General features: G+C 57.6%; 106 protein-coding genes and 2 riboswitches (1 of these 108 running past the window's edge). Of the genes, 65 read left to right on the top strand and 41 right to left on the bottom strand.

The features are described from left to right. Positions 1-139: 139 nt before the first annotated feature. Positions 140-1,432, bottom strand: coding sequence for a pyridoxal phosphate-dependent aminotransferase (locus B5V00_RS08235; protein ID WP_085010304.1), 1,293 nt, complete (start codon positions 1,430-1,432; stop codon positions 140-142). 11 nt (positions 1,433-1,443) lie between these two features. Further along, complete coding sequence (locus B5V00_RS08240; RefSeq protein ID WP_172399665.1) at positions 1,444-2,091, bottom strand: GntR family transcriptional regulator; 648 nt, start codon at positions 2,089-2,091, stop codon at positions 1,444-1,446. A 334-nt stretch (positions 2,092-2,425) separates the two neighbouring features. Between B5V00_RS08240 and B5V00_RS08245 the strand changes: the two genes are divergently transcribed. After that, entirely contained in the window at positions 2,426-3,559 is a 1,134-nt protein-coding gene (locus B5V00_RS08245; protein ID WP_085010306.1) for a putative metal-binding motif-containing protein, read from the top strand. A 199-nt stretch (positions 3,560-3,758) separates the two neighbouring features. Continuing rightward, positions 3,759-4,598 (top strand): DsbA family protein, encoded by an 840-nt coding sequence (locus B5V00_RS08250; protein ID WP_172399666.1) that lies wholly within the window; start codon positions 3,759-3,761, stop codon positions 4,596-4,598. 333 nt (positions 4,599-4,931) lie between these two features. Here the strand turns inward: B5V00_RS08250 and sucB are convergent, their stop codons facing one another. Together sucB and B5V00_RS08260 are read right to left on the bottom strand one after the other, a co-directional pair. After that, positions 4,932-6,050 carry a dihydrolipoyllysine-residue succinyltransferase gene (gene sucB / locus B5V00_RS08255; RefSeq protein ID WP_085010308.1) on the bottom strand — a complete coding sequence of 373 codons (1,119 nt, stop codon included), beginning with the start codon at positions 6,048-6,050 and terminating at the stop codon, positions 4,932-4,934. A gap of 23 nt (positions 6,051-6,073) precedes the next feature. Beyond that, positions 6,074-8,755, bottom strand: a complete 2,682-nt coding sequence (locus B5V00_RS08260; protein WP_085010309.1) for a 2-oxoglutarate dehydrogenase E1 component — start codon at positions 8,753-8,755, stop codon at positions 6,074-6,076. 208 nt (positions 8,756-8,963) lie between these two features. Between B5V00_RS08260 and B5V00_RS08265 the strand changes: the two genes are divergently transcribed. Then, positions 8,964-9,290 (top strand): hypothetical protein, encoded by a 327-nt coding sequence (locus tag B5V00_RS08265; RefSeq protein ID WP_085010310.1) that lies wholly within the window; start codon positions 8,964-8,966, stop codon positions 9,288-9,290. A gap of 311 nt (positions 9,291-9,601) precedes the next feature. Then, complete coding sequence (locus B5V00_RS08270; protein WP_085010311.1) at positions 9,602-9,991, top strand: Gfo/Idh/MocA family oxidoreductase; 390 nt, start codon at positions 9,602-9,604, stop codon at positions 9,989-9,991. Positions 9,992-10,189: 198 nt separating this feature from the next. On the opposite strand, the gene B5V00_RS08275 is transcribed toward B5V00_RS08270, so the two are convergent. The 7 genes from B5V00_RS08275 to B5V00_RS08305 all read right to left on the bottom strand — a co-directional run bounded on the left by B5V00_RS08275 (position 10,190) and on the right by B5V00_RS08305 (position 14,677). Then, entirely contained in the window at positions 10,190-10,519 is a 330-nt protein-coding gene (locus B5V00_RS08275; RefSeq protein WP_085010312.1) for a hypothetical protein, read from the bottom strand. Continuing rightward, the gene (trxB, locus tag B5V00_RS08280; RefSeq protein WP_085010313.1) at positions 10,516-11,445 is read right to left on the bottom strand and encodes a thioredoxin-disulfide reductase; all 930 of its coding nucleotides are present in this window, start codon (positions 11,443-11,445) and stop codon (positions 10,516-10,518) included. The genes B5V00_RS08275 and trxB overlap by 4 nt, the downstream gene beginning before the upstream one ends. Beyond that, positions 11,432-12,307 (bottom strand): lipoyl synthase, encoded by an 876-nt coding sequence (gene lipA / locus B5V00_RS08285; protein ID WP_085010314.1) that lies wholly within the window; start codon positions 12,305-12,307, stop codon positions 11,432-11,434. Before lipA ends, trxB begins: the two co-directional genes overlap by 14 nt. 178 nt (positions 12,308-12,485) lie before the next feature. After that, the gene (gene rd, locus B5V00_RS08290) at positions 12,486-12,644 is read right to left on the bottom strand and encodes a rubredoxin (RefSeq protein WP_085010315.1); all 159 of its coding nucleotides are present in this window, start codon (positions 12,642-12,644) and stop codon (positions 12,486-12,488) included. Positions 12,645-12,687: 43 nt separating this feature from the next. After that, positions 12,688-13,350, bottom strand: coding sequence for an isoprenoid biosynthesis glyoxalase ElbB (elbB, locus tag B5V00_RS08295; RefSeq protein ID WP_085010316.1), 663 nt, complete (start codon positions 13,348-13,350; stop codon positions 12,688-12,690). Between the two features lie 134 nt (positions 13,351-13,484). Continuing rightward, a complete protein-coding gene (locus B5V00_RS08300) occupies positions 13,485-14,081 on the bottom strand; it encodes a helix-turn-helix domain-containing protein (protein ID WP_085010317.1) in 597 nt (198 codons plus the stop codon). Positions 14,082-14,176: 95 nt separating this feature from the next. Continuing rightward, positions 14,177-14,677 (bottom strand): DUF2059 domain-containing protein, encoded by a 501-nt coding sequence (locus B5V00_RS08305; protein WP_085010413.1) that lies wholly within the window; start codon positions 14,675-14,677, stop codon positions 14,177-14,179. Positions 14,678-15,040: 363 nt separating this feature from the next. Here B5V00_RS08305 and B5V00_RS17170 point away from each other — a divergent pair, with 363 nt between their 5' ends. The 7 genes from B5V00_RS17170 (at position 15,041) to B5V00_RS08340 (ending at position 22,000) form a co-directional block, all read left to right on the top strand. Beyond that, a complete protein-coding gene (locus B5V00_RS17170; protein WP_172399667.1) occupies positions 15,041-15,985 on the top strand; it encodes a DMT family transporter in 945 nt (314 codons plus the stop codon). Further along, on the top strand, positions 15,982-16,716 hold the full coding sequence (locus B5V00_RS08315) for an HAD family hydrolase (protein ID WP_085010319.1): 735 nt from the start codon (positions 15,982-15,984) through the stop codon (positions 16,714-16,716). Before B5V00_RS17170 ends, B5V00_RS08315 begins: the two co-directional genes overlap by 4 nt. Positions 16,717-17,063: 347 nt before the next feature. Then, a complete protein-coding gene (locus B5V00_RS08320) occupies positions 17,064-17,333 on the top strand; it encodes a hypothetical protein (protein ID WP_085010320.1) in 270 nt (89 codons plus the stop codon). Continuing rightward, positions 17,334-18,347 (top strand): RluA family pseudouridine synthase, encoded by a 1,014-nt coding sequence (locus B5V00_RS08325; protein WP_085010321.1) that lies wholly within the window; start codon positions 17,334-17,336, stop codon positions 18,345-18,347. A gap of 3 nt (positions 18,348-18,350) precedes the next feature. After that, complete coding sequence (pgeF, locus tag B5V00_RS08330; protein WP_281249676.1) at positions 18,351-19,148, top strand: peptidoglycan editing factor PgeF; 798 nt, start codon at positions 18,351-18,353, stop codon at positions 19,146-19,148. Between the two features lie 178 nt (positions 19,149-19,326). Beyond that, complete coding sequence (locus B5V00_RS08335; RefSeq protein ID WP_085010322.1) at positions 19,327-19,545, top strand: hypothetical protein; 219 nt, start codon at positions 19,327-19,329, stop codon at positions 19,543-19,545. A gap of 928 nt (positions 19,546-20,473) precedes the next feature. Beyond that, the gene (locus B5V00_RS08340; RefSeq protein WP_172399668.1) at positions 20,474-22,000 is read left to right on the top strand and encodes an HDOD domain-containing protein; all 1,527 of its coding nucleotides are present in this window, start codon (positions 20,474-20,476) and stop codon (positions 21,998-22,000) included. Positions 22,001-22,021: 21 nt separating this feature from the next. Here B5V00_RS08340 and B5V00_RS08345 read toward each other — a convergent pair whose 3' ends face one another. Both B5V00_RS08345 and trkA read right to left on the bottom strand, forming a co-directional pair. Further along, positions 22,022-23,464 carry a TrkH family potassium uptake protein gene (locus tag B5V00_RS08345; protein WP_085010324.1) on the bottom strand — a complete coding sequence of 481 codons (1,443 nt, stop codon included), beginning with the start codon at positions 23,462-23,464 and terminating at the stop codon, positions 22,022-22,024. After that, the gene (gene trkA / locus B5V00_RS08350; RefSeq protein WP_172399669.1) at positions 23,461-24,819 is read right to left on the bottom strand and encodes a Trk system potassium transporter TrkA; all 1,359 of its coding nucleotides are present in this window, start codon (positions 24,817-24,819) and stop codon (positions 23,461-23,463) included. Before trkA ends, B5V00_RS08345 begins: the two co-directional genes overlap by 4 nt. Positions 24,820-25,052: 233 nt before the next feature. Here trkA and B5V00_RS08355 point away from each other — a divergent pair, with 233 nt between their 5' ends. Both B5V00_RS08355 and B5V00_RS08360 read left to right on the top strand, forming a co-directional pair. Next, positions 25,053-25,349 carry an HNH endonuclease gene (locus B5V00_RS08355; RefSeq protein ID WP_085010326.1) on the top strand — a complete coding sequence of 99 codons (297 nt, stop codon included), beginning with the start codon at positions 25,053-25,055 and terminating at the stop codon, positions 25,347-25,349. Between the two features lie 219 nt (positions 25,350-25,568). Then, positions 25,569-27,953 carry a putative bifunctional diguanylate cyclase/phosphodiesterase gene (locus B5V00_RS08360; protein ID WP_172399670.1) on the top strand — a complete coding sequence of 795 codons (2,385 nt, stop codon included), beginning with the start codon at positions 25,569-25,571 and terminating at the stop codon, positions 27,951-27,953. Between the two features lie 152 nt (positions 27,954-28,105). On the opposite strand, the gene B5V00_RS08365 is transcribed toward B5V00_RS08360, so the two are convergent. The 3 genes from B5V00_RS08365 to B5V00_RS08375 are packed head-to-tail and all read right to left on the bottom strand — an operon-like array spanning position 28,106 to position 29,760. Further along, a complete protein-coding gene (locus B5V00_RS08365) occupies positions 28,106-28,735 on the bottom strand; it encodes a YkgJ family cysteine cluster protein (protein ID WP_085010328.1) in 630 nt (209 codons plus the stop codon). Between the two features lie 58 nt (positions 28,736-28,793). Continuing rightward, positions 28,794-29,300, bottom strand: a complete 507-nt coding sequence (locus B5V00_RS08370) for a ferritin family protein (protein WP_085010329.1) — start codon at positions 29,298-29,300, stop codon at positions 28,794-28,796. Then, a complete protein-coding gene (locus B5V00_RS08375; RefSeq protein WP_085010330.1) occupies positions 29,266-29,760 on the bottom strand; it encodes a ferritin-like domain-containing protein in 495 nt (164 codons plus the stop codon). The genes B5V00_RS08370 and B5V00_RS08375 overlap by 35 nt, the downstream gene beginning before the upstream one ends. A gap of 213 nt (positions 29,761-29,973) precedes the next feature. Between B5V00_RS08375 and B5V00_RS08380 the strand changes: the two genes are divergently transcribed. After that, complete coding sequence (locus B5V00_RS08380) at positions 29,974-30,453, top strand: hypothetical protein (protein ID WP_085010331.1); 480 nt, start codon at positions 29,974-29,976, stop codon at positions 30,451-30,453. A gap of 74 nt (positions 30,454-30,527) precedes the next feature. Here the strand turns inward: B5V00_RS08380 and B5V00_RS08385 are convergent, their stop codons facing one another. From B5V00_RS08385 to B5V00_RS08405, 5 genes are all read right to left on the bottom strand, one after another. Further along, positions 30,528-32,993, bottom strand: a complete 2,466-nt coding sequence (locus tag B5V00_RS08385; RefSeq protein WP_085010332.1) for a bacteriohemerythrin — start codon at positions 32,991-32,993, stop codon at positions 30,528-30,530. A 24-nt stretch (positions 32,994-33,017) separates the two neighbouring features. Beyond that, a complete protein-coding gene (locus tag B5V00_RS08390; protein WP_085010333.1) occupies positions 33,018-33,578 on the bottom strand; it encodes a cache domain-containing protein in 561 nt (186 codons plus the stop codon). 129 nt (positions 33,579-33,707) lie between these two features. Continuing rightward, the gene (locus B5V00_RS08395) at positions 33,708-35,642 is read right to left on the bottom strand and encodes a putative bifunctional diguanylate cyclase/phosphodiesterase (RefSeq protein ID WP_085010334.1); all 1,935 of its coding nucleotides are present in this window, start codon (positions 35,640-35,642) and stop codon (positions 33,708-33,710) included. A 120-nt stretch (positions 35,643-35,762) separates the two neighbouring features. After that, complete coding sequence (locus tag B5V00_RS08400; protein WP_085010335.1) at positions 35,763-37,580, bottom strand: methyl-accepting chemotaxis protein; 1,818 nt, start codon at positions 37,578-37,580, stop codon at positions 35,763-35,765. A gap of 345 nt (positions 37,581-37,925) precedes the next feature. Then, complete coding sequence (locus B5V00_RS08405) at positions 37,926-39,764, bottom strand: methyl-accepting chemotaxis protein (RefSeq protein WP_216355474.1); 1,839 nt, start codon at positions 39,762-39,764, stop codon at positions 37,926-37,928. Between the two features lie 123 nt (positions 39,765-39,887). On the opposite strand from B5V00_RS08405, the gene B5V00_RS08410 reads away from it, so the two are divergent. Continuing rightward, positions 39,888-40,274 (top strand): thiol-disulfide oxidoreductase DCC family protein, encoded by a 387-nt coding sequence (locus B5V00_RS08410; RefSeq protein WP_085010336.1) that lies wholly within the window; start codon positions 39,888-39,890, stop codon positions 40,272-40,274. A 378-nt stretch (positions 40,275-40,652) separates the two neighbouring features. Here the strand turns inward: B5V00_RS08410 and B5V00_RS08420 are convergent, their stop codons facing one another. After that, the gene (locus tag B5V00_RS08420; protein ID WP_085010338.1) at positions 40,653-41,162 is read right to left on the bottom strand and encodes a ferritin; all 510 of its coding nucleotides are present in this window, start codon (positions 41,160-41,162) and stop codon (positions 40,653-40,655) included. A gap of 155 nt (positions 41,163-41,317) precedes the next feature. Continuing rightward, positions 41,318-41,773: a hypothetical protein gene (locus B5V00_RS08425; RefSeq protein WP_103116649.1), complete on the bottom strand. Its 456-nt coding sequence runs from the start codon at positions 41,771-41,773 to the stop codon at positions 41,318-41,320. A 525-nt stretch (positions 41,774-42,298) separates the two neighbouring features. Between B5V00_RS08425 and yihA the strand changes: the two genes are divergently transcribed. The 20 genes from yihA to B5V00_RS08525 all read left to right on the top strand — a co-directional run bounded on the left by yihA (position 42,299) and on the right by B5V00_RS08525 (position 61,830). After that, positions 42,299-42,901, top strand: coding sequence for a ribosome biogenesis GTP-binding protein YihA/YsxC (yihA, locus tag B5V00_RS08430; RefSeq protein ID WP_085010340.1), 603 nt, complete (start codon positions 42,299-42,301; stop codon positions 42,899-42,901). Continuing rightward, a complete protein-coding gene (locus B5V00_RS08435) occupies positions 42,898-43,152 on the top strand; it encodes a SemiSWEET family sugar transporter (RefSeq protein WP_085010341.1) in 255 nt (84 codons plus the stop codon). The genes yihA and B5V00_RS08435 overlap by 4 nt, the downstream gene beginning before the upstream one ends. A 56-nt stretch (positions 43,153-43,208) precedes the next feature. Next, a riboswitch (cobalamin riboswitch) is annotated at positions 43,209-43,339 on the top strand. Between the two features lie 80 nt (positions 43,340-43,419). Beyond that, positions 43,420-43,539, top strand: a riboswitch (cobalamin riboswitch). A 109-nt stretch (positions 43,540-43,648) separates the two neighbouring features. After that, positions 43,649-44,179: a cob(I)yrinic acid a,c-diamide adenosyltransferase gene (locus B5V00_RS08440; RefSeq protein ID WP_085010342.1), complete on the top strand. Its 531-nt coding sequence runs from the start codon at positions 43,649-43,651 to the stop codon at positions 44,177-44,179. Further along, a complete protein-coding gene (cobU, locus tag B5V00_RS08445; protein ID WP_085010343.1) occupies positions 44,179-44,700 on the top strand; it encodes a bifunctional adenosylcobinamide kinase/adenosylcobinamide-phosphate guanylyltransferase in 522 nt (173 codons plus the stop codon). Before B5V00_RS08440 ends, cobU begins: the two co-directional genes overlap by 1 nt. A 189-nt stretch (positions 44,701-44,889) precedes the next feature. Next, a complete protein-coding gene (cobT, locus tag B5V00_RS08450) occupies positions 44,890-45,951 on the top strand; it encodes a nicotinate-nucleotide--dimethylbenzimidazole phosphoribosyltransferase (RefSeq protein WP_085010344.1) in 1,062 nt (353 codons plus the stop codon). Then, positions 45,948-46,697 carry an adenosylcobinamide-GDP ribazoletransferase gene (gene cobS, locus B5V00_RS08455; protein WP_172399671.1) on the top strand — a complete coding sequence of 250 codons (750 nt, stop codon included), beginning with the start codon at positions 45,948-45,950 and terminating at the stop codon, positions 46,695-46,697. The genes cobT and cobS overlap by 4 nt, the downstream gene beginning before the upstream one ends. 151 nt (positions 46,698-46,848) lie before the next feature. Further along, positions 46,849-47,451 carry an alpha-ribazole phosphatase gene (cobC, locus tag B5V00_RS08460; RefSeq protein ID WP_085010346.1) on the top strand — a complete coding sequence of 201 codons (603 nt, stop codon included), beginning with the start codon at positions 46,849-46,851 and terminating at the stop codon, positions 47,449-47,451. Positions 47,452-47,694: 243 nt separating this feature from the next. After that, the gene (locus B5V00_RS08465) at positions 47,695-49,056 is read left to right on the top strand and encodes a cobyrinic acid a,c-diamide synthase CobB (RefSeq protein WP_085010347.1); all 1,362 of its coding nucleotides are present in this window, start codon (positions 47,695-47,697) and stop codon (positions 49,054-49,056) included. A gap of 225 nt (positions 49,057-49,281) precedes the next feature. Then, entirely contained in the window at positions 49,282-50,589 is a 1,308-nt protein-coding gene (gene thiC, locus B5V00_RS08470; RefSeq protein WP_085010348.1) for a phosphomethylpyrimidine synthase ThiC, read from the top strand. Between the two features lie 33 nt (positions 50,590-50,622). Next, entirely contained in the window at positions 50,623-51,015 is a 393-nt protein-coding gene (locus tag B5V00_RS08475) for a sirohydrochlorin chelatase (protein WP_085010349.1), read from the top strand. A gap of 4 nt (positions 51,016-51,019) precedes the next feature. Beyond that, positions 51,020-51,649 (top strand): precorrin-8X methylmutase, encoded by a 630-nt coding sequence (locus B5V00_RS08480; RefSeq protein ID WP_085010350.1) that lies wholly within the window; start codon positions 51,020-51,022, stop codon positions 51,647-51,649. Positions 51,650-51,652: 3 nt separating this feature from the next. Then, entirely contained in the window at positions 51,653-52,735 is a 1,083-nt protein-coding gene (gene cbiD / locus B5V00_RS08485; protein WP_085010351.1) for a cobalt-precorrin-5B (C(1))-methyltransferase CbiD, read from the top strand. A 53-nt stretch (positions 52,736-52,788) separates the two neighbouring features. Next, entirely contained in the window at positions 52,789-54,000 is a 1,212-nt protein-coding gene (gene cbiE, locus B5V00_RS08490; RefSeq protein WP_085010416.1) for a precorrin-6y C5,15-methyltransferase (decarboxylating) subunit CbiE, read from the top strand. Between the two features lie 35 nt (positions 54,001-54,035). Beyond that, a complete protein-coding gene (cobM, locus tag B5V00_RS08495; protein ID WP_085010352.1) occupies positions 54,036-54,845 on the top strand; it encodes a precorrin-4 C(11)-methyltransferase in 810 nt (269 codons plus the stop codon). A 110-nt stretch (positions 54,846-54,955) separates the two neighbouring features. Further along, positions 54,956-56,008: a cobalt-precorrin 5A hydrolase gene (locus B5V00_RS08500; RefSeq protein ID WP_085010353.1), complete on the top strand. Its 1,053-nt coding sequence runs from the start codon at positions 54,956-54,958 to the stop codon at positions 56,006-56,008. Positions 56,009-56,201: 193 nt separating this feature from the next. Then, positions 56,202-58,517 carry a cobyric acid synthase gene (locus B5V00_RS08505; RefSeq protein WP_085010354.1) on the top strand — a complete coding sequence of 772 codons (2,316 nt, stop codon included), beginning with the start codon at positions 56,202-56,204 and terminating at the stop codon, positions 58,515-58,517. Then, the gene (cbiB, locus tag B5V00_RS08510) at positions 58,514-59,452 is read left to right on the top strand and encodes an adenosylcobinamide-phosphate synthase CbiB (RefSeq protein ID WP_085010355.1); all 939 of its coding nucleotides are present in this window, start codon (positions 58,514-58,516) and stop codon (positions 59,450-59,452) included. The genes B5V00_RS08505 and cbiB overlap by 4 nt, the downstream gene beginning before the upstream one ends. Continuing rightward, a complete protein-coding gene (gene cobD, locus B5V00_RS08515; RefSeq protein WP_085010356.1) occupies positions 59,437-60,528 on the top strand; it encodes a threonine-phosphate decarboxylase CobD in 1,092 nt (363 codons plus the stop codon). The genes cbiB and cobD overlap by 16 nt, the downstream gene beginning before the upstream one ends. Beyond that, complete coding sequence (locus B5V00_RS08520; RefSeq protein ID WP_085010357.1) at positions 60,525-60,902, top strand: DUF423 domain-containing protein; 378 nt, start codon at positions 60,525-60,527, stop codon at positions 60,900-60,902. The genes cobD and B5V00_RS08520 overlap by 4 nt, the downstream gene beginning before the upstream one ends. 25 nt (positions 60,903-60,927) lie before the next feature. Beyond that, the gene (locus tag B5V00_RS08525; RefSeq protein WP_085010358.1) at positions 60,928-61,830 is read left to right on the top strand and encodes a lysophospholipid acyltransferase family protein; all 903 of its coding nucleotides are present in this window, start codon (positions 60,928-60,930) and stop codon (positions 61,828-61,830) included. A gap of 25 nt (positions 61,831-61,855) precedes the next feature. Here B5V00_RS08525 and B5V00_RS08530 read toward each other — a convergent pair whose 3' ends face one another. The 3 genes from B5V00_RS08530 to B5V00_RS08540 form a co-directional block, all read right to left on the bottom strand. Continuing rightward, positions 61,856-62,179, bottom strand: a complete 324-nt coding sequence (locus B5V00_RS08530; protein ID WP_085010359.1) for an AzlD domain-containing protein — start codon at positions 62,177-62,179, stop codon at positions 61,856-61,858. Then, a complete protein-coding gene (locus tag B5V00_RS08535; protein ID WP_085010360.1) occupies positions 62,176-62,907 on the bottom strand; it encodes an AzlC family ABC transporter permease in 732 nt (243 codons plus the stop codon). The genes B5V00_RS08530 and B5V00_RS08535 overlap by 4 nt, the downstream gene beginning before the upstream one ends. Positions 62,908-63,107: 200 nt before the next feature. Further along, the gene (locus B5V00_RS08540; RefSeq protein ID WP_085010361.1) at positions 63,108-63,329 is read right to left on the bottom strand and encodes a helix-turn-helix domain-containing protein; all 222 of its coding nucleotides are present in this window, start codon (positions 63,327-63,329) and stop codon (positions 63,108-63,110) included. 206 nt (positions 63,330-63,535) lie between these two features. On the opposite strand from B5V00_RS08540, the gene B5V00_RS08545 reads away from it, so the two are divergent. The 4 genes from B5V00_RS08545 to B5V00_RS08560 all read left to right on the top strand — a co-directional run bounded on the left by B5V00_RS08545 (position 63,536) and on the right by B5V00_RS08560 (position 66,356). Further along, the gene (locus B5V00_RS08545; RefSeq protein WP_085010362.1) at positions 63,536-63,775 is read left to right on the top strand and encodes a hypothetical protein; all 240 of its coding nucleotides are present in this window, start codon (positions 63,536-63,538) and stop codon (positions 63,773-63,775) included. Beyond that, on the top strand, positions 63,768-64,991 hold the full coding sequence (locus tag B5V00_RS08550; RefSeq protein ID WP_085010363.1) for an Arm DNA-binding domain-containing protein: 1,224 nt from the start codon (positions 63,768-63,770) through the stop codon (positions 64,989-64,991). Before B5V00_RS08545 ends, B5V00_RS08550 begins: the two co-directional genes overlap by 8 nt. Then, positions 64,966-65,814 carry an HD domain-containing protein gene (locus tag B5V00_RS08555; RefSeq protein WP_172399672.1) on the top strand — a complete coding sequence of 283 codons (849 nt, stop codon included), beginning with the start codon at positions 64,966-64,968 and terminating at the stop codon, positions 65,812-65,814. Before B5V00_RS08550 ends, B5V00_RS08555 begins: the two co-directional genes overlap by 26 nt. A gap of 140 nt (positions 65,815-65,954) precedes the next feature. Further along, on the top strand, positions 65,955-66,356 hold the full coding sequence (locus B5V00_RS08560) for an antitoxin Xre/MbcA/ParS toxin-binding domain-containing protein (protein ID WP_085010365.1): 402 nt from the start codon (positions 65,955-65,957) through the stop codon (positions 66,354-66,356). A 32-nt stretch (positions 66,357-66,388) separates the two neighbouring features. On the opposite strand, the gene B5V00_RS08565 is transcribed toward B5V00_RS08560, so the two are convergent. Together B5V00_RS08565 and parS are read right to left on the bottom strand one after the other, a co-directional pair. Further along, positions 66,389-66,796: a DUF3232 domain-containing protein gene (locus B5V00_RS08565; RefSeq protein WP_085010366.1), complete on the bottom strand. Its 408-nt coding sequence runs from the start codon at positions 66,794-66,796 to the stop codon at positions 66,389-66,391. Between the two features lie 48 nt (positions 66,797-66,844). Further along, on the bottom strand, positions 66,845-67,261 hold the full coding sequence (gene parS, locus B5V00_RS08570; RefSeq protein ID WP_085010367.1) for a type II RES/Xre toxin-antitoxin system antitoxin: 417 nt from the start codon (positions 67,259-67,261) through the stop codon (positions 66,845-66,847). A 316-nt stretch (positions 67,262-67,577) separates the two neighbouring features. On the opposite strand from parS, the gene B5V00_RS16930 reads away from it, so the two are divergent. Next, positions 67,578-67,961, top strand: coding sequence for a hypothetical protein (locus tag B5V00_RS16930; RefSeq protein ID WP_139800709.1), 384 nt, complete (start codon positions 67,578-67,580; stop codon positions 67,959-67,961). 406 nt (positions 67,962-68,367) lie between these two features. On the opposite strand, the gene B5V00_RS08575 is transcribed toward B5V00_RS16930, so the two are convergent. From B5V00_RS08575 to B5V00_RS08590, 4 genes are read right to left on the bottom strand one after another with little or no spacing between them, the layout of a single operon-like run. After that, complete coding sequence (locus B5V00_RS08575) at positions 68,368-68,754, bottom strand: zinc finger Ran-binding domain-containing protein (RefSeq protein WP_085010368.1); 387 nt, start codon at positions 68,752-68,754, stop codon at positions 68,368-68,370. Between the two features lie 34 nt (positions 68,755-68,788). Then, positions 68,789-69,787 (bottom strand): hypothetical protein, encoded by a 999-nt coding sequence (locus B5V00_RS08580; RefSeq protein ID WP_085010369.1) that lies wholly within the window; start codon positions 69,785-69,787, stop codon positions 68,789-68,791. Positions 69,788-69,811: 24 nt separating this feature from the next. Continuing rightward, positions 69,812-71,143 (bottom strand): ADP-ribosylglycohydrolase family protein, encoded by a 1,332-nt coding sequence (locus tag B5V00_RS08585; protein WP_085010370.1) that lies wholly within the window; start codon positions 71,141-71,143, stop codon positions 69,812-69,814. 43 nt (positions 71,144-71,186) lie between these two features. Next, the gene (locus B5V00_RS08590) at positions 71,187-72,218 is read right to left on the bottom strand and encodes a hypothetical protein (RefSeq protein ID WP_085010371.1); all 1,032 of its coding nucleotides are present in this window, start codon (positions 72,216-72,218) and stop codon (positions 71,187-71,189) included. 189 nt (positions 72,219-72,407) lie between these two features. On the opposite strand from B5V00_RS08590, the gene B5V00_RS16935 reads away from it, so the two are divergent. The 15 genes from B5V00_RS16935 to B5V00_RS08655 all read left to right on the top strand — a co-directional run bounded on the left by B5V00_RS16935 (position 72,408) and on the right by B5V00_RS08655 (position 91,389). Continuing rightward, complete coding sequence (locus B5V00_RS16935; RefSeq protein ID WP_139800710.1) at positions 72,408-72,710, top strand: hypothetical protein; 303 nt, start codon at positions 72,408-72,410, stop codon at positions 72,708-72,710. Between the two features lie 192 nt (positions 72,711-72,902). Continuing rightward, on the top strand, positions 72,903-74,438 hold the full coding sequence (locus B5V00_RS08600) for a sigma-54 interaction domain-containing protein (RefSeq protein WP_085010373.1): 1,536 nt from the start codon (positions 72,903-72,905) through the stop codon (positions 74,436-74,438). Between the two features lie 124 nt (positions 74,439-74,562). Next, positions 74,563-75,918: a KAP family NTPase gene (locus B5V00_RS08605; protein WP_085010374.1), complete on the top strand. Its 1,356-nt coding sequence runs from the start codon at positions 74,563-74,565 to the stop codon at positions 75,916-75,918. A gap of 10 nt (positions 75,919-75,928) precedes the next feature. After that, positions 75,929-76,543 carry a DUF6933 domain-containing protein gene (locus tag B5V00_RS08610; RefSeq protein ID WP_085010375.1) on the top strand — a complete coding sequence of 205 codons (615 nt, stop codon included), beginning with the start codon at positions 75,929-75,931 and terminating at the stop codon, positions 76,541-76,543. After that, positions 76,533-76,778 (top strand): virulence RhuM family protein, encoded by a 246-nt coding sequence (locus tag B5V00_RS17420; RefSeq protein ID WP_245803933.1) that lies wholly within the window; start codon positions 76,533-76,535, stop codon positions 76,776-76,778. Before B5V00_RS08610 ends, B5V00_RS17420 begins: the two co-directional genes overlap by 11 nt. A gap of 11 nt (positions 76,779-76,789) precedes the next feature. Then, positions 76,790-76,873, top strand: a complete 84-nt coding sequence (gene rhuM / locus B5V00_RS17580) for a RhuM family protein (protein WP_245803937.1) — start codon at positions 76,790-76,792, stop codon at positions 76,871-76,873. Between the two features lie 4 nt (positions 76,874-76,877). Then, positions 76,878-77,111, top strand: a complete 234-nt coding sequence (locus B5V00_RS17640; RefSeq protein ID WP_245803934.1) for a hypothetical protein — start codon at positions 76,878-76,880, stop codon at positions 77,109-77,111. A 23-nt stretch (positions 77,112-77,134) separates the two neighbouring features. Next, positions 77,135-78,811: a DUF3696 domain-containing protein gene (locus B5V00_RS08620; protein WP_172399673.1), complete on the top strand. Its 1,677-nt coding sequence runs from the start codon at positions 77,135-77,137 to the stop codon at positions 78,809-78,811. Next, the gene (locus B5V00_RS08625) at positions 78,811-79,725 is read left to right on the top strand and encodes a hypothetical protein (RefSeq protein WP_085010377.1); all 915 of its coding nucleotides are present in this window, start codon (positions 78,811-78,813) and stop codon (positions 79,723-79,725) included. Before B5V00_RS08620 ends, B5V00_RS08625 begins: the two co-directional genes overlap by 1 nt. 61 nt (positions 79,726-79,786) lie before the next feature. After that, positions 79,787-85,564, top strand: coding sequence for a DUF4011 domain-containing anti-phage protein Hhe (hhe, locus tag B5V00_RS08630; RefSeq protein WP_085010378.1), 5,778 nt, complete (start codon positions 79,787-79,789; stop codon positions 85,562-85,564). 73 nt (positions 85,565-85,637) lie between these two features. After that, on the top strand, positions 85,638-86,993 hold the full coding sequence (locus B5V00_RS08635) for a YcjX family protein (RefSeq protein WP_172399674.1): 1,356 nt from the start codon (positions 85,638-85,640) through the stop codon (positions 86,991-86,993). Beyond that, a complete protein-coding gene (locus B5V00_RS08640; protein ID WP_139800711.1) occupies positions 86,990-87,988 on the top strand; it encodes a YcjF family protein in 999 nt (332 codons plus the stop codon). Before B5V00_RS08635 ends, B5V00_RS08640 begins: the two co-directional genes overlap by 4 nt. A gap of 28 nt (positions 87,989-88,016) precedes the next feature. After that, positions 88,017-89,138 carry a hypothetical protein gene (locus B5V00_RS08645; RefSeq protein WP_085010381.1) on the top strand — a complete coding sequence of 374 codons (1,122 nt, stop codon included), beginning with the start codon at positions 88,017-88,019 and terminating at the stop codon, positions 89,136-89,138. 36 nt (positions 89,139-89,174) lie between these two features. Next, a complete protein-coding gene (locus tag B5V00_RS08650; protein WP_139800712.1) occupies positions 89,175-90,236 on the top strand; it encodes a DUF4145 domain-containing protein in 1,062 nt (353 codons plus the stop codon). Between the two features lie 73 nt (positions 90,237-90,309). Then, entirely contained in the window at positions 90,310-91,389 is a 1,080-nt protein-coding gene (locus tag B5V00_RS08655) for a tetratricopeptide repeat protein (protein ID WP_085010417.1), read from the top strand. Positions 91,390-91,453: 64 nt separating this feature from the next. Here the strand turns inward: B5V00_RS08655 and B5V00_RS08660 are convergent, their stop codons facing one another. Beyond that, positions 91,454-92,152, bottom strand: coding sequence for a helix-turn-helix transcriptional regulator (locus B5V00_RS08660; protein ID WP_085010383.1), 699 nt, complete (start codon positions 92,150-92,152; stop codon positions 91,454-91,456). A gap of 129 nt (positions 92,153-92,281) precedes the next feature. Here B5V00_RS08660 and B5V00_RS08665 point away from each other — a divergent pair, with 129 nt between their 5' ends. Then, positions 92,282-93,109, top strand: coding sequence for a hypothetical protein (locus B5V00_RS08665; protein WP_085010384.1), 828 nt, complete (start codon positions 92,282-92,284; stop codon positions 93,107-93,109). Here the strand turns inward: B5V00_RS08665 and B5V00_RS08670 are convergent. The 7 genes from B5V00_RS08670 to B5V00_RS08700 form a co-directional block, all read right to left on the bottom strand. Further along, the gene (locus B5V00_RS08670; RefSeq protein WP_172399676.1) at positions 93,082-96,144 is read right to left on the bottom strand and encodes a site-specific integrase; all 3,063 of its coding nucleotides are present in this window, start codon (positions 96,142-96,144) and stop codon (positions 93,082-93,084) included. The genes B5V00_RS08665 and B5V00_RS08670 overlap by 28 nt on opposite strands. Then, positions 96,144-98,546 carry a hypothetical protein gene (locus B5V00_RS08675; RefSeq protein ID WP_085010386.1) on the bottom strand — a complete coding sequence of 801 codons (2,403 nt, stop codon included), beginning with the start codon at positions 98,544-98,546 and terminating at the stop codon, positions 96,144-96,146. The genes B5V00_RS08670 and B5V00_RS08675 overlap by 1 nt, the downstream gene beginning before the upstream one ends. Beyond that, positions 98,543-99,040, bottom strand: a complete 498-nt coding sequence (locus B5V00_RS08680) for a hypothetical protein (protein WP_085010387.1) — start codon at positions 99,038-99,040, stop codon at positions 98,543-98,545. Before B5V00_RS08680 ends, B5V00_RS08675 begins: the two co-directional genes overlap by 4 nt. A 239-nt stretch (positions 99,041-99,279) precedes the next feature. After that, the gene (locus B5V00_RS08685; protein WP_085010388.1) at positions 99,280-100,191 is read right to left on the bottom strand and encodes a DMT family transporter; all 912 of its coding nucleotides are present in this window, start codon (positions 100,189-100,191) and stop codon (positions 99,280-99,282) included. A gap of 240 nt (positions 100,192-100,431) precedes the next feature. Next, complete coding sequence (locus B5V00_RS08690; RefSeq protein ID WP_085010389.1) at positions 100,432-101,166, bottom strand: amino acid ABC transporter ATP-binding protein; 735 nt, start codon at positions 101,164-101,166, stop codon at positions 100,432-100,434. After that, the gene (locus B5V00_RS08695) at positions 101,159-102,118 is read right to left on the bottom strand and encodes an amino acid ABC transporter permease (protein WP_245803935.1); all 960 of its coding nucleotides are present in this window, start codon (positions 102,116-102,118) and stop codon (positions 101,159-101,161) included. The genes B5V00_RS08690 and B5V00_RS08695 overlap by 8 nt, the downstream gene beginning before the upstream one ends. A gap of 10 nt (positions 102,119-102,128) precedes the next feature. Next, positions 102,129-102,923, bottom strand: coding sequence for a transporter substrate-binding domain-containing protein (locus B5V00_RS08700; protein ID WP_085010390.1), 795 nt, complete (start codon positions 102,921-102,923; stop codon positions 102,129-102,131). 358 nt (positions 102,924-103,281) lie between these two features. Here B5V00_RS08700 and B5V00_RS08705 point away from each other — a divergent pair, with 358 nt between their 5' ends. From B5V00_RS08705 to B5V00_RS08745, 9 genes are all read left to right on the top strand, one after another. Further along, complete coding sequence (locus B5V00_RS08705; protein WP_172399677.1) at positions 103,282-104,202, top strand: DMT family transporter; 921 nt, start codon at positions 103,282-103,284, stop codon at positions 104,200-104,202. A gap of 203 nt (positions 104,203-104,405) precedes the next feature. Further along, entirely contained in the window at positions 104,406-105,515 is a 1,110-nt protein-coding gene (locus B5V00_RS08710; protein ID WP_085010392.1) for a branched-chain amino acid ABC transporter substrate-binding protein, read from the top strand. 103 nt (positions 105,516-105,618) lie between these two features. After that, the gene (locus B5V00_RS08715; RefSeq protein ID WP_085010393.1) at positions 105,619-106,527 is read left to right on the top strand and encodes a branched-chain amino acid ABC transporter permease; all 909 of its coding nucleotides are present in this window, start codon (positions 105,619-105,621) and stop codon (positions 106,525-106,527) included. A gap of 21 nt (positions 106,528-106,548) precedes the next feature. Then, positions 106,549-107,769 carry an ABC transporter permease subunit gene (locus B5V00_RS08720; RefSeq protein ID WP_085010419.1) on the top strand — a complete coding sequence of 407 codons (1,221 nt, stop codon included), beginning with the start codon at positions 106,549-106,551 and terminating at the stop codon, positions 107,767-107,769. After that, positions 107,762-108,565: an ABC transporter ATP-binding protein gene (locus tag B5V00_RS08725; RefSeq protein WP_085010394.1), complete on the top strand. Its 804-nt coding sequence runs from the start codon at positions 107,762-107,764 to the stop codon at positions 108,563-108,565. The genes B5V00_RS08720 and B5V00_RS08725 overlap by 8 nt, the downstream gene beginning before the upstream one ends. After that, positions 108,558-109,265, top strand: coding sequence for an ABC transporter ATP-binding protein (locus B5V00_RS08730; protein ID WP_085010395.1), 708 nt, complete (start codon positions 108,558-108,560; stop codon positions 109,263-109,265). The genes B5V00_RS08725 and B5V00_RS08730 overlap by 8 nt, the downstream gene beginning before the upstream one ends. A 197-nt stretch (positions 109,266-109,462) precedes the next feature. Continuing rightward, positions 109,463-110,749, top strand: a complete 1,287-nt coding sequence (locus B5V00_RS08735; RefSeq protein WP_085010396.1) for a GGDEF domain-containing protein — start codon at positions 109,463-109,465, stop codon at positions 110,747-110,749. A gap of 116 nt (positions 110,750-110,865) precedes the next feature. Continuing rightward, the gene (locus B5V00_RS08740; protein ID WP_085010397.1) at positions 110,866-111,114 is read left to right on the top strand and encodes a cyclic di-GMP-binding domain-containing protein, MshE-related; all 249 of its coding nucleotides are present in this window, start codon (positions 110,866-110,868) and stop codon (positions 111,112-111,114) included. A 320-nt stretch (positions 111,115-111,434) separates the two neighbouring features. Next, positions 111,435-113,993 (top strand): ATP-binding protein, encoded by a 2,559-nt coding sequence (locus B5V00_RS08745; protein WP_172399678.1) that lies wholly within the window; start codon positions 111,435-111,437, stop codon positions 113,991-113,993. A 106-nt stretch (positions 113,994-114,099) separates the two neighbouring features. On the opposite strand, the gene nikR is transcribed toward B5V00_RS08745, so the two are convergent. Continuing rightward, on the bottom strand, positions 114,100-114,404 hold the 3' portion of the coding sequence (nikR, locus tag B5V00_RS08750) for a nickel-responsive transcriptional regulator NikR (RefSeq protein ID WP_085010399.1). The gene runs 115 nt beyond the window's last position; only the last 305 of its 420 coding nucleotides appear in the window; its start codon lies beyond the right edge, outside the window; it ends in the stop codon at positions 114,100-114,102.

The following is a 114,404-nucleotide window of genomic DNA, read 5'->3' on the forward strand; positions in this document are numbered from 1 at the left end:
CCTCGATGTAGCTGCCGCTACACCTGTGGTTTCAGTCTTCGCGCGCCTTGCATCCGGGCACGTCTCGACCACCTTCAACGGTGGAGGAGGGTGGTGTGGGGAGGTCGTCACCCATCTGTTGTTTCCCCGTCTCTTCCTATTATTGTCCCAGCCACTCCTCGATCAGATCGAAAGCGGTGACGATTTTTTCGCAGTTCTGGCGCAGGAAAGCTTCGTCGAGGTCCTTGCCCCCCGGGACCTGTTCCGCGGCGGCCAGCGCGCGGGCACCGTCGAAGTCAACGTAGGCGAGGCGCACGGTCAGTTCTTCCTCGGGGCGTCCGAAAGCGGTGCCGGGGAGGATTGCCACCCCGGTTTCGTCGAGCAGCCGTTTGCAGAGTTCGGGGCTGGTGCCGATTCCCCTGGCGGCCAGCTTTTCCCGCAGGGGTTCGAAATCGGGGAAGAGATAGAAGCCCCCCTGCGGCGGAGCCAGTTGCAGCCCCATCCTGACCAGCCGCTGGTGAATGTAGTCTCCGAGAGTTGCCAGGATGCGGCGCGACTGCCAGAGGTAGCGTTCGATGCGGGTGCCGCCGTTGAAGGCGCGTACCGCGGCGTACTGAATCGGAGCGCTGGTGGCGGTGAAGGTTTCGCTGGCGACGGCGGCCATGCCCTCCAGCAGCCAGTCGAGCTCCTTGGGAAAGATGAAGGTTCCCAGGCGCCAGCCGCCGGCGCCGCACCACTTGCTCAGGCCGCTGCTGATGATGGTCCCCTCAGGATAGTAGCGGGCGATGGAGGCGTGTCCGCCGTCGAACTGCAGTTCGCCGTAAATCTCGTCGGAAAGCAGGATGATGCGGTGCTTGCGGGCGACGGCGGCCAGTTCCTGCAGTTGCCGGTCGCTGTAGCTGTAGCCGGTCGGGTTGTTGGGGTAGTTGAGAATGACGATCCGCGGTTTGGTCGGATCCTTGGCGCAGAGCCGTTCCAGTTCTTCCGGGGTCAGCAGCCAGCTGTTGTCTTCGCGGGTCGGTATCCAGCGCACCTGGTGGCCGACGATGTGGGCCTGGGGAGCGTAGGACACCCAGCTCGGGGTTGGAATGACCAGGTCGCCGTAGTAGACCAGCTGCAGGATGAACATCAGCTCCTTTGATCCCGGGCCAACCAGCACATGCTCAGGGCGATAGACGAGAGACTGGGTCCGTTCAAAGTAATCAACCACCGCCTCCTGCAGGGCGGTCAGGCCCCGTACCGGCAGGTAGTCTTTCTGGTGGGCATTGGCACGCAATTCTTCCACGACCGGTTGCGGGACCGGGAAGGGGGACTGTCCGAGTCCAAGTTTGTAAACTCGGCGCCCTTCCTTGATGAGGCGGTTGGAGATTTCGTTGATTTCGAGCGTTGCCGAGAGGGGCAGCCCGCGGACATTGAGGTTGAGATGAACCTCGTGAACACTGTTGGTCGGCATGACGGGTCCTTTCATTGTTGCTGCACCGCGGCGATTTTACGCCCGGTTTCAAAGTAGTGGTCTCTGATGGTTGCTTCAATCACGGTTGTATCCCGCTGCCGCAGGCTGTCGACAATCCTCAGGTGGCGGGCAGCGACTTCTTCCGGTTGATAGAGGGTGCCCCAGTAGCGGCAGAAGAGGATATGCAGCTTGCGGCTCAGTCGATCTCCGAAGTTGTAGAGTTCACGATTTGGACAGCGATCAAGAATCAGGTTGTGAAATTCTTCCCCTCGCTCGATCAGTTCCCGGTGCTGTTGTCGCCGGGCGTGGTTCTCCATGCGGCCACAGAGCTGCTGCAGGGTGCCCAGATCTTCCGCACTCAGACCGGGAGCGGCCAGCGCCGCGGCATAGCCTTCAATGACACCGCGGGTCTGGTAGGCATCGATGATTTCATGGCTGCTGAGCAGGGTGATGAAGTGCCCGCGCTGGGCCTGGTGGCTGAGCAGGCCTTCCCCGACCAGCTCGCGGAGAGCTTCGCGAACCGGTGCGCGGCTGATGCCGAGTTCGAGTGAGAGTTCCTGCTCAAGAATTTTTTCTCCCGCCCTGAAACGGTCATTCATGATGCCGTCATAGATGTGCCTGATCACGTAATCTTTGTAGGTCGCTTTTGGAATTTCCATACGGCTCTCCATGATGTCGAATGTCGACATTATGGAGAGCCGGTAAAAATTTGCAAGCGGAAAATGACCTCGATTCGTGCTGTGACTGTCCCGCGGCCCTGGTTTTTTCATCAATGTCCCGTGGCGGCTGTGCAAAGCCGAAGAATTGGCAACGGTTTCGCGCAACCGGTGGATGTTCAACATGCCGCGGTTTTGTGCGCGGAAGGCTCTCAGCAAAACACTTTTTCCAGTTTAGAATCTCACTGCTGTCCAAAGATGGCTGATTCTCTGTTTGCCATTCCCTTCCCACTCACGTCGGCAGGAGCAACCTGCCTCGTCATTCAAGGAGAACGTCATGAATTTTCAAACGGTAAAATTGATGATTGCGGTACTCATTCTGGCTGCAGGTTTTTCCTGGACGGGCAACGCTCTGGCCTTTCCATCCTTCGGCAATGATGTCAATACCTTCTGCAGTCAGACCCAGCCGTTCACCGGAGACTGCACCCTCTGTCATACCACCGGCAGCAAGTCGGACCCGACCTCGGCGAAGTCGGCCTACAAGGCCAATGATCTCTGTTTTTTCTGCGGCGGCGAGCCGCAGTGCAATACCGGTCCGACCTGTACCGACCTAGACAAGGATGGTTTCTACGCTGAAGGTCAGGCCTGCGGCACCATGGCTGATTGCGATGACAGCAATCCCGCCATCAACCCCGGTGCGGCTGAAAACTGCAGCGACGGTATCGACAATAACTGCAATGGCCTGATCGACAGCCAGGATCCGGCCGCGGTCGGTTGTCCGGCGCAGTGCACTGACGCCGACAATGATGGTTTCAACGTTGATGGTACCGCAGGTTGTGGCCCGCAGGATTGTGATGACCAGGATGCCGCCATCAATCCGGGAACCGCCGAGATCTGTGGTGACAACATCGATAACGATTGTGACGGTCAGGTCGACGAGGGTTGTGTCAGTTCCTGTCCGGATGCCGATGCCGACGGTTACACTGATGCCGCCTGTGGCGGCGCCGACTGTGATGATGCCGAACCGCTGATCAATCCGGGTATGAAGGATCTTTGCGGCAACGGCATCGATGAAAACTGTAATGGTCTGCAGGATGATGTCTGCGCGGCCTGTCCGGGGGGCGGTGCCTTCATGGTCAAGAAAGCCAGGTTTGATTTCAAAAAAGGACGACTCGATGTCAAAGGCAAGGCGACCGTCGGCAGCAGTGTGCAGATCTTCGATGCCGAAACCGGCAGCCTGCTGGCCTCGGGTGTTCCGGTGAAAGGGGATGCATGGAAGGCCCGTATCGAGCTCGATGAAGCGCCGGCGCGGATCAGTGCAAAAAGTGACGCCGGTTGTCAGGCGGAACAGGATGTCACCGTCAAGGGCCGCAAAGATCACGATGAGGATGATCCGTCTGACGACGATCATGGAGATGACCGTGGCAAAGACCGTGGCAAAGACAAGGGGAAGAAGCAGCATGATGATTGATTCGGGGCTGCTGACGTAAGTTCAGAGACAACCATTCAGCCGGGGAAGCCAATCTGCTTCTCCGGCTTTTTTTTTCGAACTCTTTGCTTGAAGCTGTTAATATTCCCCTGAATCAGTGAGTTCGGCACCGGCAAACGGCACGTGTTCCCGCCGGGCAATGCTCGCTGTCCACCCTCGATTCGAAGGAAAGGAAGGTTTCATGTCATCCAGAATGCTGTTGCTTTTGCTGTTGTTACTGCTCTGTCTGCCGGTCGGTGCGGTTCGTGCCGAGGTGGAGGGGAGAACGGTTCGCACGGTTGATCTTCCTGAGACAGCCAGGCAGGTTGTGATCAGCCCCGGCGGCCGCAGTTATTTTGTTCTCGGCGCAGAGAAGCTCTATCTTTATTCGATTGACGGTCGCCAGATCGGCTCGGTCGAGATCGGCAGCGATGTTGTCGGAATTACCCCCCAGAGTGACGGCCTGGTGTTGCTGCATCGCAAGGGGAAGCAGCGTCTTGAGTACCTGTCGCTGGATGTCATTCAGCAGATCGACACCACCGATTCACCGGTGCGCGGCAATCTCGATGCGCCGGTCACCATCGTTGTTTTCGACGATTTTCAATGTCCTTACTGTGCCCGTCTGGCGCCGACGCTGAAAAAGGTGCTGGCCAACAATCCGCAGAATGTCCGGATGGTTTTGAAGAACTTTCCCTTGAGCATGCATCGTTACGCGCGCGCCGCAGCTGTTGCTGCTGAAGCCGCCGGTCGTCAGGGAAAATTCTGGGAGATGCACGATCAGCTCTTTGCCAACTACAATCAACTCAATGAGCAGAAAATTGACGATCTTGCCCGGCAGATCGGCCTGGATATGAAACGTTTCAACGAGGATCGCAAGGATGCCGCGATTCAGGCGGCTATCAGTCGGGACCAGGAGCAGGGCAGTGCCCTCGGGGTGCGCGGCACGCCGACGGTTTTCATCAACGGCCGCCTGCTGCGGGATCGCAGCGAACGGGGATTTCAGCAGGTGATAGATGCCGAACTGGCAAAACTGAAAAAATAAGCTGCGAGGGGCGGTTCTTTTGCCCCGGCTCGGTGTTGCGTCCCTCTTCGTATGTGCGACCTGGCGAACGCTACGCCTCCGCGCTCATCGGCACGCGCCTTGATCCGAGACAAAACTCCTCGCCCTTTGTCGGGAGAGGTTGCCGGGATAGTTGATCTTCATGGAGAGAGTCGCGGCGGTTCTTTTGTCCCGGCTCGGCGTTGCGTCCCTCTTCGTATGTGCGACCTGGTGAACGTTACGCCTCCGTACTCATCGGCACGCGCCTTGATTTAAACGAAAACTCCTCACCGCGGTGGTGGGGAGTTTTCGTTTGTGGGCTGCAGAATTCCTTGCTCAGAGTTCAAGTAGCGAAGCATCGACCTGTTCGATGAACTCCTTGACGGTTTTGAGGAAGGTGACCGCCTGTTTGCCGTCGATGACCCGGTGATCATAGCTGAGCGCCAGGTACATCATCGGCCGGATCTCGACTTTGCCGTCGATGGCGACCGGCCGTTGGATGATGTTGTGCATGCCGAGTACGCCGGTCTGCGGCGGGTTGATGATCGGGGTACTGAGCATCGAACCGTAGACCCCGCCGTTGCTGATGGTGAAGGTGCCGCCTTCGAGATCGGCCAGGGTCAGCTTGTTGGTCTGTACTTTTCGGCTGAATTCGGCGATCGCCGTTTCGATCTCGGCACTCGACAGCCGGTCGGCATCACGCAGGACCGGGACCACCAGCCCCTTTTTTCCACCGACGGCAATGCCCATGTCATAGAAATCATGGTAGACGATATCGTCACCATCGATGCGGGCGTTGACCTCCGGGACCGCCTTCAGGGCGGCGACGACGGCGCGCACGAAGAAGGACATCATCCCCAGCTTGACGCCGAATTTCTGCTGGAAGGCGTCCTTGTACTCGCCGCGCAGGGCCATCAGCCGACTCATATCGGCTTCGTTGAAGGTGGTCAGCATCGCGGTCTGCTGGCGGGCGGCCAGCAGGTGGGCGGCTATTTTTTTGCGGATTGGGCTCATCGGCACCCGGCGGACGCGTTCATCGTCAGCCGGGTGCGGCAGGTCAACAGTCTTCGGCGTGCCGGCGACAGCGGGCTGCGGTGCTGGTGCGGCGGGGCTCGGTGTCGGTACGGCAGCCAGTTTCCGGGGAGCGGCTGGAACCGCGGCCGGTTCAGCCTGTGGTGCGATGCTCTCAGGTCTCGGTGTCGGTTTGGGTGCTTCCGCCACGTTTTTGGAGTCGATCAGGGTGGCGATCACTGTACCGATCTTGACCGTTTTCCCTTCCTCCACGTTGAGATGGATAGTGCCGGAATCCTCGGCATGCAGTTCCAGGGAGATTTTGTCGGTTTCCAGTTCGCAGAGCAGGTCGTCCTTACTGACCCGGTTGCCCTCGGCGACATGCCATTTGGCGATGGTCGCCTCAAAAATTGATTCACCCACTTCGGGGACCAGGATTTCCATGCGTCTCCACTCCTTCAGTGATCTTACAGGCTGAATGCCAGGCTGATCAGTTTCTTCTGTTCCTGATTGTGTTGCCGGTGACTGCCGACCGCCGTGGCCGCCATGGCCGGACGGCCGACGTAGACCGGATCGGTCCCCAGCAGGTCGGCCAGATGCGGACGGATGTAGCTCCAGGCGCCGCCATTGGCGGGCTCCTCCTGGACCCAGGCGTAGGCTCTGGCCCTCGGATAGCAGTCGAACGCCTGACGCAGCGCTTCTTCTCGCAGCGGGTAGAGCTGTTCGATGCGGACCAGGGCGACATCCTCCCGCTGGTCGGCCCTTTTTTTCTCCAGCAGTTCGAAATAGATCTTGCCGCTGCAGATCAGCACGGTCTGGACAGCTGAGGCGGAAATATCATCGGTCAGAACTTCGCAGAAGCGTGCCTTGGACAGATCATCCAGTTTCGAGCGGCAGACGGGATGGCGCAACAGGCTTTTGGGCGAGAAGATGATCAGCGGCCGTCGCCAGGGGACCTTCATCTGTCGTCGCAGCAGGTGAAACAGCTGGGCCGGGGTACTCGGATTGACGAGCTGCAGGTTGTTGTCGGCGCAGAGCAGCAGATAGCGTTCGATGCGGGCGCTGGAGTGCTCGGCCCCCTGACCCTCGTAGCCGTGCGGCAGGTACATCACCAGGCCGCTGGTGCGATCCCATTTTGAGCCGCTGCTGCTGATGAACTGGTCGATGATGACCTGGGCGCCGTTGGCGAAGTCACCGAACTGTGCTTCCCAGATGGTCAGACCTTCGGGCATTTCAAGAGAATAGCCGTATTCAAAGCCGAGGACCGCGTTCTCTGACAGCATGCTGTTGTAGACCTGGATCGGTGCCTGGGTCGAGGAGAGGAAGGCAAGTGGCACGTAGAGTTGTCCATTTCTGCTGTCGACCAGCACGGCGTGGCGGTGGTTGAAGGTTCCGCGGCGGCAGTCCTGGCCGGAGAGGCGGATCGGCACGCCTTCGCTGAGCAGGGTGGCGAAGGCCAGCGCCTCGGCGGCGCCCCAGTCGAGTCCGGAATCGTCGAGGACCATTTTACGACGGTTTTCCAGCAACCGGGCGATCTTCGGGTGCGGGGTGAAGGCCGGGGGCAGGGTGGTTATCCTGCGTGCCAGCTTCTGCAGGGTCTGTACCGGGGTGCCGGTGGTGATGTCGGCCGGGGTGTAGTCCCGCTGGATGTTGCTCCATTTTCCCTGGTAGCCGGGGGCCTGGTCGACAACTTCACCCTTCAGGGCCTCTTCAAGACGCAGGTTGATTTGCGCCGCCTGTTGTTCAATCCGCTGCGGATCGATTCCTTCGCTGACCAGTCGGGCGGCATAAACTTCGTGGACCGGTGGACGTCGGCGGATCTTTTCGTACATCAGTGGCTGGGTGAAGAAGGGTTCGTCTCCTTCATTATGTCCCTGGCGCCGATAACAGATGATTTCGATCACCGCATCCCTGCCGAAACACTGCCGGTAGTCGAGGGCCAGTTCAGCGACGAAGGCGGCGGCTTCCGGGTCCTCGCCATGCACGTGAAAGATCGGCACCATCAGCATCTTGGCGACATCGGTGGCATACAGGGTCGAGCGGGCGTGAGCCGGCGAGGTGGTGAAGCCGATCTGGTTGTTGAGGACGATATGCAGGGTGCCGCCGGTATGGTAGCCGTCGAGCTGGGAGAGGTTGAGGGTCTCCGGCACCATCCCCTGACCGGCGAAGGCGGCATCGCCGTGAATCAGGATCGGCAGCACCTTGCGCCGTCCGCCGGGACCGTAGTTGCTGTGCCGGGCACGACATTTGCCTTCCACCACCGGATTGACCGCTTCGAGATGACTCGGATTCGAGGCGATGGAAAGGTGGACCGTCTCCCCGCAAGGGAACCGGCGGTCGCAGGAGAATCCCTTGTGATACTTGACATCCCCTTCGCCGACGAAAGCGAGTTCGATGTTGTCGGTGAATTCGGCGAACATGTTGGCGAGCGGTTTGCCGAAGATATTGGCTAGTACGTTGAGGCGTCCGCGGTGGGCCATGCCGAGAACGATATCCTTCATTTGCAGATCAGCCGCGTGCTCGGCGATACATTCGAGCAGCGGGATCATCACTTCACCCCCTTCGAGGGAAAAACGTTTCTGGCCGACGAACTTGCGGTGCAGAAAGAGTTCAAACAGTGAAGCTTCCTGCAGCTTGCGCAGAAGGCTCAGTTTCTGTTCATCGTCAAGTTGCGGACGGTTGCGGACGCTCTCCATCCGTTCTTTCAGCCACTCGCGTTCATCCGGGTCCTGGATATGCATGAATTCGACCCCGATGTTGCGGCAGTAGGTTTCCCGCAGCAGGTCAAGAATTTCGCGCAGAGTTGCCTTCTGGCGGAGAAACCGTCTTGGATGAAAACAGGTGTCAAGATCCTCTTCCCCGAGGTCGAACGCCTCCAGGGCCAGCGCCGGGTGAGGCGGCGGGCAGGGATTGAGCGGATCGGTGCAGGCCTGCAGGTGGCCGAGGTCGCGATAACGATAGATCAGCGAGTCGACCGCCGACTGTTTCAGGGCACGTTCAGCGTCCAGTTCGGCGGAGGTGGTCTGACGCGCCAGTTCGAAGCCGCTGAAAAAGGAACGAAGGTCATCCGGTACGGCGCGCGGGTCTTCCTGCCAGAGACGGAATTGATTCTCCAGCCATTCGGGACTGGCGTTGGCGTTGAGCGTCATGTCATTCAGACCTGTTTCGAGATGAGGGTAACATATTGAATTTCCAGATGGAGTATATCAAGCGGCGCAGGGCATGCAACGTCGTCGATACCCTGCCTCCGGTTCGACCACCGGTGTGAGCTCTGACTCCCCCTTAATGACCGGAAGCGTCCGGTCGAAGAGTAGAACGAGGGGGGCATCAGGTGTCCCGGAAATTTGAGGGTTGTCTATGGGGCGGGAAAAGAAGCGGGAACAGGAAGCCGGATTGATTTATGATGTGGCCGGACGGCTTGGCTGCAGTGATCGTGAGTTGTTCGTGCGGGCCTATCACCAGTGGTATGGCCATTCTCCCGGCCAGGCTGAACTGGAATGCTGCCTTGATCTTTTTGCCCGCCGAGGGGATATCCCTTTCTGGGTACGGGGTTTCGTGCGCAATTACCTGGGGCGGCCGACGCATCAACGGGGGCTTTGCCACCGGCGCGACCTGCCGAAAAAAGTGGTTGAAGGTCTGTTGCTGATTGCCGCCCTTGAGTTGCTGTCGTTCCTGCCGTTCTAGGAGACTGTCGGACTATACAGGCTGAAGCGAAAATTCGGGTGTTTGAGCACAGATTTCGGCTCAATTGCAGCCTCATAGCAGTGGCTATGGGGCAAAATGGAGCTGGGATATGGGCCGAACGCACGGATTTGCAGCCAGTTTATGGATAGTCCGACAGCCTCCTAGGTTGTCTGTCTCTCCCTCCCCGAGAGGGCTGTCTGTGCCCCCGACCCGTATTGCCAGGTCGCTCTGCGGCCTGTTTCCCGCCCCTTTTCATCCTGCTGTTTTCTGCTATGCTGAAAGCTGGTGAGGCCGTGGATGGGGAGGTGCGTATGGAATCAGTCAGGGTGGCGCTGCTTGGCGCCGGACGGACCGGACATGCTTTTCTCAGGGAGATGCTCGGCTACGATTACATCGAGGTGATCGGGGTCTGTGATCTTGAGGAGGATGCGCCGGGGCTGGAAATGGCCCGTAAAAACGGCCTGATGACGACCCTCGACCCGATGGAGTTACTCAGCCTCGGCGAACAGATCGACATCCTGGTCGATCTGAGCGGGGATCTCTCGCAGAAACGCCAGATCAAGGATTATTTCGAACGGATCGACAACACCCACACCATCATCATGCATGACCTGGTGGCGCGGCTCTGCATCAGCCTGGCGACCCGCCAGAACTGTCTGCTGCCGACTATCCACCCGGCCGACACCGGCATCGGGGTGTAGAGCGAGGGCGGTCGATACGCACCCGTCTGCGGCGTTGCTCCCGCCTTCAGTCGCTGCGGAGTAGCTGCCGCTACACCTCCTCCTTCAGTCGGAAGGCGCCTTGCATGCGGGCACCTCGACCACCTTCAACGGTAGAGCGAGGGCGGCCGATACGCGTCCCTCTGCAGTCCCCTGTTGCGTTTTCATAGGGGAAGAGCGTCAGAAAGTCACATCCTCTCCCGCCGATTTCACCAGTCGCAGCAGGGCCGGTGCCACGTTCCAGCGGTGGCCGTCATCGGCGGCGATGCTGACGGTCTTCTTGTTGAGGCGCAGCACCCGTCCCTGGATTTCCCGCCCGTCGTTGTCCTGAAAGCCGACTCGGTCGCCGATACTGAACCCGGCCATCAGGCTGGTGCTTTTCGCCTGGGAGATCAGTTTGAGCCGTTCGACGATCAGGCGGTTGAGAAACAGTAGGTCATCCTCGCTGAGCCGTTTGATGGCCTCGACGGCGGAAACCCGATCGAAAATTTTTACGCTGCCGGGGGTCATTGTTCCTCCAGATAGCGCTCCGCCTGCATGGCGGCCTTGCAGCCGGTGCCGGCGGCGGTGATCGCCTGGCGGAAGTGGGCGTCCTGAACGTCGCCGGCGGCGAAAACGCCGGGGATGCTGGTCTGGCATTCCTTGCTGGTGATGATAAACCCTTCTTCGTTCAGGTCGAGCTGGCCTTTGAACAGACCGGTGTTGGGATCGTGGCCGATGGCGACAAACAGGCCGTCGCAGTCGAGTTGCGATTCCTCGCCGTTGGTGGTGTCGCGCAGCCGGATGCCGGTGACCCCGGCCGGGTCGGTGAGAATTTCACTGACCGCGGCATTCCAGAGAAATTCGATCTTGTCGTTTTCCAGCGCCCGCTGCTGCATCGGTGGTGACGCGCGCAGGCTGTCGCGGCGGTGGATGACGGTGACCTTGCGGGCGAAACGGGTCAGGAAAATCGCCTCTTCCATGGCGGTGTCGCCGCCGCCAACGATGGCCACTTCCTTGTCGCGGTAGAAGAAACCGTCACAGGTCGCGCAGACCGAGACGCCCCGTCCGTAGAGATCCAGCTCTCCCGGCAGTCCGAGTTGCCGCGGGGTTGCTCCGGTGGCGATGATCAGGCTGTCGCAGGTCGCCGAGCGGTCGGCGAAAAAGATGCGGAACGGACGGCTGCCGAGGTCGACCCGCTCGGCATCGCCATCAAAGAAACAGGCGCCGAAGCGCTCCGCCTGGCGACGCATGCGATCCATCAGTTCGTTACCGTCAATGCCGTCAGGAAAACCGGGGAAGTTTTCGATTTCGGTGGTTCCGGTGAGCTGGCCGCCCGGTTGTGTTCCGGTGATCACCAGCGGCGCCAGTTGGGCGCGGGCGGCGTAGATGGCGGCGGTCAGACCGGCCGGGCCGGTGCCGAGGATAATGGTGCGGCAATGTTCACTGATTCCCATGATCGGCCTCCTGGAATTGTTCTGCGGCATGGTAGGATGAGCGGACCAGCGGTCCCGCCTCGACATGGCGGAAACCGAGTTCAAGTCCGAAGTCGCGGAAAGAATCAAATTCTTCCGGGGGGAGATAGCGCGTCACCGGTTGGTGATCGCGGGTCGGCTGCAGGTACTGGCCGAGGGTCAGCAACCGGCAGCCGGTGGCGAGCAGGTCCCGCATCACCTGTTTGACTTCTGCCACCGTTTCCCCCAGCCCCAGCATCAGCCCCGATTTGGTCGGAATCTGCGGGGCCGAGCGGGCACTGTCCTGCAACAGCTGCAGGGACCGTCGGTAGTCGGCCTCGGCCCGGACCAGCGGATAGAGGCGTGGCACCGTTTCAATGTTGTGCCCGAGGATATCCGGCGCCGCATCGAGGATGGTCTGCAGGGCTGCCGGGTCGCCGCCGAGGTCGGGAATCAGCAGTTCGATGATGCAGTCGGGGCTGTGTTTGCGTATCGCCGCGGTCAGTTCAGCGAACTGGGCGGCGCCGCCGTCATCGAGATCGTCCCGGGTAACCGAGGTGATGACGGCATGACGCAGCTGCAGTTCGGCGATCGCGGTTGCCACCCGGGCCGGTTCGTCGGGGTCGAGGGGCAGTGGCTGCCCACCCTGGACGTTGCAGAACCGGCAGCCGCGGGTGCAGTGATCGCCGAGAATCATGAAGGTCGCGGTACCGTTGTTCCAGCATTCTCCCTGGTTCGGGCAGGCGGCGCTGCGACAGACCGAGTGCAGCCCCTGTTGGCGGTGGTAGCGATCGATACGGACGAAATTGGGTCCGGATGGCAGACGGACTTTGAGCCAGTCCGGCTTGCGTGGCGGTTTGTTCATCGGTTCCTGCCGTCAGATAGAGAGGGGGGACTGTGCCTATTGTAGCTGGTCACCGGCTGTTATCGCAAACGCCCCGCCGGATCGGGCGGGGCGTTTGCGGATACCGGGTTCTGAAATCGTCAGGATTGCGGAGAGTGCGGGACTCATCCCCTGCATCCTGCATGCCGGACGATTGTTTTCAGGCCTTTTCGAAATTGGATTTGTCGGCGCCGCACAGTGGACAGACCCAGTCATCGGGAAGGTCTTCAAAGGGGGTGCCTGGAGCGATGCCGTTGCCGGGATCCCCTTCGGCGGGATCGTAGATGTAATCGCAGATAACACAACGATACTTGTCCATGGGCTTGTCTCCTGTTCGGGTGGATGTCCGGGTTCGTGTTTTGTCAGAGCAGTTCGACCAGCGCCTTGACGGTTTTTTCAATTCCTTCGGCCACCTCGGCGATCCCGCCGGCCAGCATGTAGGCGGGGGTCGAAACGATTTTGTTTTCCCGGTCGATGACGAAGTTGCTGCAGGGGCAGTCGACATGGGTGACGCCCATGGTGTTGACGGCAGCCGCGGTGTCGGCGTCATTGCCGATGGTTAATCGGGCGCTGAGCTGGTCGTCGCCCAGTACCCTGGCGACCATGGCCGGGGCGATGCAGATCGCGCCGAGGGGTTTTTTTGCCGCTACGATTTCGCGAATCAGGCGGGCGACCTCGGGGTTGACCTCGCAATCAGCCCCCTTGACAGCGAAGTCGCAGAGATTCTTTGCCGCACCGAATCCCCCGGGGAAAATCAGGGCGTCGATATCGGCCGCCTTGACCGTGGCGATATCCTTGATATCCCCGCGGGCGATGCGGGCTGATTCGACCAGAACATTGCGGCTTTCACCGGCGGCTTCTTCACCGGTCAGATGGTTGACGACATGCATCTGGTCGATGTCGGGGGCCATGCAGATCGCTTCGACTCCCTGGCGGTCGAGGGCCAGCAGGGTGATGACCGCTTCGTGAATTTCACTGCCGTCATAGACGCCGCAACCGGACAGAACGACTCCGACTTTAGCCATGATGGGTCCTCCTTTTGCAGACAGGTGGGATTCATGACGACCGGACCATGGTTGGCCGATCGCGTGTTGTTATCGTGAAAGACTAGATGACGCCACATTCTTGTCAAGCGTCGTCGACCGGGATTTGCCGTGAATCAGAATTCGCGCGAATAGAGAACCACGATGCCGCGCGGGGGACCGTCGCTGAGCGCCACGTAGCCGTGCGGCTCGCTGGAATCATAAAAGATCGAATCACCGCTGCCGAGGGTGATGACCCGGTCGCCGTAATGGAATTCGACTTCGCCTTCAAGCAGGTAGAGGAATTCCTGTCCCTCATGGTGGACCAGCAGGTCGTCGCTCCAGGTGCGGGATTCGAACTCCATCAGAAACGGTTCAATGTTGCGATCGCGTTTGCCGTAGGCAAGGGAATGGTAGATGTAGGGTGGTGAACCGCCGCGGGAAAGCCCTCGCTGAATCAGTTTGCGGCTTTCCCCTGAGCGCACCAGGATGCACTTTTCGCAGCTGTCTTCTTCCTGGAAGAAATTCTCGATGCCGACCTTGAAGGCTTTTGAAATGCGCAGCAGGGTTGCCAGGGGGGGGATCACCTGATCGTTTTCGATCTGTGAAAGCAGGGGTTTGGACAGGCCGGTCTGATCCGCCAGGTCCTGCAGGGTCATGCGCCGCTGCTGTCGCAGGTGGCGGACCTTGCGGCCAATCTGCAGTTCCTTGACTTCCTCCCGGATGTTGTTCATAACTCACCGACCTTGTTGAAGTTTTACCTGTTTTTTAGCCTGTGGGAGCATTCAAGTCAAGAATTTCCTTGTTTAATGTTTCAAATAATCAAACATTATTCGGTCAGACGGAGGGCGCCGGCGCTCATTCTGGCATTGATTCTCCGAACCAGTTCAGTGACCAGTGTTTCTCCCCACTGTCGTCCGGTTTCACGACTTTCAGTCCTGATGGCAGGGAGGACCCGGAGAGATTTTTTGCCGATGTCGCTGCGGTAGAAGGAGATGAGCTGCTTGATTTCATCATGGCTGAAGTGGTCGGCATAGATATGCATCAGTTTGTCTTCGAGCTGGTCACGGCGTTCCGCCAGCAGTTGCCTGACTTCGAAATCGACGATGGCTTCGACCCGTTCGGAAATCTTGTCGCCATCGGCTTCGAGGGCTTGTCGTGCCCGGCTTTTCAGCTGTCCGTTCAGTTCGGGTTCCATGTTGTCGGTACCGGTGAGCTGCATCAGGTAGCGGATGCCGGCGCTCTTGGCCGGGGTCAGCGGGTCGGCGGAAACCGGACCGGCGACGGCAAGGGTCAGCAACATGAGGAGCAGAGTCCGGGTGATGTGCATAGACGGTTCCTTTCGTGCCAAAGTCTTGCACCCAAATCCACCGGCAATTTCGGGATTCGGCTGTCGTTACGGGTGAATCTGCTTTGTTGCCGTCACCGCTTCGGTGCTCGACGTAGCGCGGCTACGTCTGCGCCCGAAACGGCGCGGCGCCGCGCATCTCCACCCGTTCCGCCACCCTCGGTCCACAAAACAGCCGGTGGATCTGGGTTGCAATTATCCGCTGGATGCGGCATATCAGCAGGCAGAAGCTGTGGTTCTCTGTTTACAGTTTACCCGATTCAACGAATTGTTCACGCCGCACCGTCCACAATCGGGTGCCGGCGCCGGTATCGGCTGTCCGCAGACAGCCGTATGGAATCTGTGATGATATCTTCTCCGCCTCGTGGATCACATCCTTTCTCTCTGACGGCCTGCCTGCTGCTGGTGCTGGCGCCGCTTTTCTGGGCCGGCAACGTGGTGCTGGCGCGGGGAGTCGCAGACCAGATTCCACCGGTCACCATGGCCTTTCTGCGCTGGTCCGGAGCCTTCCTGTTCCTGATCCCCTTTACCTGGAAGCATGTCCGCCGCGACTGGCTGTCGTTGCGGGCCGGTTGGCGCCATCTGCTGCCGGCCTCGCTGTTCGGCATCGCCAGCTTCAACACCCTGCTTTACACCGCCACCCAGACCACCACCGCCATCAACTGCGCCCTGATGCAGACCGTCATGCCGGCCGCCATCATCCTCTGCTGCTTCCTGCTTTATGGTGAACGGATTTCGCTGCTGCAGGGCTGCGGAGTGCTGCTCTGCAGTGCCGGTGCGGGCTGGATTGTGCTGCACGGCGAGCTTGCCAGGCTGGCGGGGCTGCAGTTGCTGCGCGGTGACCTGCTGATGCTGATCGCGGTCTTCTGTTATGCACTCTATTCTGCGCTGTTGAGGAAGCGTCCCGAGGTGCATCCGCTCAGCTACCTGACGGTGACCATCGGTCTCGGGACGCTGTTGCTGGTGCCGCTGTTCTGCTGGGAGATCGGGCGGGTGGCGGCGCCTGCTGTTTCGCCGACGGTGGTCGGCAGCATCCTCTATATCGCCCTGTTTCCTTCAATCGCCGCCTATCTCTGCTGGAACCGCGGCATCGACCTGCTGGGACCCAACCGCGCCGGGCTGTTCATCAATCTGATTCCGGTTTTTGCCGCCGGCATGGCGATGTTGTTTCTTGGAGAACGCCTGCGTTCCTATCATCTGGTCGGTCTGCTGCTGGTGGCGGTCGGCATGGTCCTGTTTCAGGTTCAGGCCCATCGGCAGTCGCCGTCGGCCGGGAGGTCATCCCGATGAGTTTTGATGTCTCCCGGCTTGACCGGATTCGTGCCCTTTTCTTCGATCTCGACGGCACCCTGCTGCAGGTTGAGATGCGGCAGTTCATCCCGACCTATCTCGACGGACTGGCGGCCCATCTGGGAGACCGGGTCGATCCACCCGCCTTCCGGGCGCTGGCCCGCAATGCCATTCTGCAGCTGCTGGAACGGCGGCAGCGGGACGGGAGCAATCGGCGGCAGTTTCTACGGCTGCTCGAAACGCACGGCGGAATCAGCCCGCAACAGTTCGAACGCGCTCTCGGAGCCTACTGTGACGATGGCCTGGAACACCTGCGTCCGCTGGTCAGGCCGTTGCCGGAGATCCGCACCCTGCTGGACACGGCCTTCGCCTCCGGGCGGGAGGTGGTGATCGCCACCAACCCGGTGTTCCCCCGGGAGATTGTTGCCGCCCGGCTGCGTTGGGGGGGGATGGATGATTATCCCTTCGCCCTGGTCAGTGACTGGGAGAATTCGTGCCTGTGCAAACCGGCCCCCGGCTATTTCGAGGATCTGCTGGAGCATTTCAACCTGCGGCCGGAGCAGGCGTTGATGATCGGCAATGACACCGGTCATGATCTCGCCGCCGGGAGGGTCGGTATCGCCACCCTGCTGGTCGACACCTGGTTGATTGACCGGAAAGAGGATGCGCCGCCCCCGGACTGGCGCGGAGACCATCAGCAGCTGATCGAAATCCTGCGGCGGATGGTTTAACCCCAAATCCACCGGCAATCTCGGAATTCGGGTGTCGTTACGGATGAATCTGCTTCGTTGCCTCACCGGTTCGGTGCTCAACGTAGTTCGGCTACGTTTCCGCCCGAATCGGCACGGCGCCTCGCATCTCCACCCGTCCCGTCACCCTCGGTCCGCAAAACAGCCGGTGGATCTGGGTTGACCCGAAAACTTTGACTTTTTTCAGTTGCTTAAGTAATCTGCAGGATAGGTCAGGGCTTCAGCGGACATGCCCCGGCATTTCCACAGTGTCGGGAAGAATGTCAGTCTGTCAAAATTTATATGGATCAGTACGGCAATCCCCTTTTCAACCCGCTACGGGAGGTGCTATGGCTCGCTTGGTAGATAACCCCAATCTGGCGTTTCGCCTGGCCCGGGCGATCATTTCGGATATCGCCCTTTACAACCAGGAGAAAGTCAAGGAAGGGATCAAGAACGACAATATCTTCGAGCTGCTTGAAGAGGAACTGCAGGAAGGACGGGAACATTTCCACAGCCGCGTTGCCGCCGATATGCCTGAACGAGACCATCTTTACGACCGGGCCATGGTGGATGTCATGATCCGCCAGGCCGGAAAAATCGAAAGCACCATCTGGTAAATGACAGATCTCATCCGCCTGGATGTCGCTCCGGGGCAGGGGCCGCAGCGGCTGGACCGCTTCCTTGCCGAGGCGCTGGAGGATTATTCCCGGGCGCAGCTGAAAAAACTGATCGATGACGGGCGGGTGCGGCTTGACGGCATCCCGGTCAAGGCCGGAACCCGTCTCAAGGGTGGTGAAACAATACTGCTGGCCCCCTTCAAACCGGAACCGATCAACGCCATTCCACAGGATATTCCACTTAACATTCTTTACGAAGATTCCGACCTGATTGTCATTGACAAGCCCGCCGGCATGGTGGTACACCCGGCGCCCGGGCACCCCGACGGCACCCTGGTCAATGCCCTGCTTTATCATTGTCGTGATCTGGCCGGTATCGGCGGGGAACTGCGGCCCGGTATTGTTCATCGTCTGGACAAGGACACTTCGGGGGTGCTGGTCGCCACCAAGAATGACCTCGCCCATCAGTCACTGGCGGAACAGTTCAAGGAGCACAGCATCCGGCGTCGTTACCTGGCGCTGGTCCATGGCCAGGTTCAGCAGGCCCGAGGCGTTGTTGACAAGGCGATCGGTCGTCATCCGACCGAGCGCAAGAAGATGAGCAGTCGCAGTCGCCAGGGGCGGCGGGCGGTGACCCGCTGGGAGGTGCTGCGTCGTTTCGATCTTGATCGACTCAGCTGGCTTGAGCTGGCACTTGAAACCGGCCGCACCCATCAGATCCGGGTCCACATGTCGGAGCTGAACCTGCCCCTGGTCGGCGACCCGGTCTATGGTCAGCAGCGTCGTGCCAATGCGGTCGCCGATCTTGAACTGCGCAAACGGCTGCAGCGGCTGCAGCGCCAGGCGCTGCATGCCCGGCTGCTGGGTTTCAGACATCCGACCAGCGGTGAGTACCAGGAGTTTCGCAGTCCCCTGCCCGAGGATCTGGGGCAGATCCTTGATTATCTCGATGAGAAGTACCAACTCTCGGAATCGTCGCGCCTGGTGGTGGGAACCCCGGCCGACGCGGAGTGATGAATGCCGATGAAAATGGCACGCAACGGAAAAATCAGTTACCTCGAACCGGAGTGGATTACCGGTAGCCTGCGGGCCGGCTTCACCACCCGCAACGGCGGCATCAGCCGTGCCCCCTACAACTCGCTGAACCTGGGGCTCAATACCGAGGATCCCCGCCCGAATGTTGAGGGCAATCGCTCGACTCTGGTCCGGGCCTTCGGCCTTGAGGTTCACCAGTTGCTGACCGTGCGTCAGGTCCATGGCAATAACATCCTGGTGGTTGACGAGCCCAATCCTGATCTGAGCCATTTTCAGCAGGTTGAATGTGACGCGATCATCAGCAACCAGCCCGGCATGATGATCGGGGTGTTGGTCGCCGACTGTTATCCGGTGCTGCTGGCCGCTCCCGCCCAGGGCGTGGTGGCGGCGGTTCATGTCGGTTGGCGCGGCGCCGTCGCGCAGATCATTCAGCGCACTGTCGATGCTCTGCAGGAGCAGTTCGGGGTTTGCCCTGAAGAACTTCTGGCTGCGGTAGGACCCGGCATCGGGGCTCATGCCTACGAGGTTGACCGGCCGGTTCGAGACCAGTTCCGCAAGGCCGGTCTGCCCTGGGCCGGGGTGGCGGAGGAGTCACGTCTGGGACACTGGAAACTTGATCTGCGCGAGACCTGCCGTCGGCAGTTGCTGACGGCGGGGGTTGTCAGGACACATATCGATCTGGCCGAGGAATGTACCTGCTGTCATCGTGAACTGCTCTTTTCGCATCGACGGGATAACGGCAGAACAGGGCGACAGCTCGGTTTTATCTTACTGACCTGATGCCGGTAGCCGGCAAAACGATTTTTCAAATGACCGCTCCGATTGGGGGCGGTCATTTTTTTTGTTTTTTTTTGTCGTCCGTCATTCAAATATAAGAAAAATTTGAGATCCCGTGAGTATAAAGGTTACATCAAGGATGCAAACTCCGGCACCGATGAATCGCCGGACTGGAGGTCTCATGGAGAGTTGTCCCTATATCGGTAAATGTGGTTTCTACCAGCGCTTCGCGGCCAAGAACAGTGCCGCCTGGCGCGGACTCTTCGATTCCTACTGCAAGGGGGGACTGGTTGGCCATTGTGAGCGGAACAAGCTCTACAGCATGGAGACGGTCGGGTTCAGCGACGAGATGATGCCGAATGGAAAAAATGTTCCCGGCCCCTTCAAAATGTTGCTTTGAAAAAAAACTGAATGTGAGATTTTTTTGAGATGCCGGCGCTATAGTACATAGCGAACTGCTTGCGGGAGGGTTGTGATCCAGGATCGCATGACGCAGACAGGGGGTTTGAGGTAAGGAGGGATCTTGAACCCCGGCATCTCTTTTCTTGTTGCTCTTGCAGTCCGGAGGGGGGGCCCCATCTTCAATCGAAGGTGGGGCTTTCCAATTTTGTGGGGCGGCGCCGGATTTTTCATCAACTCTGCGTTGCAGCCTCGCTTCGCTTGTGCGACGTAGCTTCCGCTACGCCTCCGCGCTCACCAAGGCTGCGCCTTGATTTGATAAAAAATCCGGCGCCTCGTGACGGCGGTGCGGATATGAGTTGGTCAACAAAAACTTATATGCTTCCGCCGACAAGGGGCTCACGGATTCAGGATTACTCTGCGTTGCAGCCTCGCGCCGCTTGTGCGAAGCGGAGAGTCAGATAATTTTCGGGTTTTGACCCAACCGAAGATCCAGTTTTGCCTTTTTTCTCAGCCTTTGTTTTCTCTGTGTCTTCTGCGTCTCCGCGCGAGATAAGATTTTTGCAGTATTACCGGTATGGGAGAGCATCACTTGAGCCACGAAGATAACCAGTAAACTGAAAAAAATGCCTTTGGGCAAAGATTTTTTTCAATTGCAGGAGAAATTTGAGATTTTTTTGAGATTTCAGGTGTAGTCTGTAGACAACCTTTTTCATTTCCATGCCATTTACAGGGGATTTTCGGGTTTCCCGGCCGGATATCCCCTCTTTTTTTTGTCTCCCGCCGTTCTGTTGCTCTCCATTTTTCTGTCCGCTTTAAGCCGAAGACATTGATTCAGACTGTCGTTACGGGCGCTCTGAAAAAAAACCATGGATGGGTGTCTTTCTCTGCCGATAAGAAAGAGAGCCACTTCAACCATGGACCAGGTTATGACTATTGACAGTCTGATAGAAAAGAAAGTCCGCCTTCCTTCTCCACCGACCATTGCCGTCAAAATCCTTGATGCCGTACAGCAGGATCGGGCTTCGATGCAGCAGCTGGCGGAGATTATCTCTTCCGATCCGGCCCTCGTGGCCAAATTGCTGCGTATCGCGAATTCAAGTATCTACGGCCTGAGTTACCGGGTCGGCAGTATCGACAAGGCGCTGACGGTTCTCGGCGTCAATCTGTTGAAAAATATCGCTCTTTCCTTTGTCATCTCTGAAGAGTTGCGGACCGGTGGCGAGGAAGGGTTTGATCTCGATTATTTCTGGCGCCGGTCGGTAACCGCCGCCGTGGCTGCCGACCTGACGGCCAAGATGGTCGGTCAGTCGAATGAAGATGCCTTTGTCACCGCGCTGCTGGCCGACATCGGAATCCTGCTGCTGCAGCGGCATGACCCGGACGAATATCCGGTTCTGCTGGCCGCGCACGAAGCACGCCGGTGTCCGATCAGCGAGGTGGAAAAGGAGCGCTACGGTTTCGACCATGCCGAATTGAGTGCTGCCCTGCTCGGTCGGTGGGGTCTGCCGAAAGAGGTGACTGAGCCCCTGCGCTACCACCATCGGCCGGGTGAAGCGCCGGAGAAGTATCTCGAAGCGGCGGAGGTGGTGCAACTGGCGGATCGATTATCCGCGATCTATCACGCTCCGGGCGGCAGCGGTCAGGTCGACCAACTGCAGACTCTGATGACATCGCGCTTCGGCCTTTCATCTCCGGCGGTGGAAATGCTGGTTGACAGCGTGGCTGAAAAAGCGGTCGAGCTGTTTTCCGGTTTCGATCTTGATCCGGGGGAAATGCGTCCCTACTCGGAAATGCTGCAGGAGGCCAATGAAGAACTCGGTGAAATGAACCTCAGCAGTGAACAGTTGCTGTTGGAGGTCAAGCAGGCCAACCAGAAGAATGAGAAACTGGCTGCCGAACTGCGCCAGGCCAACAGCAAATTGCGTGAGCTGGTTTTTCGCGACGGCCTGACCGGTCTCTACAATCATCGGTATTTTCAGGAAATGGTGGACCACGAAATGGGCCGGGTGATCCGCTATGGCAGCTGTTTTTCGCTGTTGATGTTTGATCTCGATCATTTCAAACAGGTCAACGACAACTACGGTCATCCGGTAGGTGATCTGGTGTTGAAGAATATCGCCGAGGCGGTGACCGCGTCGGTACGCACGTCCGATGTGGTGGCGCGCTATGGCGGCGAGGAGTTTGCCGTGATTCTGCCGGAGACCGATCCTTCCGGTCTGCGGGTTTTTGCCGAACGGCTGCGGCGGCGGGTTGAAAAGCTGGAGACCGAGGTCAATCGGGACAAGGTTCGCGTGACCATCAGCATCGGTGGAACCACCTATCAGCCCGGGGTGGCCAAGGTCGACAAGTTCCGTGTCATTGACACCGCGGACCGGGCGCTCTACCAGTCCAAGGCTCTCGGCCGCAACCGGGTTACCATTTTCCCCCTCGAAGGTGGCCGGTCGCACGGGTGAGGGTTGTTCCGGATGGTCGTCCTATTTCCTCCAGAAGCTGGGGAAGATCAACACCAGAACCGTGAAAAGTTCGAGGCGTCCCAGCAGCATGCAGAGGATCAGTACTGATTTTCCGAAGGGAAGAATATGGGCGTAGTTATCGATTGGACCGACACTGCCGATCCCCGGACCGATGTTGCCGAGGGTCGCGATAACCGCGCCGGCGGCTGAGAGCAGATCAAGGCCGCAGGCCGTCATCAGCAGGGTCGCGAAAACGAAAACGCCGATGTAGAGGGCAAAAAAACCGAGAATGGCCTGCATGACGTCGCGTGCGACCGGCAGATCTCCCAGTTTGACCAGGCGCACCGCGCGTGGATGGATGAGGCGAAAGAGCTGAACCTGGGCATGTTTGAAGAGCAGCAGGACGCGTGCCACCTTGATGCCGCCGCCGGTTGACCCGGCGCAACCGCCGATGAACATCAACAGCACCAGCAGGTACTGGGCCACAACCGGCCATTGTTCGTAATCGGCCGTGCCGAAGCCGGTGGTGGTCAGGATCGAGGTCGCCTGAAAGGCGCTGTAACGCAGGTTGTCGACCAGGGAATGATAGACCCGCCCCTGGTTGATGATGATCAGCAGCAGGGTGGCTCCGAGAGTGATGCCGAGATAGCAGCGGAATTCTTCGCTGCGCCAGTATTCCCTCAATCGTCCGCGCAGGGCGTGATAATGCAGGGAAAAGTTGACTCCGGCGAGAAACATGAACAGGGTGATGATCCAGTCGATGTAGGCGCTCTGGTAGCTGCCGACCGAGGCGTTGCGGGTCGAGAATCCCCCGGTTGCCAGGGTGGCGAACGCATGGCAGAGGGCTTCGTAGAAATTCATTCCCCCCAGCATCAGCAGCAGTGTTTCGATCGCGGTGAGCAGCAGGTAGACGCCCCAGAGCAGCTTGGCGGTGTCCTGGATGCGCGGTTTAAGGCGGTCCGCGGTCGGGCCCGGCACCTCGGCCTTGAACAGCTGCATGCCGCCGACACCGAGCATCGGCAGGATGGCGAGGGAGAGGACGATAATCCCCATACCTCCCAACCAGTGCGTCAGCGCGCGCCAGAGCAGGATGCTTTCCGGCAGGCCTTCGATGGTGGTGAGGATGGTGGCACCGGTGGTGGTGAAACCGCTCATGGTTTCGAAGATCGCGTTGACGGGGTCGGGAATAGCGCCGCTGAAAAGGAACGGCAGGGCGCCGAAACAGGAAAACAGCAGCCAGCCGAAACTGACCACGGCAAATCCTTCGCGCAGGGACAGCTCGCTGTCGTTGCGGCAGCTGAAAAACATCGAGGCTCCGACGATCAGGGTGAGCAGCGCCGAGAGCAGCAACGCCGGGGTGGCACCGTCGGAAAAGTACAGGGAAAAGGGAACCGGGACCAGCAGGGTCACGGCAAGGCACATCAGCAGAGCGCCGAGCAGGCGCATGGTCAGTAGGATATTCATGCCCGGGCGAAGAAGGTTTCAACCTTGGCCAGGGCTTCCGGCATGGCGAAGATCACCACCCGGTCGCCGGCCTGCAACCGGCTTTCGCCGGTCGGAATTTCATAGGTCCGGTCGTGAACAATGGCACCGATGATCGCCCCGGCTGGAAAGTGGAGATTGCGCAACGGGGTGTTGATCACCTGGCTGTCAGCCTTGACTTCCAGTTCCAGAACCTCCGCGTTGCTTCCCTCGATGGCCGCCAGGGAGATGATGTCGCCTCGGCGCACGTACTTGAGGATGGCGCTGGCCGCTGCCAGACGCGGTGACACGCAGGCGTCGATGCCGAGCGAGGGGGCCAGGTTGAGAAGCTCCGGCTGGTTGACCAGGGTCAGGGTCCGGCGGACACCATGTTGGCGGGCGAGCAGGGAGCAGAGGATATTGCTTTCGTCATTTTCCGTGACGGCGATGAAGAAATCGGCATCGTTGATGCCTTCCTCGCAGAGGGTGCGGACGTCGGTCCCTTCGGCATGAATCACCAGGGTCCGACGCAGGCTGGCGGACAGTTTTTCGCAGCGTTTTTCATCGCGGTCGATCAGCCGGACATCGAACCCCAGTTTTTCCAGGTCCGCTGCGACGTGCAGTCCGATGTGCCCGCCGCCGAGGATAAAGGCCCGCCGCCGGCGGTTTTTCTTCTCTTCTTTCTGTTCCAGCATGTATTGGATCGCCGGCAGATCATTCTGGTGGACGACAATGAAGATGCGATCGCCTTCCTGGATGACATCATCGCCGCGCGGAATAATGGTTTTGCCGTCTCGACTGATGGCGGTGACGACGAACCGGTAGATACCGCGCAATGCTCCAAGTTCGCGCAGGGTCAGGTTGCAGAGCGGGTTTTCCGCGGTGATGCGGTAGCCGAGAAACTGGATCTGTCCTTCGACAAACTCGGCGACATCGAAGGTGCCGCTGCGATGGGCGATCTTGATGATCTCTTCGGCGACAGCGTCTTCCGGGTTGATCAGCAGGTCAATGCCCAGTTTTTCTTTCGACAGGACGGCCCGCCGGCCGCTGAACTCGATGCTCTTGACCCGGGCGACCAGGGTTTTGACCTGGTACTCGCGGGCCAGCAGGCAGGCCAGGATATTGACTTCATCGAGGTCGGTGACGGCGATGAAGATGTCGGTTTCCTTGATGCCGGCCTGTTCGAGAACCTCCGCGCTGGCCCCGTTTCCCTCGATTCCAAGGACGTTGAGACGGTCCTCGGCACGCTTGAGGCTTTCTCCATCCCGGTCGATGAGGGTCACTTCATGCCCCTCCAGGGAAAGGCGTTCGCAGAGAAAAAATCCGACCTGACCGGTTCCTATGATAAGGATTTTCATATAGTTTATAAGTCGTGGGGGCTCGGTACTGCTTCGTAAGGACGGGGTCCCCGGTTTCCGTCCGGTAACGGCCGCAGCACCATCCGGGAAATCCGGCCGGGCACTATTTAATGGCATAAAACCGGACTTTGTGCAAGCGCACGAAATGTATATGCTCGTTTATCCTCACTCGATACGATATCGGAGATGCTGTCTCCGGGCGATACCAATGAGGTCATGCAAGGGGTTGAAAGATGGAGTTTTATCAGGATGTGAGTGAAGAACATCTGCGTCGCGAGCGGGCCCGGGCTCGGGAATTGCGCAAAAGCCAGTGGTGGCGCAATCGGATTGCCCGGGGGCGTTGTCATTACTGCCGGGCGGAGGTTGCTCCGCGGGATCTGACCCTCGATCATATCGTGCCGCTGGTGCGTGGTGGTCGCAGCAGCAGGGGGAATTGCGTCCCCGCCTGCAAGGAATGCAACAGCCGCAAGCAGTCGTTATTGCCGATCGAATGGGAAGAATACCTGCGGAAACTGCAGCAGGAGGAGTAACTCTTGTTGAGTCAATTGGCGTGGTGTCGGGGTTTTGCCGGTTTCACGCCGGGTTGGAATGGATACGGGTTGTTTTTCTCCTGAGATTCAGCCTGGTTGGACATGTGGCTTGGATTTTGCAAAATCTTTCCATGAGGGCAGCCCGTGCCGGGCGGCCCATCCCGGTTCTGATGGGAGCGGAGGGCTGCCATGCGGGGGGCCGGATCACGGAGAGGGCCCATGAAGGCGTTGCAAAATCAAGATCCGCCGACCTGGCTGCACAACCTGATGACGTTTGAAAGTGCCGACGGGGCGGTTTCGGAAGACAGCCGACAGTTTACCAGCGCCCGCGGCCGGACTATTCTGGTCGCCCAGGCGCGCTGGCTGCTGTTGCTGGTGTTCGCTCTTTACGGTCTGGCGGCCGCAGTCACCTTTGCCTCCAGTCGTTACGGGCTGTTTGTCGATACCGCGCAGATTGTGACTCTGCTGGTCGCGGTGGTGACGGTTTTCGGCTACAATACCCTCTGCCATTTCTATTATCCGGTTATCTCCCGTCTGCGTTATGTCGATCACCTGCAGATCCTTTTCGACCTGATCCTGGTGACCCTGCTGGTTCACTACAGCGGCGGCGCGGCCAGCTGGTTCTGGCCGGTCTACCTGGTGGTCAGCATCGAGGCGGCGGTGCTGCTTGAAAGGCGGCGCCAGGTGCTGGCCATGGGCAGTCTCGGAAGTCTTCTGTACGGCGGACTGCTGTTGGCTGAATATCACGGCTGGGTGGCCAGTGTCGCCATGCCCTTCGTCGATCCCATCCTTCATTCCGACGGTCTTTACCTGGGGCTGAGCTGGTTCTGGGTTTGTGTCCTGAATGCCACGGTGGCCCTGATCAGCGCCTTCCTGATGCGTATCATCCGCCGGGAAAACCAGGCCCACAGAGAGAGTGAACAGCGTCTGGTCAGTTTTCTTGATACCGCCAATGACCTGATCTTCTGTGTCCGGGAGGATGGTTCCTTCATCTACACCAACCGCAGCTGGCAACAGACCCTGGGCTATGACAGCGAGTCGCTGCCGCAGCTCAAGCTGCAGGACATCGTGCAGCAGGATGACAAAAGTCGTTGTATTTCCGCTTTCAACAACCTGCTGGATGGAAACTCCGGGGGGGCCATCGAAGGGAAAATGACGGCCCGGGACGGCAGGGCCGTCAATGTCGAGGGCAGCATGACCTGCAGTCGCCAGGAGGATGGTGAGCGACTGGTCTGGGGGATCTGCCGTGATATCACTGAACGTAAACGGGCCCAGGATCAGCTCTATCACCTGGCGCACCACGATGCCCTGACCGGCTTGCCGAACCGGACCAACTTCATCGAACGGCTGCAGCAGGAACTGGCCATGGCCAAACGTATCGGCCGGGAAGTCGCGGTGTTGTTCCTGGATCTGGACCGTTTCAAAATGATCAACGACACCCTGGGGCATGATTCCGGCGACGCGCTGCTGGTCGAGGTCGCGGCACGGCTGAAAAAGCTGCTGCGTGAAACCGATGCCGTCGGCCGCCTCGGCGGTGATGAATTCGCCATTGTCCTTGGCAATCTCAATTGCAGTGCCGATGCCGAGCGGGTGGCGGAGAAAATTCTGAAAATTCTTGCTGAACCGCTACAGGTCAACGAACATGAACTTTTCATCACCACCAGCATCGGCGTAAGTCATTTCCCCGCTCATCACAACAGTCCCGAAGAACTGGTCAAGAAGGCCGACATCGCCATGTACAGCGCAAAGGCCCAGGGGCGCAACAATTTCAAGGTCTACAACCGGGCCATGGATTTCGACAGTGAACGGCGCATGATCCTTGAAACAGGAATCCGTCGTGCTCTGGAACGGGACGAATTCCGTATTCATTACCAGCCGAAGGTGGACGCCTCCACGGGCGAAGTGACGTCGCTGGAAGCTCTGCTGCGCTGGCAGCACCCCGACCTGGGGCTGTTGCCGCCAGCCGATTTCATTTCCCTGGCCGAGGAGACCGGGCTGATTTTTTCCATCGGCGAATGGGTTCTGCGGCAGGTCTGTCACCAGGTGCGGGAATGGGCGGACTTGGGTTTGGGTGATGTCCGGGTGGCGGTCAACCTGTCCGGTTACCAGTTGCAGCAGCAGAACCTGGTCGGCCAGATCAGCCAGGCCCTGGAGGATGCCGGGGTTTCACCTGAATGCCTGGAACTGGAAGTCACCGAGACGGTTGTGATGCAGAATCCTGATTTTGCCGTTGCCATTCTGCGGCAGCTCAAGGAACTGGGGATCTGTATTTCGATCGATGATTTCGGCACCGGCTATTCATCTCTTTCCCATTTGCGACGGTTTTCGATCAACACCCTGAAGATCGACAAATCCTTTGTGCAGGAGGTGGAACGCAACGCGACCGATGCCGCCATTACCCAGGCGATCATCGCCATGGGCAAGAGCCTTGATCTGAAGATCGTTGCTGAGGGGGTGGAGACCGAGGGGCAGCTCGAATTTCTGCGGGGACATGACTGCCATGAAATTCAGGGTTACCTCTTCAGTCAACCGGTCGCGGTTGACAAGGTCACTGAAATTCTGCGCAACGGCCTCGACCTCAAGTCCCTGCAGGCAGCGACCTAGTCGCCTGTACCCCATAAACTTACGCATCTTGCTTGTTCTTTGACGCCTCGGCCGCGTTGTGATTTCAGGCATGAACTACGGCTATGCGTCTGAAATAACGCCTTGTCGAGCCGCCAAACCCCGCCCGGCACAATCTTACGAAACTTTATCTGCTATTGCAGCCGCTGCCAGACGGCTTCGACCAGCTGCCGGCTGCGGGGCTCGAGGCCGGCATCCCGCAGGGCATCGGCCAGCCCGAGAAAGGCCTGGTTGAAAAGTTCCTGTTGCCAGAGATGGCAGAGGACCGGGGGGGACCGATCGAGGGCCGCCATGGTGATCGCCTCCCGGCAACGGTCGGCATCGGTGGAGGTCAGGCTGCGACAGAGCAGGGGGCGGACCGGGTAGATGCTGCAGCGTTTTTTCTGGTCGAGGAAGAGGCAGGGGCTTCTGGCCAGAAGGCGTTCCTGATCGTTCAATCCACCGACACGAAGATGGAGCTTGTGGGCTGCCTGGCGCAGATTTTCGAATTCCCCGGGAGTGAGATGCTGCCGGAGATAGGAACAGACGGCTTCTGTTTCGGCATCGAGAACTGCGACATTGACCTGGCAGCAATCACCGCATCCGGGGCGGCAGGCAATCTTCTCCCGGTGCTGCCGATGCCTGGTGAGGGTTTCTTCAGCGAGGTGCTGAACGGCGCGCGCCGCGGTTGACTGTCCTCCGGCGGAAGGGTTGCGTTGCAACAGCCTTAAGGCTGTTGCTGCAACCTTGCTGCGGAATTGATGCAGGTCTGGCCGTTCGTACATGGGGTTCTCCCGAAAGGGGGCCGGTCCCGGAGATAGCCGCCGGTGACGTTTTGCTGATTCAGGTCAGGATCTGTTCGCCGCTCAGTCGCTGCAGTTCGGCACGGATGGTTTCGTAGTGCTGGCGGGTAGCGTCGGCGTTGGCCAGGTAGACCCGTCTGATCTGCAGATCGGTCTGTTTTTCCGCCTGCCGACGCAGGTGTTGTTCGAGTTCCTCTTCCTTGCGCATCGCCAGTTGCAGTGCGGCCAGATCGGTACTGTCGGTGGCGTGGGTGTTTTCCAGTTCTTCCAGCCAGTCATTGGCTTCGTTGCGTCCCCGGTCAAGACAGGTTTGCAGGTCGGGGAGGTCGTTTCCCGAGTAGGTCTCCAGGAACCATTCAATATGTCGACGTTCATCCTCCGCCAGGTTGTTGAAAACCCTGCGGGCGCGTCCGTCACGCGCGGTTCGTGCCGCGCGCAGGTAAAAGTACATGGCGTCCCGCTCGGTCCGCACGGCGTCAAGCAGGGCCTGCCGGGTTGCGGAGGACCCGGTCCTATTCGCGGACGAAGGTGTCAATGTCGGTTTCATGAACCATGCCCATCAGACGGGCATATTCCGATTCGATCAGCTGGTAATGGCCATCGGTGGACCGGACGTTTTTAAGAAAAACTTCCTTGACATCCGGCTGGTCGAACCGGTCGGCCATCTGCTGCAGGTGCTCGGCGAGAGATTTTTCCTTCTGCATCGCCATTTCCATCGCCTTACGGTCGTCGAACTGGGCAAAAAGCTCCTTTTCAGTACTGCTCAGCCAGTCATTTTCAGCCGCCGGGTCGGCCGCCATCAGGGTGTCGAAATCCGGCAGGTCATCTCCCTGGTAGAGATCGTAGAACATCCGCGCATGGTCACGCTCTTCGTCGGCCAGCAGTTCAAAAGTTTTACGCGCCTGCTCGTTGGTCATGTGGCCGGCGCCGAGTCGATAAAAATCCATGGCGCTCTTTTCAGTCATGATCGAGCGCTTGATGGCTTCCTGAACGGTAAGGCTTTCCATTCTGTTCTCCTTCGATGCGGTGTGGTGATGGCCTGACTCAGGCCGGGTCGATTATTCTAGAGTTAACCGAAATGCAGATGGTGTCAACCATTTCAGTCTTTTTTACCCCCTTTGTAAACCCTGGCCGCCGGTTTGCGTCTAACGGGGTAAGACAGGCGCTGCAGACCTGGTTTCAGATTGAACTTACCCATGACCAACCACAAGGAGAACAAGATGAAAACCACCACTGGGATTATTGCCGTCACCGCCGCCTTGCTGTTGCTCTCCGCTCCGGCTTTCGCCTGGCAGCGGCCGAGTCGGGGAGAGGTCCGCCATTACAAGGCCGAACGCCACCAGGCTCGGCAGGATTATCGCCGGGACCGGCAGCAGGACGTCAGGAGTGCCCGCCGGGATCGCCGCCAGGATGTGCATGCCGCCCGCGAGGACAGGCGCCGGGATAATCGTGCCTATCATCGGGACATGCGTCAGGATCATCGGGCTCTGATGCAGGCCGACAGTCCCGAAGCGCGTCACGAGGCACGTCAGCAGATGCGTGATGACCGACGTGACTATCGTCGCGAAAAACGGGATGACCGGCGTGACTTTGCGGTCGAACGGCGTGAGGATCGCCAGGGCTTCAGGCAGGAACGGCGTGATGATCGTCAGGGCTTCAGGCAGGAGCGACGGGAGGATCGCAGGGAATTACTCAACTGAGGAATCCTCCTCTCTTCATTGCAACATGGCGGGCCGCCCGGAAGCACCGGGCGGCCCGTTGTTGCTGGTGCTGTTCAGTTCAGGGTTTCGCGCAGCAGGACGCCGTAACCATCACGATCCTCCGCCTTGATATGGTAGAGCAGCCAGCCCTTGAGGAAGTTGAAGACTTCGGCCGGCGTCAGGCGTTGCCCGCTTTCGAACCGTTTTTGGAAATCGAGAACTTTAGAGACGAACTGGGCATGCAGTTTTTTATGTTCCTCAAGTCCCGGATAGTTGTGGTTTTTCATCAGCATCTCCTCGGCGGAGAAATGACTTGCGGTGTAGTCGATCAGCTGCTGCAGAATCGGGGCGATGGCGGACTTGTCCCGGCCGTCGCGCATGGCGACGAACAACTCATTGATCATGTCCACCAGTTTCCGGTGTTGTTTGTCCATCCCGTCGACCCCGGTTGACAGTGCGTCGCTCCAGGTGATCAGCTCATTCGGGTCGGCGCTCTGAAATGAGATCCCTCCCCAGCTTCCGGTGGCTGTCTCCGGGACGGGATGCGGTGACCGGGGCGCATCACTGTCGCTCTGGTATTGCGTCTTGAACTGCGAGAGGATCTGCAGCAGTTGGTTGGCCTGGGCCGACAGCTCCTCGGACGCGGCGGCGCTTTCCTCGGCGCTGGCGGTGTTCTGCTGGGTGACGTTGTCGATCTGGGTGAGCCCCTGGTTGACCTGGTCGATTCCCTCCGCCTGTTCGTTGCTGGCACAGGCGATTTCGGCCACCAGGTCGGTGACCTTGTTGACACCCTGGACAATCTCGCCGAGCGCCTCGGCGGTCTGATTGGCGATCCGACCGCCCTTGTCGGTCAGGGTGACCGAACTCTCGATCAGCTCGGCCGTTTCCCGGGCCGCCTTGGCGCTGCGCCCGGCGAGGTTGCGGACCTCCTCGGCGACCACCGCGAAGCCTTTGCCGTGCTGGCCGGCGCGAGCTGCCTCGACGGCAGCATTGAGGGCCAGCAGGTTGGTCTGGAAGGCGATTTCATCGATCACCTTGATGATCTTGCTGATGTTCTGCCCGGCCGCGGCGATTTCCTTCATTGCCTCGACCATCTCCTGCATCTGCAGGTTGCCCTTTTCCGCCGCACCCTGGGCGACGCTGGTCAACTGGTTGGCCTGATCCGCGTTGGCGGCGTTGGTCCTCGTCTGTGAGGCGAGTTCGTTCATGGTGGCGGAAATCTCCTCCAGCGAGGAGGCCGACTCCGTGGCCCCCTGCGAGAGAGTCTGGCTCGATTCGGCGACCCGGGTTGACCCGTAGGCGACCTGTTCGCTCGCCTGGTGAATGGTGCCGAAGATGTTGTTGAGTTTTTCGAGCATGGTTTTCAGCGCCCGCCCGAGGGTGTCCCGATTCGAACTCAGGCGTACCTCGTGTGACAGGTCGCCGGCGGCGATGCGGGTGGCGAATTCGGCTTTTTCCTCAAGGCTTTCCGCCATTTTGTTGAGGGCGTCGGCGAGGCGGCCGATTTCGTCACTGCCCTTGACTTCCATCCGCTGGGAAAGATCGCCGGCCTGAATGGTTTCCGCCAGTTCGATTCCCTTGTGCAGCGGCCGGATAATCGAGCGCATCACCAGCCAGGAGAGAAAGAGGAAGATGCCCGCGCCAAGAGCGGTGGCGATGCTGATGACCAGCACCGCCTTGCTGCGGGCGGCTTCCTTCAGGGCGCTGCCGGCGGCGAGCAGGGTTTCGCTGCCGTTGAGCAATTGCTTGCCGATGGAATCCAGCTGCATGACCGTGGCATCCTGTTGCCCGAAGAGTTCTCGGGCATTGTCCAACCTGGCGAGATTGCTCTCGATCAGCTGCCGGCTTTCGACCGCCGGCTTGATGTAGTCATCTTCACCACTCGCCTTGGAGAACTGTTCCAGCCCGGCGAGAACCCCCTGGCCGACGTTGCGGAAGTAGTCTTTGAATGCGGTGATATGGGACGCGTCGTTGCTGAGCAGGAATTTCTGCAGGCTGTTCTGCATCCGCAGGGCCAGGTTGCTGCTGTCCCGAACCAGCGACAGCAGGTTGACCTCGTTTTCCGAGAGCGTTTCTCCTTCCATCTGCAGGTCGAATTCCCGGCCGCGAACCGCATCCTCGATGGTGGACAGATCCTTTGAGACGGTCGCCAGGTCAGCCTTCATCTTGTTGTCCAGCGACTCGTTCTGTTTATGCAGTGAGACCACCCGGGAAAAAGTCTTCCGGTAATCCTGCAAACTTTTTTTCAGGCTCGCGGTGTCAATGGCTTCTCCGGTGGGCAACTGGTCGAAGTGTTTGATGGCCTCGTCCAGTTTCTCCTGGAGTTTCCTGGCGAAACTCTGGTCGTAGAACTGCAGGTAGGCCTTTTCAGCGACCCGTGCCTGTTGGACCTCTTCGGTGGCACGGAAAATTTCAACCTGCAGGCCGTGAGCCTGGTCGATGCGGTCGTTGAAATAGACCCCGACCACGATGACGAAGGCGAGCAGCGACAGGGCCATCACGCTGAGCAGGGCGAGCTTGGTTTTGAGTGATAAAGTCATGACTGCCCTCACGTAGATTACGGATTACTTCATCGCCGCCTGGATCTGGTCCATGGTGATGTCATAGACGCCGGAACCGATCACGTATTTCTTGCCGCCGTATTCGGCCAGCTTGACGTAGGAAACTTTCTGCGAGGGTTTCTTCTCGCCCGGTTTCGGCCACCAGTAGTCGACCCAGCCGCTCCCTTTTTCGAGGGCGACGCGGTTGAATTCGACGAACAGCAGTTTGCCTTTCTTGTCCTTCAGCGGCAATACGTTGCGTCCTTCGAGTTTCGGCTTCATCGGATGCATCAGCATCGTGCCGTCATCGCCGGAATGGATCCAGATGTAGGTCCCGGCGTAGATGAAATCGCTGTCATACCCCTTGAATTTGGGAAAGGCGGCCGGGCCTTCCTTGGCGATCAGCGCCGCGCCCTGGTTGACCTTGTCCATGACCATTTGTACTGTCGGCTTGGTGCCTGCGGTATCCCTGGCCTTCTTGATGCTGCCTTCGTCGACGCTCATGCCCCAGGCCAGGCCGGTCAGGGTGAACAGGCTGACCGCGCAGATGAATCCGATCCAGAGTTTTGTCCTGTTTTGCTGCATGGTTCATTCTCCTTTTTCCGGTTTTGCCATGTGTCGGCTTGGTTGATTTTTTCCGTAGAGTTCTTATCGACAGTTGTTTTGATAAATTTAAAACAATGTTTGTTAAAAATATTTTACTGCTTCCCGGCCTCAGGATAGTCCCGCCCGGCAGGTGATGAGACCGGGACTTCGGCGATTTTTACCGGTTTGGATGTTCTGGAGATAACGTTCCAGAACGGCTGCCGGCATCGGCCGGGCAAAATAGTAGCCCTGCATATCGAAACAATCCCGCTGCCTCAGAAATTCAACCTGTTGTGCTGTTTCCACCCCTTCGGCGATAACCGCGAGGCCCAGGCTGCGGGCCATGGCGATGATCGTGCCGACGATGGCGGCGGCGTTGCCGCCATGACTTATTTCTCCGACGAAGCTGCGGTCGATCTTGATGCGGTCGATGGGAAAGTCCTTGAGGTAGCTGAGGGATGAGTAACCGGTTCCGAAGTCGTCGATGGCCAGGCTGATACCACGCTCCTTGAGTCCCCTGAGGTTGCGGAGGGTCGTTTCGACATTGTGCAGCAGCACGGTTTCGGTCAGCTCCATCTCCAGTTCGAGACGGGCGGGGTCAAAATCCGCTTCCCGCAGGGCCCGGTCGACGACGGTAAGAAAGTCAGGCTGTTTGAACTGTTGGCCGGAGATGTTGACCGCCATCCGCAGGTTGGGAAGCTGTGCGTGGCGCCAGGTGCGTAACTGGCGACAGGATTCACGAAGAACCCATTCACCAAGGGTGCGAATCAGCCCTGTTTCTTCGGCTATCGGAATAAATTCAGCCGGGTAGACCAGCCCGCGTCGTGGATGATGCCAGCGCAACAGGGCTTCGACGCCCCGAATACGGCCGTTTCGGTCGTCAATCTGCGGTTGGTAGACCAGGGCGAATTCTCCCTGGTCCAGCGCCTGACGCAGGCGGGTTTCCATATCCCTGCGCTGTGCGGCCTGCCGGGTCATCCGTTTCCGGTAGAAGCAGAGGTTGTTGCGGCCCTGTTCCTTGGCGGCGTACATTGCCATATCGGCGTGTTTAAGCAGAGAACTGCTGTCTTTGCCGTCGGCGGGATAGCGGGCGATGCCGATGCTGGTTGAAACATGCAGTTGTTTGCCCGCCAGGAGGAAGGGTTTTTCCAGTGTCTTGAGCAGAGTGTTGCCGAAGTGTTCCAGTTCGTTCCGGTTGTGGACATCGGTCAGCATGATGACGAATTCATCCCCGCCCAGCCGGGCCAGTGTTCCGCCGGCGGGAATCAGGCACGAAAGTCTTTCGGCAACCAGCTGCAGCAGGCGATCCCCTCCGGCATGGCCGATGGTGTCATTGATGTACTTGAATCGGTCGAGATCGAGAAAGAGCAGCGCCAGTTGTTGTTCGCTGATGGCGGCCTGGGTCAGGGCTTCGGTCAGGCGCTGTTTGAAAAAGCTCCGGTTGGCAAGGCCGGTCAGGTTGTCATGGTAAGCGAGTTCCTCGATCTCCTGTTCGACCTGCTTGCGGTCGGTGATGTCGAGCATCGCGCCGACCAGACCGGCCGGACTGCCATCGGCGGCGGCGAAAACCGCCTTGTGAAACATGACGTGATGGCGGCTGCCGTCGGCGTATTGGACTTCGGTTTCATAGACCTGTTGTCCGCCCTGTTCCATCAGTTCGCTGTCAGCCCGATGGTACGTGTCGGCCAGTTCCCGGGGGGCGACATCCCAGACACTGGCGCCGATGATCTTCTCCCGTGGAAGACCGATAAAGGCTTCGAAGGCCCGATTGCAACCGAGGTAGATTCCGCGGTGGTCTTTGAAAAAGATCGGTGCCGGGATGGCCCGCAATACCGCCTGCAGCAATCGGCTCTGCTGCTGGAACTGGCGCCGGAGGTGGTCATGCCTGGCAAACGCGGCCCTGGTGCGTGCCGTCAACCAGGCAACCAGGATGGTCAGGGCGAAGGTGACCAGCGCCGGCAATGCTGAGAATTGACTCAGCATGTTCAGTTGGCAGGCCGCCAGGATTATGCCTCCGGAGGCGATGACGGCCAGGCTGATAAGCAGCAATGTGACGCGTTTCATGCGGGACGGTCCTGACCTCCCCCTCCTGAAGGTGCGAGCGACGGGCGATGGATTGTTTATTCAGGGGCCGTGAGCCGGTTAACGTCCTTCCGCCGTTCTTCGGCGGAAGGACGCTGCGGATCAATATCGACCGAACTCATCGTCGTTCAGGGCGATCATCTCCTCTCCTCGGGGAGCGGCGGATCCCCCCCCCCAGTTTCCGTTTCCCGCAGCGGGCTGCGGCGGACGGGGAGGGGCTGCCGCCGGAATCGTGCTCGGGGCTGCAGTCATGGCATGCTGTTTGAGCTTGAAGCGGGAGAGCATGTTGTGGAGCTGGGCGGCCTGGCTGGAGAGTTCTTCGCTGGCGGCCGCGCCTTCTTCGGCGTTGGCGGTGTTCTGTTGGGTGACCTGGTCGATCTGGGCCAGCCCCTGGTTGACCTGGGCGATGCCCTGCGCCTGTTCGTTGGAGGCGGCGGCGATCTCCGAAACCAGGTTTGAAACCTTGGTAACACCGTCGACGATCTTGCCCAGGGCCTCGGCGGTCTGACCGGCGATGTGGCTGCCGCGCTCAGTCAGGTCGACGGATCCTTCGATCAACTCGGCGGTTTCCCTTGCCGCCCGGGCGCTGCGCGCGGCCAGGTTGCGGACCTCTTCGGCAACCACCGCGAAGCCTTTGCCGTGCTGGCCGGCGCGGGCCGCCTCGACGGCGGCGTTGAGGGCCAGCAGGTTGGTCTGGAAGGCGATTTCGTCGATCACCTTGATGATTTTGGAAATATTCTGGCCGGCGTCGGCGATTTCACCCATGGCCGAAACCATCTCCTGCATCTGCTGATTGCCCTTTTCAGCTGCCGCCTGGGCTTCATCGGAGAGTCGATTGGCCTGGTCGGCATTTTCGGCGTTCTGCCGGGTCTGGGAGGACATTTCATTCATCGAGGCGGATATTTCCTCCAGCGACGCGGCCGATTCGGTGGCCCCCTGCGACAGGGACTGGCTGGAATCGGAAACCTGACTCGCCCCGGCGGCGATCTGTTCACCGGAACTCTGGATATCGAGCATCACCCGGTTGAGATCCTGTTCCAGCTTCTGCAGCGCCCCGCGTACCACGTCCTGGCTATCGCGTGGTTCGATGCTGAAGGTCAGGTCACCGGTTGCCAGTCGTTGCAGGGATGCGACCACTTCGTTCTGCAGTGAGTCGGCAAAAGCGTCCATCGCCCTGGCCATGCGTCCCATCTCATCCTTGCGGTCCATGTTCAGACGGCGGTCAAGATGTCCCTTCTCCATTTCTTCGATCATCTCCACCGTCTGGTGGAGGGGATGGGAAACATGGCGGGCGAGGAACCAGACCAGTGCCGCGGAGACCAGCAGGGAGAATCCCAGGACCCCGATCACCGACCAGAAAGCGGCCGCGATCCGGCTCTGAATGTCATCCAGGTAGACCCCGGCACCGACGATCCAGCCCCAGTCCGGATGCCGGCGGACATAGGAGAGCTTGTCGACCGGTTTGTCGTGGCCGGGTTTGGCCCACTGGTACTCGACGAACCCGGCGCCGTCTTTGGCGGTGACATTGACCATCTCCTTGAACAGGTAGACGCCGTTGGGGTCTTTGACGGCGGACATGTCCTTGCCTTCAAGTTGCGGCTTGATCGGGTGCATGACGATTTTCGGGGTCGTGTCGTTGATCCAGAAATAACTGCCGTTCCCGAACCTGAGAGCCCTGATGGCGCTCTTGGCCAGCATCTGCGCTTCGCTGCGGGAGAGGTCTTCGCCGACGCTCCTGCTGTAATGGTCAATGATGCCCCAGGCGGTGTCGACCGCCGCGACCAGTTGTTCGCGGCTGCCTTCATAGAGCTGGTCGCGGTACTGGCCGTAGAGCCAGAACGAGCTGGCGGTGAAGATCAGAATCAGGATGCCGGTGACCAGGTAGATTTTCTTGCCGATGTTCAGGTTCGCCAGATTCATAATGATTTTTTCCTTCCTGCTGATGACTGCTTTGGGTCAGTTCCCGGAGGCACAATTGAATAAAGACACATAGCGTTTACGGGATGTCCGCATCTGTTGCCGGTTCCTGCGAAGGGGGTTGCGGCGATTTTGTCGCCATGCGTTTCGGGTGCTTTACGTCAAGACCGACGACACTGCTTTTGAGGACAGTTGCGGGTTGGTTACACAATTATTATCGGAGGCGGTGATGGTCGGCTTTAGATCAATAGTTAGAAAAAACACCCATGTGCAACAGCTAATAATGTCTGGGGTGGGGTGTGACAAGGAGGCCCCCCGGCGGATTACCGGGGGGCAGAAGATTCCAGATCAGTATTTTCCGAACTCACTGTCATCCAGGGCGATCATCTGTTGAGGCGGGTCATTCATCTGTTCCCAGCCGCTGTCCGTGGCACCTGTCCCGGATGGAGCCGGGGTTTGTTGTTTCGCGAGAGGAGATGGCAGAAAAGTTCCTGTGACTTCGCCGCCGCTGTTTTTCAGGGTGAAGCGGCTGAGCATCTGCCGCAGCTGGGCGGCCTGGCTGGAGAGTTCCTCGCTGGCGGCGGCGCTTTGTTCGGCGTTGGCGGTGTTCTGCTGGGTGACCTGGTCGATCTGGGTCAGCCCCTGGTTGACCTGGCTGATCCCCTGGGCCTGTTCGTTGGAGGCGACGGCGATTTCCGCCACCAGGTCGGAGACCTTGGTGATCCCCTGGACGATTTCACCGAGCGCTTCGGCGGTCTGGTTGGCGATGCCGCTGCCTTTTTCGGTCAGGTTGACCGATCCCTCGATCAGTTCGGCGGTTTCGCGGGCCGCCTTGGCGCTGCGCCCGGCGAGGTTGCGGACCTCCTCGGCGACCACCGCGAAGCCCTTGCCGTGCTGGCCGGCGCGAGCTGCCTCGACGGCAGCATTGAGGGCCAGCAGGTTGGTCTGGAAGGCGATTTCGTCGATCACCTTGATGATCTTGCTGATGTTCTGCCCCGCCTCGGCGATCTCGGCCATGGCGTTGACCATTTCCTGCATCTGGGCGTTGCCCTTTTCGGCGGCGTTCTGGGCTTCGTCGGAGAGCCTGTTGGCCTGTCCGGCATTCTCGGCGTTCTGCTTGATCTGGCCGGTCATCTCGTTCAACGAGGCGGTGATCTCTTCCAGTGACGAGGCCGACTCGGTGGCTCCCTGCGACAGGGACTGGCTGGCGTCGGAGACCTGGGCGCTGCCGGCGGCGATCTGCTCGCCGGCGACGTGGATTTTTGCCAACACGCCGTTGAGGTCGTCGGCCAGTTTCTTCAGGCTGGTGCGGAACTGGTCCTTTTCATCGCGTGGCACGACCTCGAAGGTCAGGTCGCCGTCAGCCAGCTTCTTCAGGTTGGCGACCATTTCGTTCTGGATCGAGTCGGCAAAGGCATCCATGGTTCTGGCGACTTCGCCGATTTCATCATTACGCTGCAGGTTGAGACGCATGTCGAGATGTCCATTTTCGAGTTTGCGGATCATCTCGACAAGTTTCCGGGTGGGGACGGTGAGATTGCGGGTCATGAAAAAACCGCAGATACACATCGCCAGCAGCGCCAGCAGGCCGCACAAGATCATGGCCCATTGTTTCTGGCGGACAAAAGAGTCCATTTCTGCCGGGGTCGCTTCAAGTTTTTGATTCGCCGCGGTGGAGATGGAAAAGGCAGTTTCGATCAGATCCCGGATCGGTCCCTTGTATTTTTTGATGGCATTGTTGCCGGCGGCCGGATCGCTGATTTCTCCGGACTTCATCATGCTCCAGACGCGGTGAATTCCTTCCCGGTAAGCAGCGGCGCCATTTTTCATCTTGGTGACCGCCTGGCGTTGAGCCGGGTCTTCAATCAGGCTGCTCAATTGTTCCAGGTGACGGTTCAGCCTGGTAAAGGTTTTATCCCATTTTGCCTGGTAGGACGCGACTTTGTCCGGATTCGAGACATTAAAAAAGCTGTCCTTTTCATAACGGCGCAGCCCGAGGCTGTCGACGGTGACGGCCGCGGCGGTGGCGGCGATCATGCCGTCCCTGGCAATCGCGGTATCAGCCTTGGCCCCCAGTCTGGAAATACCGAAGAAACCGATGCCGGTGGTGACTGCCAGTAACAGGGCGAAGATTGTCAGGACGATGAAAAACTGGATACCGATTCTGAAATTCTTGAGCGAAACCATATCTAATTCCCCCTTCAGACCAAGGATTGCCCTGGGCCGGATGTGTTAAACTCTTTACAGTTTAACCTGTTGCCCTTATCGACATCCCGTTCAAGCTCCTTAAGAAAAAAATAATTTTCGCCTATGCCGACCGTTCCCGGAGACAAGAATACCGAATTGATTATTTTCTACGATGGTTCCTGCGGACACTGCGCGCGGGCAATCTCCCGCTACCGTCGGCTGGCGCCGAGTGGGCGGTTTCAATGTGTCGATGTCAGCGGTGACCACTTCTGTGCCGGAGATTATGGTCGGGAGTTGGGCAAGTTTATGGCCCAGATGCACGTGCGGGACAAGGTCGGGGGCTGGCACCGGGGGATCGACGCGCTGCTGCTGATCTGGGCATTGCTGCCCGGATGGCGTTACCGGTGGCTTTGCCGAATTCTGCGCCGCCCCGGTTTCCATACCCTGGCCGACATCGGTTATCGGACCTTTGCGGCCAACCGGCATCGCTGGTCCGGCCATGGGAGATGAACCCCGACCATGGGATCAGGCAAAAACAAAAACCCCGCCATTCCGGCGGGGTTTTCATCACAGGTGACCTGCTGAAGAGGGCGTCCGGCAACCAGGTTTCGTCCCTTGTACCAATGGTGGCCCCAGGAAGTGCGCTTCAGGCTTCCCACTGCATCGGCGGGCCTGCACACCACGCCTTGCCGGAGGCGGGACTGTTACGCAAGCTGACGAACCGGCTGGCCGAGGACGCCGTCTCCAGCATGTCATTGGTCCTGCTTGACCATCTTTTCGACTGAAGCCGGTAGATGGTTTAGGGATAAAAAAAGGCCGCCGATGGATTTCGGCGGCCGGTTCTGAAAATTCTTGAATTGCTGAGAGTTGTCTGGTCCGATTTCGGGCTCAGGCCGGTGCCGGGGCAACGAAAGTGCGCGCGCCAAGCTCCTCGTCGAGTCGCAGCAGGCCATTGCCGTCATCGCCGATGCGTTCCAGCTTGCGCAGGATCAGGCCGAAGTTGGATTCCTCCTCAACCTGCTCGGTGACAAACCACTGCAGGAAAATCTGTGCTGCGTGGTTGCCCTCATCCCTGGCCAGATCCATCAGTTTGTTGATGCTGGCGGTGACGAACCGTTCATGTTCGAGACTGTACTGGAAAGCGGCCAGCGGGGAGTCGAAACCGTTCTGCGGTGCGTCGAAGCCGCGCAGGTCGGTGCGACCGCCGGCCTCGGTGATGAAGTTGAAGAATTTTTCGCCATGGGTCAACTCTTCCAGGGCCTGGATACGCATCCAGGAGGCGATGCCGGGCAGGTCCTCGGATTCGAAATATCCCGCGATGGCCAGATAGAGATAGGCCGAATAGAATTCATTTTTCATCTGCTCGTTGAGAGCGCCCTGCAGTTTGTCGCTGAGCATGCCAGCCTCCTTTTGGGAATGAGATGGGGATGAACTCATGTATATCATGGGGTCGGTCCCTTGCCAACCGCGGGGCTGATTCCATGAATCTCAGAAAAACAAAAAGGGCGGAACCGGTCGGTTCCGCCCTGAAAAGGATTTTTGATCAGGAGGTGTTACTTGGTATCGGCGAAAATAATCTGTTTCAGCCCGTCCAGCGGCAGGTTCTCACTGCCGAGTTCGAGGGTGAAGGGATTGCGGTAGGTATAGGTGATGAATGTGCAGTCACAGTCAGAGGGCAGAAAAGCATCACGAAGGATGAATTTCTTGCCGTCCGATTTGCGGGTCAGTTCGATCTGCCCGGAGCTGATTTCGTTGCCCGACATGCTGTAATTGACCTTGGGGCTGTCGAGAAAGAGAATTTCCGACACGGTTTCCAGGGGGACTTCAATCGGGGTTCCATTCCACCAGCCTTTGACCAGGGTGCGGTCGATCTGGAAGAAGCTGACTTCCTGTCCGTCCAGGGTGATGCATTTGCCGGGCCGGGCGTCGGCCGCCAGCGAAACACCCACCTGAAGGGACACCAGCATGACGGCAACGGCAAGCAAGCGTACCCACTTAGCAACTTTCATTTCAGATCATCTCCTTAACTGCGATGTTCAAAGGAATTCGTACCCTCGTCAGGGTTATTTCAGGCCGGTAAGGACCGGCGACAATCGGCAGTATGACCGGGGGGAACCGTGTGCCCGGGCGGTTCCCGGGTGATCGCTCCGGCATCCTGCTGCGGGAACAAACTGTCCCGGAAGGCGCTGATGCCGGAAAATCTCTGTATGCTTAGCAATTCCGCAAAAAAAAATCAATGATTTTTCACTCTTTGTACCGACCCCGGGAGTGAGACCCAAATCCACCGGCAATTTCGGGATTCGGCTGTCGTTACGGCTGAATCTGCTTCGTTGCCTTCACCGCTTCGGTGCTCAACGTAGCTCGGCTACGTCTACGCCCGAGTCGGCGCGGCGCCTCGCATCTCCACCAGTTCCGCCACCCTCGGTCCACAAAACAGCCGGTGGATTTGGGTGGGACTGAATCGCTTGTAGCCGCGCCGGGCGCCGTGCTACAGTCCGCCCGGAGAGAGCGTCAACCCGTAATCGGAGCCGACCATGCACATCCGTTCTGCCGAATTTATCCAGAGTGCCACCCGACCGGGCAACTACCCGCCCGAGCAGGGTCCGGAGATCGCTTTTGCCGGGCGTTCCAACGTCGGCAAGAGCAGCCTGATCAACAACCTGGTCGGTCGCCGCAAGCTGGTGCGCACCTCGCGGACACCGGGCCGGACCCAGTTGCTCAATTTCTTCCGCATCAACGACCAGTTCTGTATGGTCGACCTGCCGGGCTACGGGTTTGCCAAGGTGCCGCCGGAGGTGAAAAAAGCTTGGGGGCCGATGGTGCATACCTACCTCGCACAGCGTGCCAGCCTGCGCGGCGTGGTCTGGCTGCTCGACTGCCGCCGGGTTCCCAACGACGAGGACCTGCAGCTGCTTGACTGGCTGGAGGAGTTGCAGATTCCGACCATCCCGGTGATCACCAAGATCGACAAGGTCAAGCGCAGCCAACGGCTGAAACAGCTCAAACCGATTCTGGCGACGACCGGGCTGCCGGCCGATGCCTTCAGTTCCTTCTCGGCCCTGTCCGGGGAGGGGCGCGAGGATGTCTGGGAGCGGATCGTCGAGGCTCTTGGCCTGGATGGCGAGGTCGGGGAATGAACGGCTACCAGTGGATCGGGCTGATCGGCGGACTGATGGTCGCCTTCGGTTTCGTGCCGCAGATCATCAAGGTTCTCCGTACCCGCTCGACCCACGACCTGTCACTCTTCATGTTGTTGATCATCTTCATCGGCGGTCTTTTCTACACCACCTATGCCTTTCTCGCCGGTGACCCGGTGTTTATCATCATCAACCTGTTGGCGACCGGCAATACTCTGCTGCTGCTGATACTCAAGCTCATCTACCGCTGAATCCGGGTGAATCCGTTGACACCGGTCGTACCCCTCTGTTAGTTATGGACGCCTGACATAACCTGGGTGTCCGCCGTAGAGATTACGGCGGAAGAATAGGGAAGAGGGTGCAAGTCCCTCGCTGCCCCGCAACTGTGAACGGTGACGAACGCCGCTAGTACCCAGTACCCCATAATACTTATCGTATTCTGCTGGTTTATTTGCCGCGCCGACTACGTTGCACTTTTCAGTTGCATAGCTACGGCTATGTAACTGAAAGTGCGCCTTGCCGGCTCGCCAAATCCCGGCGCAATCTTACGAAGTTTTACGAGGTACTGGGTACCAGAGCCACTGCCGGAGAAATCCGGTGGGAAGGCGCGGCCGGAGGATGATCCGTAAGCCAGGAGACCTGCCCGGATGCAGATGGATGCTGGATTTTTCGCGGGAGAGGTCCGGGCAGCGCCAGCCACAGATGGCAGCGGACCCCGGACCCCTTTGACAGGTGCGGGGTTTTTTCATGTCGGCAGACAGGGTTGGACTGCTGCAGGTCTATACCGGGGACGGCAAGGGCAAGACGACCGCCGCCACCGGTCTGCTGGTGCGCGCCCTCGGCCAGGGGCTGCGGACACTGCTGGTGCGTTTCCTCAAACCGGCCGTACCGCGTTCGGGTGAGTTGATCATTCTGGAGCAACAGACCGGACTTGAAATTATCGATGCCGCCAAAGGGGTGATCGGCCGGCAGGTCGATCCTGAAGAGATGCGGGCCAATGTCACCGCAACCTTCGACCTTGCCGCGCAGCGACTGCGGACCGGTGATATCGAGCTGGTGGTGTTCGATGAGATTCATGGCTGTCTCAATCGCGGCTACCTCGATTTCGAGCGGTTCGCCGGTTTCCTCGATCAGCGGCCGGCCGCCCTGGAGGTGGTCTGCACCGGGAGACGGGCTCCCGTGGAACTGCTTGAACGTGCCGACCTGGTCACCTGTATGCAACTGGTAAAACACCCACACGAACAGGGGATCAAAGCCCGAAAGGGGATAGAATACTGATGTCGCGCCTGGTTTTTATTACCGGCGGGGCGCGTTCGGGCAAGAGCAGTTATGCCCAGCGGCGCTGCGAGGAACTGCCGGGGACATTGCTCTATGTCGCCACCGCCCGGGTTGAGGACGCGGAGATGGCGGAGCGCGTCACCCTGCATCAGCAGCAGCGGGGTGAACGCTGGGCGCTGCTGGAGGAGCCGCTTGATCTGTCTGCCCGGCTGCCCGATGTCACCCCGGGCCGCTCGGCAGTGCTGCTCGACTGTTTGACTCTGTGGCTGACCAACCAGCTGTTCGCTGCCGGCGAACAGCCCGTTCCGGTGATCGCCGCGGCGGAGCAGTTGATCGAAACCCTGCGTCGACTGGATATCCCGGTCTTCGTCGTCAGCAACGAAGTGGGCAGCGGCATTGTCCCCGACAATGCCCTGGCGCGCACCTTTCGTGACCTCGCCGGCAGGGTCAACCAGCTTTTCGCCGCATCAGCGGACGAGGCCTGGTTGCTGGCCAGCGGATTGCCGCTGCGATTGAAATAACCCTGACCTGAATCAGTGAGTTTCTGCTGGATGGAGAATGCAAGTGCCTGGTCTGCATGAGATTTTCAGAAATCTGCAGCGCACCCACAGGTTCGCTGGTGATTTTTGGGGAGCTCAGGCAGGTCAATGACTTGTGCTGTCCGCCGACAAGGAGCTCACTGATTCAGGTCTGAATCAGGAGAATGTTTCATGCCGTCAATTGATCTTCATACCGCCCTCGACCGCATCAAGCCGGTCGCTGATGAGAAACTCGCTGAGGCCCAGGCGCGTATCGACAGCCAGGCCAAGCCGCAGGGGTCCCTCGGCCGGTTGGAGGAATTCGCCCGCCGTTATGTTGCCATCACCGGTCGCGACAATATTCGCAGGAAGGTTGTTTTCACGTTTGCCGGTGACCACGGCGTGGTCGCCGAAGGGGTCAGCGCCTTCCCCGCCGAGGTGACCCCGCAGATGGTTCTCAATTTCATTGACGGCGGTGCCGCCATCAATGCCCTGGCGCGACACGCCGGTGCCGAAGTGATTGTCGTCGACATGGGCGTCAATTACGACTTTCCGCCGCTGGACGGCCTGCTGCAGAAAAAGGTCGCCAGGGGCACCGCCAACCTTGCTGAAGGTCCGGCGATGAGCCGTGAACAGGCTGTCGCGTCCCTCGTGACCGGCATCGAGCTGGCCTTTTCCTGTGCCGAGGACGGCATCGACCTGGTCGGTACCGGCGATATGGGGATCGGCAACACCACCCCTTCATCGGCGATTCTCGCTGCGTTTTCCGGGCTGCCGGTTGAAGACCTGACCCATCGCGGCACCGGCATTGATGATGCTGGCCTGGCGCGCAAGCTCTCCGCCATCCGTCGTGGTCTGGAGATCAACAGGCCTGATTCCGGAGACCCCGTCGACGTGCTGGCCAAGGTCGGCGGTTTCGAGATCGGCGGTATCGCCGGACTGGTGCTGGGGTGTGCCGCGGCCGGTCTGCCGGTCGTGGTCGACGGCTTCATTTCAACCGCCGGGGCGCTGATTGCTTCGGAGTTGCATCCTTCGGTCAGGGATTACATTTTCGCCGCCCACCAGTCGGTGGAGATCGGCCACAGGCACATGCTGCAGCGTATCGGTCAGCAGCCGATCCTCGATCTTGATCTGCGGCTCGGTGAAGGGACCGGCGGCGCGCTGGCGATGAGCCTGATCGAGGGGGCGCTGCGCGCCTATCGGGAAATCCGCACCTTCGATGATGCCGGGGTATCGGCAGGGGGCGATCGGTGAAACGGGAGTGGGATGATTTCCGCGTCGCGGCCGGGTTCCTGACCGTGCTGCCGACGGTGCGCGAACTGGACATGCCTCCAGAGAGGCTGGCGCGCAGCATGGGACTGTTCCCGGCGGTCGGCCTGGCCATGGGACTCGGCCTGGTGATTATCGACTGGCTGCTCGGCGCCCTGATTCCGCGGCCGGTACTTGACGGCCTGCTGGTACTGGTGCTGATCCTCGTTACCGGGGCGCTGCATCTTGACGGTATCGCCGACCTGGTCGATGGTCTCGCCGGCGGTCGCGGTGATCGTGAGCGTACCCTGGACATCATGAAGGACAGCCGGGTCGGGGCGATGGCGGTGGTCGGGGTGGTGATGCTGCTGCTGCTCAAGTACCTGAGCCTCTACAATGTTCCGCTTGAGCACAAGAAGGCCGCCCTGCTGTTGATGCCCTGCGCCGGACGCTGGATCCAGGTGGTGCTGGCGGCCTTCTGTCGCTACCTGCGGCCGGAAGGGACAGCGGCGGCTTTTGTCGAACAGGTCGGGGAAAGGGAAACTCTGCTGGCAACCGCGACCCTGCTGCTCGCCTGTTTCATCCTGTTCGGTCTGAAGGGAGTCCTCCTGCTTTTTCTGTTGGGTCTGGCGGCCGTGGTGCTGATCCGTTATTTTGACACCCGGCTCGGCGGCGTGACCGGAGATGTTCTCGGAGCGGCGACTGAAATTGTCGAGGTGCTGAGCCTGATCCTGGTGCTGGCGGTGGTGTGAAAGGGCCGATGAAAAACGCCCGCCTGCGGCGTTGCCCTCATCCTGTGTCAACGACGTACCTTCAGGTACGCCTTATTCCACAGGACTTCGGGCGCCTTGCATTCGGACATTTTTGATCGGCCCGGGGGGCTTTGGAAAGAAGGGGATCGTGATGACTGAAAAGACGCGGATTTACCTGGTGCGGCACGGTGAGGTTGAGGGGCATGGCGTCCGGCGCTACAACGGTCAGAATGATGTGTCCCTGACGGCAAGGGGACAGGCCCAGTACGGGTTGCTGAAGGAGCGCCTGGCCGGGAAAAACCTGGCCGCAGTTTATAGCAGTGACTTGAGCCGCTGCCGGTTCGGCGCCGAACTGGTTGCCGCTGCACATGACTTGCGGCCGACCTGTTTCGAAGAGCTGCGGGAGCTGCATATCGGCAAATGGGAAGGGCTGACCTGGGACGAAATCCGCAGCCGCTGGCCGGACGAATGGCAGGCCCGGCTTGACGACCTGGTCCATTACCAGGTCGAAGGGGGCGAGAGCCTGCGGCAGATGGCGGACCGGGTTCGTCCTCTGCTCGCCGAATTGATCGAACACCATCGCGGTGAGGAAATCGTTATCGTCGCTCACGGCGGTGTCAACCGGGTGATCCTGCTCGACGCCATCGGCGCGCCGCTGGAAAGGATGTTCCACATCGAGCAGAGCTTCGGTTGCCTGAATGTCATCGATTACTGGGCCGATGGTTATGCCACAGTGCAGCTTTTGAACGGTTAAAAAAAGGTAGCCACCAAGCCACCAAGAGCACCAAGAAAATCTCAATAAAACCTGAATCAGTGAGTTTCTGTTTGATGGAGAGAGCAAGTGCTTGACCTGGATACGATTTTCAAAAATCTAAGGCGCACCCTTAGGTTCGCCGGTGATTTTTGGGAAGCGCAGGCAGGCCAATGAATTTTTCTTTAAGCATTTTGTCCTTGGTGTCCTTGGTGTCTTGGTGGCTCCAAAAAGGTTTCGATTGAAATGCTCTCACCCCTGATCATCGCCGCGCCGGCCAGCGGCAGCGGCAAGACCACCCTGACCCTCGGGTTGCTGGCGGCCCTGAAACGGCGCGGGCTTGAAGTCGCGCCCTTCAAGGTCGGGCCGGATTTCATCGATCCCGGCCATCACGCCGCCGCCTGCGGACGGGTCAGCCGCAACCTCGACGGCTGGATGTGCGGAGAACCGGCGGTGCGTTCAACGTTTGCCCGTGGCAGCGCCGGTACCGATCTCGCCGTCATCGAAGGGGTGATGGGACTGTTCGACGGCGCTTCGGGAGATTCGGATGAAGGGTCGACCGCCGAGATCGCCCGCTGGCTGGAGGGGAACATTCTGCTGCTGGTTGACGCCCGCTCCCAGGCGCGCAGCGCCGCCGCGCTGATCAAGGGATTTGTCGAATTCGATCCACGGCTGCGGTTTGCCGGGGTGGTTTTCAACCGTGTCGGCAGCGCCCGCCACGAGCAGCTGCTGCGCCAGGCTGTCGCCGCAACGCCGGGGCTGCCGCCGGTGGTCGGCTGCCTGCCGCGCGAGGGCGGTGTCGCCCTGCCGGAGCGCCACCTGGGGCTGGTGACGGCGGCGGAACAGGCTGCCGATTTTGTCGCCCTGGCGGACCTGGTTGAGAACCATCTTGATCTTGACAGGTTGCTCAGCGGGCTGCGGGAGACAAATGCCCCGGCACCGGTCTTCGGTCAATCCCTTCCTCATGGAGATGGGGTGGGGAGGAGGGGCCGTGTCCGCATCGGGGTGGCGCGTGATGCCGCTTTCTGCTTCTGTTACCCGGAGAACCTCGAGCTGCTCACGGCGGCCGGTGCCGAACTGGTTTTCTTCTCGCCGCTGGCCGACACGCTGCCGGAGGATCTTGCCGGCCTCTACCTCCCCGGCGGCTATCCGGAACTGTTCCTCGACCGGCTCGGGGACAATGGCGAACTGATCGGCCAACTGCGGACGGCAGCTGCAGCCGGGTTGCCGATCTACGCCGAATGCGGTGGGTTGCTGCTGCTCTGCGAAGGGTTGAACGATAAACCCTTGAGCGGCATTTTCCCGGCCCGGGCAAAGCTGCTTGGAAAGCGAAAATCCCTGGGTTATCGCGAAGTGACCTTTACGGCAGATACCCCGCTGGGGCCGGCGGGAACCGTTGCCCGCGGTCACGAGTTTCATTACTCTGCACTCGAGATGCCCGTCTCGGTGCCGCGTGTCTACGCCTTGCGCCGCAAGGGCGGTGCCGCGTCGGGGAGCGAAGGATTCAGCTGCAAAAATGTTCTCGCCAGCTATGTGCACCTGCATTTCGGCGGCAACCCGCAGCTGGCGGAGAATTTTGTGCGATTTTGTGAAAGAAAAAAACGTTAGCCACCAAGGCACCAAGAGCACCAAGAAGGGCAAAAGCCCCCAACGCGGAGGTGGAGAGAGGCAGAGGGGGAGAGAAAGCCAAAATCTTTTTTTTGGGGTTTAAAACCAAAAGCTGATTTTTGTTTTTCTCAGCGACCTCTCCACCTCAGCACCTCCCCGTTAAAAAAGGGTTTTCTTGGTGCACTTGGCGTCTTGGTGGCAGCATTAAAAGAGGAGGACGTTTCATTGGCAACCCAGATCGAATCGGCCCGCCAGGGCATCATCACCCCGCAGATGGCGGCGGTGGCGAAGAATGAAAATCTCGGCGAAGAATTCGTGCGTCAGATGGTCGCCGAGGGGAAGGTTGTCATTCCCAACAATACGATCCGTAACCCGCTTTCGGCCGGGATCGGCAAGGGGATGCGGACCAAGGTCAATGCTTCGATCGGCACCTCGTCCGACATCGTCGACTATGACGCCGAAATCCGCAAGGCGCTGGCCGCGCAGGAGGCCGGTGCCGATACCCTGATGGAACTCTCTGTCGGCGGTGACCTTGACCGGGTGCGGCGCGAGGTGATCGCCGCCGTCGACCTGCCGGTCGGCAACGTGCCGCTCTACCAGGCTTTCTGCGAGGCGGCGCGCAAATATGGCGACCCCAACAAGCTCGACGAGGAACTGCTCTTCGATCTGATCGAACAGCAGTGCGCCGACGGCCTGGCTTTCATGGCGATCCACTGCGGTATCAACCTCTACACCATCGAGCGGCTGCGCAGGCAGGGTTACCGTTACGGCGGCCTGGTCAGCAAGGGGGGGGTGTCGATGGTCGCCTGGATGATGAAGAACGGCCGCGAGAATCCGCTCTACGAGAAGTTCGACCGAGTCTGCGATATCCTCAAGAAGTATGACGTGGTCCTCTCCCTCGGCAACGGTCTGCGCGCCGGGGCGATCCACGACTCCAACGATCGGGCGATGGTCCAGGAACTGCTGATCAACTGCGAACTGGCCGAGCTGGGACGTGAGATGGGCTGCCAGATGCTGGTCGAGGGGCCGGGGCACGTGCCGTTGGACGAGGTCGAGGCCAATATCCGCCTGCAGAAGCGGATGAGCGGCGACGCTCCCTACTACATGCTCGGGCCGATTTCGACCGACGTCGCTCCCGGTTATGACCATATCACCGCCGCCATCGGCGCCGCTCAGTCGAGCCGTTACGGAGCCGATCTGATCTGTTACATCACTCCGGCCGAACACCTGGCGCTGCCCAACGAGCAGGATGTGGTCGAAGGGGTCAAGGCGGCCCGGGTCGCCGCCTACATCGGTGATATGAACAAGTACCCGGAAAGAGGCCGCGAGCGCGACAAACAGATGAGCAAGGCACGCCGCGACCTGGACTGGGAAAAACAGTTCGAACTGGCACTCTTCCCCGCGGACGCCCGCGCCATCCGCGCCAGCCGCACCCCGGAGGATGAGGACACCTGCACCATGTGCGGCGACTTCTGCGCTTCGCGCGGCGCCGGGGAGCTGTTCCGGAAGGATCTGAAGGGCGACAAGGTTTAACCTGAACTCCTGATTCAGGCTGAAAGGACCGACATGAAAACAGCTGTTCTGCTGATCAGCCATGGTTCGCGCGTTGCCGGGGCGGACGGGGATCTGGCCCGGATCGCCGACATGGTGCAGGAGATGAGCGGCGCCGAAATCGTCGAGGTCGCCTTTCGGGAGAGGCAGCAGCCCGATATCCAGGCCGGAATCGATGCCTGTGTGGCCCGCGGGGCGCAGCGTATCCTGCTCTCTCCCTATTTTCTCTTTGCCGGGTCTCATGTGCTGCGTGATCTGCCGGACGAAATGGCGCGGGCCGGGCGGCGGCACCGGGGCTTGGAGATGGTCCTCGGCAGGCCGCTCGGTATCGATCGGCGGTTGGCCGAAGTGGTCTGCACCCGCATCGGTGAAACCCTCGCGGACAGCGGCTGGGAGTTAAAGGAATGAATCCATGAGTGAATCCATCATCCGCGACCCGCTGGAGATTGAACGCCGCAGTTTCAGGACCATTGACGCCGAGGTCGGCCCGCATCCGTTTGATGAACAGCAGTGGCCGGTGGTGCGTCGGGTGATTCATACCACCGCGGATTTCGATTTCGCCGGGACCACGTGCTTCGCCCCCGGTGTGATTGACAGTGCTGTCGCGGCCCTGCGTCGGGGAGCGAAGGTCCTCTCTGATACCAACATGGTGCTGGCCGGAGTCAACAAGACCCGCCTGGCAAAGCTGGGCGGCAGCATCGCCTGTCACGTCGCCGATGCGGAGGTGGCGGAACGGGCCCGGGAACAGGGCGTGACCCGCTCGATCCTCGCCCTGCGCAAGGGGGTGGTTGAAGGGGCGAAAATCTTCCTGATCGGTAACGCGCCGACCGCCCTCTTCGAGCTGTTGCGTCTGGCTGACGCCGGTGAAGTCGCGCCGGCGCTGGTGGTCGGTGTGCCGGTCGGGTTTGTCGGTGCCGAGGAATCGAAGGAGGCGTTGTTCGCTTCCCGGTTGCCCTGCATCGTCTGTCGCGGTCGTAAGGGCGGTTCAGCGATCGCCGCGGCGATTTTCAACCAGCTGCTGATCCTGGCGGCGGGTGACTGACGCGTGGCCCGGTCCCTGCGCCACGGCTACACCACCGGCGCCTGTGCCGCTGCCGCGACGCTCGCCGCCGCGCGCCTGCTGGCGGGTGAGCGGGTGGCGCAGGTCGCGCTTGAACTGCCGGTCGGGGAACGGGCCGTTTTTCCCGTTCACGGCTGCCGGGTCGACGGTGCCCGGGCCCGCTGTTTCGTGATCAAGGATGCCGGGGATGATCCCGACGTCACGCACGGGGTCGAGGTCCACGCCCGGGTTGAGTCCTCTTCTCCCCCTTCCTCCGGAGACGCGGGGCGGGAGGAGGGAGAGGTTGTCATCCTCGGTGGCGAGGGTATCGGCACCGTGACCAAACCGGGCCTGGCGGTCGCGGTCGGAGAGCCGGCCATCAACCCGGTGCCGCGGCGGATGATCCGCGAGGCGCTGCGCTCGGTCTTTCCCTCGGGGAGCTTTCGGGTCACCATCGCCATTCCCGACGGTGAGCAGCGGGCCGCGAAAACGCTCAATGCCCGGCTGGGGATTTGCGGCGGGCTGTCGATTCTCGGCACCACCGGTATCGTCCGGCCGATTTCGCATCAGGCCTGGACCGACACCCTCGACGTTGCTCTTGATGTCGCCCTGGCCGTCGGTTGTCGGCGGGTTGTCGCCTGTACCGGTCGCAGCAGCGAGAAGGTTGCGCAACGGGAATATCCACTGCTGGCGGAGGAGGCTTTTGTCATGATGGGGGATCATGTCGGCCACCTGGCCGGTGCCTGCCGTCGAAAAGGCGTGCCGAACCTGGTGGTCGCGGCCCAGTTCGCCAAGTTGGTGAAGGTCGCCTGCGGGCATCCGCAGACCCATGTTCACAGTTCGCGGCTTGACCTGCGGAAATTGGCCGACTGGGCGCGTTCGACAGGGTTGACGACGGAAGCCTCCGAAACAATCGTCGCCGCCAACACTGCCCGCGAAGTCTTCCTGACCCTCGGAGCGGCGCATCCGCTGGTGGCCGAAGTGGCGCGTCGGGCCGTTAAACAGTTGCGGAACTGGGCGCCAGGGGTAACAATAGAGATTCTGCTGGTCGGTTACGATGGTGCGGTGGCAGGAAGATACGGCGAGTGATTTCAGGGAGTAACCTCATTCCGGTTTTTCGGACTTTTTCCAGTGAGGGCAGCATGAACAAAATTTACGTGGTGGGTGCGGGGGTTGCCGGGCAGGAAGGCTTCAGTCGCCATGCCCTGGATCTGATCGAGGCGGCCGATCTGCTGATCGGCGGGGAGCGTCAGCTGAATCTTTTCCCAGAGTTCAAGGGGGAAAAGCTGGCAATCGACAGCAACCTTCCGGACATGGTCGAACGTCTGCGAACCCGCAGGGGCCGGCCGGTGGTGCTTGCTTCGGGGGATCCCCTCTTTTTCGGCATCGGTCGCTACCTGTTGCGCAACCTGCCCGGGGAGGAATTCGAGTTCGTGCCCAACGTCTCCTCCATCCAGTACGCTTTTGCCAAGATCCGCCAGCCCTGGGATGACGCGGTTTTTCTCTCCACCCATGGACGCCCGCTGGCGCCGGCGGTTGATCGGATCGTTGCCAATGACAAGGCGGCGCTGCTGACCGATGAGATCAACACCCCGGCTGCCATTGCCCGCGAGTTGATTGATCGCGGCCGCGAAGGCTATGCCGCGTGGCTGTGCGAGAATCTCGGTTGTGCCGATGAACGCATCGTCGAAACTGACGTGCGTGGTCTGCTCGATATCGACGCGGCGCCGCTGAACGTGTTGATCCTGGTCAAGCAGTTCGAAGGGGAGGGCAAGGACAGCGGTTCCTGGCTCGGGATCCCCGACGACGAGTTCGCGACCGTCAAAAAGCTGATTACCAAGGAGGAGGTGCGGGTCGTCACCCTCGCCAAGCTGCGCCTGCGCCAGGATATGATCCTCTGGGATATCGGTGCCGGTTCCGGTTCGATCAGTATCGAGGCCGACCACCTGCTGCCCAACGGCAAAATCTTCGCCGTCGAGCGCAATCCCGAGTGCCGTGACTTCATCAAGCAGAACCTGCAGAAATTCCACACCCGCAACGTCAACCTGGTGGAGGGAGATGCTCCCGCCTGTCTCGACGACCTGCCCGATCCTGACCGGGTTTTCATCGGCGGCAGCGGCGGTCACCTCTGGGATATCCTCACCATCGCTGATAAGCGTCTGCCGGCCGACGGACGCATCGTTCTCAATGCCATCACTCTCGATACCCTGACCGCGGCCAATGAGTTTTTCGCCAATGCCGGTTACGAGGTCGAGGTGACCACCATCAACGTCGCCCGGACCCGTCCGCTGACCGCCTACAAGATGTTCGAGGCCTATAACCCGGTCTACATCCTGGCGGCCGTCAAGCAGTAGCAGGGAACCTGCGGCGGCAGGGTTCATAAATCATCATGTCCGAATGTCATCCCATCCTCTTCGTCGGTGCCGGTCCCGGGGATCCCGAGCTGATCACCGTCAAGGGACTCAAAGCCCTGCGCCGGGCCGAAGTCGTGGTCCACGCCGGATCGCTGGTCAATCCGGCCCTGCTTTCCGAGTGTCCTGCAGGCTGTGAGATCCATGACAGTGCGCCCCTGACCCTGCAGCAGACCCACACCCTGCTGGTCGCCGGGGCCCGGGCCGGCAAGCGGGTGGTGCGGCTGCACACTGGCGATCCGGCTCTCTACGGGGCGATCCAGGAGCAGATGGAGCTGCTCGATGCCGAGGGGCTTGACTACCGGGTTGTTCCCGGAGTGACGGCCGCTTTTGCCGCCGCCGCGGCTCTGAAACAGGAGCTGACCCTGCCGGAGATTTCCCAGACCCTGGTCCTCTCCCGCGCCGCGGGCCGTACCCCGGTGCCGGAAGCGGAAAAGCTCTCCCGCCTGGCCGCCAATGGCGGCACCCTCTGTCTCTACCTCTCGGTGGGCATGATGGACAAGGTGGTGGCCGCACTGCTGGCCGGCGGCGTTTTCACCGCCCGGACCCCGGCTGCCGTGGTCTACCGCGCCAGCTGGCCGGATGAAAAGATTGTCAGCGGCACCCTGGCCGATATCACGGGCAAGGTTGCCGAGGCCGGTATCCGTCGCCAGGCGCTGATCCTGGTCGGCGAAGCACTCGGCGCCCGGGAGCGGGGAGTGGAAAAGAAATCGAAGTTGTACGATGCGCAGTTCGCGCATGGATATAGGACGCCCAAAGGCGGCGAAGGGCGAAAGGCCAAAGGCTAAGGGCTGGAGGCTGACGCATCTCCTTTGGCCTTTGACCCTTAGCCTTTAGCCGCTGTTCAAGCAAAGGCATTTCCCCTGGCCTTTCGCCCTTCGCCGATTTTCAAAAAATCATGACCCTCGCCATTATCGCCATAACCCCCGGCGGCGCCGCACTTGCCCGCCGGCTGCAGGAGGAAGCCGAAGGCGCCGAGTTGTGGCTGCCGGAGAAGCTGCGCAGTGAAGAACCGGCCAGCTACTTCGACCGGCCTCTTTCGGTGTTGATGCCGGAACTGTTCGCTCGTGTCGACGGCCTGGTCTGCATCATGGCTGCCGGCATTGTGGTGCGGCTGCTGGCACCGCAGCTGCGCGGCAAGCAGCATGACCCGGCGGTGGTGGTGGTCGACGAGGCGGGGCGTTTCGCCATCAGCCTGCTTTCCGGCCACCTCGGCGGAGCCAATGAACTGGCGCGGGAGGTGGCCGATATCCTTGGCGGTCAGGCGGTGATCACCACCGCCACCGACGTCAATCATCTGCCGGCCTGGGACACGGTGGCCCGCCGACTGGACCTGAAGGTCGAACCGGTTGAACGGCTCAAGCTGCTCAACGGCCTGCTGCTGCAGGCGGGGCGTATTGTCCTGGCAGATCCGCAACGGCTGGTCAGTGACGCGTTTGTCGCCGTACCCGGAGTCGAGGTCACCCGAAGCTTCGCTGCCGCCCTGCAGTCGCGGGCAGAGGGACTGGTCTTCGTCACCAGTCGTCACCTGCCGCACCTGGACCGGCGGAAAAACCTGCTGGTGTTGCGACCGCGCTGTTACGCGGTCGGTGTCGGCTGCAACCGGGGGACCGATGCTGATGAAATCGAAACGGCTGTCCGCGACGAGATGGAGAAGGCCTTTCTCTCACCGGGGAGCATTTCCTGCCTGGCCAGCATCGATGCCAAGCAGGATGAAGGGGGGCTGCTCGATGCCGCCGCGCGGTTCGGGGTGTCGCTGAAATTTTTCAGCAAGGAGCAGCTCAACGTCGTTGCCGTTCCGAGCAAGCCCTCCGAATACGCCCTGCAGGCGGTCGGCGCCGGGGGGGTCTGCGAACCGGCCGCCATTCTTGCCGCGAAGGGCGGCAGGCTGCTGGTGAAAAAGAAGAAAAACGGCAACGTGACCGTGGCGGTGGCGGAGATCAATGCCTGAAAATAAATCACATGGAGGCGCCGGGGGGAATAAAGAACCTCGAAGGCAAACGGCCGCAGATAAAATCTGATTTACGCTGATTTAAGATCCTAACCCCAGTCTTTATGGGTTTAATCATGCCTTTTCAGCGTTAATCAGCGGCCAATTTAGATTTAGCTTTTCTCCGTGTCTCCGTGGTAGGAAATCGTTTTTTATGACCAACAAACTCTACATCGTCGGGCTCGGACCCGGTGACAGCGAACAGATGACCCCGGCGGCGCGGGCGGCGCTCGAACGGGCCGAGGTTGTCACCGGCTACAACACCTACCTGGAACTGATCCCCGATCTGGTTGCCGGCAAGGAAACCTTTTCCACCGGCATGCGCCAGGAGACCGAGCGTTGTCGCGAGGCGCTCAGGCGGGCGGCGGGCGGGGCGACGGTGGCGCTGGTCTGCTCCGGCGATGCCGGTATCTACGGCATGGCCGGGCTGGTTCTGGAGTTGCAGCAGGCCGAAGGACCGGAACAGGTCGCGATCGAGATCGTGCCCGGCATTTCCGCGGTGCAGGCGGCAGCGGCCCGGCTCGGGGCGCCGCTGATGCACGATTTCGCCGTCATCTCCCTCTCCAACCTGCTGACCGACTGGTCGGCCATCGTTCGGCGGCTGGAAGCGGCCGCCGCCGCCGATTTTGTCATCGCCCTCTACAATCCGAAGAGCCGCGGGCGGGTGAGCCAGATCGAGCAGGCGCGACAGATCCTGCTCGCGCACCGCGATCCCGCCACCCCGGTCGGCATCGTCCGCAACGCCTGCCGTGAGGGTGAGACGGTAACGGTCAGTGACCTCGCTTCTTTTACCGATGAAACCATCGACATGTTTTCACTGGTGATCATCGGCAATCCCGCGACCTTCGTTGATCGGCGAGGGCGGATGGTGACGCCGCGAGGCTATCGCCTCAGGCGGGAGGCCAGAGGCGGGAGGCCAGAGGAAACCCCTGTGTCCGGCTGCGGGAGCCCAACGCCCGCCTTGTTTGTTGCCGGGACCGGATCGGATGTCGGCAAGAGCGTTATTGCCGCCGGGTTTTGTCGCCTGTTGGTGCGCCGGGGGCTGACGGTGGCACCGTTCAAGGCGCAGAACATGGCCAACAACTCGGCGGTGTGTGCCGACGGCGGCGAGATCGGTCGGGCCCAGGCGCTGCAGGCGGCGGCCTGCCGCGTCGAGCCGACGGTTGACATGAACCCGGTGCTGCTCAAGCCTAATTCCGAAACCGGCGCCCAGGTCATTGTCCAGGGACGTCCGGTCGGCAACATGTCGGTGCGGGAGTACCATGCTTTCAGGGAGAGCGCCTGGCGGGCGGTCTGTGATTCCTATCGGCGCCTGGCGCGGCAGGTCGACCTGGTGGTGATGGAAGGTGCCGGCAGCATTGCCGAGATCAACCTGCGCGGGCAGGATATCACCAACCTGGCGGCGGCGCGGATGGCCGGGGCCAAGGTCGTGCTGGTGGCCGACATCGATCGCGGCGGGGTTTTTGCGGCTATCCTCGGGACCCTGCAGCTGCTGACGAAAGAGGAGCGTGAGCTGATTGCCGGGGTGGTGATCAACAAGTTCCGTGGCGACGTCGGGCTGCTGAAGTCCGGGATCGACGAGATCGAGTGCCGCACCGGGGTGCCGGTGCTGGGTGTCATCCCCTGGTTGCGTCTGCAGCTTCCGGAGGAGGATTCGCTGGCGCTGGAGCGACCGGGGAATGTCTTCGACGCCGGGATCAGAATCGGCGTGGTGCAGTTGCCGCGCATCTCCAATTTTACGGATTTTGCTCCCTTCGAGACTGTCGCCGGCGTCAGCCTGTGCTACGTCGAACGGCCGGAGCAGGTCGCCGGTCTCGATCTGCTGATCCTGCCCGGGACCAAGAGCACGCTCGCCGATCTTGACTGGTTGCGGCAACAGGGGCTGGCCGAGGCGATTCTCAGCTATCACGCCGAAGGTGGACGCCTGATCGGTATCTGCGGCGGCCTGCAGATGCTCGGCGAGCGGGTCCGTGATCCGCTGGGGGTTGAAGGTCCTCCCGATGAAGCACCGGGGCTCGGACTGCTCGATATCGAGACCACCCTGCAGACCGAGAAACAGACGCACCGGGTTGAAGCGGAATTCCTGCCGGCGGCGGCCGCTGCCGGTTTCACCGGTTTTGATCGGGTGCGGGGCTACGAAATTCACGCCGGTGCGTCGAGTCGCGGAATCCTCTGTCGGCCGTTGCTGCGGCTGATGTCCCGTTCCGGTGCTGACAGTGCCCGGCTTGACGGGGCTGTTTCCGCCGACGGCCGGGTCTGGGGCAGTTACCTGCACGGTCTGTTCGACGATCAACGCGTCCTGCATGCGGTTCTGGCCCCCCTGACATCCGGCAGGCCGCTTCCTTCCGGGCCGTCCGCCCGGCAGCGTCTCGACAGTGAACTGGACCGGTTGGCCGATCATCTCGCCGCCCATCTCGACCTGGAGCGGCTGTGCCGCCGGTGTGGGTTGGAAAGGATGCCGGCTTCATGATCTGGACGATTCCCGCATCTTTCCTGCTTGACCTGCTGCTCGGAGACCCGCATGGCTGGCCGCATCCGGTCATCGGCATCGGCCGGTTCATCAAGCGGGTTGAGACGGTCCTTGCCTCCCTGATCGATCATCGGCGCCTGGCGGGATGCCTGCTGGCTCTCGTGACCGTGCTGGTGACCGGTCTGGTGACCTGGGCGGTCATTCACCTGGCCGGTCTGCTCCATTCCCTGGTCGGGCTGGCGGTGACCGTCTGGCTCGGTTACACGACCCTGGCGCTGCGGTCGCTGCATCTTGAAAGCCGACAGGTGGTACGCTACCTGGAGCAGGGACGGATTTCCGAGGCGCGGCGCGCCCTGTCACTGATCGTCGGTCGTGAAACCAGTCAGCTCGATGAAGAGCAGATCCTGCGCGCCTGTATCGAGACGGTCGCGGAAAATACCTCGGACGGCGTGATCGGTCCGCTCTTTTACCTTTTCCTCGGCGGTCCGGTGGCGGCAATGATGTACAAGGCGGCCTCGACGCTTGACTCCATGGTCGGTTACACCGACGACCGCTACCGGGAGATGGGCTGGGCCTCGGCTCGCCTCGACGATCTGCTCAACCTGGTTCCGGCGCGGCTGACCGGGCTGTTGATGGTCCTCGCCAGCTTTCCTCTCGGGCTCAATCCCTGGGCGGCGTTGACCACCATGTTGCGCGATGCGCGGAAAACCAGCAGCCCCAACGCCGGTTTTCCCGAGTCCGCCGTAGCCGGCGCTCTCGGTGTGCGGCTCGGCGGGCCGGCCACCTATTTCGGCGAAACCGTGCAGAAACCGACCCTCGGTGATGCCGACCGGCGGATCGATATCGGCTGCTACCGGGCGACCATCCGGCTGATGTATCTGACGGCCCTGCTCGGGCTGATTCTTGGTATGGTGGTGGTATGGCCCCTTTACTGAACCAGGCTGCCCATGGCGGCGACGTCTTTGCCGCTGCCGCCGAGCTGGGTTGTGATCCGGAGCAGATCCTCGATTTTTCCGCTTCGATCAATCCCCTCGGTCCTCCGGAAACGGTTCTTGCCGCGGCGCGACAGGCCTTGTCGAGTTGCCAGTTCTACCCCGAACTGGTGGCTGACTCACTGCGGGCTGCTCTCGCCCGATATCATCGTCTGCCGGAAGACTGTCTGCTTCCCGGGGCCGGGTCGACCGAGTTGCTCTATCTCTGGCCGCGGGTCTTCAGGCCGCGGCGGGCTCTGCAGATCGTGCCCGCTTTCAGTGAATATCTGCGTGCCCTCGATCAGGTTGATTGTGAAGTCGAACGGCTGCCGTGGCTGCCGGGAGAACCTTTCCCGACAACGGACCTGCCGCGGGCGGTGGGGGACTGTGAACTGCTTGTTTTCGCCAATCCGGGCAACCCGGCCGGCGGCCTGGTCAGACGGCGGGATCTGCTGGCAACCCTTGATCTGCTGCCGGATGATCTGCCGGTTCTGGTTGATGAAGCGTTCATCGACTTCGTTCCCGGGGAGTCGCTTATCGATCAGGTCGTGGAACGATCCAACCTTTATGTGCTGCGGTCGATGACCAAGTTCTATGCCATTCCGGGGCTGCGGGTCGGCTACCTGGCCGGACCGGCCGACGGGATCACGCGACTGCTGGGTGAGAAAGAGCCCTGGACCCTGTCGACCCCGGCGCTGGCAGCCGCGTTGGCCTGCCTGGACGAAGACGATTTTGCCCGCGCCTCGATTGCGGCGATCAGTGCCTGGCGCGACGAGATGGGCGAGGAACTGTCCCGTCTCGGCCTGGAGGTCTTTCCGGGGGCGGCCAATTACCTGCTGGTGCGCCTGCGGGCAGGCGGGAGCAGTGCTTTTGATGTTTCCGCCGGGCTCCGGCGGCAGGGGATACTGGTGAGGGATTGCGGCAATTTTGACGGTCTCGGCGGGGATGTCCTGCGGCTGGCGGTGCGTCGTCCCGAGGAAAACCGCCGACTCATTGCCGAACTGCAGCGCCTGCTTGACAACCACGGGAGGGAAGAATGAAACTTTGGCAGGGGTTCTTGTTGCTCGGCGCGCTTAACGGGTTTCTCGGCGTTGCCCTTGGCGCCTTCGGCGCGCACGGCCTGGAGGGCAGGTTGACGCCGCACCTGATGGATGTTTGGAACAAGGCGGTTCACTATCAGCAGATCCATGCCCTGGCCCTCGTGTTGGTGGCCATTCTCCTGCAGGGCGGAATGACCGGCACAGGCATCCGCTGGTCCGGCTGGTGTTTCCTGCTGGGCATCCTGCTTTTTTCCGGCAGCCTCTATATACTGGCCCTGTCGGGGGTCAAGCCCCTTGGAGCGGTAACCCCGTTCGGCGGGGTCAGCTTCCTGCTCGGCTGGGCGATGCTCGCCCGGGCCGCGCTGCAGTCCTGAACCTGCGGAACGATCGAAATTAATCATGGATACAGTCGTCTACTACAGTCTTCGGTCCCTCGCCCGTCTGTTCTACCTGTTTCCCGAAAGCTGGAGTCTGCGGCTGGGAGAACTGCTCGGTTTCCTGGCCGGAAGGCTGGTTCCGAAGCGGATGGCCCTCTGTCGCGCGAACCTCCGTCGGGCGGGGCTGGATGAAGCTCTCTCCGGTGCGGTTTTCCGCTTTCTCGGACGTAACCTGGTGGCGATTCTGCGGCTCGCCTGCAGTGATCCCGGACGCGATGCCGACAAGGTCATCGTGGAAGGTTTTGAATCCTACCTCGCTGCCCGTAAACGCTGTGGGAGGGTGATTCTGATCACGGCTCATCTCGGCAATTGGGAAAAACTGGCCCGTCTGCAGCGTCTGCGCAGCGGTCATCCCCTGCAGGTTGTCGGCCGCAGTCTCGATCAGCGCGGTGCCGACCGTTTCCTGCGGGAACTCCGGCAGCGGGGCGGTTTCACCGTGCTGGAGAAAAGTCGTGGGGTGCGGGCGATGCTCAAGGTCCTGCGCCAGGGGAATGACCTTGGCCTCCTGATTGATCAGCGGGTCGCCCCCCACATGGGGATCTGGGTGCCCTTTTTCGGCGCCCCGGTTTCCGCCGTGCCGGTGGTCTCTCTATTGGCCAAGGCCAGCGGCGCCGCCATCGTACCGGTTTTCACCGGCATCGATGCGGCGGGGCAGGAGCGCATTCATTATCTGCCCGAGCTGGTGCAGACGGGTGACGAAGTGGCCGAGACGGAAGAGCTGAATCGTCTCATCGAAACCTATATCCGCCGCTATCCGGAGCAGTGGTTCTGGTTGCACAACCGTTGGCGTGAAAAGGATCTGGATCAGCTTGACAGCAAAGGGCGGCGGGCTGTCGAGGCGTGCGCGGCCGAAGGGGTTGAATGAACTCACTGACCCAGGTCAGCCTGAATCAGAACAATTTTTCCGCCAGCCAGAACAGCCCCATGCCGACCAGCACGGTGCCGCCGAGAGACTGGCTGCGGACGGCAAACAGGAAGGTCGGAACGGCCACCCAGAACTCCGGTCGCAACAGGTTGAAGCTGTTGCTGTGACTGTCGATCAGCAGTGACGGTGCCAGCAGTGCGGCGAGAATGGCGACCGGGATCAGCTCCAGCCAGTCCACCAGCCAGCGCGGCAGTTGTCGCTGAGAAAGCAGCAGCAGCGGCAGCAGCCGCGGCAGGTAGGTGACCGCTCCCATGCCGAGCAGCAACAGCAGGTAGGTCGAAAAGCTCATCCTTTCGCCTCCCTCTGTCGTCGGACCCGGCGTCGCACCAGGTAGCCGCCGGTCGCCGCCAGGATGGCCGCTCCGACGATGTAGGAATCCCCCGGAATCAGCAGTTTCCAGATTACGGCCAGCCCGGCCGCCAGTCCCCCCGTAAAGACATAGGCCCGGCCGTGCAGCTGCAGTACCAGCAGGGCGATGAACATCCCCGGCAGGGCGAAGTCGATGCCGAAGGCGCCGGGTGGGATCAGGCTGCCGACCAGGCTGCCGAGGATGGTCGCCAGGATCCAGGTGCTGTTGGCGGCATGGTGGACCACCAGCGCCCGCCAGCGATCCCAGTTTCCTGCGCGGAAGCGGGTCATGTTGACGCCGAAACTCTCGTCGGTGATGCCGTAGGCGAAGAGGATGAGAAAACTGCGCCTGACGCCGCGCAGCGGGATGGCAAGAGCGCTGCTCATCAGGAAATGCCGGAAATTGACCACCAGGGTGGTGAGGATGATGGCTGTTGCCGAGGCCCCGCCGTCAAGCATCGCCACGGCGATGAACTGGGCGCTGCCGGCGAACACCAGCACCGACATCAGACCGATCCAGGCCGGTCCGAGTCCGGCCTGCTGACCGAGGACGCCGAGCGCCATGCCGATGGGAAAATAACCGAGACAGATCGGCCAGGCGGCGGCGAGGCCGTCGCGGAGAACTCCGGAACGGCCTTCGTGGGTTTGGTTGTACTGGGTTGATGTCATGTAAGTTGCAAGAATTAAAAGGCTTTATCCGGGTTGCGGGTGGCGGCGGATCACTTTGAAGTGGAGTTTTTTTTCGAAAAATTCCAACCTGTCATTTTCGTGCCTGTGCCCATCTGGTGCCCACGCGGTGCCCGTCAGTTTCTTCCTTCCTCATGAATTGCCGCCTGGCCAACTTGGGCACCTTTCAAATATCAATTCCATCAATCCTCAACGTATTCGATCAGGTCTGCCACGGAGCATTTGAAATAACGGCACAGCTTTTCGAGATTCGCTGTAGTTGTATCCGTTGAACGGTGGTTGGCAAGGCGTGACAGGGTGGAAATGTGAATACCGGTAATTGCCGATATTTCACTGAGACTTATCCGTCGACCTTCCGCCGTTTCCTTGTCAGCAATCAGGCGTTTCAGGTGAATTTTCAGCATCGCGATCTCCCTCCATTTTGTTCAATGTATCGTATGTCGGCGTCCCTGTCATCAAAATGATGTCTCTCTCGCCTTGTTTTTTATTTCAAGTCAAAAAAAGGGCAGTATGGAATTTTTTTTGAAAATAAATCAAAAAAAGTCTTGACCGATCGGTTTTTTGAAATATAATCAAAAGCAAAGATCCGCAGTCAATAAAGGAGGTCGCCATGGAACAGAAAACCTACCTCACCACCGAGCAGTTGGCCGAGAAACTCTGTTACGACGCACGCTATATCCGGACCAGCCTGAAAGACTCCATTTTTATTGAGGGCGTTCACTACATCCGGTTTTTCGGTCGGCGGAGAGTCTATTACATCTGGGAAGCGATCGAGCGGGACATGGTGAAGGCATCCATGGAAGAAGGACTGGCGATCCCCATGGCGAACGGCAGGGTTTGTCATGGGTAGCCTCAGGCAGAGGAATGGTCTGCTCTTTTTCGATTTCCGCTACCAGGGCGTTCGTTGCCGGGAACAGACAACACTTCCTGATACACCCGGCAATCGCAGAAAGCTAGAGCCGATCCTCGCCCGTATCGAGCAGTCCATAAAGCTGGGGACCTTCAAATATGCTGATTTTTTTCCGGGTTCCCCGCGGGCCGAAGTTTTTCGTGATGATCCCGCAGTTGACAAGCGCAGGACGGTTTTGGACAACTCTCCGGCAGGGCTGCAAGGCAGAGATATCCCGAATTTCAAAACATTCGCGTTGACCTGGTATGAGGAAAACGAAATTCGCTGGCGGCGGTCGTATCGGAAAATGATGCTGCGAACGATGGAACTCCATCTTTATCCCCGGTTTGGCGAATATCAGGTCAATGAGATCGACCGGAGCATGATCCTGAAATTCAGGAGCTGGCTTGGCAGAGAACAGCCGGACGGCAAGGTGCTTTCGCCAGTGCGGATCAACCACATCATGACCCCGTTGAAAATGATTTTGAGCGAAGCGAGTGAACGGTTCGGGTTCTCCAACCCGGCAGTAAACATCAAGGCTCTCAAGGTTCCAAGAAGCGATGTTCATCCATTCTCGCTCGATGAGGTCAAGCTCTTTCTGGCAAACGTGAGGGCCGATTTTCGCGACTACTATACGGTCAGGTTCTTTACGGGGTTGAGAACAGGGGAAATCGATGGACTGCAATGGAAATATGTCGACTTCGACAACCGGTTGATTCTGGTTCGCGAGACCATCGTTGACGGTGTCCTGGATATTACAAAAACGCCGGGGTCGGTGCGGGAGGTCTGGATGTCGACCCCGGTTTTCGAAGCTCTCAAGAATCAGTTCCAGGCTACGGGAAAGGCGAATCGTTTTGTTTTCTGCAATCGGAAAGGTAATCCGTTGAGACATCGGGACATTACCAAACGGGTCTGGTATCCGACTCTGGCAAGGCTTGGCCTTGAACGGAGAACCCCTTACCAGACAAGGCATACGGCAGCAACTCTCTGGCTCGGGGCCGGTGAGAATCCTGAGTGGATCGCCAAGCAGATGGGACATGCCACGACGCATATGCTGTTCACGGTCTACTCGCGATTCGTGCCCAACCTGACCCGGAAAGACGGATCGGCTTTTGAGCGATTGATGATTTCGGCTATGAAAGGGGATGACGATGCAACAGATTCGAGAGCTTGTTGAACGGGGCAGGGGGTTGGTTCAGGGGCTGTACCGCCTGCGGAACCCTGAATGGCGAACGACCCGTCAGGGGCGTACTTACCTCGCTATGGAACTGGAGGACATGAGCGGGCGGATTCCGGCTTATGGCTGGAATTTCGAGGCGGGTCAGAAAGGGTTTCCCACTGACCTGGCCTGTGTCAATGTGACCGGAATCCTGCGACGCCGCAGGGATGGTGTTGCCATGGATGTCAACCATATCGAAACCGTTCTTGATCGCCTTGGGGACGTGGTGCGCCTGATCCCCGAGAGTTTCTGTCCCACCCCTTGGCGCCTTTTCTATCTCGATGCCTGGGTGGCTCGATTGAGCATTCCGGCCCTGCGGCAGTTCGTTCTGAATGTTCTGGGTGATGACAGCCTTGCCTTCTTGTTTGTCTCGGTCCCTGCGAGTTTGAAGCATCATCACAACCACCCCAGTGGACTGCTTCAACACAGTCTGGAATGTGTGCAGCTGGTTTCCCACTTCCGGCAGTTTTCCCGTGAACAGCTGGAGCTGGGCATGGTGGCGGCCCTGTTCCACGATATCGGCAAAGTGCTGACCCTGACCCGCGAGATGCAGCGCACCAGCCTTGGTCGTACCGTCGATCACGACAAGCTGACCCTGGAGGTGCTGGCACCGCATCTGCAATGGCTTGACCGCCAGTGGCCGCAGGCTGGTACCGACCTGCGCTACCTGCTCACCTGGGGCAAGGGGAGGGGAGACGGGACGATTCCCCGGCTGACCGTGGCCGAGGCGGTGCGGACCGCGGACCGGATCAGTGCCGGGCTGGATGTCAAGGGAGCCTAGCATGCAGCCTGTGATCAACAAGGGCGCCCATTGAGCAGGCGCCCTTGTTTTCTAGCAGCTTGACGATGTCGCACCTGGGATTGTTCCCGTCTGAACTTCCGGATAAAATCTACAGAATGCTGAGCCTCTGAGAGGACGCCATGCCTGACTGCCATTCTGCTTTGCCCGACATCGACCTGCATGACGTTGAAAGCCGGTGCCGTCTGGCCAAGATGATCATGCGCCTGTTCGACCACTGGCGGCTGCCGGTGAGAGATCAGGCCGTGTTGCTGGGACTTTCACCGAAAAGCGGGACGACGATCGCCCGCTACCGTGCCGGACGCCCCTTTGCCGACCGGCAGGATCTGCTCGGACGCGCGGGACACTTGCTGGGGATTCACCAGGCACTGCGCAGTATTTTTCCGCACAATATCGAGTTGGCTTACCGGTGGGTGTCGCAACCGAATAAGCAGTTCGGCAATACTGCACCGATCGAGATCATGAAACAGGGGTACGAAGGGCTGCTCAGAATACGGCGCCATCTCGAACTCGAAGCACCGTAATTCCTTCCCGATATTTTCACCTGTTCAACGTCCTAACGCTTGCGGTCCCGGTAGATGGCCATGAGCATTGCTCCGGCCCAGTCCGCGACGGCCTCCGGGTCCTTGATGGCCTCTTCCGGCCCGTCGAACAGGCCGCCAGACGGTGCGGCCGCGAAATGCCTGCGCAGATAATCATTGAAGATGCGCAGGTCGCTCGTCAGGGTTTCGAGGGTGATGGTTCGCTGCTTTTCCAGTTCTTCCCTCATGTCTTGTCCGGGGTTTCCACTATGGTCTCGGGGAATTCCCAGTCGCGTCTCTGCTGCCACCGTATAGAAAAAGTGGTGTTGGACCGAGTCGAGGAGTTTCTCCAGCAGATGGAGGGGCACCTCGTCCCGGGAGACGAGGCGGGTGATGAGGTCGAGCCTGGCCGGCAGGCTGATGGAGGCAATGGAAGATGTCATGATGGCGATGACTGTGTCTGGCTGCTGGGGGGAGGGATGCGATCCGACTCAGCTGTAGACGCCGTGCTCGATCCGTCCCAGTTCATCCAGAACCGCCCTGATGCCGAAGGGCGTGTCGAGCAGGTTGAGCGGGGTCTGGCCGCGCAGCGCAGGGCAGGGACGTTTCAGCCAGGTTCGTGCTCTGGACTGGTCGGAAAAGACGTCCTCGGCACGGCTGATCACATCTGCCAGTTGCAGCACCCGGACCGAAAGTGATTTGTCCAATAGCTTGTTGGCTTTTTGGCGCTGCAGATCCCGGTCCGAGATCGACAGGAGCTCGGCCAACTCTGCCAATGGAATCTGCAGGGCACTTGCCAGATAGCCGAGTGTTTTTCCAGACAGGCCCTTCCGGGAGGATGCGACCAGCTCCGGCCAACCCTTTTCCAGCCTTTTCATGCCAGGAATCTCAGCAGGATCTTCGGCCATGATCGATCTCCTCCGACAACGCCAGTCGGCTGTGGATGCCCAGCCGAATCCGTGATGGTGCGTCGTTCAGTGCTTTTTCCGCTCCTGTCGCTCCACGATCTTGTCGTGGATAATGACAAAGACGCCAAAGGCGACCAGCACTAAGCCGGCAATGACCATGTAGCCCATAATCTCCTCCTCTCAAAGGATACTGCTCTGATTCCATACCCGCAAGAGAGCCAAGTTTATGTGCTATCGATACTGAGCATGCCAGAAGATTGTCTCCGTCTCGACTTCTGGATAGAATTTACAGACGCTGAGCTCTTGAGAGGTCGCTATGTCCGACTGCTATTTTGCTTTGCTCAACATTGACCAGAACAATATCAAACGTCGGCGCCGTTTGGTCAAGATGATCATGCGCCTGTTCGACCAAGGGGGGATGCCGACGAGAGAGCCGGCCGCGCTGCCAGGACTTTCACCAAAAAGCGGTACGACAAACGTCCGCTATCGTGCAGGACGACCTTTTGCCGACAGGAAGGATCTGCTCGGACGCATGGGGCACTTGTTGGGAGTTCACCAGTCGCTACGCAGGAGTTTCCCGCACGATATTGAGCTGGCCTACAGGTGGATTCGCAACGGAACAAGCGGTTCGACGGCATTGCCCACTCGAGGTTATGAAGAGAGGCTACGAAGGGTTGCTGGCCATTCGGTGCTACCTTGAGTTCGATTCCCCGTGACGGGGTTTTGCATCTCGGCCGTAGACTCGACGGTTTTTTTGCCTTGCAGGGTCCAGCACGAGACCGATAGAAGATCGGCCATTTCCTTCAGGGAGACATCCAGAGCCTTGGCCAGGTTGTTGATCGGTTTTACGGGCAACCCTTTTCTTGCTGTATTGATCAGGCCCGGCAATGTACATCCAATGCTTTGCGCCCCGAGGATTTCAGCCAGTCTCACCCCCATGGTCAATTTTGTCGTGGATGATAATGGCAATAGTGAACGTCAGGAAGAGCACCCGCAATGAATCGTGATATCCATATAATATACTCCATTGTTTTACTATATTGAGTGTGTTAGGTAAAAGTAATGGACTCCATTTTTTGTTGATTTAATTGTTTTACAATGACTGTTTATTTGGAAATATTAGTATGATTAATTTTTTTTGGAGTTCCGCAAAAGTCGCAGACAGTATCTTTTCTATAGTTATTTATTCCACATTTATGACATGACCAGTATTTGGATCTTGTTTGTTTAAATGATAACAATGTATTTGACTTAAAATTATTTTTTAAATATATGACAATGAAAATAATTGATGTTACAAATGGATGTAAGGTTGCGCCAATCATTGCTCTTGCTTGATAGGTGTCATCTCCGAGAATAAGTCCTGTGATTAATCCAAATATGAATCCACTAAATATTCCAGAAAGTAGACTAAATAAAATTCCAGCAAAAAAAGAATTGAATTTTGAATAAATGAATTTTGCTAAAAAATAGTCAACAATAATAGCAAACATGGTAAATTCTCTCCTTCATTTCAGTGATTGATCTTCAGTTTTTTTTCCGCACCAAGAGGCCCCTGTATTCTAGGTTCCTTGTCTCCAGTTCGTATTCAATTGCCAGCAATTCGGCCCTTCTGATCCATCCCAGCGTACAACCATCAATTCTATAGAAACCAGATGCGAAGAACAGGTTGTGACGCTTTTCCCCTCCCTGGTCTTGTGCGAACACTTCGAGTTCCGGAGCCGTGGGTGTTTCGATGATAAGGGCATGGTCCACCACTTCCCAGCTCGGGTTGCCCATCTCAATGCCGATCCAGCCGTAATCACCGCTAGCAATCGTCGAAGCGCTCCAAGAAGAGTTGTACGAGCGCCACTTGCGGCCATATTTCTCGACGATCCGGGCAAATTCCCGATCCCGGGAATCGGACGATGATTCGAACTGTTCCAGGACGGAGACCACCCGCCCCTCCAGAACCGTTCGCAAAAACCGCAACAGATCAGTGTGCGTGGTGTCGTGCCGGTCTGCCGAGTGATAGATATCCAGCCAGAGATGGAGCAGACTTCGCAGCTGGTTGCCGGTCGGTCGCGGAGTCGTGTCCAGCCGCGAAGTCAACGCCTTCGGGTACTTGCTGCTCCAGGCGGGGCGGGGATAGTCCACTCCGAAAGAGTCGGGGAGCCCTTGCGACTTCCGGGTGATGATCGGCCTGGCATTGGCGAGGACTCTTCTGGTCTGTGCGGCACACTCTTCCGGCGACATCGGTGGTTGCCGTGCAATGGCCTCACGGATTTTTCTCGACAATTCCATAGCCTCTCTGGATCTTCCTTTCTGCCTGACCACATCCTGTTTTTCATCAGGTTGCGGAACATCACGTGCCGACAAGGACGCATCCCCGTCCGTCTTTTCGTTCTGCCCGAACTGCTCCCTGATTTCCTGCCGAAGCTGTTCACGCCAGTTCCCCTCAGGTAACCGGGATGGGGCGGGCCTGGTGCGGCGTCCGTTGAAAACAATCAGGGTGCCTTTGCTGCCACCGTTCTTTTTTTCAGCCATGGGGCCTCCTCCGCTTTGTCGCAGTCAGGGGTCGATGATGGTGATGGCGTAGGTCTCATGATCGGGATCCTCATACGGCTTGGCGTACTGGACAATAAACCTGTCGCCGAGTTCCTGTTTCAACCGACGGGCCAGCAGCAAACCCCGCTCATGGTAGTGCTGCCAGGAAAACCGCCGTAAACCGGCATACAGTTCAAACTGCACCTGCCAGTCCGTAAAATCCTCTTCAAGTCGCTGAGAAACACCGTACTCATAGGGAAACCCCATGGCCGAGCAGCCAACAACTGTTCCGTAATGTGCCACCCCCGGAACCCCGTTATGCGAAATCGTGGCGTAGGGAGAACCATAATCCGGACAGATGATAATGATCGGTCGCAGCGTATCCCGAGTGAAGCGGCAAGGGTCGACGTTCTGCTCTACGCATAGCCGGTACAACATGAGAGCCAGGGCGAGGGTCGAGTCGACATCGCCGCCGAGGCTGATCGCCAGGGAGATTACGCCCTCCTCGTCACCGCCGTTCTGCAGGGCGTAGAGAGCGTGCACCACGGCAACGGGAGCCAGGGCGTTGTGTGGATGTTTTGCAGCGAAGGCCGCCGGTTCGAGATCGTACTGGGCCTCGCTGAAATAGGCGCGGATCAGCGGGGATCTGACATCCAGCTGCCCTCGCCCCTGGCAATAGTCGAGGTTGCTGAGCAAATCGTAAAGGAAGTGGCAGGCCAGCAGGGCGTCTTCGTGCGCGTGAGTCAGCTGGCAGAAGCCACGAATCAGCTGAGCCGGTTCAAGCCCGTTCTTGCGGGCGAGAGCGTAGACCGGCAGCACCAGGGCCAGGCAGCCGTTGCCGGCCGACCCCTTGTGTCCGGGACCGCGTTCGACCGAGATGCGAACCAGGGCGTTGTAGTTGAGCGTGGACGCTTTTTCCAGGGCAGAAACGGTGCGGAAATAATCCCGCCAGGTCCGCCCATAGCTGACCGCGGCCCGGTGACGGGTGTGGTAGCGTGCCCAGTCGAGGAAAAGTTTTTCCGTATCCGCTCCGACCTCGTATTGCCGGAAAAAGTTGAGAAAACACTCGACGATATCGCTTTCGTCGGTACCCCGCGCATTGTCCCCGGCACGGGCCAGAATTTCTTCACAGGACACTGGCCGGTAGCAGGCACTGTTGCTTTCCCAAGGGGCGCCCAGTCGGTCGCCGTGACAGTAGGCTTTCAGGGCGGAGTGGTCATCGAGGCGGAGCGGATCATGGGCTTTGATGCTTTCTGCAAAACTTTCAAAGCGGCGTGGGTCAAGATAGGCAACCTCGGCCGGACTTTGCTGCTCACCGCAACATGACGAACAGTCAGATCTGCGTCCTTTTCCCATGGTTCCTCCTTGTTGACAGGTTGTCGCGCAAATGGTGAACGGTTCAGTTCGGAGCCGGTATTTCGACAGGGGATGTCGATCGCCCTGCGCGATCCCAGTCCGGCAGATCCTGGAGCAGGGTGACGATCTTGTCCAGCTTCGTCAAACTGGCCGAGCCATACTCGTCAACAACTCGTTTCAGGGGATTGTCCTCAGGGCCGAGTCCCCATTTTTTCTGCCCAAGAGACCAGAGCTGTTCGAACACTGTGGGGAACCAGCCCTCGTCCAGTTCGTATTTCCTGGTCAGCCGTTTCAGATCATTCTCTTCCAGTTCCAGCAGGTGAATACCAGGGCTGACATGGTGCCTTCCGGTCGTTTTCCAGTCCGGATGAGTCCAGCGTACCCAGTAGGGTCTCAACGCGAGACAACCCCAGAATTCTCCTTCATCGGCGGGAACGCCGTCCGGTGCGTGGGCCAGCAGTCTGGCTGCGGAACGTAACAATTGATCCCGACGGAAAAACCCGACAACGCCAGGAAATGCGTAGGTCTGACCGCTTTCCGAATCGCCGTAGTCAAGTATCAGTCCCCATTTTCGCGACCAGGTAACACAGGAGACCGAGACGTGCCAGTCAAACCCGGGGGCTGAGCTGTACGACACCCCCACGGAAAAGAGGCCCCGGTTCTGAATAGCCTTCCCGGTCAGCAGAGCGTAGTCGTCCGTCGAAGGAAAATCGACGAACAGCCTGAGGGCGTTGGCAACACCAAATTCATAGATATGACCATGGCTGACGGCGTGTCTTTCCGCGTATCGTTCAACATCGTAGGTTCTCGACTTGATGTGTTTGAGAAACCTTCCGGCGGGGCGAAGCAGGGCGCAACCCAGCTTCAGATGGGCGAGAGATTCGCGATCCATCTTGTCGGCGATACCGAAATGAAAGCCACGACTGATCAGTACGGCGTCGTTGCCAGGGAGAATCTCAAGTTTGCCGCAAAACTCTCGATAGGCCGCAGTCAAGAGAGGGTCCGAAAACCGGGCTGTGTCCGGATCCGGCAGACCGAGAAGCTCAGTCGGAGTAGAATGGCGGGATGCTGTCATGCTGACCTCCTTTTCCCCCGGAGACAGAACGTCAGCCGGCCCCAGGGGGAAAGGCGGTTGACGCTTTAGCAGTATTTGTGGGTCGCCCTGCAAGTTGTCGATTAAATCGGCGATGCTTTGACGCAAAGTTTTCGCTGTTGTCGCTTAGTGTCTCCTTCGGTTGCTTTCGAACTGCCCGCTGCGGATGGCATGGTTCATCGCATCATCATAAGAATGTTTGCGGCAACTTCTGTTGGTGAATTTCAAGCTGTTTTCTTCATTGGAGTCATCTCGTTTCTTATTGAACTTGGTTATTGCCCGGTCTCGACAGGGTTTGCAGAGTGTCACGATTCCACGATTGGTTTTGAAAAACTGCCAGATCGGAGAGGAAACCTCATTGCAGGAAAAGCAGTTGCCTTTTGTGGGGAGCATTCGAGACTTCGAAGATTTCAAGGTTACTTTGAATGTTTTCAGGTTTTTCATATCGTTCCTCGCGTTCTGGCAGTCAGGTGAACTGCTTGTTCTGTTGTTTTTTTGCCTTATGCCTAAGTCTGTAGCAAAGATGCTGCCAAGTAATCAAGTTGTTGAGAATACATGATAAAACATGTGTGTGGCTAGTATATGGCATGTCGTTTCTGTAAAATATATTGTTATCATGTAATAAATTTTATATTCTGAGGTGGATTTTTCCCCGGGGAGAGGCCAATGAAGAAAATTTTGTTTGCTTGGGTCGGCATGCACGACATCAGGGCGGCGCGCGACGATAGGGTCGATGATCTTGGCCCGATCGCCAGGGTGGTGAGTGAGGTCGCCTACGACCGGCTCGTGCTGCTCAATAACTACGGCAAGGAAGAGAAGGTTCCCGATTACATCAAGTGGTTGCGGACGAAATGTTCGGCGGTGATTGAACTCATCGAAGTCAAGCTGCCGAGCCCCATCGATTTCGCCGCGATCTATGTTGCGGCGAAAAAGCAGGTCGAAAAAGTATTCAGGGAGGAGAAGGGCCGGGTGGCGCCCGTTTTCCACCTCAGTCCCGGCACGCCGGCGATGCAGGCGGTCTGGATCATGCTCGGCAAGGGTCCCTTTGTCGAAGCGGAACTGATCCAGTCATCCCGGGAGCAGGGAGTGCAGAGTGTCGAGATGCCCTTCGATATCTACGCGGAATATATTCCCGATATACAGGCCGGAGCGGATCGCCGATTGATGGTGCTGGCTAATGGGGACTCCCTTTACGATAAAAGTTTTGATTTACCTACGTCCACTCCTGGGCACGGCATCATCCATCAGTGCGCGGCCATGAAAATCCTGGTTGCACAGGCCGATCTGGTCGCCGGCCGTAATGTGCCGGTCCTGTTGGAGGGGGAGACGGGGACCGGCAAGGAGCTGTTTGCCCAGCATATTCATGCCGAAAGCCGCAGATCAAACAAGCCTTTTCTGCCGGTCAACTGCGGGGCGATTCCCAAAGACCTGTTCGAAGCGGAGTTCTTCGGCTACGCCAGGGGGGCTTTTTCCGGTGCCGTCAAGGACCATTCCGGCTATTTCGAACAGGCCGACGGCGGCACCCTGTTCCTGGATGAGTTGGGAGAGATGCCCCTCGACGCGCAGGTCAAGATCCTCAGGGTGTTGACTGACGGAGTTGTGCGGCGGATCGGCGATCCCCGGGAGCGCCAGGTCGATGTCCGCATCATCGCCGCGACCAACCGAGATCTCCTGGCCGAGGTTGCCGCGGGGCGCTTCCGGGCCGATCTCTTCTATCGGCTGGCAGTGGCGATGCTCAAGCTGCCCCCGCTACGGGAGCGCGAGGGGGATATCCATCTGCTGCTGGAACATATCCTCGGGCAGGTCAACCGTGAACTGGGCAAGGAGTCGGGCTACAAACAGAAGAAATTTTCCATAAACGCAAAAAATCTTATGAAACGGCATCTCTGGCCGGGCAACGCCCGGGAGATGCACAACACCATTCTGCGGATCTGTGTCTGGTGTCAGAACGAGGTGATCCAGGAGGAGGATGTGCGTCGCGCACTTCTGCCTGGCATCGCCGAGGATAAAGATGATATCTTGTCCAGGCCCCTGGGGGAGGGCTTCAATATCCAGGAATTACAAGCCTTTCTGACCTCCCACTACATTCGCCGGGCGCTTGATGAGGCCGGCGGCAACAAAAGCCGGGCGGCCGCGCTGCTGGGGCTGAAGAATTATCAGACGCTCAACAACTGGATGGAGAAGTACGGAGTCGAGATGTAGCTGGCATGACCGTTGCTCTAGTCCGGGAGCATGGACGCGGATATCATGAAATCTCAACTTTTCAACTCACTCGTTCAACGCGCTTTCAGAGGCGACCTTTGAGTTGACCTGAACAGGAGGGGAAATGCCTGAAAAACAAGATAGGATCACGTTCGAATTCCGCGACGAATACCAGCGAAGACCGATTGCCGAAAAGATTATCCGGCTTCTGGAATCTGGCGCAAAGGTGTCCCCATTGGTCATTGATGGCAGCTGGGGCTCCGGGAAGACCGAGTTCTGCAAAAAGCTCATCCATCTGATTGAAGATGGCGAGTCGTCCCTGCGACCGATCTATGTCGATGCCTTCAAGGCCGACCATGCTGATGAGCCTTTGATGACCCTGATGGCGGCGGTTCTGAACGCGCTGCCGGAAGCAGAGCGTGAGCCACTGATCAAAAAGGCGCTGCCCGCAATCAAGTTCGGCGTCAAAACCGCCCTGAAGGCCGGCACCAGCTGGCTGCTGAAACAGGACGCGGCCGATGTGGTCAAAGACTTCAAGGACGAGGTCAAAAAGGCCGGTGACGAACTGATCAACCACGCCGTCGAATCCGTGCTCAAAGACCACGTCGCAGCCGAGCAGAACATCACCGCCCTGCAAACCGCCCTGGCCGAGCTGGCCAAAGATGCCCCCATCGTTCTGTTCATCGACGAACTCGACCGCTGCCGCCCCGATTTTGCCGTCAATATGCTCGAGAACATCAAGCATGTCTTTGATGTAGACGGTGTTCAGTTCGTGCTGATCACTAACTTCGATCAACTCCGTTCCTCCATTAACCACTGCTACGGCAACGGCCTCGACGCCCAGCGTTACCTCGACAAATTCGTGCAGTTCAGCCTGAGTCTTTCAGATACCCATAAGCCGGGTGGGAACCAAGCGATTCTGGCCTCGACGACTCATTTCATAAATCTGGTTGGCAAAAGCGAATTGTTGGACAACACGGAGTTAAATGGCGAACGATCATCATTGCTGATTGGACTGATTGAAAAAAATCGCTTGTCGTTACGAGAAGTTGAGACTTTGGTTTTGTATCTAGAAATTTATCAGACTCTAACTAACAGAAAAGGTTTGTCGGGTGTTGGGACGTATGGATATTTCCTTCTCAGGGTCTTGGGTGTCTACCTGTATTGTTTCGAAAAAGATATGGCAAAGGCATTTGCTCGTGGGCAGGTGAAGGTTGGTGAGTTTGCATCTTCAATGGGGAGAGAACAACTTTTTGACCAGTGGAACGGTGACGAACCGACAACGATTGACCTTGTAGTAGCGCTGATAAGTTCTGAGAATGCCGCCTACGGCGATGACTTTTCCTTCAAAGATGATACTCAGCGTATTAATTGGCGTAAAGCGTTTCAGGCATACTGTGGGACAGAATATGCTGGTCACAGCGGCGGATTTACGAAAACTGTGGCTGGCGCTATTGAGACTATGAAACTGGCGGGGTGAGCAATCTAATATGATCCACCTTCAGACCAGCAAAACCTTCAACGACGACCTCGCCAAGGCGGGTTGCCTCCTACCACCACCTGAAGGGATCGAGAATACCTGGAACTGGCATGCCCACCGCATCACCCTGCTGCGGAAGAAGTGCGTCATCGTCATGGAGGAGGCCAGCCGCTACGCGCTGATCTTTGCCGGTCTGAAAAAGAACGACTTCGCCCATTTCGACCAGGTGCTCCGGTCGCGGATTGTGGCCGAGGCCAGTTGGCTGTGCGATCTGCCGCACCCCGGGTCCAATGAGCAGCTGATTGCGGCGGCCGAAGCGAAATGTTCCTCAGTTTCCTTCTCCCAGGGGCTTGACCGCAGCGTGCAGGCACATATCCGCCAGGTCGCCGACGAATTGGAATACCTCGTCAAGTACCGACTCGGCCACCTGCCCGAATCGGCAGAAGAAGAGTTCGCCCTGGGCTGCCAGCTCAACGACACCCTACGTAAGCGTGGCGGCGATAAGGACTATTTCTATCCGCTGAAAAAATGGCGGGCTTCGCTGCTTGCGCTACTGCCACAACAAACGGGGGCAACGGTGGTGAACCTGGCCGATTTCAGGAAGGGGCGGGGGCATGACGGATAAGGTTGTTTTCTATCAATCCATTGATGGAAAAGCTTCCCTCGATGTGCGTCTGGAGCAGGAGACTGTCTGGTTGAATCAGAAGCAGATGGCGGAGCTGCTGGATAAGGATACCGATACGATTGGCCTGCACATCCGCAACATCTACAAGGAGGGGGAACTCGAGCCGGAGGCAACTACCGAGGAATCCTCGGGGGGGGGCAAAAGGAGGGCGGGAGAAAAGTTCGGCGTAAGCTGAAATTCTATAACTTGGACGTCATCATCTCGGTCGGCTACCGGGTCAAATCAAAGCGTGGCACCCAGTTTCGACAGTGGGCGACTAGGGTTACGTGATCATTTGGTGCATGGCATACCCTCAACCAGGAACGGCTCGAAGAAAAAAAGAAAAGCTGGCCGAGATGCAGCAGGCGGTGGAACTGCTTTCCCGTACGTTGGAACGGCAACAACCGACAGCAAGCGCTTCATCGACAATGCCCTGGTGGCTCTGACCCTGTTGATTGCCGAGAGTAAGCTGGAAGAGAAGGACACCATTGTCAAGGTGGTGGTGAATCTGATTAATCGGTGTAATTGAATACAACCATGCTGGAGGGTGAAATGGCATTTACTACTATCACTGCCATTACCATTGAAAATTTCAAGACGATTTCTAAACCGGTACGTATTGAGCTCGCTCCGATCACCCTGCTCTTTGGATCCAATAGCGCCGGGAAAAGTACCATTATTCAAGCATTACATTATATGCGAGAGGTTCTTGAGCACGGGAATTTGGATGCAGACAATTCCTCCTGGGCGGGAGAATATTTGGATTTCGGTGGTTTTAAGTCGTTGGTGAATGGTCATGATCTTAATAAATCTATACGAATTAGGGTAGATTTTTTATGCGCTCCGACGTTTTTTAAGGTTTATCCGGCGTTTCCTTTTCCTGGTATAGATGGCGATCAAATCGAAGTATGCGATATTCGTACAGAATATTGGGATTCTTGGCTTACATTTTGTTATTTTTTTGAAATAGAGGTCTCTTGGAACTTTAAAAGTTCATCACCGTGCTTGAGTCGCGTATCAAGTGGGCTTTTTGATGAAAAAATTGCGGACATTGTCCGGGCCAGTAGCCCTGTCCACGTTGAAGGAGTGCAACCAAGTTTTGATGAATTTCTAAAATATGTCAATTTTGACCATGAAGTATTCTGTTCATGCGGAGACAGTTTTTTACAGGAACTTGTTGCAGGTTTGTTGCCTGATGATTTTTTGGCAGGGAAGAGCGATGTAGGCATTCCCGCCAGCTTATGTTGTAGTCCCCCTACTTTGTGGGCTGACAATCTAGCCTTCGATCCCGAGTTTGTCGAAAAGTTGATGCGAGACCGCAGTGAGGTCGAGCAGGCTGATGCCCTAAGAAAGATTCTCAAATTTGAAAGTTATCTTTCTCAACTCATAAAAGGCCCGGCAGATATCCTGCTTGAAGCTCTGCAGGGTATGGCCTATGTGGGGCCTATCCGAAAAACACCCGAACGTCACTTCGCCCCTCGCAAAACCAGCGACCCGGCACGATGGGCAACCGGTCTTGCGGCGTGGGACAAGCTTTTTTTGGCGGATCAGGAGTTCATCGATGAACTGAATCGATGGCTTGCTGAACCTGAAAGATTGGGGGCTGGTTACAAGGTTGAAGCCAGACGTTTTCGGGAAATCGATTCAAGCCACGAAATCTGGTCTCTTTTGGATTCGTCAGGAGAGGCCGATCTGGCCTCAATTATGAAAACAATTCAGAAGGACACCCCTGAAAAAAAGGAATTGTCTCTTTTGGATTTGAGGCGTAATTGCAATGTCCTCCCCCATGACATCGGTATTGGTATTTCCCAAATGATGCCGGTACTGATAGCCGCGTTAGATAAAAAGGTTGGTGTTGCCGTTATCGAGCAACCCGAACTTCACATCCACCCTGGCCTTCAATGTCGTCTGGCCGATTTATTTATTCTGTCTGCGTTGGGTAGTGCTTGTTCTCAGTCTCCAGGGCCTGATTACGGTCATACACAATTTCTGCTGGAGACTCATAGCGAACACCTTCTTCTTCGCCTGCTAAGAAGAATCCGCGAGACTACTGATGGAACTCTCCCTGATTGGCATTGTGGGCTGAAGCCAGAGAACCTGAGCATAAATTTCATTGATTTCCAAAATGGGAAACACAGTGTTCGCAGGTTGCAGGTTAGTGAGGATGGGGATTCCTCTGGCAACTGGCCGGAAGGTTTTTTTGAAGAGCGTGCGGAGGAGTTGTTCTGATGCTGAAGGAGTATGCCCTTGATCCGGAATGCTTGAAGGAGTGGTCCACTTTTCGCTATCTCATTGAAAATTTTGGAGTGTCACAGGGGCGCCTGATAGCGGAGTTTCCCCGCAAGTGGGTCAAGATGGCCTATGCCGCCTGTGGGTCATTTTCTTTTCGGCAGAAACAGTTAGCCGAGATCCAGTTGAAGCGTCTTAAGAAAGCAGGGTTGTGTAAGTCGAACCGACCGTATGACAGTGGGTGCAAGTGGTTGGAAAATGCCATCAGACAACAGGCTCATAACCCTTTTCATGCGATCGTTTCCTGTATATCAAATATTGAGGCTAAGGTTGTTGATGCTCATGAGCTGACCCAGGCTGAGCCGCTTTGGAGAACAGAAAAAGATCGCAAGATATTGCGTACGACAAAAGAACTTGGAGGAGCTGTCAGTAAACTGTTGCAGATCAGCGATCGTATTCTTTTTGTCGATAAGATGTTTGATCCTGAAACTGACAGGTGGAAGGAGTTGCTGCTGCATTTCATTGGAATTGCCTCGAGAGGCCGAGAGATTCCACCGACCTTTGAATATCACACAAAAATTGAGAATGAAGAGTATGGCAAACCAGAAGATGTGAGGACCAGGGATTTTCAACAGGTCTGCCAGCGGGAGCTCGTTGATAGACTGCCTGACGGGTGTCTCATCAAGATCGTTCGTTGGGATCAAAGGCATGGTGCAGACTTTTTTCATTCACGGTACATCCTGACCGAAAAGGGAGGGTTGCGAATCGACTGGGGGTTGGATGTAAGTAGAAAGGCTGGAGAAACGACAGATATTTCCCTTCTGGATGAAGACCTTTGGCGGGGATACTGGGCATGGTTCGCGAGAAGGGAAGGGCCGTTGGAGTTTGTTGATGAAGTTAAGGTTGTGCGTTGAAAAGATCGTAGCCTTGTGTGTTCCTCATAGAGAAGACTAGAAGCCGCTGGAGGGTGTCGTTATGGATGAAATCCAGGTTGGTGAGATTTATGAACTGGAGGGGCTTGGTGGAATAGAGATCACTGCGGTCGATGGCGACTACGTTGAGTTTGAAGAACCGGATGGGAGCCTGACCTCAATGTCACAAGAAGAATTTCTTGCCTTGATGGTGAGAGAGGAAGAGGGGGACAAATCGTTGACCTTGCCTTCTCCTTATGCTGAGGAAGAGCCCAAGGGGAAACTCCCTCTAATGGTTGGTGAGGAGTACACGAATCGCTATGGGCAACCCATCGACGATGAACCCCCATTTGGTGGTTCGACTGGGGAGGAGGGTAACTCAGAGGAGCCGTCTTTAGGTTCGTCCGAACAGAAAACGTCGGAGGGGTTTGCTTTCGATTCGCTCGAGTCTGTCCGGAAGAAACTCATTGATCTGAGCAATCGCAACAGCCTGCTGAATTACCGGCATCCCAAAGCAAGTTGTCTTCGCATTATAGACGAGTTGCCTAACCAGATCGTCGAACTGTTGAGGTCCGGGAAGGAATTCTCTTTTATCCCTGTGCCTGAACCCACCGAGGCGGAATTGATTCAGGCCGGCTATGTAGAGGTGGATCCTGTTACGGGACACAAGGAATATGATTGGCCGGACGCCGAAGAATGGGCAAGACATATCGGATTACACACCTCTTATGATCTCCCGGAACGAGAAACGGAGGAGTTGGGAGAGCAGAGGCACCAGGATTCCAGTCTGCAGACGCTGATGTATGCTCCGGAGTTGGAGGCACGTTGCCGCAGCATTCGAAGTAAAGCAGAAACGGCCATTGAGGAGAGTGGCGCGAATATCTTGTACTTAGTAATAGGATTCCTCGAATGGCGTGAAAGTCGTGACTCGGATGTGGTGCGCAGAGCACCTCTTTTCACCTTGCCGGTCAGGATGGAAAAGAAGGGGTTTGACAGAGGGAAATCGACTTTTCGCTACACCATTGCTCTGAAAGATGACGGGTTGCTGACGAACATCCCCTTGCGGGAAAAATTGGTGAACGATTTCGGGTTGAAGCTCCCAGAAATTGATGAAGATGTAACTCCTGAAGACTATTTCAAAAATATCTCGCAGACTATCCTACGCAGCAAACCACGGTGGACAGTTCGTCGCCAGGCTACCTTGGCATTGCTTAATTTCTCCAAGCAGGTCATGTACGAGGACCTGAATCCAGCGAGGTGGCCTGAAGGGGCCTCTCTTGAGGAACATCCGATTATCAGCCAGTTCTTTTCTTCTGCCGGGACCGAGTACTGCCCTGCCGATTTTGGCTATTCCCCCGAATACCCCATTGATGATCTCCCCGATGTGCACATCCAGTTCCCTTTGGTGTCTGAGGCGGACAGTTCACAACACAGTGCCCTGATAGATGCCCTTAAAGGCCACAATCTGGTTATTGAAGGACCTCCCGGTTCGGGTAAGTCGCAAACGATAACCAACCTGATTGCTGCATCTATCGCCAATGGGAAAAAGGTTTTGTTTGTCGCGGAAAAAATGGCTGCGCTTGAGGTTGTCAAGGATCGGATGGACAAGGTCGGCCTGGGGGATTTCTGCCTCGAACTTCATAGCCATAAAACACAGAAGGTGAAAATCCTTTCTGCCCTTGAGTCGAGAATCAATAATAGCCAATCATATCGTGACTTTGTGGAAATCGAGGCCGATATTGCACGTTTTGAAGATCTCAAAAACAAGCTGAAAAAGTATGTCGAGGTCGCCAACAGTCCCTGGCGGAATGCAGGTCTGACCATCCATGAAATTCTCAATAAGGCGACACGTTACAGGCTGCAACTGGGGATTGATCCGGATCGGATTTCGATCGACGGGGTCAGTGGTGAGAATTTGACACCCGTCCGGCAAAAGGAGCTCGCGGACAATCTGGAAATGTTCGTATTTGTTCACAATCAGCTCTCCGAGCAGTCCGCCACCGGGGAGATCGAGGATCATTACTGGTATGGGGTGCGCAATTCAGAGCTCCTTGGGCCCCAGGTCGAATCTCTTTGTGCGCTATTGAGGGACTGGACAGACAAGCTGGTTGCTCTCATCGAGTTCTGGGAGGAACAGGCGAAAGCGTTTTCTTTCCCTCCGGAAGTGCGAACGACCTTCGTTCAAATAGAGGAATACATCAACGGCTTGAGGGAATTGCCAGAGTTGGGTGGTGGCGAACCCCTGGAATGTCTGGAGGGCCTGTCGGAGGTTTTTGATGAACTGAAGGTGTTTAAGGCCGACTATCTGTGGATTCATGAACAGATCAAGTCTTTGCGTCCCAACATGAAGCAAAGAGCCATTGATGATCCCTTGTCGGCGCAAAAGATCGAGGAGGCTCTGAAAACCCTTTCTGAAATTGAATGTCTATCTGATTTGACCCTGGGTGACCTCAGTACGGATTACGATCTTTGTGAGCATCTTCTCGAAGTAGCGGGTAAACTGGCGGAGGGTTTCTTGAAAATCACGGGTAACCTTCCTCATGCCCTGCTACCCGTTTTTGAACTCTCCAAATCTGGGATCAGGGAGTTCCATACCTTCGTTTCGTTTCTGGCAAAGTTGCCTGCTGAACTTTGGCGAAACCGTGCGGCATTGTACGATGATGACGATCTGGATCCACTTCTTGAGCAACTTGCCTCAAAATTGAAGGCTCTGACGCCACTTCATAAAAAACTTTCCGAAATCTACGGCCTGCATCGGTTGCCGCCGTTTGAAGGCTTGGAGGAGGATTGGAACATTTTTTCCTCTGGAGGGTTCCTGCGAATTTTTTCATCCAAATGGCGGGCCGCCAAAAAGGCTTTGCTTGCATTGGCGGCTTCATCTCGGGTTGATAAGAAAGATGTCCTTAATCTGGTCCCCGATTTACTCGAGTACATCAAGGGGATTGACGATATTTCGGAACTGAATCGGACGGAGCCCTTGCTGGGGGATCTGTACAAAGGGGTTGATACCCCAGTGGACCGTATTCTTGCCCTGAGGAATTGGTACCGGGAAGTACGTGAAGAATACGGGCGTGGATTTGGCGATAGGGTTGCTATTGGCGACGCCTTGCTGAATCTGGATCGTAACCTCGCGATGAATATCCTGGAGTTTGCCAATTCTGAACTCGGGTCCTTGAGTGATGCTTTGCTGAAGGGATTGAAAAGGCTCAGTGGCCATTTTCCTGCCTGTCCAGGCCTGGGGGATGGCCACGGCCATTTGTTGGGGCAAGGTTCTCCGCTCATGGCACTTCAGGAGAAACTGAAGTCGGCGTTGCCTGTTTTTTCCGAAGCCATCGAGTCGTCCGATGCAAAATTGTCAACGATTATGTCGATGCATGCCGATTTGGAGCGACTTCTTGAAAGGAGAGGACAATGGAACCGTAGCTCTGTTAAAGCAATTTTTGATACGGCCGATTTCGAACTTACAGTCTTGACGAGCGGTTACTCTGAGGAGAAAGTGTCTCTCCTTTCCAACCTTGAGGCCATCATTGATGTTGTGAGTCGTGTGCCCATATTGAGATCCACAATTTTATCTTCTCCCACCCCCTCACGGTATCAAACTTTGAAGGACTCACTCAGCGAAATCGAGAGGAGACACCGGACCTGTGTTGAGGCGGAGAGGAAGTTCCAGGACTTAGGTGCGGTGGATGCCGAATCCTGGTACGGCTCTGATGTAAAGGACCTCGGGGGGGTCCTCGAAAAAAATTTAAATGCTTCAGGAAACCCAAGCTGGCTGGGAACTTGGTTGGATTATTTAAGAATCAGGAAACGAATCGCTGGCAAAGGGCTGCAAAAATTGATCGAGGGTTTGGAAGGGAAATGGTTTGCTCCCGATCAGGCCGGGGATGTCTTGCAACTTTGTCTCTGCCATCAGTTGTCAAAGGAAATTTTTCGGGAGAATGAGTTCCTGGCGGACTTCAGTGGAGTCGAGCAGAATGCGATTCGAAGGAAATTTAGAGACTACGACAGGAAGCTGCAGGAACTGCAACAGAAGAAGATTGCATACCGCGCTGCCGACGTTGCGGTCCCCGGAGGCCGAGCAACCGGACGCGTTGCAAATTTTTCGGAGCTTGCCCTCATCAGACATGAAATCGGTAAAAAGAAAAAGCATATAGCAATACGCAGCCTGTTGAAGCGGGCGCCCGAATCCATTCTGGCTCTCAAGCCGTGCTTCATGATGAGTCCGGTATCGGTCGCGCAATACCTGGAACCCGGCAAGTTTCAGTTTGACCTCGTTGTCATGGATGAGGCTTCACAGATAAGGCCCGAAGATGCGCTTGGTTCAATAGCTCGCGGTAAAAACCTGGTGGTTGTCGGAGATCCGAAGCAGTTGCCCCCGACCTCGTTCTTCCAAAAGGTTATTGATGAAGAGGAAGAAAATGAGACTGTCTCCCTCCAGGTCTCGGAAAGCATTCTTGACACCGTAACCCCGATGTTCAAAAACCGGCGTCTTCGCTGGCACTACCGATCTCGGCATGAGAGCCTGATTGATTTTTCCAACAAACATTTTTATGGTTCGGACCTGATTTTATTTCCTTCGCCTTTCCAGGAATCTGAAGACTTGGGCATCCGTTACAGGAGGGTTTCAAAAGGTCGGTTCAACAAAAGAAGGAACGTTGAAGAAGCCAAAAGGATCGTGAATGATCTAGTTCTACAACTGGTTGAACGACCGGGTGAGTCTGTCGGCGTTGTCGCCATGAATACCGAGCAGCGAGACGAGATTGAGCGCCAACTTGACCAGGCGTTAAAGGACGATGATCGTGCACGCACCTACTATGAGCAGAACCGGGGTTGTGAGGAACCACTGTTTATAAAAAATCTGGAGAATGTTCAGGGTGATGAACGGGACGTTATCTTTATTTCCATGACTTACGGGCCGGAGCAGATAGGTGGGCGAATCATGCAGCGGTTCGGACCGATTAACTCGGATGTAGGCTGGAGGCGCTTGAACGTTTTGTTTACGCGTTCAAAGAAAAGGATGCACGTCTATTCCTCAATGACATCAGGAGACATCCTTGTCGGGTCCGAATCCAGCAGAGGTGTCGCAGCTTTGCGAGCCTTTCTGGAATATTGTGAAACAGGCCATCTGCATCAAACTATTCATGCCGGCAAGGCTCCTGATAGCGATTTTGAAATCGCGGTTATGGATGCATTACGGCAGCATGGTTATGAATGTGTTCCGCAACTCGGGGTGGCCGGTTTCTATCTTGATCTGGCGGTCAGGGACCCTGGTAAACCCGGCCGGTTTTTGATGGGGATTGAATGTGATGGTGCCACCTACCATTCTGCTAAATCCACCCGAGACCGAGACCGTCTTCGCCAGGAAATCCTGGAAGGTCTTGGGTGGAGGATCGCCAGGATCTGGTCAACTGACTGGTTCAAAAACCCTCAAGCTTCATTGACGCCCATTATACGACAGTTGGAAAAACTCAAGTCTGATGTTTCACCGTCTGTCGGTTTTGAGGAAGGTGAATTATGTACGGCGCAGGAAAGTGGTTCGCATGATGAGTCTCTGGAAAATTTCGCAGGAGAAATGTTGCCTTCTGGGGGTGGAGAGTCTGATTTAGATCTTGAAAAAAGGCTGCTCGACTTCCACCAATCAGTCATAGAAAAAGAAAACCCGCATATTAAACCCGATCAGCGTTTACTGCGTCCCGCCATGTTGAAATCGTTGCTGTTTCATCTGCCCTCATCCAAGGGAGAGTTTCTCGAACTGATCCCCTCCAGTTTGAGGTTGGGAACCGCAGCGGAGGAAGGAAAGTTCATCGGTCCCGTATGTGAAATTATTGCGGATTATGGCTGAGATGGAAGCTATGGTGGAACCTGGTTGAATAAGTTTCATTTTTAAACCAGTAATGCAGGAAGGTCTAAATCCGATGGAGAAAATTTCTGATCTGTTCACAACAAAACTGACCATCGGTGTCACCGGTTTTTCCCGCTCGGGGAAAACCGTTTTTATCGGTGCTCTGGCGCAGGCGCTGGTCTGTGCCGATGCCTGGAAGCAGAAAACGGGGCAGGGACCTCTGGCGCAGTTCGGACCGCTTGAACGCGGTCAGTTTCGGGCGGCTCGTATCCGCGACGATGTTCATGCAGACACTCCCCAGTTCCCCTTTCGCCAGGTGCGTGACAGCCTGGCGACACACGATGCCGCCTGGCCGCAGGCGACGGAAGGAATCTCCCGCCTTGTTCTCGACCTCGATTACCACACAACCGGATTTTACAAGCGCATCAAAACACTCCGCATTGAGTTGATCGACTACCCCGGAGAGTGGCTGGTCGATCTCCCCATGCTTGAACAGTCCTACGCTGAGTGGTCGGAGCAGGCTCTGGCATTGGCTGGAACAGAGCTTCGCTCCTCCTGGAGCGAGCCCTTTTTCGCCCAGTTGGGGCGGCTTGGGACGGGGGAGAAGTTCGATGAAGAACAGGCCATCAAGTTGACCGGGTCCTGGGCGGGCTATTTGCAGCAGGCCGCTGATTACGGGCTGTCCCGCAATCAGCCTGGGCGTCTCCTGCGTCCCGGCGCATTGCGGAATTCTCCGGTCCTGCGACTCTTCCCGCTGCCGGAGGTCTGCCGTGACAGTCCCTTTGGCAAGGGGATGGAGAAGCGCTTCGAGGAGTACAAGAAGAAGATCATCAAGCCCTTCTTCCGTGAGCACTTCAAGCATATCGATCGCCAGATCGTGATGCTCGATCTGCTGCGGGTGCTGCAGCAGGGCAAGCAGGCCTTTGATGAAATGGTGGAGACCTTTCGCGAGGTGCTGCCGGTATTTCACTATGGCAGAAAAAATCTGATTCCCTGGCTGGGCGGCACGAAGATCAGTCGACTGCTGTTTGCCGCCACCAAGGGAGACCACGTCACCCGTGGCGATCGGGCCAACCTGGAGCAGATGGTGAGACGTATGCTGTCGCTGGTCGATGACAGAAATGAATTACGCAGCCAGGTGGCTGATTACGAGGTGATGACCCTGGCTTCGGTGCGGGCGACCGAGGACCGGATGACGGTGAAAGCCCCCAAAAGGGAAATCCTCTACGGCCGTCCCGCCGGCGAAGGGAAGGCGAGCCAGTGGGATCCGGGTGGTTTGCCGCTCGATATGCCGCCGGATTGGGCAACAGTATTTTTCGAGTTTTACCGTTTTGAGCCACCGCCGATGGCCGAAGCCCTCAGCGAGGGGTATCCGGCCATCAATCTCGGTAAGGCTCTTGATTATCTCATCGGGGAGGATTTGAAGTGAACGATCAGATTAGAAGGCCCGGTGCCGTTCAGGAAGAGGCGGAGCCGCTTGAAGGAACGGGTACCTCCTCTGCGGCGGAAGTCCATCCCCCCTCGCCGCCAAGGAGCCCCGGGGAGGTCAAAGACAAAAGCGAGGTCATGGCCGAGCCCGAAACCTCTCAGGAGGATTCCGCTGACCTGTTCGGCCTGCCGGAGATGGCTCAGAGTTCTCCCTGGAAGCTGGTCGGATGGGTTTTGGTGGCTACGGTTCTGGTGTGGCTTCTCACCGAGGTTGCGGTCTCTCTGGTCCGAGCTTATCAGGAGCAGACAGTCTGGCTTCTGTTGCCGATGGCCTTCCTTTCCGTGTGCCTAGTGGTCCTTCTGGTCTGGGCCGCCTGGCGTGAGATACGGGCGATTCGCAGTATCGATTTTCTGGCCGAACGCGAAGAGAAAATCAAGCAATGTGTGCATGAGGCAGACCTTCGAAGACTTAAACAGGTCCTGGCACCGACCCTGGACAAAATGCGGCGGAGAACCCCGACCCTCATTCGTGATTTTGAGGCGGCTGTTGCTTCCCGGGAGAAGCCGGAGGATTACCTGCAGCAGTTCGATAACTTGGTTCTCACCAGGCTGGACGAGGAGGTTCGGCAGGTTATCCGCAAGTCCACCATGTCTGGGGCCCTCGGGGTCGCGGTTGCCCCGCATCCGGCCCTCGACGCTTTCATCGTCGTCTGGCGCGCCAAACGGATGATCTGTGCAATCGGTGAAATTTACGGTCTGCAACCGACTGGTTTTTCAGCTTTGAGGCTGATCAAGCACGCCCTGACCAGCGCCATGGTCGCCGCGACGGTGCAGAAAATGGGCGAGCTGTCCATCGACAAGTTTGGTGACCGTATGCCGGCTCTTCATGTTTTCAAGCCGGTCGCAGAGGCAACGACTACAGCGGTGCGGCTCTATCGGTTGGGTAAAGTGACCCAGCAGGCATGTCGGCCGGTGCCTCTGGAGTCAAAGCTGTGATTTATTGTTCTGTAGAGAGGGGGCCGTTTTGAAATTTCGTATCTTTTTAAGGGGATTGAAAAACTTCGTTCTTTGCTTGTTGCTGATTGGGGTTTCCGCACTTTTCTTCAATGGACTGCGTGAGGCCTACCTTGAAGAACAGGCAATTGCCGAGTTGGAACTCATCCCCGATCACAATTATGTTCCCGACATCGAAAAATTGGTGTCAGAGCGGAAGCTGGACGAGGCTCTGGCCATGGCACGTTTTGTCACCAGTCATCCGGATATGCCGGGGCAGCAGGATGCGGCGCGGCTGGAGAAGGAGATCGTTGCCGAAAAGAAATCTTACTGGGGCAAGGCTAAGCGGGCGGCATCCGGTTTCGTGACTGGTGAGGGGGGGGCCGGCGAAGAGGTTGCCGGAGCTATCGCCTCTGACCTGGTGTTGTGGGGGGATGTTCGGGACCTCTCCAAACAAGCCTGGTACAAGGCTTCCGGTCAGGAGACGGACCCGGTTCTGGCGGCCCTTGCCGGAATTGGCCTTCTGACCGAGGTTGTCGATGCTGCCGACTGGGCGCCGGCGGTACTCAAAGCCTTCCGGAAAGTTGGTGCCCTCTCGCGGAAATTTATTGACTATCTCGTCACGGTCTGCAGGAAGTCGATCAAGGCCAGAAAGCTGGAAAAGGGGTTGGGTGGTGTTTTTGTCCATCTCAAAATCCTTGGTCAAAAGTTGGGGTTGAGCCGCACTGCGGCGGTTTTCAAGCATGTAGACGATCCGGAAGATTTGGCCGCCCTGGCCCGGGTTGCGAAAAAGAGTCCCGATGCCGCCTATCTGACAGTTCGCAATGGTGGCAAGAGCGGGGTCGAAGTTGCCAGGGAGATCGGCAGCTCGGACGTAGCCGTAGAGTCCATGGAAAAAGCGGCACAAAAAGGTCCGAAAGGATTGGCCTGGCTGAGAAAAGGCGGGAAGGGTCGGAAATATGTCCTGAAAACCCGCTGGACGGCGCGCCTGTTGAAGAACCTCTGGCTGTACCGGGTACAGATGCTGCTGAAGATGCTCGCCAAAGCTTTTCCCGCACTTTGCTGGGCGTTGGCATTTATGTGCCTTGCCTTCTCAGGACTTTTTTTCTATCGAGGTTGGCGGCAGTGGAATAGGGCTTACGTAAGAACCTGATTTCCACTATCAAGTGTCCAGGCGTTGAAAGGAAGCATGATGGAACAAGTATCGAAAGTTCTTGCCAACACCACAACGGTTGAATCTCCATCGGGCCTCCGGTCAATCAATCTCTGCCTCGGTGATATCTGCTCCTCAGACGATGAAGTCGTTGCCATCTCAAGCCATGCTGATCCTTTCAACTCGTTGACCGGGATGGTTGTAAGTTCCTTCATTGCTCGATTGAATGTCGACTTTAAGATCCTTTATCCTCTGCTCACCCTCCCAGGACACTCCTCCGTCGGTACCTTTCAAGTGGCAAGCCCCCTAGGGAAATTCCCTGGGAAGGCACTGTTTGTCGTGCGGGTTCCTGGTGTGGAAACCATAAGGGATTTTGCCGTAGATCCTCTGGAGGTCTATGACGATGTGGTCTGGACACTTTTTGGTTCTCTTGCGGCCCTCGAGCAGAAAGACGTGGTCTTCTCCAGCCTGGCATTGCCTCTCCTTGCCGGGCGGCGAGGCTACCCGGGACAGAAGATTATGGAGATACTCCTGAAGCGTGCTACGACCTGGCTCAAAACATCCCGCAACATGAAAGATGTCAATTTCTATCTCTATGAAGAATCCTCTCTCGGGAACTGGAACGAAGCGATGAACCAGGCCTTGGGCCGCAAGGCCATCGACTCGGCGAAGGGCAGCGTCGTTCAGGCATTAAGGGAAGAGATCCTTGTGTTGTTGAAAGGGTGTTCCAAGTTCAATCAGGGAGAAATGGCTGCCCATATTGCGCCGATACTGACAGCCTTGCAGGACAAGAAGATCTACCTGCAGCTGGTTTCAACCCTGGGGCGCAAGCTGGTCGAGGTAATTGTCGGCCGGATCATTTCTGAGCGCTCGCTTGTGAATAAAGGACAACTTGTCCATAACATCACCATGCTGAACTACGAGCAGGTGGTTGCCCCCTGGATCACAAGCCACTTCCATGCATTGCGGGTGTTTGGCAATGAAGCTGTACACGCAAAGAACGAGGTCAGATATAAACCTAAGGAGCTGCGGGATGAGGATCTGGTTGCGGTGCTGACAAGCCTGAGAAGTGTGGTGCAGTTTTATGCGGAGTGGTGAAATCAGGGACTTGGTCCAAATAGTTTTTTTGCGTCAGGTTATGGCTGGCGTTAGCCACATAAGGAAGAGAAAAATGAAAAATACAATACACATCGCGCTGGCAATTGTTTTAATCTCGACTGTTTTTTTACAAACCGTTTTCGCTCAAGGGGCGGGGCTAGAGTGGGACTTATTAAATCAGGAGGTCCTTAAGCTATACCAGGAAGGAAACTACGACAAAGCTATTCTTGTTGCTGAACACGCACTCAAGATAGCGAAAGAAAATGTTGGTCCCGACCATCCCGATGCGGCCAAGAGCCTGAACAACCTAGCCTTCCTCTATTACACCCAAGGCCACTACGCCAAGGCCGAGCCGCTCTATAAGCGTTCGCTGTCGATTAAGGAAAAAACCCTTGGTCCCGACCATCCCGGTGTGGCCAAGAGCCTGAACAACCTAGCCGAACTTTATCGAGTCCAAGGTCGCTACGCCAAGGCCGAGGCGCTCTACAAGCGCTCGCTGGCGATTATAGAAAAAGCCCTTGGCCCCGACCATCCCGATGTGGCCAAGAGCCTAAACAACCTAGCCGAACTTTATCGAGTCCAAGGTCGCTACGCCAAGGCCGAGGCGCTCTACAAGCGCTCGCTGGCGATTATAGAAAAAGCCCTTGGCCCCGACCATCCCGATGTGGCCAAGAGCCTAAACAACCTAGCCGAACTTTATCGAGTCCAAGGTCGCTACGCCAAGGCCGAGGCGCTCTACAAGCGCTCGCTGGCGATTAAGGAAAAAGCTCTTGGCCCCGACCATCCCGGTGTGGCCAAGAGCCTGAACAACCTGGCCCTCCTCTACTACGCCCAAGGCCACTATGCCAAGGCTGAGCCACTCTACAAGCGCTCGCTGGCGATTATGGAAAAAGCCCTTGGCCCCGACCATCCCGATGTGGCCAAGAGCCTGAACAACCTGGCCTTCCTCTATTACACCCAAGGCCACTACGCCAAGGCCGAGTCGCTCTATAAGCATTCGCTGGCGATTAAGGAGAAAGCCCTTGGTCCCGACCATCCCGGTGTGGCCAAGAGTCTTGAAAATTTGGCTGCTTTATATCGAGCAACCGATAGAACAAGAGAAGCACAGCAGTTAGAAAATCGTGCTGCAAAAATACGAAACATTAAGCGGTAGTAATTGGTTGGCAACAGAGTTCTGCGCATGTTCCAGGAACCGGCCAGCCGCGTCACCAACGGCGCTACGAAAGAAGCTTGAGAACACTCTTGATTTTGTCTCGATCCAGATCCCCGGCATTAGTAAATTCGCTGAATAGGTAACTGATGGCTTTTCCCTTGTCGCTGTGGCTTAAGGAAGCTCCACTGCACTGCAGCTCTTCTTCAAGCGCAGTGACAGTATCGGCCAGCAGTTGCATATCGTATTTTTCTCCCCCTCCCGCCAGGAACCAATCGACCGTCTTGTTTGTCTCTCTTGATGCCTGGATTAGATATTTGTAGGGGACGGACTCCGTCTTTTTCCATTTCCAGAGCACTCCCCTTTTTATATTCATCTTTTCCGTGAGTTCACCTTCGTTTTTGGCCTGGTAGGCATCGAGTAAGCGCATGATGACGGTAGCTGCTCCAACACCGGCAGCGACCGTCCCTGCAACGGCCGGAAGCACCGGAGCCGTCACGCAGGCCGCCAAGACCAGGTGTGAAAATGCCTTTCTGGAACGATCTTCCAGGGTTCTTTTAGGAGGGGTGTCGCCCAGCCCCAGAACCTCTGGGTCGATTCCAAATTCATGCACCGCTAGTTTTAAAAGAGTTTTTGTCGGCTCACAGCGTTTCTTTTCAATCGCAGAAACCTGCTGGGCGCTGATGCCTAAAATGTCTCCCCACTCTCCCTGGGTCATGCCGAGGGTTTGCCGGGTCGCTATGAGTATGTCTCGAGGGTCAGTCATTATTATATCAATAAAAAAAAGAAAAAAGGTTGAAATGGTATCCTGATTATCTCATAATATCCAAAATACATGACCCTGGGCAAGGTTTTATGCCTAGGCCTCCAATAGAGCAGTCAGCCGGGGGACAAGATGGACGATGCAAGCATCTATATCTCTTTGGATTTGGGCGAGGGGAAAAGCCCCCGGGCCATTGCGGGTCTAGGAAAGGCTCTCCTCAATGGATTCGAACAAATTGTTGAAAACCTGCCTATTGCCGCCGAGTCGATGGTGTCACCAGGGGCCGATGTCCTTGAAGCAAAAAGTGGTGTGACAAAGCTCATCATCCTGATGAACGAATTCCGTGCTATCCCTGTCGATCCTCGTAAAAGAATATTTGACAGTGCAGCGGCCAGTGAATTTGTCATTAAAATGTTAAATTGTTACGTTAAGCATCTTCACGTGTCTTTGAAGTTGATGGAAATAGATCCAGAAGATTTTGATCCGTTGCTTGATGAAGTTGGTGAGAAGTTGTTGGACGCTATTGAGCAGTTTTTTTTAAATATAGGAAAGTATATAAATCAAGTTCCGATCAAAATATCAACTAAAGAAAATATTTTTCAAATTCCTGGCCCAGCAGACCCTTTCTGGAAAAAAATCATGATAAGCAAGCCTCGCATGGATTTGGCTGCTTTAGAGGAGCTTGCAGATGTAATGGAAGTTAGCTTGCGCAAGGTCGACGCAACCAATAAGAACTGCTGGACAGGAACCGTCAGTGAAGATAAGATTTGGAAACTCAAATTCTCTGAAAAAGCCCTTGATACTCAACTTGCGGCCATTTCACAGACTACGCTTGAGGTTTCGGGAGCCTTTTGGCAGGATGAATTTTGGATTTTTAAGATCTTGGATATTCAGTACCCCGAGGGGATAGATGTTGATTTGTCAGAGGCCGCTCAGCTTGTTTTGGAGTTAGAGCAGTAAGTGTTGGAACGGTATGGGGCTTTTTTAATCTGAAAATCCACAAGCGCCAGCACAAATCGCCAGCCGCCTGAAGCAATGGCTACTCGGCCCCCTCTTACACTTTGTCGTTCCTGTATGACTTTTAGAACCACCAACCCTTTGCCCGGGCCGAAATCCTTTTGTTTGACCTGTTCCTTGGGGATCCCAAGGGCCTCACTCCAAGTTTCAATGATCCTGTCTCTCTCCTCCACTGTTTGTGATCTGGAAATACGATAATGGGCCGCAAGGCGAATGCCTGAGAGATTCACCATCTCAAAAAGTTTCCTCAATTCACGTGCGTGCTCGATATTTCTGGAGACTAGCCCGCCGTGACTCACATCGTAAAGTTCAGCGAATACAGGAATAACTCTTCTCGCAAACATCATGCGACGACTTTTCAGGCCTTTCAGTCTTTCGTACATCAATTTAGCCATGGTCGCATCAGTTCCGGAGGGTGGTGACATAAGATATGAGTTGTTTTGAGCCGCCTTGAGGTAATCGCCAAGAGCCATTGCCCAGGGAGGCAGCCAGAAAATATCCTCAGCAGTTTTCTCATGCATGATCGGCGTGGGTGTGATGCTGTCCAATTTCAGTTTCCACTGACTCCCCCAACGTTGAACCTTGTTGTGGAGTTGGTTCTGGAATATTGCCGAACGAGAAGGATTCTCGCGTTTGCACTTGAAAACGCCTTGTTTGGAAAGCCCTGCAAGTTGGCCCAACGCCTTGTTTGTTAGCTTTGGCAGGCAAATGTCCTGTCGTTTGAATACGGCAAGGAGCCAGTCGGTCAGGTGAATGTAACTACGGAAACTCATCCCGTACTCAGCGTGGCCAAGGAGCATGGCAATGGCGTGAAGTTTTCGTACCCCTTGCTGCTGGTTGTTGAGCAGGTCTTGTGCGAGCCTGGTACAGGCGTCGAGGCTGAACGACTCGTCCCGGAGTCCCGCCGGAAGGTTCTTTACGTTTAGATCTTTCGGCCAGACAAGTTTTAGCAGAGTGAACGTAGCAAAGGCATGACGGAACGAATGGAATGAGAGAGTTGTATCTCTCGTGACGGAGCGCAGGGCATGCACAACCGGGTCGAACAGGCGATGGGGCGGGATCAGACTGTCTCCGGTCTCCGGATGCTGGAGAAGTGGTTGGGTGTGGTCCAGTTCCTCGCGCTGCCGTTTCTTCAGCCAGTTGCTGACAATTGTCAGTTCATCTTCAGGAAGCAGAGCGTAAAGGGGAATACGCCGGTTGCCAGTGACTGATTTCGGGTCGCGAAAGCGGCCCGGTCTGATCCGGATCTCGGCCCGCACCAGGTCCTTGATGTCTGCAATCTGCAAACCGTGGATCTCGCTTCGCCTGAGACCGCAGCGGAATGCCAGGATAAGAACTACAAGGTAGATTTCTTCCCAGCGTCCCCGTCGGGAGCGATCAAAACCGAAGGATTTAAGGAGAACGCGGTACTCAGCGAAGGTGATGATGTTGGCCTTGACGCGTTTCGATGGCAGGCCGTGGCAAGCGAATATCTCATCGAAATCGACCTCGCTGATGTCGCCAAATTTGGCCGTTAGAAATCCATGGAACTGTTGCAGTCGCTCTGCCGTGCGGATCTTCTGGGCGGTGGTGTGCGGGTAGGAAAGAACGGTTTCGTAGAGGATTTCGAATTCAAGTCCGGTGAGGTCACGCAGCTCATCCGTGTCGATATTTTCCAGTACTCCGGTGGAGATGAGGGATAAATAGGTCGCGATTGAAGAAGGGGCGAGGGGTGAACCTTTCCGCAGTTCGAGGGGAGAGCTCGCCTTTTCGCAAAGACTGATACCCCATTCGAGGAGGAGGCGTGCCGCGGGCGTGAGATAGGGACAGCCGTGTCTGAGCACCGAATTGATGGCTTTGAGGGTTTTCGCGGTGGTGATTTTCTCCCAAGGGGACTGGTTGCTTTTTGAAAGTCCTGCAATGGCGCGGGCTGATTGACTGCGGTGTCTGATGAAGGACGTCAAACCGTCGATCAAGCGGATTGATTTTTCGACGTTCGCAGACGGTTGGGTCTCTTCTGCAACTCTTTTGTGTTTTCGCTGGCGGGCTGTTGTGTGCGGCAAGAAGGTCAACTCTTCGCGCGGTACCTCGCCGGTGAAAAACCTCTGCAGCGAACCTGGCGGCAGGGATGTGCAGGGAAGGTGCCCGGACTGATATTCGACGAGAAAACCGGGCAGGACATCGATGTCGCGGCTGGAGGCTATCTCGGATAGAGAGTGTACCAAATGTTTGCCTGGAGGTTTTTTCCAGCCAATGTATTCAACTGCGGCCTTGAGGAGTGCTTCCGGGAACTTGCTTTTTGCTTTTTCATGTTCGTCTGGAAAGTGCTGGCGCCAGTTAAGCATCAGCAGTTCGGTGACCGGGTCCGCAATCCAGGTCCGGTTGAGATTCCAGCTTGTCATGCGGTGCGAGCGTTTTCGTTTGGGTGCGTCCTGTGGACGCCACTCCAGGTGGAGCCACAGCCAGTCGTCCCATATGTTGGGGGGGTTGGCCAAAGAGCGCAGCCATGCGTTCAGCCAGCGTTTCTGATGGAGTCCGCCGTAAAGAATCGCGGATAGCAGAAGAAGGCCGATGCGCTGGGTTGTGGAACTCCCTTCCCAGAGAGACTCCAGTCGGCTTAGGAATAAATCTTCTATTCTTTGGAACTCTTGAGCAGTTTCGACCGAGTCAGGGGTATATAGAGAAGGGGTGTCGCGGATATTGTGGTGATGGTCGGGGATTGGAACGTCCCAGCCCAGGGATCTTATCCCGGTAGTGAAACCGTCCGCCAGAATATTCATGGCTTTTCGAAACTGGCGGGGAAGTTCCCTCTTTATCGCTGCTTCGATTGTGGAAAATTCATTTTCCGAGATTGCCTGCTCTCGCTGCCCATCCCATATCGCGGGGGCTCGCTCGGTAAGGACTTTTTCGATAACTGCCCAGAGGTGCTTGTGGCCAGTTTTTCCTTTGCCAGGTTTGGGGGCTGATTTTTGATACAGACTCTTCCAGGGGGGCTTCATTAATCCCTCCCGAGACCGCGGACACTCGTCCATCCATCTTCTGTCATAAGGGTTATGAGAAAGTCTTCCATTGTTCTCTGGTAGTCCGAAGGGTTAAAGGCCGATGATTTTGACCATGGAGCCTGGCCTGCTTCTGCATGGCCAAGAAGGGCATCGACCGACTCGACCGGACAGCCGGCTTCCAGGAGATTCGATCGCAAATAGGGACGGGGCCAGTTGCCACGCACCTGGTAGCCAGTGATCTGGAAAATCTCGTTCCGTAAATCCTTAGGAGCCAGGAGGTGGGCATTCAGGTTGTCTGCAAGTGTAATATGTCTGGTTGAGTCGCCAGGAAGGTGACGGCCGAATGCTTTGATAAGTGTGGGCGATTTTGGGACGAGTTCGTTGTAAAGCAGGCGAACATGTTCAACCAGAAATTGTATCTGTTTCATCACGAAGGGAGGCAGCCAGGCGCGCCGGCTCGTAGAGTAGCTCCCCCCATCCTTGTCGCAGATGACGGCGAATGAGGTTGCGGCATTGATGCGCTGCCACGGCAGGGCGCAGTCTTTGACCGCACGCATGGCAACCGCCATGTTGATCATGCTTGATGAATAGGTGAGAAAGGTGCGGTGAAACTGTGGCAGCGTTGTCGGGTCTTCCAGGTACGCCTGGTAATCGTCTTCAATGCGGTTTTTCAGTTTTCCGATTATGTCTCTCACCACCTCTCTTCGTAACCGAAACGGTGTACCGAGATAGGTGCTTTGCTCCTCTTGTGTCGGATGGAATTTGAAGTTGGTGGGCGGGTCGCACGAGAGCCAGATGGCCTCAATCTGGCGGACTGCGTCGAGGTACTTTGCCTGCAGTGAGGCGACGGTAAAACTGCTGTAATGAAGCACGATGTCGGTCCGCTCTTCATGCTCGGAATCATCCGAAGAGTCTTGCTCTGGGGCCTTGGGGGCAGTCATTTCACCCAGTGCCAGTTGGGCCTGAGCCCTGTCCGAGCTGGGCAGTCGTTCGATCTGGAACGCCAGGTAGCGACTCAGGTTTGTAAGTGTGATTTCCGTGTCGTGCGTTTTTTTTAGTGTGCCGAGAAACTGTTGGCAGGCCGCCTTGGCTTGTGAAGGGGATAGTGTAAACATCTGTTGGGGCCCGTCCTGCCCGGAGAGCCGTTCCTCGACATAAGGGGAAAGTGTTTCGGATGTATGTAATGTGAGCGGAAGCCTGATCCATTTAATGGTTCGACAATATTGATGAAGGGTCTCCACGGCGGGAGGCATGATCGTTGGTCCAGGGGAAGGGAGATACCAGTACTTCTCTTCTTCATCCCAACAAAGGAACGCCTGGCCCCTGCCCACGTGAAGGGGACGGGTACGGGTGATGATGAAGTTTGTTGTTTCCTGCAAGGTGTTCCCGGTCAGCAATATGGCCAGGAGGAGCGCCTTGATTTCAGTGTCGGTTGGCGAGCGTGAGTCCTCGGATTTGCCGAGGAGAGAGTCAAGGAGAACGTAGAGATCGTTTTGGCTGATCTCGTTGAGGTCGATTGGGAGTCTTGCATTTCGCCTGATGATGGCGTTGCGTTTTCCTTTGGCCCTCTGCCTGCTCTTTTCAAGTTCAAATCTGTTGATGCGGTTTTTTCTGCGTTTGTTACCTCTTGCACTGGGCGCACGGGGCGGAAATTCCTCTGTCGGTTCAGTTGTCTCGATTTCATCTTCGCCCTCAGGGATGTCGTCCTTGGGGAGATGTCTTTCCCGGGGTTTCTTTATTTCAAGTGAAACTCGAAAAAATTGAAGCAGTTTGGGGAAGGATGGAATCTTGATGTCCGGTGAAAGTCCCTCGAGGAAGTGTAAATATTCCTTTGTTGGAATCGGTTCGGCGGGAAGCTGTAGCAGGGAATCAAGATATTGAAGTTCTGAAAGTTCCCTGATTGCGCGGCAGGCACCCTCAATAGTCGATTCACCAATTCGATGGTGCCTCCTGTCTCTTTGGAGGTGGCAGGTCAGGAATTGTGCAAGTAGAACCCGGTATCTACTATGAGAGTTCGGCGTGGGGTCTTTGGGCTTGTGCCCAAGGGCAGAATAAACCGGACATTTTTCATATATACCCTCCAGGTTGGAGTCAAGTGCCCTGGGGAAATTCGTGTAATAGGTATCCAGTTTCTGTTTGGAGGTGTTTGACAGGTTGGGGGCTTCTTCGACGATACGTTTCAGTAATTTGAGAACGGGTTGGCTGAATTGGCCGTCGGGAATTTTTACTGTGAGTGGAAGTATAGAGGAAAGATTCGCCAAAACATAGACAAGGCCGTGCAGGAGATCTGGGTTCTGAAAAAGCCATAAAAAAATCTGGAATTCTTTGGCCGAAATGCTTGTGGTCCTCTCCAGCCTTCTGATGAAACTTCGGGTTGTAGGAGAGAATTGTGGCCTCATGTTTTCTGCCTGTGTTTTTGCAGGGTGCGTTCCGCAATTTTGAGGCGTCGCGAGATGGTCCGTTGTGATTTGCCAAACAATGGGATGAGGTTTTCCAGGTTGAATCTCTTGACAAGGCTGAACGCTGACGGGATAGGCGAGGCTACGGAACCCTGCACCAGGTTGAGGATCTCAATTTGACGAGCGAAGGAAATGACGTCCTCAAGGGATGTTTTGGTCGGCAATACCCCTACTTGAATTTTGGTGTATTCAAGGCTGTTATTGCAGCACGCGCAGTATGTCCGCAATCCTGCAATTGCCATTTTTTTCCAGGTAAAGATAGGGTGGCTGTGGGCCAATAAGATGGCCGCCTCCGGGCTGAGCAGGTGCCCATCAGTGGTGACTGACGGAAGCTGATATCGAATTGAGGATAGGTCGAGCTTGTCCAGGTACTCGGCTGGAGGAGGGAGGATGTCGTCAAGGCGAATCTGAGTGTATGAGATCAGAATGGCCATGCATCAGCATAGCCCAAAACAGCCTAGTGTGCAAACATCAGTTCGTAGATTACTTTACTCTGTGCCCATCTTGATAAAAACAAAAATAAAAAATGCCTTTGTCATTGAGGCTGGAAAGGCTTTGCTAGGTCAGTTTTTATGCGGTTTTTGTCAGATATTGTGGGTAGGTGATTCGGGGGAGCACGAGGCAGATCGGCCAGGCGGCGGTGAGGCCGTCGCGGAGGACTGAATGATGTTGTTCAGCCGGCATGACAGGTCTCCCGTTCCCTGATTCGCTGGCCTTTGCCCGCCAGGATCACACCGCCGAGAATCAGTCCGCCGCCGGAAAAGAGCGCCGGGGTGACTGGTTCATTAAGGGCCAGGACACCGGTGACGACACCGACCAGCGGCAACAGGTAGAGCAGGTTGTTGACCGCGCTGGGACCGAGATTCGGGACCGCGCGGTTCCAGAAGTCGTAGCCGACAACCGAGCAGATGACGGTCAGGTAGGCGAAACCGAGCCAGGCGCCGCTGTTCGGAAAGGTCCAGGGCGTCCGGGCCAGTTCCCAGGCCATGCCGGGCAGCAGGGTGAGGGCGCCGTAGAACATGATCTGCCGGGTGAGCAGCAGGCCGGGATAGCGTCCGGCGAACCGGTTCACCCCGAAGGTATAGGCGATCCAGCTGGCAACGGCCCCCAGCATCAGCAGATCTCCTTCGGGGTCGGCGACACCGTCCTGCTGTCCGACCAGGAGAGCCACACCGGTCAGTGCCAGTACTGTCCCGAGCCAGGTGGCGGCGGTCGGCAACCGTCTTTTCTGCAGGGCGGTGACGATTTCGGTGCCGAGGGGGATCAGGGCGATCAGCAGGGCGCCATGGGAGGCGGAGGTCAGTTTCAGACCGTGGTTCTCGAAGCCGAAATAGAGGGTGATGCCGGCCAGGGCCAGGCCGCAGATGGCAACGTGGTGCTTCAGCGGCATCCGACGCGCGCCGAAGCGGCCGCGGGTCAGGGGCCAGAGCAGCAGGGCGCCGAACAAGTGCCGCAGGCAGGCAAGAGTCAGCGGCGGGATCTGCTGCACCGTCTCCCGGATAACCGCGTAGGATATCCCCCAGACCAGGACGCAGAACAGCGCCATGGCCAGGGGGATCAACTTGTTGTTGGTGGTGTGCGGCATGGTTTGGGGGTGGCGAAGGGGTTGATATGAGGGGCGGCTAAAGGCCAAGGGCCAAGGGCCAAGGGCCAAGGGCCAAGGGCTAAAGGGCTAAAGGGCTAAAGGGCTAAAGGGCTAAAGGGCTAAAGGGCTAAAGGGCTAAAGGGCTAAAGGGCTAAAGGGCTAAAGGCCAGGGGCTGAAGATTTCTGCCTTCTTGCTGTTCCTTTGACCTTCAGCCCTTGGCCTTTGGCCGCTTTTTTCTCTTACAATATCTGGCTCAGAAAGAGCTGGGTGCGCTCATGCTGCGGGTTGCTGAAGATCTGTTCGGGGGTGCCTTCTTCGACCAGTTTGCCGGCATCCATGAACAGCACCCGGTCGGCGACCTCGCGGGCGAAACCCATCTCGTGGGTGACCACGACCATGGTCATTCCCTCTTTGGCCAGTTGTTTCATGACGTCAAGCACCTCGCCGACCATTTCCGGGTCGAGGGCGCTGGTCGGTTCGTCGAACAGCATCACCTTCGGGTCCATGGCCAGGGCGCGGGCGATAGCGACGCGCTGCTGCTGACCGCCGGAGAGGCGACTGGGGTACTCGGACTCCTTCTCGCCGATACCGACCTTGACCAGCAGCTGGCGGGCTTTTTCCTCCGCTTCTTTCAGCGTCCGTTTGCGGACGATTTTCTGCGCCAGGGTGATGTTGTGCAGCACCGTCTTGTGGGGGAAGAGGTTGAACTGCTGGAAGACCATGCCGACTTCGCGGCGGACCTTGTTGATATCTGTTTTCTTGTCCGCCAGATCGACACCGTCGATGACGATATGGCCGTCACTGAACTGTTCCAGTCCATTCAGGCAGCGCAGGAAAGTCGATTTTCCCGATCCCGAAGGGCCGATGATGACCACCACTTCGCCGGGGGCGATTTCGGCACTGACACCGTCGACGGCGCGGACCACCTGCCCGCGGCCGGTGAATATCTTGGTAACGTTGCTGGCTTTAATCACTGATCGCGAGCCTCCGTTCCATCCAGGCGATCACCTGGGACAAGACCCCTGTGAGAATCAGGTAGAGGGCCGCAACCGTGAACCAGATTTCAAAGGTGGCGAAGGTGGAGGTGATGACCTCGCGACCGCTCTTGGTCAGGTCAGTGATGGCGATGACCGAGACCAGCGAGGAGTCCTTGATCAGGCTGATAAACTGTCCGGCCAGCGGCGGCAGGGTGCGTTTGAAAGCCTGCGGCAGGACGATGTGGATCATGTTCTGGGTCGCGGTCATGCCGAGCGAGCGGGCCGCCTCGGTCTGTCCCTTGGGGATTGACTGGATACCGGCGCGGATGATTTCGGCGACATAGGCGCCGGCGAAGATGGCCAGGGCGGCGATGCCGGCGACGATCCGGTCGAGGTTCAGGACGGTGCCGACAAAAAAGTAGAAGATGAAGATCTGCACCAGCAACGGAGTGCCGCGTACCAGTTCGACGTAGGTAACCGCCAGTCCACGCAGGGTTGCGTTGCGGGAAATGCGGCAGAGACCGGTAATCAGCCCGAGGACCATGCCGATGATGCCGGCGAAGAAGGAGATCCAGAGGGTGGTCCAGAGTCCGAGGGTGAGCGGTCCCAGCCGCCACTGGTGGGTCGCGCCGAGAGTGTCGCCTTCGAACAGCAGATCATCCTCGCTGACCTCGACGGTATCGGCGTCGACAGTGACGCGGTCCTTTTCTCCGGCATCGCCGATCAGTTCGATGACGGCGGTTTCGCCCTGCCTGGTGATTTTGCCGACCCGACCGTCAAAGGGAGCCTTGTGCAACTCTTCGTTATTGTAAACGAAATATTGCGGCACCCGGTTCCAGCGCCAGGTGTAGTCGATTTTCAGAGTGGCGCCATAAAGGCCGGCGGCCATCCCGAAGAGGATGACCGCCAGCAGCAGTTTGGCGCGCCAGGTTTTATTATCCGGGTTCACCTTGGGTCCTTTACTGCAGTTCCCGCATCCATTTCTTGCCCTTGATCCACTTGTTGTAGATCTTGTCGTAGGTGCCGTCGTTTTTCACCTGGTTGAGGAAGTTGTTGAGCCAGTTGAGGAAGTCAGGGTCGCTCTTGCGCACGCCCCAGGCCAGCGGCTCGTAGGTGAAGGGTTTGTCGAGGAATTCAAGTTTGCCTTCGCCTTTCTGGGCGTTGGCGACGACGCAGAAGGGAAGGTCGTAGACGAAGGCGTCGGCCTTGCCGTTGACGACATCAATAACACCTTCCTGCTCGGTTTCAAAGGAGATGTAGGTCGCCTTGGGGATCAGGCGCTTGACCGCCTGCTCGCCGGTGGTTCCCAGTTTGGAAATGACCTTGTATTTCGGGTTGTTGAGATCCTTGTAGGATTTGATGATGCCGGAGAGTTCCTTGCGGATCAGGATGGTCTGGCCGACAACGATGTAGGGGTTGGCGAAGTTGATGCTCAGATTACGCTGTTGGGTGACGGTCATGCCGGACATGATGATATCGAACTTCTTGGTCATCAGGGCGGGGATGATGCCGTCCCAGGCGGTGCTGACCAACTCCAGCTTGACGCCCATCGCTTTTGCCATGCGCTTGGCCATGTCGACATCGAAGCCGATGATCTGGCCTTTCTTGTTGGTCATTTCAAAGGGCATATAGGCCGGTTCGAGACCGACCCTGAGAGTGCCGCGTTTCTGGATATCGTCGAGAGCACCGGCACTGGCGATCAGCGGCAGGGCCAGAAAAAGCAGTGTCAGGATACCGGCAAACAGTTTTTTCATTGTTTCCTCCTTGAAAGAATGGGTCATGGGGTGAGTATTCTCAATAAGATTTACCTTCGTCAAGCAGTTCCTTGATATGCATGCGGATGTCGCAACGGGGGCATTTGGGCAGGTCGTCACAGGGCAGGTAGGCAATCTCGGTATAACGGCATCTCGGGCAACTAACCTCAATGGGTTCCTTTTGGCCTCGCTCCATGATAGACTCCCCCGGTTTTTTCTGTTTTGTGAAACAACAATTTGGCCGTAATGAAGGAGCTTATAGCACAGCCCGGGAAAAAGCATCAAGAATTTCCCGGATGCGCGTGACTTGATGCGCGTGACTTCAGTTCCGGCGATTGACCCTTGGCCCTGTGATTCCATGACTCCTGTGGTAGAAACAAACGGACCGGTTTCCCGGCCGCTGGCTGAATTCCTGCTGGTCACGGTCACCCTTTTCTGGGGGGGCACCTTTCCTCTGGTAAAGATGGCTCTGGACGAGATTCCGGTGATGGCCTTCCTCTGGATTCGGTTCGCCCTCGCCGCGCTTCTGCTGGCGGTTTTCGCCGGGCGCGGCTGGAAGAGTCTTGACCGGCGCGGTGTCGGATTGGGGATTGCCCTGGGCGTGTTGCTGTTTCTTTCCTACCTGTTTCAGACCCTCGGGCTGGAGCGGACCAGTTCCAGCAATACCGGATTCCTGACCGGATTGAACGTAGTCTGGGTACCGCTGCTGGCCGGTCCCCTGTTGCGCAAGGCCCCCGCGCCGGGAGCCCGGGTCGGCGTCGGCATGGCGCTGGTCGGGTTGCTGCTGCTGACCTGGCAGTGGCCCTGGCGTTTCAATCCCGGTGACGCCCTGGTCTTTATCGCCTCGGTTTTTATCGCTCTGCATATTCTCGGCCTCGATGCCTGGACGGCGGGGTATGATGGGCGGGCGCTGGCCTGTGTGCAGATTACGACCATGGCGGTTCTCAGCCTTGGCGGCAACCTGGTTTTCGAGCCGCTTCTCTGGCCGCATCACTGGAGTGGTCTGCTTCTTGCGTCATTATTTATCTGTGCCGTGCTGGCGACGGTCTACGCGTTCTGGATCATGACCGCTTTTCAGCGCCTGACGACGCCGACCCGTGCCGCCCTGATCTACACCCTCGAACCGGTCTGGGCGGCCCTCTTTTCGATCCTGTTGCTGGGGGAGCGTCTTTCGGTCCTGAACTGGGTCGGCGGCGCCTGCATTATCCTGGGGATGGTTTTTGCTGAACTTGCTCCGTTGACGGGGAAAAGCAAACCCTGTTCTGGAAGCGTCGGCTGATGGTGAATATTGGCCTCTATGGGTCGAAATTGGTCAATTTTGCGGGGTAATTGACTGAGTTTGGGCATATTAAAAATATTTTTACTGCAAATCGACGCTTTTAGCTTGACGGCCTTTATGGTTTTTTCTTATACGAAATAGAATTGTGTCTTACTCAACTGCCATTCCGGCGAACTTGTGCAACAAAAAGAGGAGGAGAATCGATGCGTACCCTGAAAGTTCTGGCCACGGCCGCCCTGGTGGCTGCCCTTGCAGTCCCGGCCTTTGCGGCCGACACCATCAAGATCGGCGTCGCCGGTCCCCACACCGGTGACCTCGCCCCCTACGGCATCCCGACCAAGGAAGCCGCGCTCATGGTTGCCGAGCAGGTCAATGCCGCCGGCGGCATTCTCGGCAAGAAGGTTGAAGTTCTGCCGATGGATGACCAGTGCAAGCCTGAGATTGCCACCAATGCGGCGACCAAGCTGGTTTCCGAAGGCGTGAGCATGGTGATCGGCCATGTCTGCTCCGGGGCCACCAAGGCCGCCATGGGCATCTACAAGGAGGCCGGCGTGATCGCCATTTCGCCGTCGGCCACCAATCCGCCGCTGACCCAGAGCGGTGACTACCCCAACTTCTTCCGCACCATTGCTTCGGATGATATGCAGGGCAAGCTGGCGGCCGATTTCGTGACCGGCAAGCTGGGCGCCAAGAAGATCGCCATCATTCATGACAAGGGTGACTACGGCAAGGGTTTTGCCGATTTTGCCAAGAAGTTCATCGAAGAGGGCGGCAAGGCCAAGGTGGTGATGTACGAAGGCATTACCCCGGGCGCCATGGACTACTCGGCGGTTATCCAGAAGGTTCGTCGCGAGGGGGCCGACGCGGTCATCTTCGGCGGCTACCATCCGGAAGCGTCCAAGCTGGTTTCCCAGCTTAAGAAGAAGCATGTCAAGGCCGCTTTCCTCGGCCCCGACGGCATCAAGGGTGATGGTTTCCTCGAGATCGCCGGCAAGAAGGCCGAGGGCGTCTACGCCACCGGTCCGATGGATGTCACCAAGTACGCTGACAACCAGAAGGCCCGTGCCGCCTACCAGAAGAAGTACGGCAAGGAGCCGGGGACCTTTTTCGACCAGGGCTATGCTGCCATGGAGGCTGCTCTGAACGCCATCAAGGTTGCCGGCGGGACCGATTACGCCAAAGTCGAGAAGGCGTTGCGCAGCAGCTATGTCGAGACGGCCGTCGGCAAGATCAAGTTTGACAACAAGGGGGATGCCGTCGGTGTCGGCTTCTCCGTTTACCAGGTCCAGAACGGCAAGTTTGTCGAGCAGTAGGCCGATCTGGCGAACAAACCCGCAGCGGGGGACAGGCAGCGCAGCTCCTGTCCCCCGTCGTTTGTCCTTCATAAAGCAGATTTCTCACAACGGCTGAAACACGATGGATTATTTTCTCGAACTGGTCTGCAGCGGCCTGGTCCGCGGCAGCATCTATGCTCTGATCGCCCTCGGCTATACCATGGTCTACGGCATCATCCAGCTGATCAACTTCGCCCATGGCGAAATCTACATGATCGGCGCTTTTGTTGCCCTGATCGTTTCCGGGGTGTTGACCATTTACGGCTTCTCCGGGGTCTCGATCCTGGTGCTGGCGGCTCTGATCGCCGCCATCTATGCCGCTGCCTACGGTTATACCCTGGAGAAGATCGCCTACCGGCCGCTGCGTACCGCGCCGCGCCTCTCGCCCCTGATCAGCGCCATCGGCGCCTCGCTGTTCCTGCAGAACTATGTGCTGCTGGCGCAGACGCCCGATTATCTACCGTTTCCGGAGCTGATCCCTGAATTCGCCTTCATGGACCCGATTGCCCAGCGCACCGGGCTGGGATCCGCCGAGCTGGTGATCCTGGTGACCAGCGCCGTGACCATGATCGGTCTGACGGTCCTTATCAAATACACCCGTATCGGCAAGGCGATGCGGGCCACCCAGCAGGACATGACCATGGCTCGGCTGGTCGGCGTCAATGTCGACCGGGTGATCTCGATGACCTTCGTCATCGGCTCGGTGCTGGCCGCCATCGGCGGGGTGCTGGTTGGTTCTTCTATCGGCCAGATCAATTTCTACATCGGCTTCATGGCCGGGGTTAAGGCCTTCACCGCCGCGGTGCTGGGCGGCATCGGCAATATCCCCGGGGCCGCCCTCGGCGGCCTGGTGCTGGGGCTGGCCGAGTCGCTGGCAGCCGGTTACGTGTCGAGCGCCTACGAGGATGTCTTCGCCTTCGGGGTGCTGGTTATCATTCTGATTCTGCGCCCGGAGGGCCTGCTTGGCAAGGCCGTCAAGCAGAAGGTCTGACGGGAGGGATCGAGAATCATGTTGAAAAATATCAAACAATCGTTGCTGATTGCCGCCTGGTTCGTTTTCCTGACCTTTCCGCTGATGGTGGTCAAGGTCAATACCCTCAAACATCTGGTCGAGTGGCGCTGGCTGAATATGCTCTGGGTCGCGCTCGGCGCCTTTTTCCTGAGTTTTGTCTGGCGTTGGGCCATGGAGCGCAAGCAGTTGCGCAGCAGGGCCGATGAGGAAAGCGGCGGTGATGACGGTACCGGCCTCGGTCATCGTCTGCTGCATGACCCCAAGCTGTTCCGGCCTGCCCTGGGCGGTCTGGCCGCCGCGGCGTTGCTGTTCCCCTGGGTGCTCGACGTCTACCAGGTCAACATCATGGTGCTGGCGCTGATTTTCGTCGTCCTCGGCCTCGGTCTCAATATCACCGTCGGCCTTGCCGGTCTGCTCGATCTCGGTTATGTCGCCTTTTTTGCCGTCGGCGCCTATTCCTATGCGCTGATCAACCAGTATTACGGCCTCGGCTTCTGGGCCTGTCTGCCGGTCGGCGGTATTATTGGTGCTTTTCTCGGGGTGGTGCTCGGCTTTCCGATTCTGCGTCTGCGCGGTGATTACCTGGCCATCGTCACCCTCGGTTTCGGCTCGATCGCCAAGATCGTGATCGAAAACTGGGAAGATTTCACCAACGGTGCCAAGGGCGTTGCCAATATTCCCCGTCCGGGATTGTTCGGGATGGAGATGAATATCGGTGCGGCCACAATCTACACTTACTACCTGATGCTGTTGATGGTGCTGTTCACCATCTTCGTCACCAACCGGCTCAAGGATTCACGTATCGGTCGGGCCTGGATGGCGTTGCGCGAGGATGAGATCGCCTGCGTGGCGATGGGGGTCGATATGGCCCGCACCAAGCTCTCGGCCTATGCCTTCGGAGCCTTCTGGGCGGGAGCGGTCGGTGTCATCTTTGCCGCCCGCAATACCTACATTAATCCCAACAGCTTCACGTTCATGGAATCGGCTATCGTCCTTTCCATTGTCGTGCTGGGTGGTATGGGGTCGATTGTCGGCGTGATCATTGCCGCGCTGGTACTGATCCTGATGCCGGAGTATCTGCGCGCCTTTGCCGATTACCGGATGCTGGTGTTCGGTGCGGTGATGGTGCTGATGATGATCTTCCGTCCCCAGGGGCTGATTGCCAATGTCCGGAAAACCTACGTCCACCGCAAGCCTGCGGCGGAGGAGAGCAATGGCTGAAACTGCAGAAAAACTTCTCGAAGTTCGTGAGTTGACAATGGATTTCGGCGGCTTGCGGGCCGTCGACAGCGTCACCCTTGAAGTCGCCGCTGGAGAGATCGTCGCCCTGATTGGTCCCAACGGTGCTGGCAAAACCACTTTCTTCAATTGTGTCACCGGGATCTACAAACCGACTCGTGGTGAAATCCTGGTCAACCCCCCGGGGCGGAAGAAGCAGAAGATCAACGGCTACAAGCCGAATCGGGTGACCGGTATCGGTATGGCGCGGACCTTCCAGAACATTCGTCTGTTCCAGAACATGACGGTGCTGGAGAATGTCATGATCGGCCGTCATTGCCGGACCACCACCAGTATCGTCGGCGCTATTTTGCGGGGGCCCGCGACCAAGCGCCAGGAGCGGGAGACGATCGATCGCAGTTATGAACTGCTGGAGAAGGTCGGTCTGGTCGAGTTCGCCGACGAATTCGCCAAGAACCTTCCCTACGGTGCTCAGCGACGGCTGGAGATCGCCCGGGCGATGGCGACCGACCCGTTCCTGTTGCTGCTTGACGAACCGGCCGCGGGAATGAACCCGCAGGAAACCAGGGAACTTGACGAACTGATCGTCAAGATCAGCAAAGATGAAGAGATTTCCATCCTGTTGATCGAACACGACATGAAACTGGTGATGAATATCTCTGATCGGATCTACGTCATGGAGTACGGCAAGAAGATCGCCAAGGGATCTCCCCAGGAGATCCGCAGCAATCCGAAGGTCATCGAGGCCTACCTCGGAGAGGGAGGTGACGATGCTTAAGGTTAAGAATATCAATACTTTCTACGGCAATATCCAGGCCCTAAAGGGGGTCAGTCTTGAGGTTCATGAAGGTGAGATCGTCACCCTGATCGGTGCCAACGGCGCCGGCAAGACCACCACCCTGATGTCCCTCAGCGGCATCGTTCCGCCGCGTAGCGGCGACATTGAGTTTCAGGGCCGGTCGATCCGGGGACTCTCCGGCGACAAGCTGGTCGAGATGGGCATCATCCAGGTTCCGGAAGGACGGCGGATTTTTCCCAACATGACGGTGGTTGAAAACCTTGAAATGGGTGCCTATCTGCGCACCAACAAGCTGCTGATCAAGCAGGATATGAATATGGTCATGGATCTCTTTCCGATCCTTGCCCAGCGTCGCAGCCAGGTCGGCGGCACTCTCTCCGGCGGTGAACAGCAGATGCTGGCGATTTCCCGGGCCCTGATGGCGCGGCCGCGGCTGTTGCTGCTTGACGAGCCGTCCCTGGGGCTGGCGCCGATCATTATCCAGCAGATTTTTGACATCATCCGCAAGATCAACAAGGAGAACAACACTACGATTTTCCTTGTCGAGCAGAACGCCAACCAGGCGTTGAAGCTCGCCGATCGCGGCTACGTGATGGAGAATGGTGCCATCTCGCTGGCTGACAGTGCTGCCAACCTGCTGGCCAACGAAGAAGTGAAAACCGCTTATCTGGGTATTTGATCCACCAACGTATGAGTATGATCAAAGTTAAATGGTGAATCCGGTGGGCGCGAGTGATATCGCGCCCTTTCTTTTTCCCTGAATCAATCCGACAGATAGCAATCCCTGATTTGCTTGTCCCCGGACGCCGGCATGCTTTTCCTCGTTCGGGATGGTAGAATGATGATGAATGTCTTCCGAGGAGGGTTGATTCTCACGTGCCTAAACCCCGGTTCAGCCTGAAAACCCGTTTTGTCTTCGGTCTGGGACTGATGCTTCTGCCGTTGCTGGTGGTGATCGGTGTCAGTTTTTCCGCAATGGATCACCTGTCCGGAATCCTGGACAGTCTCGCGAAGGAGTCTGTTGCTGAAATCGGCCCCGTGTCCGAGCTTCAGGAACGTCTCCACCAGGTTGAAGACGCGATGCGTCAGGAGCGTAGCCATCGGGGGGGGGGGACTGTGGCAAGCCTGGCCCCGTTGATCGATCGGGCCTATGCCGAGATTATATCCAGCAGCCCGTTTTCTCAACCGGAAGAAAAAAACGCTGTCCTCGGTTCCCGGCATGCCTGGAGGCAGGTTGTCAATCTCTGGAACCAGGGAACGGGCGGCCTGGTGGAGATTGACAAGCAACTGCACCTGGCCGAACAGCTGTTGGGACAGGCGCGAAATGTTGCGTTGAGTGAAATCAACCTGTTGCATACCCAGCAACGCAACAGCCGCTGGGCGGCGGATATTTTTCTGGGCGCCGTCCTGCTGCTCGGAGTCGGGTTGTCGGTTTTGATTGGTGTGGTTTTCTCCCGGGCGGTACTCGGGCCGGTGCGGGAGTTGGAGGCAGGAGTGCGGCAGTTTGGTGATGGTGAACTGTCGGCGCGAGTTGCGGAACTCAGTCAGGACGAATTGGGTGACCTGGCGCGGACCTTCAACCAGATGGCCCGCAAGTTGGAGCAGAATCACCAGGAACTGGCCAGCCTCTCGACGGTCGATTTTCTTACCGGGCTGCATAACGTGCGGGAATTTTATCGCCTGTTTTACGACGAAACCCGGCGGGTTGACCGCTATGGGCATTGTTTTTCGTTGTTGCTCATTGATATCGACCGTTTCAAGGAAATCAACGACACCTTCGGTCACCAACTGGGGGATTACGTGCTGCAGGAAGTTGCCCGCAAACTGGGTGAGCTGATTCGGGCCAGCGACCATGCCGCCAGGATCGGCGGCGATGAGTTCGCCGTGTTGCTGCCGGAGACGGATGTGGATGATGCCCGGGATTTCGGTGAACGCATCCGCGGCTATTTTTCCGGACATGCGATTGCCCAGGTCGACCACCCGGATGAGGAGATCCGTATCAGCGTCAGTATCGGCCTGGCGAGTTATCCCGAGACGGCTCGTAATGCCAATGAACTGTTTGCCGCTGCTGATGCCGCCCTTTATCGGGCCAAGCAGGGAGGACGCAACCTGTTGTGTCAGGCCGGTCTGAACTCTGACCCGGACTCCCGGTCGGAAGGGTGAGCCTGAACGATGACGAAGCCGGTGATTCGGGTAAATTTTATCGTCTGTCCCTCCGAAAAGGGAAGCAGACAGGCTGTTTGCCTGAACCTGAGTCTTGCCACACCTGGAGGCGAATGATGACTGGACCCAAGGAACACCCGAGCGACAAGTATTGTCCACGTTTCGGTCACCTGGCCGTGGAAATGGGCTATGTGACACCTCAGCAGCTTAAAGAGGCGCTCAGTGAGCAGGTTGATGACAATCTTTCCGGGCGCCAACATCGTATCCTCGGGGCGATTTTCTTCGATCGCGGCTGGATGACTCCCGGGCAGATCGATGAGGTTCTCAACCGGCTGTTTCGTTCGATCAAGGAAGAGATATCCTGACAGACACGTCAGCATGCTTGTCGATGTTGACTTGTTTTACGAAGCGGTGCCCTGGACTGTCTTATCTTTGGATGGTCATTCCGCTACCAGTTGTGGTATATATGGCCATGCGTTGATTGTTGACCCGGATCAGTCGTCACGGTTGCCGATGGCCCAGGGCAGGTATTGGTCTGCTTGTTCCATCCCCCCGGGTTGGCTGACCCGGGGGGATGTGTCCACGGGCGAGGGTCATCCTGTCTTCCATTTCAGTGACATGACCGGTGCCTGGTCGGAGTCGCGTTGCGAAAACGACGCACGATTCCGCTGTTATGGAGTTCTGCATGACCCGACAGCCGACATTGCGGACCGCACTTCTCTGGCGTTTTCTGCTGCTTGCCCTGTTGCCGTTGGTCCTGATCGGCCTGCTGACCTTTCGTACCGTCACTCATACCATCACTGACAGTCTTGAAGCCAAGAACCTGCTGCTGGCGACATCCCTGGCCAGGGAAGTCGAGGAAACCCTGCGCGAGCCGCAGACGGTCCTGCGCCAACTGGCATCGGTCATGCTTGATTACAATATGGGCAGGGGCACGGTGGTCGATGGTCTGCTCGACAATGCGGTCAGCAATGCCAGCTACTTTGAGGCGATTCTGCTTGTTGACCCCTCGGGTAAAGTGTTGCATGTGGGCCTGCCGGACAGTTTGGCAGACCGACGAAATGGTTATCTCGGGATGGATTTGTCGCAGATGGAACCGGTTCGTCGGGCCGGCCGAACCGGGCAGGTTCTCTGGTCAGACACTCTTCTTTCTCCTCCGGGAGATCACCAGTACCTGTGCCTGGTTTATCCTTTCGGCAATCGACTGCTGGTTGGAAACCTGAATATCGCCTACCTGGGGCAACTCAGCAACCGTGAGCACGCTGAGTCAAGCCTCAGTTTTACCATTCTCGATCACACCGGAACCGTGATCCTGCACTCTCGTCTGATGCCGGAGGGTCCGCGTGTCGATCTCAGCCGGCTGAAACCGGTTCGAGAAGGACTGGCCGGACATCAGGGCACTTTCCCCTTCACCTGGCAGGGTCGCGACCTGGTCGGTACCGTCGTCAGTATCCCGACCACCGGCTGGCTGGTCCTGGTTTCCCAGGATGTGGATGTCGCCTACGCCGCCAGTTTTCAGGTCCGAAATTCCTTTTTCATCGGTTGTCTTCTGGCGCTGGGATTGGCATTGGGGGTCGCGTTGGCGTTCAGTAACCGGCTGGTACAGCCATTACGGACCCTGGCGCGTGAAGCTCAGGATATTGCCATCGGCGATTACCAGGTCGGCATAGCACCGCAACTGCACCAGGAGACAGAAGAACTGGCCGCTAGTTTTCGGGGGATGGCGGCCGAGATCAACCTGCGGGAGAATGAGTTGCTTGAGAGCCGGGAACATTACCTGCGGCTGTTCAATTGCGGCAATGATGCGGTGTTGGTTTTTGAACTGGCTGAGGACGGGACGCCGGGGCGGTTCATCGAGGTCAATGATATAGCCTGTGAAGCACTTGGCTTCCTTCGGACCGAGTTGCTGGCCATGCGGCCGCGGCAGGTGCTGAACGTTTTTGCGGAAGCCTCGGAACAGGCGGATGAGGTGGTCTCTCGCGGACGACGGCAGGGGCATGTGTTGTTCGAAACAGATCTGATCACCCGCACCGGTGAACGACTGCCGGTGGAGCTCAACGTACGTTTTTTTGATCGTGAGGGAAAAGCAACCGCCCTGGCCGTGGCACGGGATATTCGAGAACGCCGTGAAGCCGAACAGGCGTTGCGACAAAGTGAAAAAGAGCATCGGTTGCTGGCGCAGCAACTTCGGACACTGTTTGACGGGATACCTGACAGCCTGGTGCTTTACGATGAACAAATGCGGATTCTGCGGGCCAACCGCGGGGCAGTGGAACTGCTGTGCTGTTCTGAACAGGACCTGGTTGGGCAATGTTGTCACCAGATCCTGTATGATCGCCGGCAGCCCTGTGATGATTGCGCGGTGGCAAGGGCGCTGGCCAGCGGTCGGCTGGAAATGGGGCAGTGGGAGCGGGCCGAAGGGCGACTTCTGGAAGTGCGGGCTTTTCCGGTTGTCAATGACCAGGGTGCCGTCATACGGGTCATCGAACTGGCTCAGGATGTCACGGAAAAATTACGCGCGCAGCGGGAGACGATTCGAACCGGACAATTGGTTGCCATAGGTGAATTGGCGGCCGGGGTCGCCCACGAGATCAACAACCCGATCAACGGCATCATCAACTATGCGCAGATCCTTGCCAACCATGCCGAGCGTGGCGGCGATTCTCCGGACCTGCCGAACCGGATCATCAAGGAAGGGAATCGGATCGCGGCGATTGTCAGCAGTCTGCTCAACTTCTCCCGCAGCAAGAAAGAGGAGATCATGCCTGTCCCGCTGCACGAGATGGTCAATGATGCTCTTACGCTGATGAAAACCCTGTTGCGCAAGGACGGTATCGAGGTTGACGTGCGGCTTCCACCGGAGCTGCCGCCGGTCGCTGGTCGTTATCAGCAGCTGGAACAGGTCCTGATCAATTTGCTCAGCAATGCCCGTCATGCCCTCAACAGTCGGTATGACGGGCACCATGAAGAGAAACGGTTGGAAATATCGGCGCTTGAGCATGATGACGGCATGGTCAGGATCATGGTCTGGGACCATGGTGTCGGCATTCCTGAGCCGCTCGTCGAGCGGATTCTCAATCCATTCTTTACCACCAAGCCGGCCGGGGAGGGGACCGGTCTCGGCCTTTCCATCTCCCACGGCATCATCCGTGAGCATGGCGGACGCATCGATTTTGAGAGCAAAGAGGGGGAATATACCCGGGTGCTGATTGATCTGCCGGTTTACAGCCGGAAGGACGCCTGAATCGTCCCGCGCATTCCGTTAACGGGGTCACGAATGCGGCTGGTGCAGGTTTCGGTTTGACGAATGTCGGAGAGTGGTGACCCGGCCTGTGGATCCTCCCCGGGGTTCAGGAGAGACTGGCCCCTGTTGTCGTCATGGTCAGTTTGCCGTGCTTGACCCCCTTGGTCCCGATCAGTTCATCAGCCAGCCGTTTCACTTTACGGCTGGCCCCCCGGACGACAACCACTTCCAGACAATGGTGGGCGTCGAGGTGAACATGCAGCGCCGAGACGATGGCATCATGGTGCGAATGCTGGTGGTCGGTCAGTTTGTCCGCCAGGTCGCGGGTATGATGATCGTAGACCAGGGTGACGGTGCCGACGGTTTCGCTGTCATCCTGGCGCCATTCCTGTTCAACCAGGGCGGCTCGGA

It is taken from the genome of Geothermobacter hydrogeniphilus, from assembly GCF_002093115.1.
GTDB lineage: Bacteria > Desulfobacterota > Desulfuromonadia > Desulfuromonadales > Geothermobacteraceae > Geothermobacter_A > Geothermobacter_A hydrogeniphilus.

Bases quoted from the DNA above. Each gene is read 5' to 3' on its own strand.
- B5V00_RS08235 (WP_085010304.1), bottom strand. From the start codon at position 1,432: ATGCCGACCAACAGTGTTCACGAGGTTCATCTCAACCTCAATGTCCGC.
- B5V00_RS08240 (WP_172399665.1), bottom strand. From the start codon at position 2,091: ATGGAAATTCCAAAAGCGACCTACAAAGATTACGTGATCAGGCACATC.
- B5V00_RS08245 (WP_085010306.1), top strand. From the start codon at position 2,426: ATGAATTTTCAAACGGTAAAATTGATGATTGCGGTACTCATTCTGGCT.
- B5V00_RS08250 (WP_172399666.1), top strand. From the start codon at position 3,759: ATGTCATCCAGAATGCTGTTGCTTTTGCTGTTGTTACTGCTCTGTCTG.
- sucB (WP_085010308.1), bottom strand. From the start codon at position 6,050: ATGGAAATCCTGGTCCCCGAAGTGGGTGAATCAATTTTTGAGGCGACC.
- B5V00_RS08260 (WP_085010309.1), bottom strand. From the start codon at position 8,755: ATGACGCTCAACGCCAACGCCAGTCCCGAATGGCTGGAGAATCAATTC.
- B5V00_RS08265 (WP_085010310.1), top strand. From the start codon at position 8,964: ATGGGGCGGGAAAAGAAGCGGGAACAGGAAGCCGGATTGATTTATGAT.
- B5V00_RS08270 (WP_085010311.1), top strand. From the start codon at position 9,602: ATGGAATCAGTCAGGGTGGCGCTGCTTGGCGCCGGACGGACCGGACAT.
- B5V00_RS08275 (WP_085010312.1), bottom strand. From the start codon at position 10,519: ATGACCCCCGGCAGCGTAAAAATTTTCGATCGGGTTTCCGCCGTCGAG.
- trxB (WP_085010313.1), bottom strand. From the start codon at position 11,445: ATGGGAATCAGTGAACATTGCCGCACCATTATCCTCGGCACCGGCCCG.
- lipA (WP_085010314.1), bottom strand. From the start codon at position 12,307: ATGAACAAACCGCCACGCAAGCCGGACTGGCTCAAAGTCCGTCTGCCA.
- rd (WP_085010315.1), bottom strand. From the start codon at position 12,644: ATGGACAAGTATCGTTGTGTTATCTGCGATTACATCTACGATCCCGCC.
- elbB (WP_085010316.1), bottom strand. From the start codon at position 13,350: ATGGCTAAAGTCGGAGTCGTTCTGTCCGGTTGCGGCGTCTATGACGGC.
- B5V00_RS08300 (WP_085010317.1), bottom strand. From the start codon at position 14,081: ATGAACAACATCCGGGAGGAAGTCAAGGAACTGCAGATTGGCCGCAAG.
- B5V00_RS08305 (WP_085010413.1), bottom strand. From the start codon at position 14,677: ATGCACATCACCCGGACTCTGCTCCTCATGTTGCTGACCCTTGCCGTC.
- B5V00_RS17170 (WP_172399667.1), top strand. From the start codon at position 15,041: ATGATATCTTCTCCGCCTCGTGGATCACATCCTTTCTCTCTGACGGCC.
- B5V00_RS08315 (WP_085010319.1), top strand. From the start codon at position 15,982: ATGAGTTTTGATGTCTCCCGGCTTGACCGGATTCGTGCCCTTTTCTTC.
- B5V00_RS08320 (WP_085010320.1), top strand. From the start codon at position 17,064: ATGGCTCGCTTGGTAGATAACCCCAATCTGGCGTTTCGCCTGGCCCGG.
- B5V00_RS08325 (WP_085010321.1), top strand. From the start codon at position 17,334: ATGACAGATCTCATCCGCCTGGATGTCGCTCCGGGGCAGGGGCCGCAG.
- pgeF (WP_281249676.1), top strand. From the start codon at position 18,351: ATGCCGATGAAAATGGCACGCAACGGAAAAATCAGTTACCTCGAACCG.
- B5V00_RS08335 (WP_085010322.1), top strand. From the start codon at position 19,327: ATGGAGAGTTGTCCCTATATCGGTAAATGTGGTTTCTACCAGCGCTTC.
- B5V00_RS08340 (WP_172399668.1), top strand. From the start codon at position 20,474: ATGACTATTGACAGTCTGATAGAAAAGAAAGTCCGCCTTCCTTCTCCA.
- B5V00_RS08345 (WP_085010324.1), bottom strand. From the start codon at position 23,464: ATGAATATCCTACTGACCATGCGCCTGCTCGGCGCTCTGCTGATGTGC.
- trkA (WP_172399669.1), bottom strand. From the start codon at position 24,819: ATGAAAATCCTTATCATAGGAACCGGTCAGGTCGGATTTTTTCTCTGC.
- B5V00_RS08355 (WP_085010326.1), top strand. From the start codon at position 25,053: ATGGAGTTTTATCAGGATGTGAGTGAAGAACATCTGCGTCGCGAGCGG.
- B5V00_RS08360 (WP_172399670.1), top strand. From the start codon at position 25,569: ATGAAGGCGTTGCAAAATCAAGATCCGCCGACCTGGCTGCACAACCTG.
- B5V00_RS08365 (WP_085010328.1), bottom strand. From the start codon at position 28,735: ATGTACGAACGGCCAGACCTGCATCAATTCCGCAGCAAGGTTGCAGCA.
- B5V00_RS08370 (WP_085010329.1), bottom strand. From the start codon at position 29,300: ATGAAACCGACATTGACACCTTCGTCCGCGAATAGGACCGGGTCCTCC.
- B5V00_RS08375 (WP_085010330.1), bottom strand. From the start codon at position 29,760: ATGGAAAGCCTTACCGTTCAGGAAGCCATCAAGCGCTCGATCATGACT.
- B5V00_RS08380 (WP_085010331.1), top strand. From the start codon at position 29,974: ATGAAAACCACCACTGGGATTATTGCCGTCACCGCCGCCTTGCTGTTG.
- B5V00_RS08385 (WP_085010332.1), bottom strand. From the start codon at position 32,993: ATGACTTTATCACTCAAAACCAAGCTCGCCCTGCTCAGCGTGATGGCC.
- B5V00_RS08390 (WP_085010333.1), bottom strand. From the start codon at position 33,578: ATGCAGCAAAACAGGACAAAACTCTGGATCGGATTCATCTGCGCGGTC.
- B5V00_RS08395 (WP_085010334.1), bottom strand. From the start codon at position 35,642: ATGAAACGCGTCACATTGCTGCTTATCAGCCTGGCCGTCATCGCCTCC.
- B5V00_RS08400 (WP_085010335.1), bottom strand. From the start codon at position 37,580: ATGAATCTGGCGAACCTGAACATCGGCAAGAAAATCTACCTGGTCACC.
- B5V00_RS08405 (WP_216355474.1), bottom strand. From the start codon at position 39,764: ATGGTTTCGCTCAAGAATTTCAGAATCGGTATCCAGTTTTTCATCGTC.
- B5V00_RS08410 (WP_085010336.1), top strand. From the start codon at position 39,888: ATGCCGACCGTTCCCGGAGACAAGAATACCGAATTGATTATTTTCTAC.
- B5V00_RS08420 (WP_085010338.1), bottom strand. From the start codon at position 41,162: ATGCTCAGCGACAAACTGCAGGGCGCTCTCAACGAGCAGATGAAAAAT.
- B5V00_RS08425 (WP_103116649.1), bottom strand. From the start codon at position 41,773: ATGAAAGTTGCTAAGTGGGTACGCTTGCTTGCCGTTGCCGTCATGCTG.
- yihA (WP_085010340.1), top strand. From the start codon at position 42,299: ATGCACATCCGTTCTGCCGAATTTATCCAGAGTGCCACCCGACCGGGC.
- B5V00_RS08435 (WP_085010341.1), top strand. From the start codon at position 42,898: ATGAACGGCTACCAGTGGATCGGGCTGATCGGCGGACTGATGGTCGCC.
- B5V00_RS08440 (WP_085010342.1), top strand. From the start codon at position 43,649: ATGTCGGCAGACAGGGTTGGACTGCTGCAGGTCTATACCGGGGACGGC.
- cobU (WP_085010343.1), top strand. From the start codon at position 44,179: ATGTCGCGCCTGGTTTTTATTACCGGCGGGGCGCGTTCGGGCAAGAGC.
- cobT (WP_085010344.1), top strand. From the start codon at position 44,890: ATGCCGTCAATTGATCTTCATACCGCCCTCGACCGCATCAAGCCGGTC.
- cobC (WP_085010346.1), top strand. From the start codon at position 46,849: ATGACTGAAAAGACGCGGATTTACCTGGTGCGGCACGGTGAGGTTGAG.
- B5V00_RS08465 (WP_085010347.1), top strand. From the start codon at position 47,695: ATGCTCTCACCCCTGATCATCGCCGCGCCGGCCAGCGGCAGCGGCAAG.
- B5V00_RS08475 (WP_085010349.1), top strand. From the start codon at position 50,623: ATGAAAACAGCTGTTCTGCTGATCAGCCATGGTTCGCGCGTTGCCGGG.
- B5V00_RS08480 (WP_085010350.1), top strand. From the start codon at position 51,020: ATGAGTGAATCCATCATCCGCGACCCGCTGGAGATTGAACGCCGCAGT.
- cbiE (WP_085010416.1), top strand. From the start codon at position 52,789: ATGAACAAAATTTACGTGGTGGGTGCGGGGGTTGCCGGGCAGGAAGGC.
- cobM (WP_085010352.1), top strand. From the start codon at position 54,036: ATGTCCGAATGTCATCCCATCCTCTTCGTCGGTGCCGGTCCCGGGGAT.
- B5V00_RS08500 (WP_085010353.1), top strand. From the start codon at position 54,956: ATGACCCTCGCCATTATCGCCATAACCCCCGGCGGCGCCGCACTTGCC.
- B5V00_RS08505 (WP_085010354.1), top strand. From the start codon at position 56,202: ATGACCAACAAACTCTACATCGTCGGGCTCGGACCCGGTGACAGCGAA.
- cbiB (WP_085010355.1), top strand. From the start codon at position 58,514: ATGATCTGGACGATTCCCGCATCTTTCCTGCTTGACCTGCTGCTCGGA.
- cobD (WP_085010356.1), top strand. From the start codon at position 59,437: ATGGCCCCTTTACTGAACCAGGCTGCCCATGGCGGCGACGTCTTTGCC.
- B5V00_RS08520 (WP_085010357.1), top strand. From the start codon at position 60,525: ATGAAACTTTGGCAGGGGTTCTTGTTGCTCGGCGCGCTTAACGGGTTT.
- B5V00_RS08525 (WP_085010358.1), top strand. From the start codon at position 60,928: ATGGATACAGTCGTCTACTACAGTCTTCGGTCCCTCGCCCGTCTGTTC.
- B5V00_RS08530 (WP_085010359.1), bottom strand. From the start codon at position 62,179: ATGAGCTTTTCGACCTACCTGCTGTTGCTGCTCGGCATGGGAGCGGTC.
- B5V00_RS08535 (WP_085010360.1), bottom strand. From the start codon at position 62,907: ATGACATCAACCCAGTACAACCAAACCCACGAAGGCCGTTCCGGAGTT.
- B5V00_RS08540 (WP_085010361.1), bottom strand. From the start codon at position 63,329: ATGCTGAAAATTCACCTGAAACGCCTGATTGCTGACAAGGAAACGGCG.
- B5V00_RS08545 (WP_085010362.1), top strand. From the start codon at position 63,536: ATGGAACAGAAAACCTACCTCACCACCGAGCAGTTGGCCGAGAAACTC.
- B5V00_RS08550 (WP_085010363.1), top strand. From the start codon at position 63,768: ATGGGTAGCCTCAGGCAGAGGAATGGTCTGCTCTTTTTCGATTTCCGC.
- B5V00_RS08555 (WP_172399672.1), top strand. From the start codon at position 64,966: ATGCAACAGATTCGAGAGCTTGTTGAACGGGGCAGGGGGTTGGTTCAG.
- B5V00_RS08560 (WP_085010365.1), top strand. From the start codon at position 65,955: ATGCCTGACTGCCATTCTGCTTTGCCCGACATCGACCTGCATGACGTT.
- B5V00_RS08565 (WP_085010366.1), bottom strand. From the start codon at position 66,796: ATGACATCTTCCATTGCCTCCATCAGCCTGCCGGCCAGGCTCGACCTC.
- parS (WP_085010367.1), bottom strand. From the start codon at position 67,261: ATGGCCGAAGATCCTGCTGAGATTCCTGGCATGAAAAGGCTGGAAAAG.
- B5V00_RS16930 (WP_139800709.1), top strand. From the start codon at position 67,578: ATGTCCGACTGCTATTTTGCTTTGCTCAACATTGACCAGAACAATATC.
- B5V00_RS08575 (WP_085010368.1), bottom strand. From the start codon at position 68,754: ATGTTTGCTATTATTGTTGACTATTTTTTAGCAAAATTCATTTATTCA.
- B5V00_RS08580 (WP_085010369.1), bottom strand. From the start codon at position 69,787: ATGGCTGAAAAAAAGAACGGTGGCAGCAAAGGCACCCTGATTGTTTTC.
- B5V00_RS08585 (WP_085010370.1), bottom strand. From the start codon at position 71,143: ATGGGAAAAGGACGCAGATCTGACTGTTCGTCATGTTGCGGTGAGCAG.
- B5V00_RS08590 (WP_085010371.1), bottom strand. From the start codon at position 72,218: ATGACAGCATCCCGCCATTCTACTCCGACTGAGCTTCTCGGTCTGCCG.
- B5V00_RS16935 (WP_139800710.1), top strand. From the start codon at position 72,408: ATGGTTCATCGCATCATCATAAGAATGTTTGCGGCAACTTCTGTTGGT.
- B5V00_RS08600 (WP_085010373.1), top strand. From the start codon at position 72,903: ATGAAGAAAATTTTGTTTGCTTGGGTCGGCATGCACGACATCAGGGCG.
- B5V00_RS08605 (WP_085010374.1), top strand. From the start codon at position 74,563: ATGCCTGAAAAACAAGATAGGATCACGTTCGAATTCCGCGACGAATAC.
- B5V00_RS08610 (WP_085010375.1), top strand. From the start codon at position 75,929: ATGATCCACCTTCAGACCAGCAAAACCTTCAACGACGACCTCGCCAAG.
- B5V00_RS17420 (WP_245803933.1), top strand. From the start codon at position 76,533: ATGACGGATAAGGTTGTTTTCTATCAATCCATTGATGGAAAAGCTTCC.
- B5V00_RS08620 (WP_172399673.1), top strand. From the start codon at position 77,135: ATGGCATTTACTACTATCACTGCCATTACCATTGAAAATTTCAAGACG.
- B5V00_RS08625 (WP_085010377.1), top strand. From the start codon at position 78,811: ATGCTGAAGGAGTATGCCCTTGATCCGGAATGCTTGAAGGAGTGGTCC.
- hhe (WP_085010378.1), top strand. From the start codon at position 79,787: ATGGATGAAATCCAGGTTGGTGAGATTTATGAACTGGAGGGGCTTGGT.
- B5V00_RS08635 (WP_172399674.1), top strand. From the start codon at position 85,638: ATGGAGAAAATTTCTGATCTGTTCACAACAAAACTGACCATCGGTGTC.
- B5V00_RS08650 (WP_139800712.1), top strand. From the start codon at position 89,175: ATGATGGAACAAGTATCGAAAGTTCTTGCCAACACCACAACGGTTGAA.
- B5V00_RS08655 (WP_085010417.1), top strand. From the start codon at position 90,310: ATGAAAAATACAATACACATCGCGCTGGCAATTGTTTTAATCTCGACT.
- B5V00_RS08660 (WP_085010383.1), bottom strand. From the start codon at position 92,152: ATGACTGACCCTCGAGACATACTCATAGCGACCCGGCAAACCCTCGGC.
- B5V00_RS08665 (WP_085010384.1), top strand. From the start codon at position 92,282: ATGGACGATGCAAGCATCTATATCTCTTTGGATTTGGGCGAGGGGAAA.
- B5V00_RS08670 (WP_172399676.1), bottom strand. From the start codon at position 96,144: ATGAAGCCCCCCTGGAAGAGTCTGTATCAAAAATCAGCCCCCAAACCT.
- B5V00_RS08675 (WP_085010386.1), bottom strand. From the start codon at position 98,546: ATGAGGCCACAATTCTCTCCTACAACCCGAAGTTTCATCAGAAGGCTG.
- B5V00_RS08680 (WP_085010387.1), bottom strand. From the start codon at position 99,040: ATGGCCATTCTGATCTCATACACTCAGATTCGCCTTGACGACATCCTC.
- B5V00_RS08685 (WP_085010388.1), bottom strand. From the start codon at position 100,191: ATGCCGCACACCACCAACAACAAGTTGATCCCCCTGGCCATGGCGCTG.
- B5V00_RS08700 (WP_085010390.1), bottom strand. From the start codon at position 102,923: ATGAAAAAACTGTTTGCCGGTATCCTGACACTGCTTTTTCTGGCCCTG.
- B5V00_RS08705 (WP_172399677.1), top strand. From the start codon at position 103,282: ATGACTCCTGTGGTAGAAACAAACGGACCGGTTTCCCGGCCGCTGGCT.
- B5V00_RS08710 (WP_085010392.1), top strand. From the start codon at position 104,406: ATGCGTACCCTGAAAGTTCTGGCCACGGCCGCCCTGGTGGCTGCCCTT.
- B5V00_RS08715 (WP_085010393.1), top strand. From the start codon at position 105,619: ATGGATTATTTTCTCGAACTGGTCTGCAGCGGCCTGGTCCGCGGCAGC.
- B5V00_RS08725 (WP_085010394.1), top strand. From the start codon at position 107,762: ATGGCTGAAACTGCAGAAAAACTTCTCGAAGTTCGTGAGTTGACAATG.
- B5V00_RS08730 (WP_085010395.1), top strand. From the start codon at position 108,558: ATGCTTAAGGTTAAGAATATCAATACTTTCTACGGCAATATCCAGGCC.
- B5V00_RS08740 (WP_085010397.1), top strand. From the start codon at position 110,866: ATGACTGGACCCAAGGAACACCCGAGCGACAAGTATTGTCCACGTTTC.
- B5V00_RS08745 (WP_172399678.1), top strand. From the start codon at position 111,435: ATGACCCGACAGCCGACATTGCGGACCGCACTTCTCTGGCGTTTTCTG.